Source organism: Rhodococcus sp. UNC23MFCrub1.1, assembly GCF_000686025.1.
Taxonomy (GTDB): Bacteria; Actinomycetota; Actinomycetes; order Mycobacteriales; family Mycobacteriaceae; genus Rhodococcoides.
In genome coordinates, this window is record NZ_JMLQ01000007.1 from 112,509 (window position 1) to 226,091 (window position 113,583).

Sequence of the window (113,583 nt, forward strand, 5' to 3'; positions counted from 1 at the left end):
CGCGTCCGAAACCGTCATCGCGGTGATCGAGATGGCGAAGCGTCCCACGCCGTCGCTGTTCGAACAGCAGAAGGCGGAACTGATTCTGGCGATGAAGTCCGCAAGTCTCGAAGGATTCCAGTTCGCCTCGTACGTCACGGTGTCCGCGTGCCTGGCGTGCGCCGTGGCCGTCGCGATCTGCATGCCGTGGAAGCCCGCCGCCGACTCGGTTCTGGCCGCAGCACGAACTCGCCGCCGGTAGTCTGACGTCGGAGTGTGCTGATTCCCAGCGCACTCCGGCGCCGCAGACCGTCGAAACGAGTCGTCGTGAGATCACAGCGGATCAGTCCTGATCCGGTTCTGTCGTTTCTCGCGTTGACGCCGAGACCAGCAGAACGATCTCGCGCCGTCATCGCGGGCATCACGGTGCTCGTCGGCGTCGCCGGCCTGCTGCTCCTGCCCTCCGACGCCCTCCGACCGGGCGGCGCGGTGTGGATACTTCTGTTCTCCGCCACGACCGTTCCCGTCGCGGTCGCCTGGTTCACGACCACGCGTCCGAGGCACTTCGAGACCGCCTACGTCGTCTACGCCGACGTGGGCGTGCTCACCGTCGTGACGATGTACGACTCCGCGTTCCTGTCGATGCCGGCATGCGCCGTACTGGTGCTGGTCTCCCTGTTCGCAGCGGCGTTCACCGACACCCTCACCCTCACATTGCATGTCGCCTTCTCTTGCGGCCTGCTCGTCGTGCTCGCCGCCGTCTCGGTCGAGCAGGGCACGGAGATCTGGCTCGTGCTGTCACGCACGCTCGCGCTGATGAGCATGTTCGCCACGCCCTTCGTCATCCGCATGTACGTCTCCTACCTCCGCCGACAGGTCGAGGCCTCGCAACGCGATCCACTCACGGGGTTGCTGACGCGGCGCGGGCTCTACAACCGGGTGACGTCGCAATCGCAGTCCGTGCAGAGTCGCCGCACCGCTCTCGGCGTCTTCGTCGAGATCGCCGACTTCGCGGACGTCGAGCAGCGTTTCGGCCGCGGCTCGGGCCGGGAGGTGCTCGAGGAGATCGCCGAGCGGCTCACCACCGAGGCTCCGGCGGACGCCGTCGCGGCACGGTTGAGCACCTCGCAGTTCCTGTGTGTGCTTCTCGTCGGTCCGGACGGTTCCGCCGATCGCGCGATGCGGGATCTGGCCACCGGACTCGAGAGCACCCCTCTGCGCAGCGCACCGGTCACGGTTCTGACGGGCTCGGTGGCGGAGACCGTCGACCCGCATGCCGACGTGGGCACCACCCTGCACCACCTGATGACGCGCGCGGAGGCGACGATGCAGCGTCGCCACGCCAGTCGGGCGTCCGCGTCGGCGGACCTCCGCGACCGCATCGCGGCGCTCATCGCGTCGGGCGGCCCGAGCATCGTCTTCCAGCCCGTCTGCACCACCGACACGGGAGCCGTCGTCGGCTACGAGGCATTGTCGCGATTCCCCGACGGGTACGGCTCACCGCAGACGTGGTTCACCGACGCGTCGGCCGTCGGCCTGCGCGTGGACCTCGAACTCAGTGCCATCCACGCGGCGATCACCGCGTCCAGCGTGCTGCCATCGGGCGCCTTCGTGGCGGTCAACACCTCGGCGGACACCATCCTGTCCAGCGATCTCGCCGCGGACCTGATCGGGCGCGGCGACAGGGGCAGGCGCTGGATCGTGGAGGTGACCGAACACGACCGCATCGACGACTACGACGGGATGGGCGTCGCCGTCGAGATGTTGCGCTCGGCGGGCGTCCTCATCTCGGTGGACGACGTGGGAACCGGCTACTCGGGTCTGCGCCAACTGGTGGAACTACGTCCCGGCGTGGTCAAACTCGACGCCTCGATCGTGCGCGGCATCGACACCGACCCCATGCGTCGTGCCGCCGCCGTCAGCATCGTCACGTTCTCGCGGGAGATCGGTGCCGTCTGCATCTTCGAGGGCGTGGAGACCGCCGAGGAACTCGCCACGGCGCGCGAGGTGGGAGCGGATCTGGTGCAGGGATACCTGCTCGGCCGCCCCGCACCCGCCTCGGAACTGCTCGTGAGGGACACCCCCCACCCGACTTCTTGATGACAATGATTATCATCAAGGCATGGCCCCTATGCTCCCCGTCACCGTCCTGTCCGGCTTCCTCGGCGCCGGCAAGACCACCATCCTGGAACACGTGCTCGCGAACCGGCAGGGTCTCAGGGTCGCGGTCATCGTGAACGACATGAGCGAGATCAACATCGACGCGAGGCTCATCGACGGGTCGGTCACCGGGTCGACCACGCTGGTCCGCACCGAGGAGCGGCTGGTCGAACTCACCAATGGCTGCATCTGCTGCACGCTTCGCGACGACCTCATCGAGGCCGTGGGCACGCTGGCGTCGGCAGGCGACATCGACTACCTGCTGATCGAATCGACAGGTGTCTCCGAGCCCCTGCCCGTCGCGGCATCGTTCGACTGGGTCTTCGAGCCCCGAGAGTGGGAGCCGCAGAGCGACGCGCCCGTCAGCCTCGGCACCCTGGCCCGCCTGGACACGATGGTGACGGTCGTGGACGCCTCCACCTTCCTCACGGAGATCTCCCGCGGCGACACACTCGACGACCGCGAGCTCGACGTCGCCGAGGGTGACGAGCGATCCATCTCGGACCTCCTCGTGGACCAGGTGGAATTCGCCGACATCGTGCTGATCAGCAAGACGGACCTCGTCTCCGACGCTCTCGCCGGAGCCACCGACGCCGCCGTGCGACGGCTCAATCCCCGCGCCGAGGTCGTGCGCACGATCAACGGGGCCATCGACCCCGCCCGAATCCTCGACACCGGTCTCTACGACCCCGAGGCCGCGCTACTCGCCCCGGGCTGGGACGACGAGCTCACCGGCACCCACGTGCCGGAGAGCGAGCAGTTCGGCATCTCGAGCTTCGTCTACACCGCCGACCGGCCGTTCCACCCCACGCGCCTGAACCGAACACTCGACCGGTTGCACGATGTGTTGCGAAGCAAAGGTTTCTGCTGGATCGCGTCGCGACCGGACCGGGCGGCGGTGTGGTCGCAAGCGGGCCCGAACCTCACCATCGACGGTGCGCAACCGTGGTCGGAGATCGACGTTCCGGCCGGCCAGGAGATCGTCGTCATCGGAGTACGACTACGCCCGGACATGGTTCGTGACCTTCTCGACACCGCACTGCTGACAGACGCGGAGGTGACAGCGGGTCCGGACGCCTGGAGGGGCTATCCGGACCCGTTGCCCGAGTGGACGATCGATGTTCACGTGCACGGTTGACGCGTCGATCTCAACTCAGCTCGAGCGTCGCGCCGTCCTCCGACGTGTCCACCGTGACCGTGTCACCGTCGACGACCTTGCCCGCCAGCAGCAGCTTGGCCAACTGATCGCCGATGGCCTGCTGGATGAGTCGACGCAGCGGCCGGGCGCCGTACTGCGGGTCGTAACCCCGTACGGCCAACCAGAACCGGGCCGACGGCGTGACGTCCAGCGTGAGTCGACGAGCCGACAGGCGGCGCTGCAGTTGCAGTAGCTGGATGTCGACGATGGACTGCAGCTGCTCCTCGCTCAGGGCGTCGAAGACGACCACGTCGTCGAGCCGGTTCACGAACTCCGGCTTGAACGCGCTGCGCACCGCCGCCATCACATGGTCCCTGTCGCCACCCGCACCGAGATTCGAGGTGAGGATCAGGATCGTGTTGCGGAAGTCCACCGTTCGGCCCTGACCGTCGGTCAGACGGCCCTCGTCGAGCACGGCGAGCAGGATGTCGAACACGTCCGGGTGCGCCTTCTCGACCTCGTCGAACAGCACCACTGTGTACGGCCGACGACGCACGGCCTCGGTCAGCTGACCACCGGCCTCGTACCCGACGTATCCGGGCGGGGCACCGACCAGTCGAGCCACCGAGTGCTTCTCGCTGTACTCGCTCATGTCGATGCGGATCATGGCACGCTCGTCGTCGAACAGGAAGTCCGCCAACGACTTCGCGAGCTCTGTCTTGCCGACGCCCGTCGGTCCGAGGAACAGGAACGACCCGGTGGGCCGGTTCGGATCGGACACCCCGGCACGAGCGCGGCGCACCGCGTCGGACACGGCCTGGACCGCGTCGTCCTGACCGACGACACGCCTGCCCAGCTCGTCCTCCATCCGGAGGAGCTTCGCCGTCTCACCCTCGAGCATCCGGCCCGCGGGGATACCGGTCCACGCCGCGACCACGTCGGCGACGTCGTCCGGGCCGACCTCTTCCTTCAACATCACGTCACCCTGGGGAACGGTGGCCGCGGTCTTCTCCGCGAGCTCCTTCTCCAGCGACGGGATGCGTCCGTAGCGCAGCTCCGCGGCCTTGCCCAGATCACCGTCGCGCTCGGCCCGCTCGGACTCGCCGCGCAGCGCTTCGAGCTGCTCCTTGAGGTCGCGCACCGAATCGATGGCGTTCTTCTCGTTCTGCCAGCGCGTGCTCAGTTCGGCCAGCTTCTCCTTGCTGTCCGCCAGCTCACCGCGCAGCTTCTCGAGACGGGTCTTCGACGCGTCGTCGGTCTCCTTGGCCAGCGCCATCTCCTCGATCTCGAGTCGGCGCACGACACGCTCGATCTCGTCGATCTCGACTGGACGCGAGTCGATCTCCATGCGGAGGCGGGACGCGGCCTCGTCGACGAGGTCGATGGCCTTGTCCGGCAGGAACCGTGAGGTGATGTAGCGATCCGACAGTGTGGCGGCGGCGACCAGGGCGGAGTCGGTGATGCGCACACCGTGGTGCACCTCGTACCGCTCCTTGAGGCCGCGCAGGATGCCGACCGCGTCGTCCACGGACGGCTCACCGACCAACACCTGCTGGAACCGGCGCTCGAGTGCGGCGTCCTTCTCGATGTACTTGCGGTACTCGTCGAGCGTCGTGGCGCCCACCAACCGCAGCTCACCACGCGCGAGCATCGGCTTGATCATGTTGCCCGCGTCCATGGCGGACTCGCCCGTCGCGCCCGCACCGACGATGGTGTGCAGCTCGTCGATGAACGTGATGACCTGGCCGGCCGAGTTCTTGATGTCGTCGAGCACGGCCTTGAGCCGCTCCTCGAACTCACCGCGGTACTTGGCGCCCGCGACCATCGATCCCAGGTCGAGCGACACGACGGTCTTGCCGCGCAGGCTCTCCGGGACGTCGCCGGCGACGATGCGCTGCGCGAGGCCCTCGACGATCGCGGTCTTGCCGACGCCGGGCTCACCGATGAGCACCGGGTTGTTCTTGGTACGGCGCGAGAGCACCTGCACCACACGACGGATCTCGGTGTCGCGACCGATGACCGGATCGAGCTTGCCGCTGCGTGCGGCCTCGGTGAGGTCGGTCGAGTACTTCTCCAGAGCCTGGTACGTCGCCTCCGGGTCCGGGCTCGTGACGCGGGCACTGCCACGCACGGTGGTGAACGCCTCGCGCAGCGCCGCCGGTGTCGCCCCGTTCCTCTGGAGCAGCGTCGCGACATCGGAATCGCCCGTCGAGAGTCCGACCACCAGGTGCTCGGTCGAGACGTACTCGTCGTCGAGTTCGGTGGCCAGCTGTTGAGCGGCGGTGATCGCGCCCAGCGCGTCACGTCCGAGCTGCGGCTGGGTGGTGGAGCCGGTGGCCGAGGGCATACGGTCCACCAGAGTCTGCGCCTGCGAGCGGATCGCGCTCGGGTCGACGCCGACAGCCTTCAGCAACGGCGCGGCGATGCCGTCCGTCTGGTCGAGCAGTGCGACGAGCAGGTGAGCCGGCCGGATGTCCGGGTTGCCCGCTGCGGATGCCGACTGCAGTGCAGCGGTCAACGCTGCCTGGGTCTTCGTGGTGGGAGTGAACGAGTCCACCGGTCACCTTCCTTCGGGTCGAACGGGTGTGTCGACGAGAAAAACCTTAGTCGACTTGAGTCTATTCCGCTCAAGTTTGTTGACGCCGCATCACGCAGGAGGGCGCCGCCCAGCGCGCTGGCCGTGACCGGACACGACCACTACTCTCGGACACACCACTCGCGCACGAACCCGTCACCCGCCACGACCATCGAAGGTGCCCATTGCTGGACCCGCAGGCCCTGGCGCGAGTGCGCGCCGGAGTTGCCTCCGCGCTGTCCGACGACGGCGCGGACACCGTGGCCGGCGCCTTCTACGCTCGGCTGTTCGCCGAGTACCCCGATTTCCGCGGCTTCTTCCCCGCCGCCATGGATCAGCAGCGGCACCGCCTCCTGCGCGCCGTCGACCACGTCGTCCGGCACCTCGACGACCGCGACTTCCTGCCCTTCCTGCATCAACTCGGGCGTGACCACCGCAAGCACGGCCTGACCGGCGCGCACTTTCTCGCCGCCCAGAACGCGCTGGTCGACGCGTTCCGCACCACGGCGGACCCGGACGTCTGGACAGACGAGACCGACGCGGCGTGGCGCCGCGTGGTGTCGATGATCTGCAACTCGATGGCCGTCGGGGCCGACACCGAGGACCTGCCGCCGTACTGGGGAGCGACGGTGGTCGAGCACCATCGCGTGCTCGACGACCTCGCGATCGTGCGCCTGCAGACGGACGCCGACATTCCCTTCGCCGCCGGCCAGTACCTCAGCGTGCAGATCCCGCAGCGTCCACGGATGTGGCGGTACCTCTCCCCCGCGATCGCACCCAACGACTACCGCGGCATCGAGTTCCACGTCCGGCGGGTGTCGGCCGGCTGGGTGAGTCCGGCCATCGTCTCGGAGACCACGGTGGGCGACCGCTGGCTGCTCGGGCCGCCGCTGGGCGGACTCAGTGTGGACACGTCGCCTGGCAGCGAGGACGTGCTCATGATCGCGGGTGGCACCGGCATCGCCCCCCTGCGTGCGCAGCTGATGGACATGGCGATGCGGAGCCGTAATCCGCGGGTGCATCTGTTCGTGGGCGGCGAGTATCCGAGCGACCTCTACGACCTGGACACGCTGTGGAACCTGGCACGCACCAACCCGTGGCTCACCATCGTGCCGGTCGTGGAGCAGCCCGAGGAGCCGTGGTGGCGGCCCGGTCCGGCGCGCGAGTTCCCGCCGGGCATGAACCACACCATGGTGGGCAAGCTCGGGCAGGTGGTCACGCGGTTCGGATCGTGGGCCGATCGGCAGATCCAGGTGTGTGGATCACCGTCGATGGTGCGCACCACCCTGTACGCACTGCGCAAGGTGGGGACGCCGATGCAGAACGTCCAGCACGATCCCCTGGGTCAGTGAGGGTGCGCGTGCGCCAGGCGGCGTAGCGGCGGGACCGTCTGCGGCGGCTGCTTGCGGGGCGGGAGCACGCTCAGCAACCGGGTGGTCGACGCGGTGACCTCGGCCACGGCGGTCTCGAAGGCGTCCCGGTTCGCGTCCGACAGTGTGCGGAGTCCGCTGACCTTGCGCACGTACTGACGCGCGGCCGCCTCGATCTCCTCGTCCGTCGCCGCAGGCTCGAGGCCGCGCAGTTCGGTGATGTTTCGGCACATGCGAATCACGGTAGACCGGGCGCCGTCCGAGGGGAACACCCGAAGAGCTTTACGCTGTACAGGCACCGCGTCGGATAATGTCCACCAATTCAAGCTTCGTGCAGTTTTCGATCACCGTGAATTCATCTGTTCAACCGATTGCGCGCTGATCGGAAAGCGCATTTCCCAGCATCCGCTCGGGCGCCGACAAACCACCCCAGACGCCGTACGGCTCACCGGCGGCCACCGCGTAATCACGGCACCGCATCAGCACGGGGCACTGCTCGCAGACCCGTTTGGCCTGCTCCTCGCGGGCTGTTCTCTTATGTCCCCGTTCACCTTCCGGATGGAAGAAGACGGCAGAATCCATACCGCGGCACAAACCGTTCAACTGCCACTCCCACGTCGTGGCAATCGGCTCGGGTAACTGGACGGGCTTCGACATGACGCTCCTCGTTGTTCGCCTCGTATGCGACGTCACGCTCTCAGTATTACATTACGAACAATCGTCCAAAAAGTTAATGCGAATAGTCGTGACACACGATTTCCAGTCATCGCGAGTCACAGACACCCTCACGGCCGCTCCTCGGACCTCTCTCCCCGATGAGGCGAGCAGGGCCCCCGTCGCCTAGGTTTGACCGAGTGAGAAGCCCCGGTCACCGTCCAGGTCGTGCGCTGTGAGCGCTGTGGACCTCCCCCTCGACCTTCGCCGCGCCCTCGTCGGCGTCGCGCGGGTGCCGAGACTGCTGGTCGCCTCCGACTACGACGGCACCATGGCGCCGTTCGTCTCCGACCCGCAGAAGGCGTTCCCGCTGCCCGAATCGGTCCGCGCACTCCGCGCTCTCGCTGGTCTCGACGGCACCCAGGCTGCTGTGATCTCGGGGCGCGCGTTGCGTGACCTGGCGATCCTCTCCCGCCTGCCCGTCGAGGTACAGCTCGTGGGCAGCCACGGGTCCGAGTTCGACGCCGGCTTCGTCACCGAGCTCGGCGGCGAGGCGACGGCACTGCTCGAGCGCGTGGTCGCCGAGCTCCGCACGGTCGCGTCCCGCGGCGCGAACATCAGCGTCGAGACCAAGCCCGCCAGCGCCGCTCTGCACGTGCGCAACGCCGACCCCGAGGCCGGACAGCGCGCCCTCGACGAGGTCCGTGCGGGCGCAGCCACCTGGGACGGCGTGCAGGTCACCGAGGGCAAGTCCGTGATCGAGCTCGCCGTCATCGCGACCGACAAGGGCCAGGCCCTCGACATCCTGCGGCACCAGGGCGGCGCCTCCGCCGCCGTCTTCTTCGGCGACGACGTCACCGACGAGAAGGCGTTCCGACGGCTGCACGGGCCGGACATCGGCGTCAAGGTCGGCGACGGTGAGTCGCTCGCCGGCTACCGCGTCGACACCCTCGAGCAGGTGGCCGCGGCGCTCGCGTTCCTGTTGGAGGAGCGCCGCACCTGGCTCTCCGGTGCGGACGCCCCGCGCATCGAGCGTCTCACCATGATGGCGAGCCCACGATCGGTGGCACTCCTGACGCCCGAGGCCGGCCTCACGTGGCTGTGTCACCCCGAACCCGACTCCGCCGCCGTCTTCGCACACCTGCTCGGCGGCGACGAGGCGGGCCACTTCACCGTCGGCCCGCTGCGTCCATCCCTCCCGCTGAGCCAGCAGTACATCGACAGCACCATGACGGTGCAGACCCGCTGGGCCAGCCTGCAGGTCGACGACTACCTCGCGCACGACGTGCCGAGCGATCGCACCGACTTCACCCGCGTGATCACCGGCAAGGCGAAGGCCGTGGTCACGTTCGCGCCGCGCCCCGAGTTCGGGCAGGCACGCGTCCGGCTCGAGGCCGAGGACGACGGCCTCCGCGTGTTCGGCACCAACGACCCGATGGTGCTGCGCGCGCCGGGCATCATCTGGACCGTCACCAGCGAGCACGGCCAGGAGACCGCGCGGGCGGAGATCGATCCGTCCACCGGTCCCGTGATCCTCGAACTGCGCTGCGGGACGTCGGATCTGGGCCCGTCCGAGGTGCCCGAAGCCGAGCGTCGCGCCGAGGCCGAGTCCTACTGGCACGACTGGGCGGCCGGATTGACCCTCCCCCAGCTCAAGCCCGATCTGATGAAGCGGTCCGCGCTCACCCTGCGCGGCCTGGTGCACGCCGACTCCGGGTCGATCATGGCCGCGGCCACGACGTCGCTGCCCGAGGAGATCGGCGGTGTCCGCAACTGGGACTACCGCTACTGCTGGCTGCGCGACGCGGCCCTGACGGCGTCCGCGCTGGTGTCCCTGGGCTCGCTGTCCGAGGCGGAGAACTACCTGCACTGGGTCCACGACGTGCTCGAGACGGTCCCCGGACCGGAACGCCTGCACCCGCTCTACACGCTGTGGGGGCAGTCGCTGCCTCCCGAGGCCGTCATCGACGCCCTGCCCGGGTACGCGGGATCCCGCCCCGTGCGGGTGGGCAACGCGGCCAACCAGCAGGTGCAGCTCGACGTCTTCGGACCCATCGTCGATCTCATCGCGACTCTGGCCCGCGCCCGCACCGCGAGCGGCGTCACCGCGAACGCCGAGGTGCTCACCGATCAGGACTGGGACCTGGTGTGCGCCATGGTCGACGCCGTCGAGCGACGCTGGTCCGAGCCGGACAACGGCATCTGGGAGATCCGCGGCAACCCGCGCCACCACGTCTACTCCAAGGTGATGTGCTGGCTCACCGTCGATCGCGCCATCACCCTGGCCGAGGCGTACGGCCGCGAGGCGCAGCTCGGCTGGAGCACGTTGCGTGACGTCATCCGTCGTCAGGTGCTCGACAAGGGCTGGAGCGACGAGGCGCAGTCCTTCACGGCCGCGTACGGCGGAACCGATCTCGATGCGGCCACCCTGCACATCGGTCTGTCCGGTCTCATCGATCCGAGCGACCCGCGCTTCGCGGCGACGGTCACCGCGACCGAGGCCGAGTTGCGCAGCGGCGCCACGGTGTACCGCTACCACCACGACGACGGCCTCCCCGGTGGCGAGGGCGGGTTCCACCTGTGCGCGGCCTGGCTCGTCGAGGCGTATCTTCTGATCGGGCAGCGACTTCCGGCCGAAGCGCTCTTCACCCAGCTCGTCGCCGCGGCAGGCCCGACGGGCCTGCTGAGCGAGGAGTACGACCCCGTGGCCGAGCGCTCGCTGGGCAACCACCCGCAGGCCTACAGCCACCTCGGCCTGCTGCGCTGCGCACAGCTGCTGGCCCGCTAGCCGGTCCGCACCGGGCCGAGCGTCACCCCGGCGAGCAGATGCGTCGGGAGGTGCTCGGTCCGGTCCACCCCGGAATGGCTGACGCCCAGCACGATCTCACCGACGAGCCGACCCTTCTCGAGGACCGGCTGCTGGACCGACGTCAGGCCGATGCGGCGCGCCTCGTCGACCCCGTCGAAACCGGTGACCGACATCTGTTCGGGTACCGAGACACCCCACGCGGCACAGTGATCGAGCGCACCCAGAGCCAGCACGTCGGACGTGCACACCAGCGCGGTGGTGTCCGGCGCCGCCCGGAGCGCCTCGGCGGCCGCCGACCGTCCGGCCTCCCGCGTGTGGTCGAAGCGCTCGACGATCACGATGTCGGGATCGACGCCGGCCGCGATCATCGCGTCGCGGATGCCGGCGAGACGCTCGCGCTGGACGTGGAAGGTGATGCCGCTCCGGCGTTCCGGATCGACGAGTCCGTCGTGCCGGTCGCGGCGCAGCCGCATGCAGACCACGCTGATGCGAGTGTGGCCCCGCGCGAGCACCTCCTCGGCCATCCGTCGCATCGCCACCCTGTCGTCGATTCCGACGAGCGAGGTGTCCTCCGCGTCCCGAGGCTGGTCGCACACGACCGTCGGCAGATGACGGTCACGGACCGCCGTCAGGTGCGGATCGTCGTCGGACACCGAGTAGACGACGAATGCGTCGACCCCGGCCTGCTGCACGACGGCCGCGGCGTCCTCCGGCGTCGAGGCGGGCCCCGCGGGAATGAGCAGCAGACCGCGTCCGGCCCGCTCGCACGACTCGGCGAGGCCGGTGAGGAACTGCACGGCGGCGGGATCGGAGAACGAGTAGCTGAGCGCCTCGGTGAGGACCAGCCCCACCGCACCGGCGCGCCGGGTGCGCAGCGAGCGGGCGACCGGATCGGGCCCCGGATAGCCGCGGGCCCTGGCCGCGTCGAGCACACGTTCCCGCATCTCGGGTGAGAGCTGGTCCGGGCGGTTGTAGGCGTTGGACACGGTGGTGCGCGAGACGTTCAGTTCGGCGGCCAGCGACGCGAGCGTGGCCATCCGTCGCGGTTCCGTCGACCTCGCCATGAAGAGACGGTATCCGGTCGGGGTCGCGCACGTCGGCTCCGGCACGGTTTCGCCGTCGGGGTGGTGGGGCGGTAAGGTCACGACAACGGTTTCCATTAACGATAACGTTCGACCGACCCAGGAGCACCCCTCGTGTACGCACCCGCCCGAATTCCCCTCCGCACGCTCGTCACCGCCCTGGGTATGACCGCCCTGACGGCGACCGCCCTGGTGGGATGCAGCTCCGACGACACCGCGACGGCCGAGTCCGGTCGGCCCACCGTCGTCGCGTCGACGAACGTGTGGGGCTCGGTCGCCGAGGCCGTCGTCGGAGACCGAGCGGACGTCACGGCGATCATCTCGGATCCGTCCGCGGATCCGCACTCCTACGAGGCCAGCCCCGGCGACGCCGCGGCACTGTCCGAGGCCTCGCTCGTCGTGTACAACGGCGGCGGCTACGACGAGTTCGTCGACGACGTGCTCGGCTCCGCGGGCGACGTGCCCTCCGTCGACGCGTACTCGCTGCTCGAGGGGCACGCGGACGACGCCGACCACGCCGACGAGGCGGGTGCCCACGACCATTCGGGCGAGACCAACGAGCACGTCTGGTACGACCCGGAGATCGCGGCGGCCACCGCCGAGGCGATCGCCACCGAACTCGGTAAGGTCGACCCCGACAACGCGCCGTACTACACCGAGAACGCCGAGGCGTTCCACGACGACATCCACGAGATCACCGACATCACGGATCGCATCGCCCAGCAGAAGCCGGGCGCACCCGTCGCACAGACGGAGCCGATCGCGCACTACCTGCTGGAAGGAGCCGGGGTGGACGACAAGACCCCCGAGGACTTCGAGGACGCGATCGAGGAGGGCAACGATCCCTCGCCCGCCGCCGTCGCCGCGACGCGTGACCTGTTCACCGGCAAGGGCGTCGACGTGCTTGTCTACAACATCCAGACGGAGGACGCCGTGACCGAGGACGTGCGCCGCATCGCCGAGGAGAACGGCATCCGCGTCGTCGAGGTCACCGAGACCCTGCCCGCAGGGCAGGACTACGTCTCCTGGCAGCGCACGGCGGCGCAGGATCTCGCCGATGCGCTGGGGGTCGTGTGACCGCTGTCCGACTGACCGGAGCCACCCTCGCCTACGGCGACCGGGTGCTCTGGTCCGATCTCGACCTCGAGGTCGCACCGGGCGAGTTCGTCGCCGTGCTGGGCCCGAACGGCTCCGGCAAGACGTCACTCCTCAAGGTGCTGCTCGGGCAGGCCCACCTCACCGCCGGCACCGCGACCATCGCCGGCGGTCGATCCTCCGTCGGCTACATCCCCCAGCAGAAGGCCATCGACGAGGGCGTTCCCCTGCGCGGGCGCGACTTCGTCGGCCTCGGGTGGGACGGACACCGCTGGGGCATCGGCTTCCGTGGGCGCCACGCTCGTCGCGAGGCCGTCGACATCGCCGTCGCCTCGGTCGGTGCGGACGCGTTCGCCGACGCGCCGCTGGGGCAGATGAGCGGCGGTGAGCAGCAGCGGCTACGCGTCGCGCAGGCACTCGTCGGCGATCCGGACGTGCTGCTCTGCGACGAACCGCTGCTGAGCCTCGACCTCGCCAACCAGCAGGTCGTCGCGCACCTGATCGACCAGCGTCGGCGCTCGCACGGCACCTCGGTGGTGTTCGTGACGCACGAGCTCAACCCGATCCTGCCGATCGTCGACCGGGTGGTCTACCTCGTCGACGGGAAGTTCCGCATCGGCACCACCGAGGAGGTGATGACCTCCGAGGTGCTCTCCGAGCTGTACGACACCGACGTCGAGGTCCTGCGCGTCCGCGGGCGGCTGGTGGTCGTCGGCACCGGAGACGCCATGGACGCCCTCGGGAGCGCCGGCGGCATGCACCACGTGGACGAGTCGGAGTAGGCATGGACAAGGTTCTCGACGCCCTGAGCAAGGCATTCGACTTCGGTACGACGGCCGATCTCCTCACCTACGACTTCGTGCAGCAGGCGCTGATCGCCGCGGCGATCCTCGGTGTGCTCGCCGGGGCGCTCGGCCCCCTCATCGTCAGTCGACAGTGGTCGTTCGCCGTCCACGGCTCGTCCGAGCTGTCCCTCACCGGTGCGTCCGCGGCACTGCTGGTGGGGTTGGCCGTCGGGGTCGGCGCCATCCTGGGATCCGTCATCGCGGCCGTCCTGTTCGCCCTGCTGGGCCGTCGTGCGCGCGAACGCGACTCCGTCATCGGCGTCATCATGAGCTTCGGGCTCGGCCTGTCGGTGCTCTTCCTGTGGGCGTATCCCGGCCGCACCGGCACCAGCTTCTCGCTGCTGGTCGGGCAGATCGTCGGTGTCGGCAGCACGGGCCTCGGCCTGCTGCTCGCGGTGGCGCTCGTCGTCATCGTCGTGCTCTTCGTGGTCTACCGGCCCCTGCTGTTCGCCAGCACCGATCCCGAGGGCGCCGAGGCGCGCGGCGTACCGATGCGACTGCTGTCCATCGTGTTCGCGATCCTCGTCGGTGTCGCGTGTGCGCTCGGCGTCCAGATCGTCGGCGCCCTGCTGGTGCTCTCGCTCCTCATCACGCCCGCGGCAGCGGCGTCCCGCGTCACCGCCAACCCCGTCACGGCGACGTGGCTCTCGATTCTCTTCGCCGAGGTCGCGGCCGTCGGCGGCATCCTGCTCTCGCTCGCTCCCGGAGTGCCGGTCTCGACCTTCGTCACCACCATCTCGTTCGTCATCTACCTCGTCTGCCGGGCGGTCGGTCGACGCACACCGTCCCGCACCGTCGTCCACGCCTGACCGTTACCCTCGTGTGGATGGTCGATCTGAACTCCGATCTCGGCGAGGGCTTCGGCACCTGGACGCTCGGTGACGACGCGGCGATGCTGCGTGTGGTCACCAGCGCCAACATCGCGTGCGGCTTCCATGCGGGTGATCCGGCCACGCTGCTGCGGACGTGCGCCGACGCCGTCCGGTCCGACGTGCGTATCGGCGCCCAGGTGGGGTACCGGGACCTCGTGGGCTTCGGCAGGCGCTTCCTCGACATCACCGCGGAGGACCTGCGCGCCGACGTGATCTACCAGATCGGGGCTCTCGACGGCCTGGCCCGCTCCGTCGGCGGACGCGTGCGGTACGTCAAACCACATGGAGCGCTGTACAACACGATCGTGCACCACCGAGTACAGGCACAGGCGGTCGTCGACGCCGTCGCCGCGTACGACCCCGGCCTGCCCGTCCTGGGGCTGCCCGGCTCGGCCTTCCTCGAGATCGCCGCGCGGGCGGGCCTGCGGACTGTCACCGAGGCGTTCGCCGATCGCGGCTACACGGCAGCGGGAACCCTCGTCTCCCGCCGCGACCCCGGTGCGGTCCTGTCCGACGTCGACGCCGTGGCACGACGCGTGCTGCGGATGGTCACCGAGGGCGTCGTGGACTCCGTCGACGGGGTGACGGTGCCGGTGAACGCCGACTCGGTGTGCCTGCACGGCGACACCCCCGCCGCGGTGGACATGGCCCTGGCCGTGCGTGCGGTGTTGTCCCGCAACGGCGTCACCCTGACCCCGTTCGTGTCGTGAGGATCGCCCCGGCGGGCGACCGCGCCCTGCTGGTCGATCTCGACGACGTCCGCACAGTCGCGGCGCACCACGCCGGGTGGGCCGTCGGGCACCCGGGAATCGCCGAGATGATCCCCGCCGCCACCACCGTGCTGGTGATCCTCACCGAGGACGCGGAACCCGCACGGGTGTCGGCGTGGCTCCGCGAGACGCCACCGGCGCAGGTGCTCGGCCGCTCCGGTGAGACGATCACGATCGACGTCCGATACGACGGGCCCGATCTCGACGAGGTCTGTGCGACAACGGGACTGGACATCGTCGCCGTGCACATCGGTCAGGTGTGGACCGCCGCGTTCTGCGGCTTCTCCCCCGGCTTCGCCTACCTGGTCGGATCCGATCCGTTGTCGATCCCGCGCCGCGCCGATCCGCGGACCTCGGTGCCGGCGGGATCCGTGGCGCTGGCCGGCGAGTACACCGGGGTGTACCCGACATCGTCGCCCGGCGGGTGGCAGATCATCGGCAGCACCGACGCGGCGCTGTGGGACGTGAACCGGGACGACCCCGCGCTGCTCGCGCCCGGCACGCGCGTGCAGTTCCGCGCGGTGACGTGATGCTCGAGGTACTGGCGACCGGACCGCTGACGACTGTGCAGGACCGCGGACGCACCGGGTGGTCCTCGCTCGGTGTCGGCACGTCCGGCGCAGCCGATCGACGCTCGCACGACGCAGCGAATCGGTTGGTGGGGAACATGATCGACGCCGCGACGCTCGAGGTGACGCTCGGCGGACTGGTGCTGCGCGCACGCACCGAGGTGGTTCTGGCGGTCACGGGGGCTCCGACCCCGTTCACGGTGGACGGCGTACCGCAGGGGCACAACGCCGTGGTCGTGGTGGGGTCGGGCGCCGAGATCCGCCTCGACTGGGCACCGGTGGGACTGCGCACCTACGTCGCCGTCCGCGGCGGCATCGACGTGCCCCGAGTTCTCGGGAGCCGATCGACCGACTCCCTGTCCGGCATCGGACCCGAGCGAGTGGCGCCCGGCGCCCTGCTGCCGATCGGTCACGACGCCGAGGACTGGCCCGGGGTCGACGTGAATCCTTACCCGTTCGAGCACCGTATGACCCTGCGGGTGATTCCCGGCCCGCGCGCGGACCGGTTCACCGACGACGCGCTCGACCTGCTGCTCGCCCAACCTTGGACGGTGCGGACGGATTCGGACCGCGTCGGCATGAAACTCCAGAGCGCCGAGCCACTGTCGCGATCGCGGGAGGACGAACTCCCGAGCGAGGGCATGGTGACCGGCGCACTGCAGGTACCGCCGTCGGGACTGCCCGTGTTGTTCCTCGTCGACCATCCGGTGACCGGCGGCTACCCGGTGATCGCCGTCGTGGTGTCGGCGGACCTCGGATCCGCGGCGCAGTGTGCGCCGGGACAGACGATCCGCTTCAGTGTCTGATCATCGGGAGACAGGAACGGCGATCTCGTTGCGGCGGCGGAACGACACCGTCCAGGGCGGGTCGTAGAACCAGGACATCGGCTCGCCGGTCGTGTCGATGCCGCGGGACTTCAGGATCTCCAGCAGCTCCGTGGTGCGCTCGGCCACGGCCTGCGCACCGCGGTCACCGCTGAACCGCAGCGCCGCCACCGTCTGGGCCGGCACCTCCACCAGGCGCACCCGATCATCCTTCGGCGCCGGGAGAGTGTCCATCGTCCATCGCGATGGCATGAAGAACCGGACGACCCATCCCTCGTCGCTCGCGGCGCGCGACACGGGTGCGGTCATCGCGATGGTCTGGCCGCGCGACGCCGACTGGGCAACGGGAGCCGTCATCGCGATCGTGTCGGATCCCCGATTGCCCCCGAAGATGTATCCGGCCAGCCGACGGAAGCCCTCGTTGCGCGCGCGTTCCTCGTCGGCGTCCACGACGGTCTCCGCCGCGATCCGGGGTTCGTATCGGCGAATCTCGACCGCCCCCGTGAGCGACTCGGTGGTGTGGGGTGGTTCCTCGGTACCCACCCGAACCCCCACGATTCCCAGTGCGGCCTCGGCCACCTGTGTCACCGTCGTCCTCAGCCGTTCGATCATGACTCGACGGTACGCGCGGACGAGCCCCACCCCGGTCGCGCTCGACCTAGGGGCCCTGGCGCCACCACGCGACGACGTAGAGCACCATCGCCGTCACCAGACCCGCCACCACCCACAGCACCACGGTGTAGTCGACCCACGACCCGATCGGCGGAGCGCCGGGGAACAGGTTGCGGATGGGCAGCACCGCGAAGAGCGTCACCGCGAACCACGTCATGATCGGCGGCAGGAACTGCTTGCGGCGGCGCAGCGTCTGGATCGACACGAACAGCGTGCACAGCGGCAGCACTACCAGGACCACACAGATCGCGATGTCGAAGATCGTGGTGCCCACCGTGCGCGCGACGCGGATGTCGAAGGCCTGCGCCGAGGAGGAGTCGATGTCGACGGCCCCCACCGCCCAGGACGTGAGCGAGTCGGTCACCACGATCTCGGCGGGTACGGGCTGCCGGTCCGCGACGGCGCCGGAGAACACCCGCACCTGGATCGACGACGCGTCGTAGGTGTCGAACGGCCATCGCCGGATGTCGCCGTCCGCGTACAGGGAGACCGGGAGCGGGCCCACGCGAGTCCCGCTGGGGAACGTCAGGGTGCCGGCGCTCGCGGTCGGCGTCACGTCGACGATCAGGTCGTCGACCAGGTTGCCGTCGGCATCGGTCAACTCGGTCCCCGGATACACGGACACGCGGGCGTCGAGCGAGAAGTTCTCACCGGAGACGGTGTCCACGTCGAGGTAGACGAGCGCGGCGTCGGGTGCGGCCTCACGGAGGTCGGGGCCGTTCGGCGGGCTCCCCAGCGCGTAGGTGAGCACCACCGCGACGTACGCGGCGATCACCACGGCCACCAAGACCACACCGCGCACTCTGCGACCCGCCGCTGTCATGGACAGATGATGACAGGACTCAGGTCTGCGCGTGCGGTTCCACGACGTCGTACTCCGCGCAGAGGAACGCGCCGTTGCGCGCGAAGTCCACGAGTCGGAGATCGAACCGACGCGGGAACAGCGGCCTGCCGGCACCGAGGGTGACCGGCGCGATCGAGACGACGATCCGATCCAGGTGGCCGGCCTCGGCGAACTGTGCTGCCAGGTCACCGCCACCCACGATCCAGACGTCCTTGCCGTCGGCCGAGTCCTCGATCGCCGGCCAGAGGTCGGCGACGTCTCCGGCGGCGAATCGAACGTCGTGCTCGGAGTCCGCGAAGTCTCGATGGGTCACCACCCACGCCGGCATGTCGTACGACCATGCCTCCCCGGTCGACTCGTTGTGGTCGAGGACCCAGGCGTAGGTCGTGGCTCCCATGACGATCGCGCCGATGTCCGCGATGAAGTCGCCGTAGTTCATCGGGCCGTGCTCGTCGATGTCCTGACGGAAGAGCCACTCGAGAGAGTCGTTGTCGTCGGCGAGGTAGCCGTCGAGGGTGCTGGCGGTGAAGTAAGTGGTCCTGGTCACAGGACGATTCTGCACCCGACCACCGACACCGATCGAGCTTGCGGCCGGGCACGTTGCGGGGGGTGTGCACACCCTCTCCGGTGAGCGCACACCCCTCACCGCCGACTGCACAGGGTGTGCGGTTCAGGCAACGGGTGTGCGCACCCCATCCGACCCAGATTGGAGCTCAGCTGCCGACCCCGTTCATCGAGTCGGTCCGCGTCCACTGAGCCGGGTTCAGCCCCGGCGCTGCCGTGCGATGCCCGCGAGCACGACACCCGCTGCGACGGACGCGTTGAGCGACTCCACCGGACCGGCCATGGGGATCGACAGGATGCTGTCGCAGTTGTCGCGGACGAGGCGGGACAGACCCTTGCCCTCGGACCCGACGACCACCACGATCGGCCCGGTGCCGTCGAAGTCGTCCAGCGAGGTATCGCCGTCGGCGTCGAGACCGACGACCATGACACCCTTGTCGGCCCAATCCTTCAGCGTCCGAGTCAGATTGGTCGCACGGGCGACGGGGAGACGCGCTGCCGCGCCGGCACTGGTGCGCCACGCGACGGCCGTGACACTCGCGCTGCGTCGCTGCGGGATGACCACGCCGTGTCCACCGAACGCTGCGACCGACCGGACGACGGCACCGAGGTTGCGGGGGTCGGTGATGTTGTCGAGAGCGACCAGCAGCGGCGGCTCCTGACGCTGGCGCGCCTGCGAGAGGAGATCGTCGGGGTGGGCGTACCGGTACGGCGGCACCTGGAGCGCGATGCCCTGGTGCATGCCGTTGGCACTCATCCGATCGAGATCGGTGCGGGAGACCTCCAGGATCGAGATGCCCTTGTCCGCGGCGATCTGGACGCTCTCCTTCAGCCGATCGTCGGCCTCGGTGCCCGACGCGACGTACAGCGCCGTCGCCGGCACTCCCGCGCGCAGGCACTCCAGCACCGGGTTGCGGCCCAGCACGTTCTCCGGACCGTCCTCGGTCTTGCGGACCGGCGGACGGCCGCGACCCGAACCGGACGCGTCCCGGCTGGTCGGCCGTGCGCGCCGGGCGTGCTTGGTGCGCTCGGCCGCCGGCGGGGTCGCTCCGCGGCCCTCGAGGCCCTTGCTGCGCTTGCCGCCGGACCCGACGGTCTGGCCCTTCTTGGTGCCGGTCTTGCGCACCGCTCCGCGTCGACTCGAATTGCCTGCCATTACTTCTCCGTGCCTTCCGGCTGTGCGATCGACCATTCCGGGCCGTTCGGGGTGTCGGTGACCTCCACGCCCGCGCGGGCGAGGCGGTCACGAATACGGTCGGCCGTCGGCCAGTCCTTGCCTGCCTTGGCGGCGCTGCGCAGCTCGAGGTCGTCCGCGATGAGCAGATCGAGCGCTGCCCGTTCCGCCGACGCGTCGGCGGAGCCGGACGCCCAGTGCGGATCGAGGGGATCCACGCCGAGGATCGACGTCATGGCGCGGACGGACGACGCGGCCTCGACGGCCTCGTCCAGCTTCCCCGCGGCCAACGCACTGTTGCCCTCGCGGCGGAGTCCGTGGATCTCGGCGAGCGCCTTGGGCACCGAGAGATCGTCGTCGAGTGCCTCGGCGAACGCGGGCGTCCAGGTACCGATCGGCACCTCGCCCGCGCGCTCCGCGGTCTTCGTCACGAACGCCTCGATGCTCCGGTACGCCGATGCCGCTTCCTGCAGTGCCTCGGCCGAGTACTCGAGCATCGACCGGTAGTGCGCGCTGCCGAGGTAGTAGCGCAGTTCCTGCGGACGCACGGTCTCGAGCATCGTCGGGATCGAGACGACGTTGCCGAGCGACTTCGACATCTTCTCGCCGCTCATGGTGACCCAGCCGTTGTGCAGCCAGTACTGCGCGAAACCGTCCCCCGCGGCGCGGGACTGGGCCAGCTCGTTCTCGTGGTGCGGGAACACCAGATCCAGTCCACCGCAATGGATGTCGAACGCGGACCCGAGGTAGGTCTCCGCCATCGCGGAGCACTCGATGTGCCACCCGGGCCGGCCGGGTCCCCACGGGGTGGGCCACGACGGCTCGCCGGGCTTGGCCGTCTTCCACAGCGTGAAATCGCGCGGATCGCGCTTGCCCGCACCGACGCTCTCACCCTGGTGGACGTCGTCGAGCCTGTGCCCGGACAGAGCGCCGTACTCGCCCCAGCTCCGCACGTCGAAGTAGACGTCGCCGGCGGCCGCGTACGCGTGACCCGCGTCGATCAACCGACCGATCAGCTCGACCATCTGCGTGATGTGACCCGTGGCGCGCGGTTCGGCCGACGGGGGAAGCACACCGAGGGCGTCGTAGGCCGCGGTGAAGGAGCGCTCGTACGTCGCCGCCCACTCCCACCACGGACGGCCGGCGTCGGCGGCCTTGTTCAGGATCTTGTCGTCTATGTCGGTGACGTTGCGGACGAAGGCGACGTCGTAGCCGGCGGCCGTCAGCCACCGCCGAAGGACGTCGAACGCGACGCCGCTGCGCACGTGACCGATGTGGGGATGCCCCTGGACCGTGGCCCCGCACAGATACACCGAGGCGTGTCCGGGGGCCAGCGGAGTGAACTCACGCACGGCCCTGGTCGCGGTGTCGTAGAAGCGCAGGGTCACGACGGCCGATCCTACCGGGGATTCGACTCGCCCTGTACCACGCGAGCGTCGTCCGGGACCGCACTCTCCAGCACGAGAGCGGTGGCGATCGCGGCCACACCCTCGCCGCGGCCGGTCAGGCCGAGCCCGTCGGTCGTGGTGGCCGAGACGGAGACGGGCGCCCCCAGGATGTTCGTGAGCAGTGTCTGCGCCTCCACCCGACGTGGGCCGACGCGCGGACGATTGCCGATGACCTGGACCGCGGCGTTGCCCACGCGCATCGAGTGCTGCGCGAGCAGTTCACGGACGTGCATGAGCATGGTGGCGCCGCTGACGCCGTCCCATTCGGGGCGACCCGTGCCGAACACCGAGCCCAGATCTCCCAGACCGGCCGCGGACAGCAGCGCGTCGCAGAGTGCGTGCGCCGCGACGTCGCCGTCGGAATGCCCGGCACAGCCGTCGGCGTCCTCGAACAACAGTCCGGCGATCCAGCACTCACGCCCCACCTCGACGGGGTGGACGTCGGAACCGATCCCTACGCGCATGGTCTCCCTCTCACGACTGTGTCCGGCGGGCGACGAGTGCGCGAGCCAGGACCAGATCCATCGGGGTGGTGATCTTGAAGGCCTCGGCGTCGCCGACGACCGTGTGCACGTCGACTCCCAGACGTTCGACCAGGCCGGCGTCGTCGGTGGCCGTCTCGGGAAAGGAATCGTAGGCACGCCTCAGGGTCACCCCGTCGAATCCCTGCGGCGTCTGCACCGAGCGCAGCGTGGCCCGGTCGACCGTTCCGGTGACCACACCGTCGGCATCGACGGACTTCATCGTGTCGACGACGGGCAGCACCGGCACCACGGCCGACGCACCGGCGCCGACCGCCTCGACGACGCGAATGATCAGACTCGGCGGCGTCAGGCAGCGCGCGGCGTCGTGCACGAGCACGATGTCCGCCGCACCGGCCACTGCCAGGCCGGCCCGCACCGAATCGGTGCGCTCGGCTCCGCCGACGACGACGTCGACCGGCAGGACGCAGGACTCGACCAGACGAGAGGTCGTGTCCTGCAGAATGTTCGGGACCACCACCACGACACGAGAAAGGGCGCCGGAGGCCGACAGGCCGTCCAGCGCCCACTCGAGCAGAGTGCGTCCCGCGAGTTCCACGAACGCCTTGGGCATGTTCTCCCCGAGGCGTACGCCCGATCCGGCTGCCGGAACGAGCGCGACGACGTCCGTCACACGCGCGTCAGGACGCCGCGGCCAGAACCTCGTCCAGCATGGAGTCCGCCCTGACCTCGTCGGTTCCCTCGGCGAGTGCGAGCTCGCCGACCAGGATCTGACGTGCCTTCGCCAGCATGCGCTTCTCACCAGCGGACAGGCCGCGGTCCTGCTCACGACGCCACAGATCGCGCACGACCTCGGCCACCTTGTTCACGTCACCCGACGCGAGCTTCTCCAGGTTGGCCTTGTACCGGCGCGACCAGTTGGTGGGCTCCTCGGTGTGCGGCGCGCGGAGAACCTGGAACACCTTGTCCAGACCCTCCTGGCCGACGACGTCCCGGACACCCACGTACTCGGCGTTGTCGGCAGGAACTCGAACGGTGAGATCACCCTGGGCTACCTTGAGAACGAGGTATTCCTTGGCCTCGCCCTTGATGGTGCGTGTCTCGATATTTTCGATCAGCGCCGCTCCGTGGTGCGGGTAAACGACGGTGTCTCCGACCTTGAAAATCATGTGTTCGGTGCCCCTTTCGATATGGCCAGTTTAACACGCCTCCGATCCGGGGTCGTTCCAACGGTGCAGGTCAGGGGCACAGGGCTGGTGGGGACGCTCTTGACAGGGGGCGGGATACATGTATCGAGCAGGCTGTTCGGCCCGCTCCGGCACCGACTGGCGTCACCCGATCCACACGTCCGGACGGCGAACTACTACGCTGCGTGGTGGTGGCCGCCCGTCGGCACAACTCTCGATGACGACCAGTGGAGGACGACCAGTGACCGCATCTACCGCCCGGATCCGGCCGGCCCGAGTCGCGACCGGCGTCGCGCTCGCTCTCGGCACGGTGATCAGCCTCTCCGCGTGCAGCGCCGGGCAGATCTCCCAGACGGCGACGCAGGTCGCCGCGGTCAACGGTAACGGCGCGGACCAGGGCACCGTCTCCCTGCGCAACGTGCACGTCGCCTACCCCTCCTCCGACGAGTTCGTGCTCGAGCCCGGTGGCCGCGCGGAGCTGATCTTCACGGCGATCAACACCAGCGAGACCACACCGGACCGCATCACCGGCATCGAGACCGAGGGTGCAGCCGAGGTCGTCGTCACCGGTGCCACCGGTGGCACCTCCATCGAGATCCCGGCGCAGGCGTCCGTCGCGTCCGGAGTGCCCGCGGACCAGGACCCCACCGCCCCCGAGGGGTCGCAGTCCATCACCGCCGTGATGGAGGACCTCTCCGAGAACGTGCGCCCCGGACTCACCGTCCCGGTCACCTTCACGTTCCAGCAGGCCGGCGACGTCACCGTCAGCGTGCCCGTCGATCCGGGCCCCGTCACCCCGCGCCTCGACGACGAGGCCAACGGCTGACGGTCCCCCGTCGGCCGAGCATTCCTGTCGGTAGACACCTCTAGTCTTCGCGAGTGGCCAAGACTCGTACCAGTTATCGCTGTTCGGCCTGTCAGCACACCGTGGCCAAGTGGGTCGGCCGCTGCCCCGAGTGCGAGACGTGGGGCTCGATGGACGAGGTCACCCTCCTCGCCTCCGTGTCGTCCCGCCCGGGTGCGAGCGCCGTTCGGGCGGGCGGCGCGTCGATGATCCCGACGTCGCCGGCACTTCCGCTCACACAGGTCTCCAGCACGTCCTCCATCGCCCGTCCCACCGGGGTCGACGAGCTCGACCGCGTGCTCGGCGGCGGCATCGTGCCCGGCTCGGTGGTGCTGCTCGCGGGTGAACCGGGCGTCGGCAAGTCCACCCTCCTGCTCGAGGTGGTCAAGCAGTGGGCCGAGCGCAGCCCGCAGGACATCGCGCTCTACGTCACGGGTGAGGAGTCGGCGGGGCAGGTGCGTCTGCGCGCCGACCGGACAGGCGCCGTGCACGAGCGCGTGTTCCTCGCCGCAGAGAACGACCTGGCCACCATCTTCGGCCACGTCGACCAGGTCGCGCCCACTCTCGTCGTCGTCGACTCCGTGCAGACCATGCAGGCGTCCGACGTGGACGGCGTCATCGGCGGCGTCACCCAGGTCCGTGCCATCACCTCGGCGCTGACGTCCCTCGCCAAGGGCAGCGGCACGGCCGTCATCCTCGTCGGCCACGTCACGAAGGACGGCGCGGTCGCCGGGCCGCGCTCGCTCGAGCACCTCGTCGACGTCGTCCTGCACTTCGAGGGCGACAAGCACTCCACCCTGCGCATGGTCCGCGGCGTCAAGAACCGCTTCGGCGCCGCCGACGAGGTGGGCTGCTTCGAACTCCGCGAGGGCGGCATCCACGGCGTCAGCGATCCGTCCGGCCTGTTCCTGCACCACCGCGCCGACTCGGTCCCCGGCACCGCCGTCACCGTCACGATGGACGGCAAGAGGGCCCTGCTCGCGGAGGTCCAGGCACTCGTCGCGCCGTCGCACATGCCCACGCCCCGCCGGGCCGTCAGCGGTCTCGACGCCTCCCGGGTGTCGATGATCCTCGCGGTCCTCGAACGTCGCTGCGGCGTGCAGCTCAGCAGCCGGGAGGTCTACGCCGCCACCATCGGCGGTATGCGGACCACCGAGCCCGTCGTCGATCTCGCGTTGGCACTCGCGGTCGCCTCCGCGGCCCGTGACACCGCCCTGCCCCCGGGAATGGTGGTACTCGGCGAGGTGGGGCTGGCCGGAGAGGTCCGGCGCGTGGTCGGCGTCGACCGGCGCCTCGCCGAGGCCGCGCGGCTGGGGTTCACCTCCGCGATCGTCCCGTCCGACCAGCGCCGCGGCGTGAAGGACGACACGGCCGGAGATCCACCGGGCATGCGGGTCGTCCGGGTCACCGACGTCGCCGGCGCGATGCAGGGAGCCTTCGAGCGACGACGGAAGTAGACCACTCGACCCGCAGACGGAACGCCGGTGCGGTGAGTACCGGTACCCTGACTCTGCACCACCGGCAACCGGGAACGACGTGGGAGGGGGACCAGTGACCGACACCGTGACGACTCCGGACATCTCCCTCGGCTTCCCGGTACCCCACTCGTCCCTGCGTGACGCCATCGCCGACCTCGCCCCGGGCACCACGTTGCGCGACGGTCTCGAGCGCATCCTGCGTGGCCGCACCGGCGGACTGATCGTCCTCGGGTACGACGAACAGGTCGAGAGCATCTGCGACGGCGGCTTCGACCTCGATGTCGAGTTCGCCCCCACCCGGCTCCGCGAACTGTCCAAGATGGACGGCGCCGTCGTGTTGTCCACCGACGGTTCGCGCATCGTCCGCGCCAACGTGCAGCTCGTCCCCGACCACACCATCCCCACGGTCGAGTCCGGTACCCGCCACCGCGCCGCCGAGCGCACCGCGATCCACACCGGCTACCCCGTGGTGTCCGTCAGCCAGTCGATGAGCATCCTCAGCGTCTACGTCGGCGGAACCCGGCACGTCATCGAAGGTTCCGCGACCATCCTCTCCCGCGCCAACCAGGCCGTGGCCACCCTCGAGCGGTACAAGGCGCGCCTCGACGAGGTCAGCCGCCAACTGTCCGTCACGGAGATCGAGGACTCGGTGACGTTGCGCGACGCGCTCACCGTCGCGCAGCGCCTCGAGATGGTCCGGCGCGTGTCCGTCGAGATCGAACAGAACGTTCTCGAGCTCGGTATCGACGGACGCCAGCTCGCCCTGCAGCTCGAAGAACTGGTGGGCGACAACGACTCCGCGCGCCAACTCGTCGTCCGCGACTACCTCGCCGGCACCGACACACCCACCACCGCGGCCGTCGAACGCTCCCTCGCGGCACTCGACCGGCTCACCGACGTCGACCTGCTCGACCTCACGGTGATCGCTCGTGCCTTCGGCTACCCCGGCACCATCGAGGCGCTCGACGCACCGATGAGTCCCCGCGGGTACCGGTTGCTCACCCGCGTTCCGCGGCTGCAGTTCACGCAGATTCACCGACTGGTCGGGCACTTCGGCACCCTGCAGACACTGCTGGCCGCCACCGCAGCCGACCTGCAGTCCGTCGAGGGCATCGGTGGGCTGTGGGCCCGGCACATCAGAGAAGGCCTGTCCCGCATGGCCGAGGCCAGCATCTCGGGGCCCTTCGATTGATCGGCCGGCCTCCGGCCTTCCCGTTCGACTAATCGGCCGGCCTCCGGCTTTCCCGTTCGACTAATCGGCCGGCTCCCGGCCTTCCCGTTCGATTAGTCGGCCGATCTTCCCGGAGGGGTTTCGTGCTCGCGCTGCGACTGCAGCACCTGCCGGAACGCGGAACTGCCGCGGGAACCGACCTCGCTGACGCGGAACGGACGTGCGCTACGTGATATTGAACGTCTCCGGCGCGCTGCGCAGCTGGCCGAGCTGGCCGACCACGCTGTATCCGCCGGGGCCCACCGGGTTCCGCGGCGCCGCGCACCCGGGCTCGGAGGTGGTCGCGGACCACTTCACGGCGAACGGCGCCTGCTCACCGGGCTGCAGCGTGCGGATGTCGGGAGTCGTGGTGGGGAAGCAGTCGACGTTCGACCAGAGTCGCTGCCCCTCCAGCGTGTAGACCAGCACCTGCTGCAGACCCGAACCCAGATCGCGCTCGCACGCCGAGGTTCCGATGTTGGTGACGACGACGGTGATCGCCGGCTCCTGCCCAGCGGGGTAGGACGGCTGATCGGGCGAGGCCTTCACGGCGAGAGACTGATCCGCGCACTGACCGGGAGCGACGGGCGCAGAGGACGTCGTGGCGGACGTGGACGTCGCCGACGACGAGGACGCGGCGTCTCCGCCCTCGCTGCCACCACCGGAACCTCCTGCCGGAGCGGAGCCTCCGGTCGCGGACGCGTCGGGGCGGTACGTCGTGGCAGCGGACGGTGCGAGCGAGGCGGACGCCGCGGTGGACTCGGAATCCTGCGACCCGCCACCGGCGAGCGACACCACCAGCCACACCACGAGTCCGATGACCACCACTGCGCCACCGATCGCGAGCGCGCGGCGTCGCCAGTAGATCTCGGGAGGCAAGGGTCCGTTCGGCTCGAGCACAGGTCAACCGTATGTGCCGACGCGGTGACCGAGCGGCACCTACTACGGCGTGTCGCTCGCCGTCGCCGACGAGGTGAGCAGATCACTCGCATCGGTGCGGTCGGTCGACCCCATCTCGACGTGTCCGATGTCGCCCAGCGCGCCCTGGAACTCCACCTTGCCCTCGGCCAGCTTGTACGTGAGGCCGACGATGGCGAGTTTTCCCGCGGCGACGCGCTTCTCGAGGATCGACGACCGATCGATCAGCAACTTTCCGGTCTCGAGGACGTGGCGCGCCTCGACGTCGTCGGCGCGCGTGTACCCCAGTCGGTGGGCGTTGAGGACGGACGGCGTGACCCGCTCGACGATGTCGCGGATGAAGCCACCGGGGACGGTGCCCTCGTCCAGCGCGTTGATGGTCGCCTTGACGGCACCACAGCTGTCGTGGCCGAGAATGACGATCAGCGGCGCTTCGAGGACCTCGGCGCCGAACTCCAGGGAACCCAGAACAGCCGAGTCGACGACCTGGCCGGCCGTGCGGACGACGAACATGTCGCCGAGGCCCTGGTCGAAGATGATCTCGGCTGCCACCCGGGAATCGGAGCACCCGAAGACGATCGCGGTGGGGTGTTGACCGTCGACGAGCGACGCGCGGTGATCCACCCCCTGGCTGGGATGCTCCGGGCGGCCGTCGACGAAACGGCGATTACCCTCGACGAGTGCGTTCCATGCTGAGCGGGGACTCGAATTAGGCATGGACTCATTGTTACCGAAACATGAGTCACCCGCCGGTGGCGGCCCCGACTTCCGGGAAGGATCACAGACATGGACAGCGAGGTTCTGGTCTCGTGGTACCGACGCGAGGCCAGGGATCTGCCGTGGCGCCGTAGCGGTGTCAGCGGGTGGCAGATCCTGATGAGCGAGGTGATGCTGCAGCAGACTCCGGTGGCGCGGGTCGCTCCGATCTGGGTCGAGTGGGTACAGCGATGGCCGGTGCCGTCCGCCATGGCCGCGTCATCGCGGGCCGACGTCCTGCGGGCCTGGGGCAAGCTCGGCTATCCCCGTCGCGCCGCACGCCTGCACGACTGCGCCGCCGTCCTCGCCGAGCACCACGGCGACGAGACGCCGTCGGATGTCGAGACGCTGCTGACCCTGCCGGGTGTCGGGGCGTACACCGCGCGCGCCGTCGCCTGCTTCGCCTACGGGCAGCGGGTCCCCGTCGTCGACACCAACGTGCGGCGCGTCGTCGCCCGTGCGGTCCACGGCCGCGCCGAGCCCGGAAACCCCAGCACCACAAGAGATCTCGCAGACACCGAGGCCTTGCTACCCGAGGACGTCGCCACCGCGGCCACTCTGTCGGCGGCACTGATGGAGCTCGGCGCCGTCATCTGCACCGCACGCAATCCCGCCTGCGCGGACTGCCCGCTCCCGTCATGCGCGTGGGTCGAGGCCGGTCGGCCGGCGCACGACGGACCGCCGAGGAAGGTGCAGAAGTTCGCCGGAACCGATCGGCAGGTGCGCGGAAAACTGATGGACGTACTGCGCTCCACGATGGGTCCGGTGGAGAAGTCCGAGCTCGATCTGGTGTGGACGACCGATCCCGGCCAACGTGACCGTGCCCTGAACTCGCTACTGGTCGACGGGCTCGTCGAGCAGACGTCCGCCGGCGCCTTCGCGCTCGCCGGGGAGGGCTCGTAGGAACGACTCGACAGCGCGCCGGTACTCCCCCGGCCGATCGTCGTGCACCAGATGCCCGGCGCCGGCGACCACCTCGTACGTCGAGTCGTGATGCAGTGCAGCCATTCTCGCCATCTGACCCGCTGGAGTGACCGTGTGCTCCGCCTCGAGCAGCAGCGCGGGAGCACGCACTGCTCGCCACTCGTCCCAGAAGTCGCGTCGTCCCCATTCGTCCGAGATCGCCGCGAACGTGTCCACGTCTCCGTGCAGGTGCAGCCCGTCCGGCGTCCGCTCGAAGGAGTCGAGGAAGTACTGCCCCGCGACGTCACCGAAGTACGCCAGAACCGCGGCCTCGTCGGGGAACGGCTGGGGCCACGCACGGATGACGGCGGCCCACCCGTCGGAGGTGCGACCGCGGAAGTCGGGAGCCATGTCCTCGACGACGATCCCGCGCACCCGATCCGGTTCGCGCGCCGCGAGGCACCACGCGTGGAGCGCGCCCATGGAGTGACCGATCAGGATCACGGACTCGAACGGCGCCAGCGCCTCGCGCAGCTCGTCGACGAACGCCTCCGTGGTGAGGGTCGCCGGAGCAGCACGCCCGTGTCCCGCCGCCCGGGCGGCGAGGACGTGGCCGTGCTCCCGCAACCAGGGCACCTGCCGCCGCCACGTGTCCGGGCCGCCCATCAGGCCGTGCAGCAGCACGAGGGGCACTCCGGAGCCGCCGTGGTCGTCCAGCATCGCTCGACCGTAACCGTCGCAGGTAGCCTCGGCTCCATGCCAGTGGTCAAGATCAACGCCATCGAGGTGCCCGAGGGCGCCGGCCCCGAACTCGAGAAGCGCTTCGCCGCCCGCGCCGGATCGGTCGACGGCTCACCCGGTTTCCTCGGTTTCCAGCTGCTCCGCCCGGTCAAGGGCGAGAGCCGCTACTTCGTCGTCACGCAGTGGGAGGACGAGGAGTCGTTCCAGGCCTGGTCGGGTGGACCGGCTCGCGAGGCCCATTCCGGTGAGCGGGCGAAGCCGGTCGCCTCGGGTGCCTCGTTGCTGGAGTTCGACGTCGTCCTGGACGTTCCGGCCCGTCGAGACGGACCGGCCGACCGGTAAACCCGGACATGACTGTAGGTAAGGTCGGTTCTTCACGGCAGTTCGAGCCACAGCAGTTCGAGCGGGAACGAGGTCGGCGACACATGCCCACGTCACGCAGGTACGCCATTCTGGCCGCTGCCGTCACCGCGACTCTCACGCTCGCCGGATGCTCCGCAGGCGTCGATCCGCTGCTCGAGTCGGGAGCCGCGCGCGGCGACGGATCCACGACGGAACCCGCCGACACGACCGCTGCCCCGGCCGCCGGCGCGCCGATCACGGCGGTCACCGACACCGTCCTCGGTTGGATCACGACGCCGGACCCCACCACGCTCGACCCGGCCGCGATCGACTCCTTCGCGGCGCCCGAGCTGGCGCAGGCACTGGCTCAGGTCGGCGGGCTGCTCGGTCCCGTCGCGCAGATCCTGGCGAGTGGCCCCCTCACCGTGGGCGAACGGACCGAGGACGGCCTCGAGTCCACCGTGCGACTGAGCACCGGCCGGAACGCGCCCGTGACGCTGCGACTGCGCGCCACCGAGGACGGCCTGCTGTCCGGGATCCAGGCTCTGCCCGACACCGAGGGCGTCGACTCCTTCGCCTCGTCGGACGCTGCGCTCAGCGCTCTCGGTGCCCGCACGTCCTACGTCGCCTCCCGCGTCACCGACGGCACCTGTACTCCCGTTCACAGCCTGAACGCGGACGACTCCCTGCCGCTCGCCTCCGTCGCGAAGCTGTACGTGCTCGGCGCGGTCGCGCGGGCCGTCGACAACGGGACGCTGTCGTGGGACGAGCAGTTGACCGTGACCGACGCACGCAAGTCGGCCCCGTCGGGACAGTTGCAGTTCGCTCCCGAGGGAACACCGGTGACGGTGCGCGAGGCGACCGACGCGATGATCGCGATCAGCGACAACACGGCCACCGATCTGCTGATGGATCGCATCGGACGGGACGCGGTCGAGTCCGAGGTCACCATCATGGGCGCCGCGAATCCTGCGGCGCTGACGCCCTTTCCGACGACACGCGAGTTCTTCGTGCTCGGGTGGGGACGGCCGGACCTGCGTGCGCAGTGGCGCGACGCCGACACGCAGACCCGCCGCGACATCCTGGCCGGTATCGAGAATCGCACCATCGACAGCGAACCCGTCGATCCGGTGACCGCCGACCTCGACTACCAGGGCATCGCGACGAGGCCCGGTACGCCGGACGGAGTCGAGTGGTTCGGCAGCGCGAACGACATCTGCCGCGCGTACGCGGCGTTGATCACGGGTCCGCAGAGCGACGTCGTGCGCCAGGTCCTCGCGCTGAACCCCGGCGCCGAGGTCGATCCCGCTCGCTGGCCGTACGTGGGCTACAAGAACGGCAACGCCGCGGGCGACGTAGCGGGGTCCTGGCTCTTGACCGACGCTCGGGGACAGGACTGGGTGGTGGCCACCCAACTGCAGTCCGACGAGGCGATCGGCCCCCTGGACAACGCCTACGCGTTCGCCGTCGTCCAGGGGACGTTCGAGCTGTTGCGTTAGCTCTCGAGAGCGGCGTCGAGCGTGATCTCGACGCCCGTCAGGGCCTTGCTCACCGGGCAGGTCTCCTTGGCGTTCTGCGCTGCCTTCGCGAAGCCGTCGGCGTCCAGACCGTCGACCTCACCGCGCACCGTGATCGTGATGCCGGTCAGCTTGAAGCCGACCTCGTCCGGTCCGAGCGACACCTCGGCGGTGACGTCGAGGCTCTGCGGAGTGCCACCGGCCTCGGCGATGACGGCCGAGAGCTGCATGGCGTAGCAGGACGAGTGCGCTGCGGCGATGAGCTCCTCGGGGCTGGTGGTGCCGCCCGCGTCGTCCGCCGCACGCTTGGGGAACGACACGTCGTACGTGCCGACCTTCGAGCTGGAGAGCTCGACCTGTCCCGAGCCTTCCTCGAGTGAACCGTTCCATGCTGTCCGTGCTGTACGAGTAGGCATCAGCCATCCTTGTCGCTGGGGAACTCTTGACTCGTTCAGAGTATCCAGCGGCTGTCGACTTCGAACCGATGCCAGGTCAGACGCTCGGGTCGACGGCGATCACCGCAAGGACGTTGCCGGACGGGTCGGTGAACCACGCGATGTCCGGGCCGTTCCCCCGCATGACACCGCGGTCGTCCTGCGGTGCCCCGTCGTATCGGACGAACTCGACACCTCGCGCTGTGAGGTCGGCGACCGTGGCGTCGATGTCACGCGTCGGGATGTTCAGCACGGTGTGCGTGGCCGGTACGTGATCCGGCTTGGGGTAGGCGAGCATGCTGGTGCGTCGGTCGATGCGAATCCAGGAGGTACCCATCTCGGACGGCAGTACGCGCATGCCCAGGACATTGCGGTAGAAGCGCGTGGTGTCCTCCATGTCTCGGACCGCGATGCCGGAGAACGGCGTCGTCGGAGCGCCCATCTGCGCTTCCATCTCGTCCCGCAGACGGACCAGCTGGATCCAGTTGCCGTCGGGGTCCTTCGCGGTGGCGAACAGGTCCCCGTCGCGGCTCTCGAGGGGACTCACCCACTCGCCGCCGAGCGCGTCGATTCGACCGGCGACCGCCTCCGGGTCGTCCGGTTCCACGTTCAGGACGACGCGCGCACCCTCTCGATTCGGGCCCGTCACGTCGTCACGCTTGTCGAACATGACGAAGAAGCCGTCGAGGTCGATCACGGTGTACGGGCCCATCGACATCGGCGGCGCCTCGAACACCTCCCCGTACCACCGGGCGAGCGCTTCGGGATCGGGGCTGGACAGGAGCATCGAGTTCACGGTTGCAGTAGCCATACCGGTACAGACCGGGCGGTGCGGCCGAACTCATCGCGAGAGACACCACGAACGCAGAACGGGCGGGGCCCGTGAGGGTCCCGCCCGTTGCCGCGCGTGCGTACTACTCGGAGCTCTCGCCCGACTTCGCCAGGTCGACGGTCAACTCGTCGGGAAGGCTGATCGGCTTCTTCTCGCCGCGGAAGGTGAAGACAGCGTCCTCGCCCTGTCCCTCGCCGTCCCAGTTGTCGACGTCGACCAGCACGATCTGACCCGGCTCGATCTCGCCGAACAGGATCTTCTCGGACAGCTGGTCCTCGATCTCGCGCTGGATCGTGCGACGCAGCGGACGCGCACCCAACACCGGGTCGAATCCACGCTTCGCCAGGAGCGCCTTGCCCTTGTCCGTGACCTCGATGGCCATGTCCTTGTTCTTGAGCGCAACCTCCACTCGCGCCAGCATGAGATCGACCATCTGGATGATCTCGTCCTTGGTGAGCTGGTGGAAGACGACGATGTCGTCGATGCGGTTCAGGAACTCGGGGCGGAAGTGCTTCTTCAGCTCGTCGTGCACCTTGAGCTTCATGCGCTCGTAGTTGGAGCCACTGCCCTCACCCGAGGAGAAGCCCAGCCCGACTGCCTTGGAGATGTCCGACGTACCGAGGTTCGAGGTGAAGATCAGCACGGTGTTCTTGAAGTCGACCGTACGACCCTGACCGTCGGTGAGACGGCCGTCCTCGAGCACCTGCAGGAGCGTGTTGTAGATCTCCTGGTGAGCCTTCTCGATCTCGTCGAACAGCACCACGGAGAACGGCTTGCGGCGCACCTTCTCGGTGAGCTGGCCACCCTCTTCGTAGCCCACGTATCCGGGGGGCGCACCGAACAGACGCGATGCGGTGAACCGGTCGTGGAACTCGCCCATGTCGATCTGGATGAGCGCGTCGTCCTCGCCGAACAGGAAGTTCGCCAGAGCCTTCGACAGCTCCGTCTTACCCACACCGGACGGGCCGGCGAAGATGAACGAGCCGGACGGACGCTTCGGGTCCTTCAGTCCTGCGCGGGTACGGCGGATGGCCTTCGAGACCGCCTTGACCGCCTCGACCTGGCCGATGATGCGCTTGTGGAGTTCGTCCTCCATGCGCAGGAGACGCGTGGTCTCCTCCTCGGTCAGCTTGAACACGGGGATGCCGGTCCAGTTGCCCAGGACCTCGGCGATCTCGTTGTCGTCGACCTCGGCGATGACGTCGAGGTCTCCGCTACGCCACTGCTTCTCGCGCTCGGCACGCTGCGCGACGAGCTGCTTCTCCTTGTCGCGCAGGTTGGCGGCCTTCTCGAAGTCCTGCGCGTCGATCGCGGACTCCTTCTCCCGACGAGCATCGGCGATCTTGTCGTCGAAGTCGCGCAGGTCCGGCGGCGCCGTCATCCGACGGATGCGCATGCGCGCGCCCGCCTCGTCGATGAGGTCGATCGCCTTGTCCGGCAGGAAGCGGTCGTTGATGTACCGGTCGGCCAGGGTCGCGGCCGCCACGAGCGCGCTGTCGGTGATCGAGACGCGGTGATGCGCCTCGTACCGGTCGCGCAGACCCTTGAGGATCTCGATCGTGTGATCGACCGACGGCTCGCCGACCTGCACCGGCTGGAAGCGACGCTCAAGGGCCGCGTCCTTCTCGATGTACTTGCGGTACTCGTCGAGCGTGGTGGCACCGATGGTCTGGAGCTCACCACGAGCGAGCTTCGGCTTCAGGATGGAGGCCGCGTCGATCGCGCCCTCGGCAGCACCCGCGCCGACGAGCGTGTGCAGCTCGTCGATGAACAGGATGATGTCGCCGCGGGTGTTGATCTCCTTGAGCACCTTCTTCAGGCGCTCCTCGAAGTCACCGCGGTACCGGCTGCCGGCGACGAGCGAGCCCAGGTCCAGCGTGTAGAGCTGCTTGTCCTTGAGCGTCTCGGGAACCTCGCCGTTGACGATCGCCTGCGCGAGGCCCTCGACGACGGCGGTCTTGCCGACGCCGGGCTCACCGATGAGCACCGGGTTGTTCTTGGTACGGCGGCTCAGCACCTGCATGACGCGCTCGATCTCCTTCGCGCGTCCGATGACCGGGTCGAGCTTGCCCTCGAGTGCGGCCTGCGTGAGGTTGCGGCCGAACTGGTCGAGCACCAGCGACGTGGACGGTGTGCCCGCCTCGCCGCGGCTGCTGCCGGACTCGCTGGGCTCCTTGCCCTGGTATCCGGACAGGAGCTGGATGACCTGCTGGCGCACGCGGTTGAGATCGGCGCCGAGCTTGACCAGCACCTGCGCAGCCACACCCTCGCCCTCACGGATGAGGCCGAGCAGGATGTGCTCCGTGCCGATGTAGTTGTGTCCGAGCTGCAGCGCCTCACGCAGGCTGAGCTCGAGGACCTTCTTGGCACGCGGAGTGAACGGGATGTGCCCGGACGGTGCCTGCTGGCCCTGGCCGATGATCTCCTCGACCTGGCTGCGTACACCTTCGAGGGAGATCCCGAGCGACTCCAGAGACTTCGCCGCCACGCCTTCACCCTCGTGGATGAGACCCAGCAGGATGTGCTCCGTGCCGATGTAGTTGTGGTTGAGCATCCGGGCCTCTTCTTGGGCCAGGACGACGACGCGCCGTGCGCGGTCGGTGAACCTCTCGAACATCGCTCTCCCTCACACTGATGACGGGGCAGGCGTCGGACCCTCTAGTCCGAACCTCGAGCCCGACTCTCACTCTAGTTGCCGTGACCTTCGAGTGCCGCTCCGCCGGGGAAGTTCATCCGACGGCGAACGGTGGCTCCCATACCCTCGGCGCGTCCATCGGGACGACACCGGCACCCTTGTATGCAGTCACAACGCACTGCACCGGAGATTCGTTACCACGAGCGACAGCGGATTCACCGTTCCCGCCTTCGCCCGCAGCGAACGGCCTACTCCTGATCGGCACCCACGGCAATGGGTCGGCGTGATGAGACGTGACGGACATTCCGCCCATCCATTGGAGTCATTGTCATTCAATCGAATGACAATGACTCCGACAGACAGGACAGAATCACGAAGAAAGTTCCCAGGCCCGCACTATCTCGGACGATATGCGGCCCCGCGCGCTGATCTCGAAACCTTGCGTGCGCGCCCATTCCCGTATTGCAGCACTGCGCGCCCGATCGGCCGCTCCGCGTGTCCGCGTGCCCCCGGACGAGCTCGCGGCCGGCCCTCCCCCGGTCGTCCGCGTCGACACCCGCCGCGCGTGCTGGATCCACTGATCCATGACTTTCCGCAGCTCATCGGCGTTCGAGTTGGACAGATCCAACTCGAACCACGTGCCGTCCAACCCGATCGACACCGTCTCGTCAGCCGGCACGTTGTCGACGTCGTCGACCAGCGTGACCGTCACCTTCTTGACCATTCGACGCATTCCCCCCTCCGAACACAGCGACACTTTTCGCTGAGCAGGATCGATAATAGCGCGCATTACCGAGGCCTTGCAGCGTACCGAGTGGAATGTTCCATTCGGGCGTCAGCCGCGGTCGGGACGCACCAATGGAAAGAGGATGGTCTCGCGAATACCCAGCCCTGTGAGCGCCATCAGAAGGCGGTCGATGCCCATTCCCGTACCCGTTGTGGGCGGCATCGCGTACTCCATGGCGGTGAGGAAGTCCTCGTCGAGGACCATGGCCTCGTCGTCGCCGGCCGACGCCAGCCGGGCCTGATCGACGAAGCGCTCGCGCTGCACGACGGGATCGACGAGCTCCGAGTAGCCGGTGGCGAGCTCGAAGCCCCGCACGTAGAGGTCCCACTTCTCCACCACACCGGGGATGCTGCGATGGGCCCGGACCAGAGGCGACGTCTCCACGGGGAAGTTGCGGACGAACGTCGGAGTGTGGAGCTGGTCCCCGCAGCTGTGCTCCCACAGCTCCTCGACCAGCTTGCCGTGGCCCCACCCCTTGTCCGTCGGCACGGCGAGACCCACCCGATCGGCCAGCGCACGCAGGTCGCCCGGGCTCGTCTCCGGTGTCACCTCGTTGCCGACGGCGGCCGACAACGACGGGTACATCTCGATGGTGGTCCACTCGCCCGCGAAGTCGTACGCGGAACCGTCCGCGAGGGTGACCTGGAGCGACCCGTACACGGCCTGGACGACTTCCTGCACGAGCTCGCGCGTCATCACTGCGGAGTCGTCGTACGTGCCGTAGGCCTCGTACGTCTCGAGCATCGCGAACTCCGGGGAGTGCGTGGAGTCGATGCCCTCGTTGCGGAAGTTGCGGTTGATCTCGAAGACCCGGTCGATGCCGCCCACGACCGCCCGCTTGAGGAACAGTTCGGGAGCGATGCGGAGGAACAGGTCGATGTCGAGCGCGTTCGAGTGCGTCGTGAACGGTCGGGCCGCGGCGCCGCCGTGCAGCGTCTGGAGCATCGGGGTCTCGATCTCCAGGAATCCGCGGCGCTCGAGCCCGTCACGCAGTGCGCGCAGCGCGGCGACGCGGCGGCGGGCGTTCTCCCGCGCCTCGGGACGCACGATGAGGTCGACGTACCGCTGGCGGACGCGGGACTCCTCGTTCATCTCCTTGTGGGCGACGGGCAGGGGCCGCAGCGACTTGGACGCCATCTGCCACTCGTCCGCCATGACGCTCAGCTCGCCGCGTCGGGAGCTGATCACCTCGCCGTGCACGAAGATCATGTCGCCGAGATCGACGTCCGACTTCCACAGCGCCAGCGCGTCCTCGCCGACACCGGCGAGGGAGATCATGGCCTGGAGCTGCGTGCCGTCCCCGTCCTGCAGCGTCGCGAAGCAGAGTTTGCCGGTGTTGCGCAGGAAGATGACGCGACCGGCCACCCCCACCTGCTCGCCGGTGTGTGTGTCCGGCTCGAGCGCGGGATGCGCAGCCCGGACATCGGCCAGCGAGTGCGTCCTCGCGACCGACACCGGATACGCCTCGCGCCCGGACTCCAGCAGCCGGGCGCGCTTCTCGCGGCGGATGCGCACCTGTTCCGGGGTGTCGTCGGTGGGAACGGCGGCGGGGTCGGTGTCTGCTCGTGGTGTCTCGGTCACGACTGCCCAGCCTATAGAGAGGTCAGTGCGCGACGAGAGTGCGCCCTTCGCGCAGGCAGTGCCGTGCGCTCCCCACGACGCCGGTGAGCCCGGCGTCGACGATGGCGCGGTACCCACCGATGACGTCGGACGCTCGCGTGAGCCCCAGTTCCTGCAGCGCCGCGGCGGCCAGCGAGGAGGTGTAGCCCTCGGAGCACAGCACGATCCACTCGACGTCGTGATCCACCGCGATGGCCAGGCGTGCGCTGCTCGTGGGGTCGCACCGCCACTCGAGGACGTTGCGCTCGACGGCCAGTGCCCCCGGCATGGTCCCCTCCAGCGCGCGCTGTGCCTGGGGGCGAATGTCGACGAGCACCGCGCCGCGGGCGACGGCATCGGCCAGCTCGGAGACGTCCGTGCGGCGGTACGTGGACCGTGCGCGCTCGAGCATGTCGTCGATGCTCGATCGGGTGGTGGGTCGAGTCGTCATCACGCGTCTCCCTCGGGCAGGTCGGTCAGGACGGACCGGGTGCGGCGCAGAGCACCGCGCTCGCCGATCTCGTAGTAGGACATGGCCGTCAGCGGCGGCGAGTACGCGTGCACGCTCAGTGTCGGACCGCTCACGGCCACCGGGTCCGATGTCGGGGCCGGTGCGTGGGTGACGTCGTGGACCCACCCCAGCGGGAAGGACGCCTGATCACCCGCGTCCAGGCGGCGGTGATGCAGACCCTCACCGTTCCAACGGTATTCGCTGAGCGAGCCGCTCAGGACGGTCAGCGCGCCGAGCGATCCGGCGTGGTCGTGCAGTTCGGTGGACTTGTCCGGCACCCAGCTGATGAGCCACAGGTCGATCAGATCGTCCGAATGCAGACGGGCACACCACCGTTCACCGGCTGGGAACACTCCACCGGGCGGGAGAAGCGCATCATGGCGACCGTCGAGCACGTCCGCCGCACCTTGATCGGTGAGGCGCAGCAGATCGGCGGGACGCAGAGAGGTGGGGGCGACAGCAGAGAGCGAGAGCACGACAGGACTCCAGGGAGGTGTGATGACAGTCAGGGCAGGCGTCAGCCCCGACAACACTCCCGAGCACCCGTGCGATCAGTCACCCCGAAAGTGTGGCACACCGTTCGGCAGCGCGCCACCTCGACCGTCGTGGCCTCGATCAGCGGCGACGGGCCTGATTGCGCTCGTAGACCAGCCGCAGTCCCGCCAGCGTGAGGTCCGGCTCGATGCGATCGATCGACGAGGAGTCGTCCATGACGAGCGACGCCGTGTCGCCGGTGGCCACCACGACGACGTCGTCGCCGTCGAAGCCGGGCACCTCGCGGCACACCCGATCGACGATGCCGTCGACGAGGCCGGCGAACCCGAAGATCGCACCCGACTGCATGGCCTCGACGGTGTTCTTTCCCAGAACACCTCGGGGCCGGACCAGTTCGACCTTGCGCAGCGCCGCGGAGCGGGACGCGAGCGCGTCCATGGAGATCTCGAGTCCGGGTGCGATCGATCCGCCCAGGAACTCCCCCTTCGCCGACACTACGTCGACACACGTGGACGTCCCGAAGTCGACGATGATGCACGGGGCGTCGTACAGGTGGTGGGCCGCGAGGCTGTTGACGATGCGGTCGGCGCCCACCTCTTTCGGATTGTCCACCAGCAGAGGCACTCCCGTACGCACGCCGGGCTCGACGACCACGTGGGGAACGTGCGACCAGTACCGCCCCAGCATCGTCCGGATCTCGCGCAGCACCGACGGGACCGTCGAGAGCGCCGCGACACCTGTGATGGTCTCCACGTCGGGACCGAGGAGACCGCGAAAGGTCAACGCGAGTTCGTCCGCCGTCATCGACGCGTCCGTCCGCATCCGGCGTTGCCGCGTGAGCCGCGCGTGGTCACCGCTGCCGGTGAACACGCCCAACACGATGTTGGTGTTGCGGACGTCGACGGTGAGCAGCATCAGACCGAGACCGTGTCACGCGTGTCCGCGGTGAGTGTGCGCGGCGAGATCAGTCCGGATCCGGCCGGGCTGTCCGCCGGATCGGTGCCCACCTGGACGGGGCGGTTGTCGGCGTCGACGAACACCACGTTCGGCGCGTACTCGGCGACCTCGGCCGGATCGAGAATGCCGTAGGCGATGATGATCACCAGATCACCCGGATGCACCAGATGCGCTGCGGCGCCGTTGATCCCGACCACACCCGAACCACGCTGTCCCGCGATGACGTAGGTCTCGAGCCGAGCACCGTTGTCGATGTCCACGATGGTCACCTGCTCACCCTCGAGCAGCGCGGCGGCGTCGAGCAGGTCCTGATCGATGGTCACCGACCCCACGTAGTGCAGATCGGCGTGGGTCACGGTGGCGCGGTGGATCTTCGAGGTCATCATCGTGCGGAGCATGGTGGGTCCTTACCTGTCTGGAGCCGGGCGGAGTTGCGGGCAGGCCGGAGGCCGGTCGGTTGGGCGGGCGGGCCGGTCGGTCGGTCGGTCGGAGTGGAGTCAGGAGTGGCCGAGATGGCGTTGTCCGGCTGCGGATTCCGGATCGCGACCCTGGAATCCGGTACCGAGAGCGACGCCCACGTTGTCGAGCAGGCGCGTGGTGCCCACGCGGGCGGCGACCAGCAACCGTCCGTCTCCCTCCTCGGGTGCGTCACGGAGATCGGCTCCGCGTACCTCGAGGTAGTCGACGTCCACCTCCGGCACCGTGTCGAGCACCGACTGTGCCGCCGCCAGAACGGCATCCGAACCACCCTCGGCAGCATGGGTGCCGGCGATCAGCGCTGCCGACAGGGCCACCGCGAGGGACCGCTGGTGCTCGTCGAGGTACCGGTTGCGCGAGGACAGGGCCAGACCGTCGGACTCGCGGACGATGGGGACGCCGCGGATCTCGACGTCGATGTTCAGGTCGCGCACCATCTGGTCGATGAGGACCAGCTGCTGGTAGTCCTTCTCCCCGAAGTAGGCCGTGGTGGGTGCGACGATGCCGAGCAGCTTCGCGACCACCGTCAGCATCCCGGCGAAATGGCCGGGCCGCGAAGCGCCTTCGAGTTCGGCACCGAGCGGACCGGGGTGCACCGTCGTCCGGGGACCGTGCGGGTACATGTCCTGCACACTCGGGACGAAGGCCAGTTCCACCCCGGCTGCGCGCAGCACGTCCAGGTCGGCGTCGAGGGTGCGCGGGTACGCGTCGAGATCCTCCCCCGCCCCGAACTGCAGCGGGTTGACGAAGATCGACACCACGACGACAGCGCCGCTCCGCTTCGCCATCTCCACGAGCTGGACGTGACCGGCGTGCAACGCACCCATGGTGGGCACGAGCGCGACTCGGCGTCCCGCCGAGCGCAGGGCTCGGGTGACCGAACGGACCACATCGGGTGCGTGATGCACCGTCAGTTCACCCGGTGTGTACGCGCCGTCGAGTGCACTCACGGCTGCCTCCTCATTCGTTGTCCCGCAGGACGTTCATCACGGTGTCGTCCGCGCCGGTCCGCTCGGCCGTACGCAGTGACATCGCGCGATAGCCCGCGGCGATCCGCGGGTCGAGATCGGTCAACGCGTCGAGATGCCTGGACACCGTCGCCCCGTCGCCGCGCGCCACCGGACCGGTCAACGCGCCCTGTCCGCTGCGCAGCACGTTGTCCAACGCCGCCGACAGCAGTGGCGCCAGAACCCGCTCCGCCACACCACCGGGACGCTGTTCCACCGGCTGCTGGCCGGGAAGTTCCTCGTGGGCCAACGCGTCCCGCAGCGCGTCGAGGGCGTCGACGACCAGAGTGACCAGGTGGTTCGACCCGTGGGCGAGCGCGGCGTGGTACAGCGTGCGCGCCTCCTCGGGCACACCCACGGGCTCGCCGCCGATCTCGAGCACCAGTCCCTGCGCGATCGCGAGGCCGATCTCGTCGGCCGCCGTGATGCCGAAGCACGCGGTCGCCAGACGGTCGGTGTCCTCGGGTTTGCCGCTGAAGGTCATCGCGGGGTGCACGGCCATCGTCACCACTCCTCGGCCCGCCAGCGGCGCGAGGATGCCGACACCGTTGGCGCCGGACGTGTGCAGCACGAGAGTTCCGGGCGACACCGCATCGGTGCGCGCCAACCCGCGGACCAGCGCGTCCAGTTCCTGATCCGGCACCGCCAGGATCAGCAGTTCACTGCGCCGCGCCACGTCCGTGGCCGGCATGATCTCCGCGTCGGGGAGGCGGGTCTCGGCGCGGCGCCGGGACGCGTCGGAGACGGCGGCGCAGCCGAACACGACGTGGCCGACGCGTTCGAGCGCCTCACCCAGCGCGGTACCGACTCGGCCTGCGGACACGACACCGACGGACAGGCGCGCCGGGGCGGGGTCGGACGTGACTCGATCGGGGGACAAGAAGGGTCCTCTCGGGGATACAGTTCCAGTCCCGCTCGGCGGGTACCGGACTCATCGACGCCCACACTAGTGTCCGGCGTCGACCGACCGCCATGCGACGCCGGTCACACCCGCGGCGCAGATCTCACTCGGCGAAGCTCTCACTCGGCGCGGTGTCTACTCGGCACGGCGGCGCCGGCGACCCGATCCTGTCGACGCGTCCGCGGTGCCCATCCCCGCGAGGATGTCCGCGACGGAGCGCCCACTCGAATGTGCTCCCGACCCTGCGTCGACCGGTGCGTCGGACTCGTCGTCCGGATCCGCAGCGCGTCGTCGACCGCCCGACTGCACGGGTGCGACGGGCGCGGGTTCCGGAAGCTCGGGCTCTTCCGGCTCGGGTTCGGGCTCGACGTCCAGGGTCGGCAGCGGATCGGGTTCGGGCTGCGGCTCGGGTTCGGGAAGCGGCTCGGGCTCCGGCAGGGGTTCGGGCTGCGGCTCGGGTTCCGGCAGCGGTTCCGGCTCGGGTTCCGGCTCGGGAAGGGGTTCCGGCTCGGGGGCGACGGGAATGCTGTCGGCGCGGTGACTCGACGGGTTCCATTCGGGGGTGCGCGGCGACTGCGGTGCGGGTGCCGGATGGAAGGTGCCGTCGTGATCGAACTCGCCGCCGATGACCGACGTCTCCGCCGTGACCGGGTCGTCGAAGGGAGTGGCGAAGCCGGGCCGGGAGTAGGTCGGATCGGGGGCGAAGCTCGGCGGGCGGGTGCGCGATCCGGGAACGTACAGACCGGACGGCGCCGGCTCGTAGCCGCTGTAGGAGCGCTCGGCCAGCTCCCGCATCCGCATCGCCTCGCCGGCGATGGCAGCGCGGTCGTCCGGCAACTCGCCGTCGAACAGCATCTCGAGGCTGCGGCGCAGCGACGCGAGTTCGGCTCGGAGAGCACGCATCTCGTCTCCGTCGGCACCGATCTCGGCGCGTACCCGCGACTCGACGCCGAGCTCGTACTCGCGGCGAGCGGCGATCTCCCGCTCCAGCTGGAGCTCGTAGACGGTCTGCAGATCGCGCGCCTTCATCTGATCCACCGCGGCGTCGCGGCGGTACTTCGTCATCGCGAACGCGCCGAGAACGGCGGCCCACAGCGCTGCCACGATGCCCACGCGCAGCAGCGGAACGCTGTCGCTGAGGATCATCAGAACGCTGGCCACCACGCCCAGCAGAACCAGACCGGCGAGAGCCGTGTGGTTGCCGCCGCGTTTCGTGCGACGGTTCGCCTTGCTCCTGCCGGTGTCCGTCATGAATCCCAGGGTAACGGCTCGGGCGGCTGTCGCACTTCACCATGCACGGACGGGGTGTCCGAGGACGGCCGCGATCGGGTCAGTGGGCGGGCTCGTCGGCTCCGTCGTCCGGTGTCCGGCAGCAGTGCTCGAGCCACAGGGCAGCGGCCACGGCGACGATCCCGGCGACGAGGCCGATCAGCGCTCCCGGCGTGTCCTCCGACGCCGCGCGCACCGAGGACCGCAGGGGCAGCAGATGGATCAGCAGACCGGCCCACACTCCCGCCGCCGCTGCACCGACGAGGGCCGCGGCCTTCGCCAGCGCGACGGCGCGCGCGACCGTGATCGGATGCAGCTGGCCGGGCCCGGGGCCGATCCTCCGGGTGCGCAATCGGGACCGCACCAGCAGACCCACGACCACGAGGACGACCGCCACCGGATACAGCGACGCTCCGGCGAACGTCGAGATCGGCGGAACAGACCCGTAGAACGAGGACGCGAGGATCCAGGTGGCCACCACGGCGAACGCCGCGAGCGCGACGAGGTCGCGCACGCGCGTCGGGCTCACGTGGAGTCACCGCCGGCCCGCCCGCAGCGCACCGGGTCCCACAGCCGTGTCTCGGTGCGACGCACACCGGCACGTTCGGACTCCGGCAGCTCGGCCAGCAGGTCGCGCACCGATCGGCCACGCAGCACGGCGTCGGGATCGGCGTCCAGCCACGGTGCGAGGACGAAGGCGCGCTCGTGCGCCAGTGGGTGCGGAAGAATCAGCTCGGGGTCGTCGCTGACGACGTCGTCGCACACGACGATGTCCACGTCGACGGTCCGCGGTCCCCAGCGCTGCACCCGCTCGCGGTGAGCGGCCGTCTCCAACTGCTGTCCCCGTCGCAACCAGCCCCGGCAGTCGGTGTTCTCGTCGTCCACGATCACGACGGCGTTGAGGAAGTCCTGCTGGTCGATGCCGCCCCACGGGGCGGTGGCGAACACGGTCGACACTGCGACGACGGCGTCACCGAGACCCTCGACCACAGCCCGCAACTGCTGTTCGCTGTCCCCGATGTTGCTCCCGATCGAGAGCACCGCGCGGGTCACGCAGACCTCGATCGGGTCACTACGACGGCCACGTCCGTGAAGGTCAGGGGGATCGGAGCCGACGGCTTGTGCAGGGTGACCTCGACGCGTTCCACGCGCGGATCCGTCAGGACACCGTCGGCGATCTCGCTCGCGACCGTCTCGATGAGATCGCGACTCGGCCCCGCGACGACCGCGGCGGCGGCCTCGGCCAACTCGCCGTAGTGCGCCGTCTTCGTCAGGTCGTCCGACGCCGCGGCCGGGGCGAGATCCATGTGGACGACGAGGTCGACGAGGAAGTCCTGCCCGTCGCGCTTCTCGTGGTCGAAGACACCGTGATTGCCACGCACGGTCAATCCGCGCAGCTCGATGCGATCGGTCATGTCGTGCCTTTCGGTTCGGTCGGGCCGTGCCACTGCCGGTGCACGGCGAGAGCGTCGAGAGTGCCGACGGCGTCGTGGACGCGCACCCCCCAGGCACCCGCCACGGCGGACAGCACCGAGATCGCGGCCGTCGCAGCGTCGCGGCCGTGCGGGGGGCGAGGCTGCCCGTCGCGGGCGAGCAGAGTGCCGAGGAATCGTTTGCGGGACGCACCCACAAGCACGGGAATGCCCGTGTCGACGAGACGATCGAGTCGGCGGAGCAACGCCCAGTTGTGCTCCGCGTTCTTGGCGAAGCCGAGCCCCGGATCGAGGACGATGCGGGAACTGTCCACCCCGGCGGCGACGGCCGCGTCGACCTGACGGAGCAGTCCGCTGCGCACGTCCTCGACGATGTCGCCGTAGTCGTGCTCCTCCGCGGCACCCGGTCGGTGGGTCCAGTCGACGGTGGAACGCCAGTGCATGAGCACCCAGGCGACGCCGGCATCGGCGACGACACCCGCCATGTCGGGATCGGCGCGGCCACCGGAGACGTCGTTGACGATGGACACGCCCGCACCGATCGCCGCGGTCGCCACGGATGCCCGCATCGTGTCGACGCTGACGCACACGCCGTGAGAGACCAACTCGGCGATCACCGGTGCGACGCGCTCCGCCTCGACGGACGGGTCGACGCGGTCGGCTCCCGGACGTGTCGACTCGCCCCCCACATCGACGATGTCGACACCCGCGGCGTGCAGTTCGAGGCCGTGCCGCACCGCGGCGTCGACGTCGAGGTAACGGCCGCCGTCCGAGAACGAGTCGGCCGTGACGTTGACGACGCCCATCACCACGGGCCCGTCCGCGTGCGGAAGCGTGAACACGAGCGGCGCCTACTTGCGAAGGATGAGATCCAGCGCCTCGGACCGGGACACCGCGCTGGACTGGAACACACCGCGTACGGCGGAGGTGGTGGTGCTGGCGCCCGGCTTACGGATTCCCCGCATCGCCATGCAGAGGTGCTCGGCCTCCATCACCACGATGACTCCGCGCGGTTCGAGCTTGCGCATCATCGCGTCGGCGACCTGCGAGGTGAGACGCTCCTGCACCTGCGGCCGCTTCGCGTACAGGTCGACGACCCGCGCCAGCTTCGACAGGCCCGTCACCCGGCCCGACTTGCCCGGGATGTAGCCGACGTGCGCGACGCCGTGGAAGGACACCAGGTGGTGCTCGCACGTCGAGTACATCGGGATGTCCCGCACGAGGACGAGCTCGCGGTGCGCCTCGTCGAACGTCGTTCCCAGCACCTCGTCGGGATCGACGAACAGTCCGCCGAACATCTCCCTGTATGCACGCGCCACTCGAGCGGGCGTGTCCTTCAGCCCCTCGCGCTCGGGGTCCTCACCCACCGCGAGCAGCAGCTCGCGAACGGCCGCCTCGGCGCGCTCCTGATCGAACGTCCGACCGGACACCACGGACACGGGCTCGTCGATCGACTGATCGGCTTGGTTGACGGACACGGGAGGTCCCTTCGCTGACGGACGCGCTGCCGATGGATCAGAGCAGCCGGAGTGATGTGCGGGCGGGTGCGGCCGCACGGACGAGAGGGTCGGACGAGCGACTCTAGCGCGCGTCCGGGCCCTCCCACCGCTGGGTGTTCGGCGGCAGCTGGGGATCCTCGGCCTCGTCACGCGGAGGCTGGTACTGCCCCTCCGGGTTCTGCGGGTTGCGGTACCGCGGCTCGGGCTGAGCCGGCTCCCCCACACCCGCACCGGGGTACTGCCCGTACGGCTGCGGCTCCTGGTACGGCTCCTGATAGGGCTGCGGTTCCTGGTACGCCTGCGGTTCCCGATAGGGCTGCGGTTCCTGGTAGGGCTGGGGTTCCTGGTAGGGCTGGGGCTCGTCGTAGCCGCGCGGTTCCTGGTACCCACGCGGACCCTGGTAGCCCTGCGGGTCACCCTGACCCTGCGGCTGCCCGTAGCCCTGCGGCTGGCCGTAGCCCTGCGGCTGGCCGTAGCCCTGCGGCTGGCCGTAACCCTGCGGCTCCGGGTACCGCGGTGCCTCGTTCTCGCGAGGAGGCCATCCCGGTGCGGACCAGCCGGCCGGTGCGCCGTAGTCGGGCATCGAGGAGCCGGGACGGCCGCCGCGATGTGCGCCACCCTGACCGTTCGGGGTCGACCCGTTCTGGCCCTGCCCGTTCTGACCGTGACCGTTCTGGCCGTGCCCGTTCTGGGCGTGGCCGTTCTGGCCGTTCTGTGCCTGACCGTTCTGGGCCTGGCCGGCGTAGCTCGGCTCCTTGACGATCGAGACGGGAGGCCACGGCTCCCCGCGCTCGGTCGCGAGCTCGCGCGGCGTCTTCACCGGGGGCTTGGACGACGGAACTCGATCACCGAAGTCGTTGAACGCGGTGATGCGGGGACGCTTCTCGACGCCGGTGAAGATCTTCTCCAGGTCCTTGCGCGTGAGCGTCTCGCGCTCGAGCAGCTCGGTGGCCAGGATGTCGAGGACGTCGCGGTAGTCGTTCAGGATGGCCCACGCCTCGGTATGCGCGGCCTCGATGAGGTTGCGCACCTCCCCGTCGATCTCCCGCGCGACCTCGTGCGAGTAGTCGGACTGGACGCCCATCGAGCGGCCCAGGAACGGATCGCCCTGCTCCTGGCCGTACCGGACGGCGCCGAGCTTGCTGCTCATGCCGTACTCGGTGACCATGGCGCGAGCGATCTTGGTCGCCTGGTCGATGTCGGAGGATGCTCCCGTGGTCGGCTCGTGGAAGACGAGCTCCTCGGCAGCGCGGCCGCCCATCGCCATGACGAGGCGCGCGATCATCTCGGAGCGCGTCATCAGGCCCTTGTCGTCCTCCGGCACCGTCATCGCGTGACCACCGGTGCGGCCGCGGGCGAGGATGGTGACCTTGTAGATCGGCTCGATGTCGGGCATCGCCCACGCCGCGAGGGTGTGACCACCCTCGTGGTACGCCGTGATCTTGCGCTCGTGCTCGCTGATGATGCGGCTCTTGCGTCGGGGTCCGCCGATGACGCGGTCCACCGACTCCTCGAGGGCGGCCTCGGTGACCACGGTCCCGTTCTCCCGCGCCGTGAGCAGTGCGGCCTCGTTGATGACGTTCGCGAGATCCGCGCCCGACATGCCGACGGTGCGCTTGGCCAGACCCTCGAGGTCGGCGTCCTGCGCGATCGGCTTGCCCTTCGAGTGCACCGCGAGAATCGCGCGGCGTCCTGCGAGGTCGGGGGCGCCGACCGGGATCTGCCTGTCGAAACGGCCCGGGCGCAGCAGTGCCGGGTCGAGGATGTCGGGACGGTTCGTGGCGGCGATGAGGATGACGCCCGTGCGCTCACCGAACCCGTCCATCTCGACGAGCAGCTGGTTGAGGGTCTGCTCGCGCTCGTCGTGGCCACCACCGAGACCGGCGCCACGCTGGCGACCGACGGCGTCGATCTCGTCGACGAAGATGATGCAGGGGCTGTTCTGCTTGGCCTGCTCGAACAGGTCGCGCACCCGTGAGGCACCCACACCGACGAACATCTCGACGAAGTCGGAACCCGAGATGGTGAAGAACGGCACGCCGGCCTCACCGGCGACGGCGCGGGCGAGCAGCGTCTTGCCGGTTCCGGGAGGGCCGTAGAGCAGCACGCCGCGGGGGATCTTCGCGCCGAGCGCCTGGTAGCGGGCCGGGTTCTGCAGGAAGTCCTTGATCTCGTACAGCTCTTCGACCGCTTCGTTCGCGCCTGCCACGTCCGCGAACGTCGTCTTCGGCATGTCCTTGGTGAGCTGCTTGGCCTTGGACTTGCCGAAGCCCATGACACCGCCACGCCCGCCGCCCTGCATGCGCGACATCACGAAGATGAAGATGCCCAGCAGGATGATCATCGGGAGCAGGAACACCAGGATCGACGTGAACCAGCTGTCCTGCGTCACCTCGGTGTCGTAGCTCTCGGCACCCGACGCGGCGACCTTGTCGAAGATCTGCTGAGACGCGGCGTCCGGGTACTGCGAGATGATCTGCGTCTCGTTGCCGGTGGCGTCGTTGCCGCTCTTCAGCGTCAGACGAACCTGCTGCTCACGGTCGTCGATCTGCGCGGTCTGCACGTTCTGGTCGTCGAGCTGCGCGACGGCGACCGACGTGTCGACACTCTTCCACCCCCGCGTGTCGTCGCCGAAGTAGCTGAAGGCGAAGATCACCAACAGGATGCCGGCGACTATCGCCAGGTTGCGGAACAAAGTCTTGCGGTTCATACAGCGTCGCCCTCGATGGCAGTCGGACTCACAGGCAGGTGGTCATGGTTCGCGTCGGTCGGCCGGCAGCAATTCTCGATCGTTGCCGGTTGCGCACCGGACAAGCCAGGTTACCGCGGATGCGGACGGCCGGGCGGCGCGCACATCTCGGTCAACGCGCCGACACGCGGTGAGGTTCCCGCGCCCAGCTGCGCGTGACGAGTGTTACCGGTCGGCCGCGGTGCGTGGCCAGGGCCGATGCTGTTCGATCTGTGCCGCGAGCGCCAGCAGTCGACGCTCGGACCCGGGAGGGCCCGCCAGCTGCACGGCCAGCGGAGTCCCCGACTCGGGATGGAGTCCCGCGGGCACACTCACGGCCGGCCACCCCAGCAAGTTCCACGGTGCCGCGAAGGGTGCGTAGCGAATGTTGGCCGCCATGTTGGCTGCCCACCCGCGCTCGCTCCACCGGTCCGCACGGATCGGCGGCGCGGCGAGCGCCGGCGTCAGCACCACGTCGACACTCTCGAAGTACGAGCGCATGCGTCGCGTGAGCGTCTCGGTCTGCGACGGCCGCACGAACCGTGCCGCTCGCCGACCCACCGCGATGTGGCGACGGGTTCGCTTCTGCAGCGCCGACACGTCGAGCCCGGCGGCGTCCGCGGCTCCGCCGGCCGTCCAGCGGGCGAGCTGCCCGAGTGGACTGGCCGGGTAGGGCAGCGCTGCCGTGCTGGTGCGGTGCCCGATCCGCTCGAGCTCCCGGGCGACGTCGAGTGCGGCCTGCCGGAAGTGGGGATCCACTCGCACGACGGGCGACGGCGACTCCACGGCGACCCCGATGCGCGTGGTCTCGGGAGCGTCGACGTAGGCGAGATCCGGATCGTCCGCCATGACCGAGAGCAGGAGCGCCGCGTCGGCGACGGTCGTGGTCAACGGACCGTTCTCCGACATGCCGAACCACGAGCCGTTGCCCAGTTCGGACGGGACGAGGCCGAGCCCCGGCTTGATGCCGACCAGTCCGCAGTTCGCGGCGGGGATCCGGATGGACCCCATGCCGTCGTTGCCGTGGGCGACGGGCACCATGCCCGAGGCGACCGCGGCGGCGGCGCCACCGGACGATCCGCCCGGGGTGAGGTCACGGTTCCACGGATTGCGGGCGATGCCGTCGGCACCGTCCGTCGCGCCCCACAGGCACAGCTCGGGAACCGAGGTGAGACCGACGACCACGGCGCCCGCGCCGCGCAGGCGCGCGACCACCGGGTGATCCGCGGCGGCGGGAGTGTCGGATGTCGCGAGCGAACCGTTGCGCATCGGGTAGCCCGTCACCGGGACGTTGTCCTTGATCGCCACCGGGACGCCGGCGAGCGGCAGGGCGCGCAGATCCGCTCGGACGGCGACCGCGTCCGCTTCCCGGAGCACCTCGTCGGGACGCACCACGACGAACGCGTGCAGGTCGTCGTTCCGAGCGGCGATGCGGTCCAACGCTTCTCGGGCTACCGCGGCAGGTTGGACCCGCCCGTTCCGGACGTCGTCCGCGATGGACGTGGCGGTGGGGCCGACCTGTTCGCGCGACATTCGATCAGCCTCCGTAGACCCGGGGTTCCAGCAGTCCGATGTAGGGAAGGTCGCGGTAACGCTCGTCGTAGTCGAGGCCGTAGCCCACGACGAACTCGTTCGGGATGTCGAAGCCGACGTTCGCGACGTCGACGTCCACCTTCACCGCGTCGGGCTTGCGGAGCAAGGTGACCACCTCGAGCGACGCGGGCTGGCGCGTGGCGAGGTTCTTCATCAACCACGACAGCGTCAGACCGGAGTCGATGATGTCCTCCACGATGAGGACGTGGCGGCCGTGGATGTCGCGGTCGAGGTCCTTGAGGATGCGGACGACGCCCGACGAGGACGTGGACGATCCGTACGAACTGACCGCCATGAACTCGAGCTGGCTCGGGATCGGCAGTGCGCGTGCGAAATCCGTCATGAACATGATGGCGCCCTTGAGAACTCCGACGAGCAGCAGATCACCCTCGGGAGCCCCCACCGGATAGCGAGCGGCGATCTCCTCGGCCAGCTCGGCGATACGCTTGTCGATCTCCTCTCGGGAGATCAGGATCGATGCGATGTCGCCCTCGTACACGGGTGTCCCTTCACTCGCTCGCGGCCCGGCCGGTCCACCGAACCAGGTCGAGCTTGCCACGTCGTCTCTCGACGACCAACCTCTCGACCGGGCCGCCCCCGGCCACCGCGACGCCGCCCTGCCCGCGCCACGCGCCGACGAGATCGTCCACGGCGCGCACCTGCGCCTCGTTGCGCAACGGCACTCCACAGTCGGCCAGCCACTCGCGGATCACCCGCCGACGGAGTGCACCCGGTACCTCCACGAGGGCGGACACCTCCAGCGCGTCGCCGACGCGGGCGGACACGGCGATGTCCGCGGCGAGTGCGTCGAGAACGGCGCCGTCCTCGCGCAGCTGGTCGGCGGTGCGCGCGAGCGCGCCGGCGACACCGCCGTGCAGGACGTCCTCCAGCAGCGGGAGCACCTCGCCGCGGAGTCGGACCCGAACGAAGGACGGGTCGAGGTTGTGCGGGTCGTCCCACGCGGCGAGACCCAGTTCGGCGCACGCGCCGACGGTGGACTCGCGGCGCACGGTCAACAGCGGACGACCTCGCGGCGGGTCCCAGGCCGCCATCCCCCGCAGCGATCGGGACCCGGATCCGCGGGCGAGTCCGAGCAGGACGGTCTCGGCCTGATCGTCCAGCGTGTGGCCCAGCAGGATCGGGCGGTCACCGCGGACCGCGTCGAGAGCGGCGTACCGGGCGCGCCGGGCCGCGGCCTCGGGTCCACCCGCCCCGGTCACCGACACGGTCCTCACCTCGGCGCGGGAACACCCGAGGTCTCGTGCCTGCTCGGCGGCCCTGTGCGCCACCTCGGCCGAACCCGCCTGCAGCGCGTGGTCGACGACCACGGCGTGCACCTGTGCGCCCTCGGCCACACAGGCGGCGGTGAGCGCCAGCGAGTCCGCACCACCCGACAGCCCGACGACGACGGCGCGCTCCGGGCAGTGCTCCCCGAACCAGGCGCGCACCGCCCGCCGCACCGTGAGCAGGTGCGGGCCCTCCGGCATCGGGCGTGCCCCGGTCATGCCGGGACGCCGGTCATCCCAGAACTCGCTGCGTCCACTTCTCCGGCGCCTCGATCTCGGAGAGCAGCGGCAACGTGTCCGCGTCGGTCCACACGGTGTTGAAACGCTCCATGCCGACCTGGCCGACGACGGCGTCGACGAACGCCTTGCCGCGGACGTACTGCGCCATCTTCGCGTCCATCCCGAGCAGCGCGCGGATCACGCGCTGCACCGGGTTCTGCTTCCGCGTGCGACGGGCGTCGAAGGCCTTGCGGATCGCCGAGACCGACGGCACCACCGCGGGACCCACCGCGTCCATCACGTGGTCGGCATGGCCTTCGAGCAGCGTTCCGAGCACCAGCAGACGATCGAGTGCCTCCTGCTGCGCGGGTGCCTGCGTCGCCCGGAGCAGACCGATGATGCCGCCGTCGCCGCCGTCCTGCCCGCGGGACCGCACCGCCGCCGCGAGGCGTCCCACGACGTCGGCCAGGGGCTCGTCCGCGCCGCCCTGCAGCGTGGTGACGTTGTCCTTCATGTAGCCCGCAAGCCACGGCGACGACGAGAACTGCACGCGGTGCGTCACCTCGTGCAGACACACCCACAGTCGGAAGTCGCTGGGCCGCAGGCGAAGCGATCGCTCCACGGACACGATGTTCGGGGCCACCAGCAACAGCGTTCCGTCCGGACCGGTGAAGGGGTCGTACTGCCCGAGAATGGCCGTCGACAGGAACGCCAGCATCGCGCCCGCCTGCACGCCGCCGGGCTTGCCGCCGAGGAACGAACTGTCGTCGCCGTCGGAATCACTGACCAGGTGCCGCATCGACTCGGACGCGGCGGCGATCCACTCCGGCCGATCGAGCACGCGCGCCGCCGGGACGGGCAGACCGTCGGCGAGGCCCGTGACCTCGCGCACGGGGCCCTCGGCGCGTACCGACGCGTCGGCCAGTTCGCGCAGCGCCGCGTCCGCGGTGTACCGCGACGTCTTCGGACCCCGTGGTGCGAGCCGGGCACCCGTCCGGGCGGCCAGACCCCAATCGATCACACCAGTGTCGGACATGCCCTCACCCCTGTTCTCTCTCGGAATCGACCGGTCAGGTGCAGCCGCAGGAGCGGAGCGTCGACGCGAGTGCGTCCAGGGCCGGACGACCGACCTCGGGCGGCCTGTCGTTGGACATCAACGCGAACGTCAACACCCGGCCGCTCTCGTCGGTCACGTATCCGGCCAACGCACTGGCGGTCGAGAGCGTTCCCGTCTTGGCGCGCAGCCACCCCGCGGCCGTGCGGTCGCCCGACGCGTAGCGGGCGGCGAGCGTGCCCGTGGCACCGGCGACGGGCAGGTAGTCGAGCATCGGCCGCAGGTTCTCGGTGCCGGACCCGGCGGCCCGGGTGACGAGCGCGCCCAGCACCCTGGCAGGGATGAGATTGTCGACGGAGAGTCCGCTGGTGTCCTCGAGCGTGACTCCGGTGATGTCGACGCCGTTCTTCTGCAGTGTCTCCAGGACGGCGTCCGTGGCCCCGTCGAACGACGCGGGCCGGCCCACCTCCTCGGCGATCTCGCGACCGACGGCCTCCGCGAGCACGTTGTCCGAGAACCCCAGCATCTGCCCGAGCCGCTGCCGCAGAGGCGCGGACTGCACCGTCGCGAGGGATCCGGCACCGGACTGCGCGCGACCGTCCGTCACGACGGCCGGGTCCAGGCCGAGAGCGCGCGCCAACGCCCTACCGGCGTCGAGACCGGGAGTGGCGCTGCGCGGCGACTCGTCGACCGTCGGCACCGAGCGACCCCCGTCGAGGGTGATCGGTTCGATGGGTGCGATGTATCCGGCGGCCACGTCGCCGGGGAACCAGCCCTGCGCCTGCTCCGGCCCCGAGTACGCGCCGCCGTCCACGGCGATGGACGTGACGGTCGTGCCGGACCTGCGGATCTGTTCGGCGAGGTCGTCGATGCGGGCTCCCCCGTCGTAGAACCCGGGTCGTCCGACCGGCTCCGCCGTGAGCGTGGGGTCGCCGTCACCGACGAGCACCACCTGACCGGCCGCGTCGCCCGCCACGACCTTGGTGGTCACACGGTGGTCGGCGGGCAGCGCCATCATGGCGGCCGCGGCCGTGAGGATCTTGGTGGTCGACGCCGGCGTCATGGGGGTGTCCGCATCGGCGCTCCACAGCACCTCACCGGTGATCGCGTCCGCGACGGATCCGGTGAAGCGGCCCAGATCGGGATTGCGCAGGGGTGCGGCGAGCACCGCCTCGAGGCCCGCCGGGCTCGGTTTCGGCGCATCGGGTGGGACCGGAACCACCTGGGGGGCAGGCAGAACGAGCGACGGCTCGGGTGAGGTCGCCACGGGTGTCGAGTCCTCGGAGAGCGTGGGGGTGATCAGCGCGACGCCGACGATCGCCAGCACGAGCACCACGACCGAGGCTCCGATCAGCAGCACGCGCGTGCGTAACGGCGTGCCGGACGGCCGCTTCCCTGAGCTCACGTCTCTCCTCCACTCGCGGGTCCGTGGCCGTTCTCCGGCGATGCACCTCTCCTCGCACCCTATCGACGCGGCCGGTTACTGTCTGACCACCGGCGCGTCCTTCGATGCGCCCGACAGACGACTGCACGACAGTACGTGGCCGCCGAGCAGGTAGCCGGGCCACCGAGCAAAGGACAGTGGACGTGAAGTTCGACGTGACCATCGAGATCCCCAAGGGTCAGCGCAACAAGTACGAGGTCGACCACGAGTCCGGGCGAGTACGCCTGGACCGCTACCTCTACACGGCGATGGGCTACCCCGCGGACTACGGCTTCATCGAGAACACCCTCGGTGAGGACGGCGATCCGCTCGACGCGTTCGTCCTGCTGCCGGAGTCCGTGTTCCCCGGTGTCCTCGTCGAGGCCCGCCCCGTGGCGATGTTCAAGATGGTCGACGAGGCCGGCGGCGACGACAAGGTGCTGTGCGTCCCGGCGGGCGATCCGCGGTGGGACCACATCCAGGATCTCTCGGACGTCTCGCAGTTTGAGCTCGACGCGATCGAGCACTTCTTCCTGCACTACAAGGATCTCGAGCCGAACAAGCACGTCACCGGGTCCAACTGGGTCGGCCGCGCCGAGGCCGAGGCGGAGTTCGAGGCATCGGTCGAGCGCCTGAAGAACCAGGGCGACCACTAGAGACCGTCGGAAACCCGGATGCGGTGCTGTCCGCTGATAGCATCGCATCCGCGGTCCCCCGGGCCGTGTCAGGACGAACGAGCCACGACGTAAGGGTGCGGTACCACCGATGAGTGACGCTGTGAGCGACCGGAGAAATCCCACGTCCGAGGCGGTCTCGACCACGACGCAGTTCCCGTCACTGCCGGTGACCGTCGTGCTCGACCGCATTCCGTTGGCCGTCCTCGCCGTCGAGCCCGGCGGCACGGTCGTCTTCGCCAACGAGGCCTTCGACGAACTGATGGGCTTCGACGAGGAGTCCCCCCGGTCGAACGAGACCCTCACACTGCAGGACATCTTCCCGGCCAACGAACCGCTCGGAGTCAACATCGCCGAGACGTTCCTGACCACCGTCGCCACCCGCGCCGACTCGCTCTGGCGCATGACGGACTCGAAGGGCGACATCCTCCAGGTCCGGGCGAGCAAGTCGATCCTGCGCCGCGCTGAGGACTCGGTGGTGCTCGTCGTCCTCGAGGACTTCACCGATCAGCTGTGGAACGACCCGAAGAGCGCCTTCCGCTGATCGGGCCGTTCCACCAGGGTCTCTACTACTTGCCCTGGAACGACGCGGGGCGCTTCTCGAACACCGAGGTGATGGCCTCCGTCAGATCCTCGGACGGCAGGAAAGCTGCGTTCCACGCGGCGACGTAGCGCAGCGAATCCTCCACTGCCGCAACGCGACCGTGGTCGAGAACCGCCTTGATCCCGTGCACCACGAGAGGCGGGTTCGCCGCGATCTCGGTGGCCGTGGCACGCGCTGCGGCGAGCACGGCCTCCGCGTCGTCGAACACGTCGTTGACCAGACCGATCTGCTGCGCCCGGGCACTGTCGATATCTTTTCCGGTCAACGCGAGTTCGCGAAGATGACCGTCGCCGATGATCGCGGGCAGACGGGCGAACGACCCCATGTCCGCCACGATGGCGACCTTCACCTCGCGCACACTGAACTTCGCGTCCGCGCTGGCGTAGCGGATGTCGGCGGCCGAGATGAGATCGATCCCACCGCCGATGCACCACCCCTGCACGGCGGCCACCACGGGCTTGCGGCAGTCGGCCACCGCGTTGATCGACGCCTGCATGCGCTTGATCATGTCGTGGAACGTGCTGCGCGGACCGGCCTGTGCCTTGTCCCCCATGACCGCACCGAAATCGCCTGCCATGGCGGGCAGGTCGAGACCGTAGCTGAAGTTGCGGCCCGAGCCGGCGAGCACGATGGCGCGTACCTCGGGGTCCGCGTCGAGCGCGGAGAAGACGAGAGGCAGTTCCGACCAGAAGTCGGGACCCATCGCATTGCCCTTGTTCGGGCCGATGAGGGTCACCGTCGCGACATGGGCGTCGGTCGTCACCGTGAAGGCTTTCCACGCATCCGTGTGTGTCATCCGGTCAGGATAGCCAGCGCTCCCGCTCACCGGATGTCCCGGCGGCGTGGACTGACTATCCTGCGACCATGACGCGGATCCACCATCCCGCTGCGGCACACGTGTCGGACGTTCTGATCGCCCGAGGTCATCACGGCGTGATCGTGACGCAGTCCGAGCCGACGCACACGGCGCGTCAGGCCGCGGCGGTGAGCGGGGTTCCGCTCGGTGCCGTCTGCAAGTCGCTGGTGTTCCTGCTCGACGACGACCCGGTGTTGCTGCTGGTGTCGGGTGCACACAACGTGGACCTCGATGCCACCGGTCGACGTCTCGAGGGCACGCTGACCCGCGCACCGATCGACGTGGTCGAACACGCCACCGGGCAACCGGTGGGCGGGATCGCTCCCGTGGGCCACCCGACGAATCTGCCGACGTTCGTCGACACGGCGCTGGAACGCTTCGAACGGCTGTGGGCTGCAGCGGGTCACCCCGCGACCCTCTTCCGCACGACCTACCCCGAACTGCTGCGCATCACCGCCGGGCTCGCTGTGGACATGGGCCCCGAGACCCGCGAGGGCTGAGCCTCAGGACGCGCGCAGGCGCCGAACCTCCAGGGCGGGCACCACCTCGGTGGTGATCGCCCGGACGACGGACTCCCGCGTCTGCTCCACCACCGGACGCAGGGTCACGCCGTCCGCCACGTCGACCGTCACGATGTCGGCGACGAGGCCTGCGAGACCCGACGCGGTGCCGACGTACTGCAGAGTGCCGGGGCGAGGCTTGCTGTCCGACGCCAGCACCTCGCGGCGGGCGGTCCGGGCGTCGGCGGCGATGTGCACGTCGATGTCCACCACGACACGAGCCCCGGGGTGCTCGGCCTTGAGGGTCGCGTAGCGGCTCTGGGCCTCGGAGAGATCGGCGGCGGAGAACCGGACGACGTCCGGGGAGGTACCGGAGACGCCGTCGAGGAAGACGAGGGAGTCGGAAGACACCGTGGTCATGAGTTGTCCAGTCAGTCGTGGGTGCAGCGGAGGCTGTGGGGTGAAGTGAGTCGCACGATCACCGGACCGGACAGGCGGTCGAGGTCGCACGGCAGAGGTCGACGTGTCGTCGACCCCACAACCTGCTCCTCGTCATGATGCTGATGCTAACGATCCGGTGGTGACGCGATCCCGCAGTGAGAGGCACGTCACACGCACCGCCTCCACGAACCGATCGACATCGTCGGCGGTGGTCCCCAGCCCGATGCTCGCCCGCACGGCACCGTCGGCCGCGCCGACCCGCGAGAGGAGGGGGTGGGCGCAGAACTTCCCGGCCCGCACCGCGATGCCGTGATCGTCGGCCAGCGCGGTGGCGAGTGCACCCGCGTCGACACCGTCTACGGTGAAGGACACGATGCCGACGATGTCGGCGGAGTCGCTCCACAGGCGGAGGACCGACACACCGGCCAGAGCGGTGAGCCCGCCGAGCAGGGCGTCCGTGCACTCCTGATCGTGAGTGGCGATGGCACCGTGGCCGATCGCGCCGATCTCGTCGCACGCCGCGGCGATCGCGACGGCGCCGAGGAGATTGGGTGTGCCGGCCTCGTGCCGCGCCGGGGACGGCGCCCAGTCGATGTCGACCGACGCACCGAGGACGGACACGTGCCGGGTGGCTCCACCGCCCGCGAGGTACGGCTCGGCCACATCGAGCCAGTCACGCCGTCCTACGAGCACTCCCGCTCCGAAGGGCGCGTACAGCTTGTGACCACTGAAAGCCAGGTAGTCGATGCCCGCCGCGGTGATGTCCACGGCGCGGTGCGGAACGAGTTGCGCACCGTCGACGAGGATGCGGGCACCGTGTCGGTGCGCCAGATCCGCGAGTCGATCGAGGGGCAGGACCTCGCCCGTCACGTTGGAGGCACCCGTGACGGCAAGCAGCGCAGCAGGTCTCGACGCGAGTTCGTCGCCGAGGCGAGTCAGAGTCTCCTCGACCGAGTCCGCCGATCGCACCACCCGGCGGTTCCGCCACGGCAGCAGATTCGCGTGATGCTCGATGTCCAGCACCACCGTGTCCCCGGGAACGCAGCCCGCCAGGAGATTCAGCGCGTCGGTGGTGTTCCGCGTGAACACGACCACGTCGTCGGGATCCGCGCCGCAGAAGCGGTGCACCGTGTTCCGGGCGGACTCGTACTCCCGGGTGCAGACCTGCGACTTGTGGCCGGCGCCGCGGTGCACACTCGCGCAGTGCGGCAACACCTCTCGTACTCGCTCGACCACCGCGTCGAGCGCGGGAGCGCTGGCCGCGTAGTCGAGATCGATGCTGCGAGTGGTGCGGCCGTCGGCACACGTCACCTGCTGGTCGCGGCCGTGCACGGATGCGATCGGGCGCTGCAGAACTGTGGTCATGATGAATCCCTCCGTCGAGGGATCGACGCACGGCACGAGGGCCGCGATCTGACGAGAGGCGTCGATCCGCGCTTGCCGCCTCCGTCGTCGGAGCGCGGCCAGGTCGTCACCCGGAGCACCCCACCGCGGAGGAGGGTTGCCGACCAGCGAGCCGGGGCTTGATGCTGGTACTCGTGACCTGGAAGCAGGATGGCAAACGGTCGCCCGAGTTGTCAACCGGTTCGCCGCACGCGCGCCTGGTCGGCGGAGTTGTTCACCAACCCGCAAACTGGGCGTGCAATAACGTGTCGTCACACCCGCCAGCGTTCCGTCGTCCCTGTTCGATGCGAGAGGCCGTTCGTCTTGTCACTGCAGACCCGTGTTCCCGAGGCCTACCTCCGTTCCTCCGTGGCGGCCCCGGTGCGCACCCTCGTCGACATCCTCGAGGACACCGCGCGGGCATTCCCTCATGCGCCGGCCATCGACGACGGCGACACCACCATCAGTTACAGCGAACTGCTCGACAACATCGACGAGGGCGCTCGGTGGCTGTCCCGACACGGCGTCTGCGCCGGCGATCGCGTCGGGGTCCGCATGCCGTCGGGCAGTTACTCGCTCTACGCGGCCATCCTGTCGGTCATCGCCGCCGGTGCGGCCTACGTCCCGGTGGACGTCGACGACCCGGACGAGCGGGCCGAGCTGGTGTTCTCGGAGGCCGGCGTCACCGCGATCATCGCGGACGGCGGCGTCACCCGAACCGACACCGCGGGGACCGGGCGCGCGGTCGGCCATCCCACACCCGACGACGACGCCTGGGTCATCTTCACCTCGGGCTCGACCGGCAAGCCCAAGGGCGTCGCGGTGAGCAATCGCAACGCGGCGGCGTTCGTGGACGCCGAGGCACGACTGTTCCTGCAGGACCGACCCATGGGCCCGGGCGATCGGGTGCTGGCGGGGCTCTCCGTGGCGTTCGACGCGTCGTGCGAGGAGATGTGGCTCGCCTGGCGCAGTGGCGCGTGCCTCGTTCCCGCGCCGCGCTCCCTCGTACGCAGTGGCATGGACCTCGGCCCCTGGCTCGTCGCACGTGACATCAGCGTGGTGTCGACGGTGCCGACCCTGGCGGCGCTGTGGCCTCGCGAAGCGCTCGAGGACGTCCGGTTGCTCATCTTCGGAGGCGAGGCCTGCCCGCCGGATCTCGCTGAGCGACTGGCTGTTCCGGGCCGCGAGGTCTGGAACACCTACGGGCCCACCGAGGCCACCGTCGTCGCCTGCGCCGCTCTCATGGACGGTGTCGGACCGGTGCGCATCGGGCTGCCGCTCGACGGATGGGACCTCGCCGTCGTGGGCCCGGACGAGGAGCTGGTCGCGGTGGGCGAGGTGGGCGAGCTCGTCATCGGTGGCGTCGGCCTCGCGCGTTACCTCGACCCGGTGAAGGACGCCGAGAAGTACGCTCCCATGGCGACTCTCGGATGGGACCGCGCCTACCGCAGCGGCGATCTCGTGCGGCTCGAGCTCGAGGGGCTGCTCTTCCAGGGCCGCGCCGACGATCAGGTGAAAGTCGGCGGGCGCCGCATCGAGCTCGGTGAGGTGGACAACGCCCTGCAGGCCCTCCCCGGTGTGAGCGGCGCAGCCGCCGCAGTGCGGACCACCGGCTCCGGAACACCCGTGCTGGTGGGCTATCTCGCCAGCACCGACCCGGACTTCGACCTCGTCCGCGCCCGCGAGCTCCTCGCGGAACAGCTTCCCGCCGCGATGGTTCCGCGTCTCGCACTCGTCGACGAACTGCCCACCCGCACCTCCGGCAAGGTCGACCGCGCGGCTCTGCCGTGGCCGCTGCCCAAGCGTGGTTCGACTCCGGACGACGCCTCTCTCGCCGGGACCGCCGGCTGGGTGGCCGAGCTGTGGAGCGACGTGCTGGGCGCCGAGATCGAATCGCTGGACGCGGACTTCTTCGCTGCCGGTGGCGGATCGCTCTCGGCCGCACTGCTCGTGACTCGATTGCGCGAGCGTTTCCCCGAGATCACGGTCGCGCAGCTCTACGACCATCCGCGACTCGGCTCGCTCGTCGCGTTGCTCGACTCGCTCGTCCCCCCGCCGGTGACCGAGAAGCGCATCGTCGTCCCCACACCCCGGACGGCCCAGGTGGTGCAGGTCCTCGCGACCCTGCCGCTGACGACGCTGACCGGGCTGCAGTGGGTGACCTGGCTCGGCATCATGGCGAACACGTTCAGCTGGTTCGCTCCCCGCCCCTGGCTGCCGACGGTGTCCTGGTGGTGGCTCGCGCTCGGGTTCCTGCTGTTCGTGACGCCCGTGGGCCGGATGGCGATCTCCGTCGCCGGATCACGGCTCCTCATGCGCGGCGTCACGGAGGGCGCCCATCCGCGCGGCGGCAGCGTGCACCTCCGGCTGTGGACCGCCAACCGGTTGACCGACGCCAGCGGTGCCTCGAACCTGTCGGGCGCGCCGTGGATGGTCTACTACGCCCGCGCACTCGGTGCGACGGTCGGCCGCGACGTCGATCTGCACACCCTGCCTCCGGTGACCGGCATGCTGACTCTCGGTGACGGCTGCTCGCTCGAGCCCGAGGTCGATCTGTCCGGCTACTGGATCGACGGCGACGTCGTGCACATCGGCTCGATCGAAGTCGGCGCCGGCGCCACGGTGGGTGCGCGGTCGACCCTGCTCCCCGGAGCCAGGATCGGCCGCCGCGCCGAGATCACCGCGGGGTCGGCCGTCTCCGGCAAGGTCAAGGCCGGTCAGCAGTGGTCCGGCTCGCCCGCCGCGAAGGTCGGCAAGGCGATGCACCCGTGGCCCGACGAGGCGCCGCCGCGCGGTCGCGGCTGGGTGCCCGTCTACGGCGTGACGTCGCTGTTGCTGTCGGGACTTCCCCTCCTGTCCATTGCCGCGGGCCTGCTCCTCGTCGCTGTCGGAGTCGCGCACGCGACCACACTGCGCGGTGCGATCGGCCTCGGGCTGGCGCTGCTCGCTCCCGCCACCGCGGTGTCGTTGCTCGTCTTCGCAGCGGTCACGCTCGTGTCCGTGCGGTTGCTGTCGATCGGGCTGATTCCCGGCCACCACGCGGTACGCAGTCGCATCGGCTGGCAGGTGTGGGCCACCGAACGCCTGATGGACTCGGCCCGTACGTTCCTCTTCCCGCTCTACGCGAGTCTGCTCACTCCGGGATGGCTCCGGCTGCTCGGCGCGACCATCGGCAAGGACGTGGAGGCGTCGACGGTCCTGATGGTCCCGAAGTTCACGACAGTCGGCGACGGTGCGTTCCTGGCGGACGACACCATGATCGCCAGCTACGAGCTCGGCGGCGGCTGGATGCTGCTCGGCGAGGCCAAGGTGGGCAAGCGTGCGTTCCTCGGCAACTCCGGCATGGCGGCCGCGGGTCGACGCGTGCCGAAGAACGGCCTCGTCGCCGTGCTGTCGGCCGCACCCGCCAAGGCGAAGTCGGGATCGTCGTGGCTCGGCAGCCCGCCGGTGCGCCTGCGCCGAGCGCCCAACTCGTCCGACACCACCCGCACCTTCGACCCGCCGCGGCGACTCAAGATCGCCCGCGCCGTGGTCGAGACCTGTCGACTCGTGCCCGTCGTCGTGTCGTTCGGCATCGGGTTCGGCGTGCTCGCCGCCCTGACCTGGATCGCCGGAACGCTGGGCTACGGGGCCGCCGCCCTGCTCAGCGGCGTCGTGTTGCTGATCGCCGGCGCAGTCGCGGCCGGAATCTCCGCCGTCGCCAAGTGGTCGCTCGTCGGCCGCATCGGTGCGGTGGAGCACCCGCTGTGGAGTTCGTTCGTGTGGCGCAACGAAGTGGCCGACACGTTCGTCGAGGTCGTCGCCGCCCCGTGGTTCGCCCGCGCCGCCGAGGGAACCCCGGTGCTGAACCTGTGGCTGCGCTGGCTCGGCGCCCACATCGGGAAGGGAGTCTGGTGTGAGACCTACTGGCTGCCGGAGGCCGACCTCATCACGCTCGGCGACGGTGCCACCGTCAACAGAGGGTGCGTCGTGCAGACACATCTGTTCCATGATCGGATCATGAGCATGGACACGGTGAGTTTGGGGGCGGGAGCCACGCTGGGCCCGCATTGCGTCGCACTGCCCGCAGCGGGAATCGGGGCGGGTGCCACGGTCGGACCGGCCTCGCTGGTCATGCGCGGCGACACCGTCCCCGAGTCGAGCCGGTGGCAGGGCAACCCCATCGCACCCTGGACCGACAAGTGATGCCGGACTCTCCCATCGACCCGTACCTGCCGCAGAACGGCAACCGCGGGTACTCGGTCGAGCGATACGCCCTCGACCTCGAGTACAAGGTGCAGTCGAACCGCCTGTCCGGCAAGGCCGTCGTGCATGCGGTGGCCACCCGGTCGATCACCAAGTTCTCACTCGACATGGGTCCGGCCCTCACCCCGTCCAAGGTGAGTGTCGCCGGAATGCGCGGTGTCCGGTTCACCCATCGGGGCGGCAAGCTGACGGTCACGCTGCAGCGTGCCATCGACGAGGGCGCCTCCTTCACGGCCACCGTCGCCTACAGCGGCAACCCCGCACCGATTCGCAGCGTGTGGGGTGAGGTCGGGTGGGAGGAGCTCACCGACGGCGCCCTCGTCGCGAGCCAACCCAACGGCGCCGCATCGTGGTTCCCGTGCGACGACCATCCCAGTTCCAAAGCGGCGTACACCATCTCGATCACTGCCGACTCCCCGTACCACGTCGTCTCGAACGGGACACTGACGCGGAAGTACGTGAAGTCCTCGCGCACCACCTGGGTGTACGACCAGCCCGAACCGATGGCGTCGTACCTCGCGACCGTGCAGATCGGCCAGTACGAGAAGCACCGGGTCAGCGACTCCCCCGTGCCGATCGACGCGATCCTGCCGGCGCGTCTGCGCCAGAACTTCGATCACGACTTCGGCCGTCAGCAGCAGATGATGGAGACGTTCGTCGAGTCGTTCGGCCCCTATCCGTTCGAGTCGTACTCCGTCGTCGTCACCGACGACGAGTTGGAGATCCCCGTCGAGGCACAGACGCTGTCGATCTTCGGCGCCAATCACTGTGACGGCGACCGCGAGTACGAGCGACTCGTCGCCCACGAACTGGCGCACCAGTGGTTCGGCAACAGCCTCACCATCGCGCGGTGGAGCGACATCTGGTTGCACGAGGGCTTCGCCTGCTACTCCGAGTGGATCTGGTCGGAGAGCTCGGGCGGACCGTCCGCGCACCAGGAGGCCACCCGCGCACACAGCCGCCTGTCGTCCCTGCCGCAGGACATCGTGCTGGGAGATCCAGGACCGGAGGACATGTTCGACGACCGCGTGTACAAGCGCGGAGCCCTTGCCCTGCACGCACTTCGGCGCACCATCGGCAACGCGGCGTTCTTCGATCTGATCCGCGAGTGGACCACGACCTTCCGCCACGCCACCGTGGCGACGTCGGACTTCGTCGGGTTGGCGAAGCAGTACGGCAGCACCGACGAGTTCTGGGAGTCCTGGCTCGAGAAGAAGCGGCTACCCCGACTGCCCTGACGGCAGGTGCGACCGCGTTCTCGTCGCGACGAGCACCAATGACACCGCGGCGAGAACCGCACCGGCCGTGAACAGTTCGGGGTAGGTGATCGCGTCGGGGAACTCCTGCACGAGCAGCGCCAGAATCGCCGGCACCGCGAAGCCGAGATAGGTCACCGAGTAGAACACCGCGGTGAGTCCGGCCAGATCACGCGGTCCCGCGATGCGCTGCACCTCCTGCAGGCCCGACACCATCGCCATGCCGTAGCCGCACCCGAGCACCGCGGCGGCGAGCAGCGCCATCGGGATCGTCAGCACGTCGGCGGCGACCGAGACCAGCACCATGCCGACGACGATGATGCCCAGCGCGACCAGGACGGCGCGCGCACTCGACGCGGTGTCGATGCGTCGGCCGACGGCCTGGATGGCGAAGCCGGACGACAGCGCGACCACGCCGAGCAGTGCGGAGAACGCGATGGGGAACGCGCCGGAGTGGTCGGCCATCAGACCGGGCAGCACTGCGTACGCGACGCTGGCCGCGCCGAAGACCCACGGCGCCATGGGAAGAACGACGGACACGAACCGACGGTGACCCGCCGACGGGATGCGCAGATCGGACAGCAGCGAGGCGCCGTCCACCGCGCGCGCTCGCGTCTCGGGCACCCCGAGCAGGGCCACGGTGGCCAGTGCTGCCAACGCGACGTGCACCAGGTACGGCAGCACCTCGGGCCACGGCGCCCACTGCGCGAGCACGCCGGCGACCCCCGCGCCCGTGGCGAATCCGCCCGTGAGCGACATGGCGGCACGGCGGGCACCCGAGCCGTCCGCGGACAGCTCCTTCAACCAACTGCCGCCGACGGCCATACCCAGCCCCAACGCGATGCCGCTGAGCACGCGGCCGGTCGCGAGGATCGGGGCCGAGTGCGCGCCGAGGGCGATGACGAGAGATCCCGCGGCGGCGACGGCCGGCGCGGGCACCATGAGCGGCCGCCGTCCGTAGCGATCCGAGAGCGGGCCCCCGATCAGCAGGGCCGGCACGATGCCGACGACGTAGGCGAAGAGGAACACGTCGACGACGACGGGTGAGAAGCCGTGACCCTCGCGGTACATCACGAGGAGCGGCGTGAACTCGTTGCCGCCCCAGGCGACGGCGAGCATGCCGAGCGCCACGGGCAGCCAGGTGCGGGTGGTGGTCGTGCGGTCGAGAACGGTCATGGTGGGGTCCTTCAGCGGATTCCACGCGGCAGCGCGTGCGTGGCTGCCATGTGGAGGGAGAGGGCGTCGTCGTACGCGGCGACGTCGCCCTGCTCGACGAGTGCGGTGAGACGGGTGTGGTCGCCGATGATCGACGCCAACACGTCCGGATTGCGCGCCACGGAGTTCGCGGTCATGCGGCGCTGCCGGTCGCGCAATCCTGAGTAGAAGGTCGACAGCAGCGGGTTGTCCCCGTGCGTGACGACGATGGTGTGGAAGTCTGCGTCCTCGGCAGCGAAGCCGAGGGAGTCGCCCGCCTCCGCGAGAACGCGCTGCCGGTCGAGGCTCTCGCGCATCTGTGCGGCGGCGGAGGCCCGGCTGCCCGGATCCTGTGCGAACGCCTCGAGCGATCCGGTCTCGACGAGTCGACGGGCGGCGACGAGATGGGTGGCCTCGTCGGGGGCGACGGGAACCACGAGGGCCCCGCGCTTGGGGTAGAGCCGCATCCATCCTTCGGCCGCGAGCCTGAGGAAGGCCTCACGGACCGGGGTGCGGCTGGTGCCGGTGCGCTCGGCGATCTGCCCCTCGCTGATCAGCTCCCCGCCCGGCAGCTCGCCGGAGACGATGAGCTCCTTGACCGTCGCGTACGCCCGGTCGGACGACGTCTCGGTTGCATCTGTGTTGCGCACATCTTGTATCTAAGCAGTCGCTGCGCGACCTGACCAGGTAGGTGTGACTGGGATTACTGGGTACCGTCGCCGGGCGTCCGGGCGCTGCGCGCGGTGGTGTGCGCAGGTTGGACGGTGCGCGCAACACCGCGCGGTGCGCCAGGCACACCCGTGATCAGGCACGCACCGCACCACCCGCGATGCGGTGCCTCCCCACGCGCAGCGCCCGACTCTCTGCGCACGCTGAACGGTGCGCGCAACACCGCGCGGTGTGCCCGGCAGCACCCCACCCGGCAAGCGCTGCCCTACAGAACCGAGGTGTCGAGGTCCAGCGTCGTACGGTCCAGGTTCTCGAGCAGGTCGAACTGTGGGCCCGTCTTGGGGAGCTCGTACCGGAAGAAGTACTGCGCCGCGACACGCTTGCCGTCGTAGAAGGCGCCTTCCTTGTCGCCGATCGCGCGGAGCTGGTCGAGCCAGAGCCACGCGACGACCACGTGACCGGTCGCCTCGAGGTACGCGGACGAGTTGGCCAGCGCCACCTCGGCGTCGCCCTGACCCCACAGCGTGCCGGTGACGGCCACGAGGCGATCCACTGCCGCTCGCAGGGCGTCGGCGTACTCGCCCGACATCGCGTCGATGGTCTCCGTGATGGTCTCGACGAGGAGCTGGAGCCCTCGGCCGCCCTGCGCGACGACCTTGCGTCCGAGGAGGTCGAGGCCCTGGATGCCGTTCGTTCCCTCGTGGATGGGGTTGAGGCGGTTGTCGCGGTAGAACTGCTCGACGTTGTAGTCGCGGGTGTAGCCGTACCCGCCGTGCACCTGGATCGCGAGATTGTTGGCTTCGAGGCACCACTGCGACGGCCACGCCTTGGCGATGGGGGTGAGCACGTCGAGGAGGAACCCGGCGCGATCCGCCGAGTCCTGCTCGCCGGTGATCTGCTCGTCGACCAGCCGGGAGCAGTACAGACCCAGGGCCAGACCGCCCTCGACGTAGGACTTCTGCGCGAGCAGCATGCGACGCACGTCGGAGTGGTCGATGATCGGCACCTGCGGGGCAGCCGGATCCTTGTCACCGACGGGCCGGCCCTGTGCACGGTCCCGGGCGTACGCCACCGAGTGCAGGTAGCCGGTGTAGCCCAGCGCGGTCGCGCCCATGCCGACGCCGATGCGCGCCTCGTTCATCATCTTGAACATGTACGACAGGCCCTTGTGCGGCTCGCCGACGAGATAGCCTGTGGCGCCGCCGTTCTCGCCGAACGCGAGGAGCGTGTTGGTGGTTCCGCGGTACCCCATCTTGTGGTTCAGGCCGACGAGGTTCACGTCGTTGCGCTCGCCCAGCGACCCGTCTGCGTTCACCAGCGTCTTGGGCACGACGAAGAGCGAGATGCCCTTCACGCCCGCCGGACCGCCGGGGATCTTGGCGAGGACGAGGTGCACGATGTTCTCACCGAGTTCGTGCTCGCCGCCCGAGATCCACATCTTGGTTCCGGTCACCGCGTAGGTGCCGTCACCCTGCTCGACGGCCTTGGTGGTGATGTAGGCGAGCGACGATCCGGCACCGGGCTCGGACAGGCACATGGTCCCGTGGAAACGGCCTTCGAGCATGGGCCGGACATAGGCGTCGACCAACTCCTCGCTGCCGTACTCGATGAGGAGATTGGCGTTGCCGATCGTGAGGAAGGGATAGGTCGCGGTGCCGGTGTTCGCGGCCTGGAACCACGCGAGCGACGCCTTCGACACCGTGGTCGGCAGCTGCATGCCGCCGAGCGAGTCGTCGAACTGCCCGGAGATGAGGCCGGCGTCGTTGAACACCTTCAGCGCCTGCTCGACCTCGGGAATCAGGACGACCTTGCCGTCCTCGCCGACGTGCGGCTCGTTCGCGTCCGCCTTCTTGTTGTGCGGCGCGAAGTGCTTCACCGCGATCTGCTCGCTGAGCTCCATCACCGCGTCGAACGTCTCCCGGGAATGATCGGAGAAGCGCTTCCGCTCGGTCAACGACTCGACGTCGAGCCATTCGTAGAGGAGGAACTCGAGATCGCGACGAGACAGAACGAGGTGCGCGGGAACATCAGCAGCAGAGGACATGCTTCGAGACTAATACCGCCTAGTAGTTCTGTGTCTCGAGCTCGAGCAGAAGCTGCTTGGCGGCCTCACCGCCGGCGTAGCGACCGGGCGTTCCGTCCGACCGCACCACGCGATGACATGGGATGACCAGGGGCAGCGGATTGCGCGCGCAGGCCGATCCCACGGCGCGGACGGCCTTCGGGCTGGCCGTCTCCGCGGCCACGGCGGCGTAGCTCCGGGTCTCGCCGTAGGGGATGCGCTGGAGATGCGTCAGGACGTCGCGACGGAACCCTGCAGCGAGGCGCAGATCCAGGTCGACGTCGACGACGCGGGACGTCCCGGCGAAGAACGCGTCGAGCCCGCGGACCACCGGGTCGAGCCGGGCCGGCGCTCGGAGCACGCGTGGACTGATGCGGGTGGCCAGCGTCTGCAGGACCGTGTCGTGGTTCTCGACGTCGAAGGCCACGCGCACGACACCTCGCTCGGTGGCCGCCACGAGGAGCGTGCCGACGGGTGAGTCGAGGGTGCGGTACGCGACGTCGAGCAGTCCTTCCTCGGCGGCGCGGTGCGTCAGTCGCTCGTGGAGCGCGGTCAGTTCGGCGGCGGTGGTCACAGCAGCTCACTCCTCGTGGTCGTGCGGCGCAGCGTCGCGATGCCGTCGGCACAGGCACGCCGGGCGGCGGTGGTCGAATTACCCAGCAGCGCAGCGACGTCCGCATGAGGGAGCCCCCCGATGTGGTGGTACGCGACGGCCAGTCGCTGAGTGTCGGGCAGGGCCGCGACCGCGGACCACAGGGCGTGATTCTCGTCGGGCACCATCGTGGCGACGTCCGGAACTGAATCGGTAGGCACGGGCCGACGAGCTGCCGCGCGATGAACGTCGACGGCCTTGCGGTGCGCGATGGTCACCAGCCAGGCCTGCACGTTCGCGTCCTCGGGCAGGTCGGGGTACGCCCGGAGTGCGGCGAGGAAGGTCTCCGACCACGCGTCGTCGGCGTCGACGGGACCGACCACGGCGCGACAGACCCGCAGCACCACGGGGCCGTGGGTGGCCACGACGGTCTCGAACGGAAGCATCACGATCAGTAAACGCGTGAGGGCGGCGGAACGTGAGAATCGGCGGGATCGCGAGGTTCAGCGAGCTGCGTGCACACCCCCTGCGTCAACCGCACACACCCTCCAGCCTGCAGCAACGGGTGTTCACCACACGCCGGCCGTGTGCACACCCCTTCCAGCCGGCCACCGCACCAGCGCGCACACCCCGGCACTCAGCAGGGGCTGGGGACCCGATCGGCGTAGGACCGGTCGAGCCCGCGCTGCACCATCCACAGTGCGCGGGGGTCGGTGGTCAGTTCCATGTGCCCGGCGGTGTTGCTCGGGCAGCCGTCCTGCACCCAGACGTTGTCCACGGTCGCGCCCGGGCCCGCGGCGAGGAAGGTGTTCTCGGGCGGCGTGGAGACGGTGTCCGCGCGGGTGGCGATCACGGTGTAGTCGACGCCCGGGACGGTGTCGCCGCCCGCGTTGAGCACGTCGAGGAACGACGAGCCGACCATCTGCTGGACGAACGACGGTCCGACGGCCGCGGCGGCGACCTCGCCGACCGGCAGTCCGAACTGCTGCGCGAGCGATCCGACGAGCTGCCCCGCCGAGAACGTGGTGCCGTGATTGGTGGCGCCGAGGGTGACGAGGGTGTGCACGGCGTCGGCTCCACCTTCGAACTTCAGGTACTGACGCGCCACGACACCGCCCTGGGAGTGCCCGACGACGTCCACGTCGGCTGCGCCGGTGCGTGATCGGACGTCGTCGACGAAGGCGCGCAGTTCCCGCGCGGACGTGGCGATGTCGTCGCCGCCGTAGGTCTGCAGCAGGTTCTCGCCGGGTTCGGCGCGGTAGCCGTACTCGAGAGTGAAGACGCAGTAGCCCTCCGCCTCGAGCTGCGGGGTGAGGGTGGACCAGGTGTCCGGACCGTCGACCCAGGTGCCGTGCACCAGCACGACGGGACGGGGATGCTCGGGTGAGCAGGAGCCGGCGGTGTCGGCCGCGGCCGGACCGGCGCCGAGAGGTGCGGTGCCCACGGCCACGGCGAGTGCCGTCGCCGCCGTCAGAAGTGCCCGTCTCATGCCCTGATCGTATCCGAGCGTGTTACTGGTGTGACGGATGGGACTCGTCAGTCGCCTTCCGGTCCGAGCGAGATACCGCGGCCGATCAACCACAGTTCGGGATCCACGTGCTTGTCCGCGACGACGGTCTCGAAGTGCAGGTGCGGCCCGGTGGAGTCGCCGCGGTTCCCCATCGTCGCGATCTGCTGCCCCGCCGCGACCCGCTGACCGGCCACCGCGACCAGGGTGTCCACGTGACCGTAGATGGACACGGTGCCGTCGTCGTGTCGCACGCGCACCCACAACCCGAAGCCGCTCGCAGGGCCGGCCTCGATCACCTGACCGTCCGCCACCGACAGGATCGGTGTGCCGATCGGGCCGGCGATGTCGATTCCGTTGTGCATCGTTCCCCACCGCGGTCCGAAACCGGACGTGTACGTGCCGCGAGCCGGTGAGGCGTAGCTACCGATGCGGGCGCCGATCACGGCCGGTGGCAGCTCGTACAGTCGGCGATCCTTCTCCTCGGCGCTCGCCGCCGTCGAGAGCACGGCGATGGCGGCCGCGTACTCCTCCTCCGCCGTGGCGCGGTTGACCTTCGCGATCTGGCGCAGCGGGCCCAGGTTGCGCTCCGGTTCCGCCAGGAAGCTCGGCCGCAGGTCCGCAGCGGGAGCGGCGACCGCCCCGACGGCCGGTTCCTCGGCCGTCGGCCGGGTCAGATGGAACACGAGCACCGCGACGGCGAGCACGAGCACGATGGCCAGCGCCTGCGCCGAGACGGTCCGCACCGGAACGGTCGCAGGCGTCGTCACGGGCGGCCGATCGGCCGCCCGTGAGCGCGAGAGCAACTGAACCACCGGAGGAACGCTACCGCTCGGTAAGTCCTCCCGGACCGAGATTCACCGCGCCGGTCGACGCATCAGTCCCCGAGGCGGAGCGGGGCGATGCTCTCGAAGACGTCGCCCGGCCCGGGATTGTCCGGATGTGTCGATCCGCCGAGGTGGTTCATGACTCCCCACACCGCGTTGAGCGCGGTCTGGATGGCGCCCTCGGCCCATCCCGCCGTCCACGAGATGTCGTCGCCGGCGAGGAAGATCCCGCGATGCCGGGGGGCGAGCTCGTCCTGCACGAAGTGCGAGAAGAGGCGTTCCTGATAGCGATAGTGGCCGGGCAGGTTGGCCTTGAAGGCACCCATGAAGTGGCGCTCGGTCTCCCACGACAGCGTCACCGGATCGGAGACGATGTGGCTGCGGAAGTCCACCCCGGGATAGATCTCCTCGAGCGATCCCAGCATCAGCGTCAACCGCTCGTCGGGTGAGAGCGGCAGCAGCTTCAGCGAGTCGTCGCTCCACGTGTACGACAGACAGATCACGCCGGGCCGATCGTCGCCGTGATCGAGGAGATACGTTCCCCGACTCAACCGGTCGGTGAGGGTCATGCTGACCAGTTCCCTCCCCGTCTCGGGGTCGACGTCCTTCCAGAACGGTCGGTCCACGAGCACGAACACCTTGGTCGACCCCATGTAGTGGGTGCGTTCGACGGCCGTCCAGTGATCGATGGGCAGCAGGTCGTCGTCGGTGTCGATGGTGTTGAGGAGCATCCAGCTCTGCGCGGTCACGACGACCGAGGCGAACTCGTCCGTCCGGCCCGAGGAGTCGGTCACCGCGAAGGTGTGGTCGCCGGTGGCGTCGTCGGTCCGTCGCCGGATCTCCGTGACACCCGGGCGGGGTGTGCCGCCGTGCAGCGACGCGACCGAGGTGCCCGCCGACCAGTGCGCCGCGTCCGACACGGCCTCCGACCACAGACCACGTGGCAGGCGGCTGGATCCGCCGACGATGCCGCGGTGGTGATCGTCCGCCTCCGTGGCCACGACGCGCAGGATCTCGAGTATCGAGTTCGGGAAGTCGGTGTCCCAGCCACCGGTGCCGAAACCGACCTGCCCGAACAGCTCTCGACGCGCGAACGACGCGAAGTGGGGGGATCCGACGAGGAACCCGTAGAACGTCGTGTCGTCGAGTCGCACCACGAGGTCGTTCCAGATGCGCTTCACCGCCGCCGCGTCCCGAGCGCGGATGGCGCGCTGGAGAGGGACGAGTTCGGACTGTTCCTCGAGCGTGCGCTGCCACGCCCTGGCCACCTCGGCGTACTCGTCGGGGAGATCGGTCAGCTGCCGCGCGTAGTGACTGGTGCCCTTGAGGTCGATGACGGTGCTGGGCGTCGCCTCGGCGAGCGGGTTGGGGAACGGGGTGGTCTCGATGCCGAGGTGGTCGAGGTAGTGGAACAGGGCGGTGGACGACGGCGGGAACCGCATCGCGCCCATCTCGGCGACCGTGTCCTCGTGCCCCTCGAACGGGACCGAGTGCATGCGGCCGCCGATCCACCCCGCCTCGTACACCACGGGTTCGAGTCCCATCCGCAGCAGCTCCCGGGCGGCGACGGTGCCGGCGAGACCGGCCCCGACGATGGCGACGCGGGTGCCGCGGCGGTCCGGAGGGACCGACCCGAGCCCGGCCGGGTGCGCGAGGAAATCGTCGTAGGCGAAGGGGAAGTCGGGGCCGAACATGGTGACCGGCTGCTCACGGTCCCCTGCTGATCGCTCGTGGACCGAGCTGTCGGGAGTGACGGGCGTGGTCATGGGGTCGTCTCGATTCTGGTTCTGTCGTGGCGGGAGGGCATGGACGGCGTCAGGACCCACAGCACCGTGGTGTCGACCTCCGCGCGGAAGCTGTGCCGACGACGAGGATCGAAGGTGAGCGCGTCACCGTCGTCGAGTTGCACGGTGCGCTCGTCGAGCGTCAGGATCAGCCGACCGGTGAGCACCAGGACGAACCCGACCTCGGCCGGCAGTTCGTACGACTCGTCGCCGCTGCCTCCTCCGCGCTCGATCCTGCCGTGGATGACCTGCACGCGCTGTTCGCCCGGCGGGGTCAGCAGGTACTCCGTCTGGGCATGACCCCCGAGGGCGATCGGGGGGTACTCGCCGGCGCGGACGACGTCGCCGTGCGGAACGTCGTCGAACAGCGACCCCATGGGAATCTCGAGCGCGTCGCACCAGCGCACCAGGACGGCGACGGACGCGGATGCGCGGTCGTTCTCGACCTTGGACAGGTAGCCCTTGGTCACACCGACGGTCGACGCGAGCGCGTCGAGAGTGAGACGACGGGCGGCCCGGGCCTCCCGCAGCCGGTTTCCGATGGTGGACACGCCGCGATCATGCCCTGCTCCGCGTCAGGAAACAAGTGTTGACCAACCGCCTGAAGTGAGGAAACATCACTGCTCATGACCGACATCAGGGGACCTCTGGACGGCTCGCGATACCCGCGGTACATGGAACCGTCGACCTTCGCGCGGCTGCCGCGACTCGACGAGGTCTCCCGGGCCGACGTGAGCATCGTCGGAGTGCCCTTCGACTCGGGCGTGAGCTACCGGCCGGGCGCGCGCTTCGGTCCCGGCCACATCCGCGCGTCGTCCAAACTGCTCCGGCCGTACAACCCCGCGCTGGACGTGTCGCCGTTCGCGCACCGCCAGGTGGCCGATGCCGGCGACATCGCGGTCAATCCGTTCGACATCGCCGAGGCACTGACGACCGTCGAGCACGCGATCACCGATCTGCGCAAGGACGGCAGCACGGTCCTCACTCTCGGTGGCGACCACACCATCGCGCTGCCGATCCTGCGCGCGCTGCACCGCGACCACGGGCCGATCGCCGTGTTGCACTTCGACGCCCACCTCGACACGTGGGACACGTACTTCGGTGCACCCTTCACGCACGGGACACCGTTCCGACGGGCCAGCGAGGAGGGGCTGATCGACCTCGAGCGGTCGCAGCACATCGGGATCCGCGGTCCGCTGTACGGCAAGAAGGACCTCGAGGACGACGCCGTCCTGGGGTTTCAGATCATCCGGTCCGACGACTACGAGACGGACGGGGTGGCCTCGATCGTCGAGCGGATGCGCCGCCGTCTCGACACGGGCCCGGTCTACGTCTCCGTGGACATCGACGTCCTCGACCCGGCCCACGCCCCGGGCACCGGCACACCCGAGGCGGGCGGCATGACGTCGCGGGAACTGCTGAACACCCTGCGCGGGCTGGTGGGAGCGAACATCGTCGGTGCGGACATCGTCGAGGTCGCGCCCGCGTACGACCACGCGGAGATCACCGGAATCGCCGCGTCACACGTGGCCTACGAGCTGCTGTCGGTGCTCGCGCTGGGATCGTAGGCCCGCGCCGCGCCCTTCTCGGAGCGATGAGCCCGGACGCGCCACACGATCAGCGCGATCACCACCACCGCGACCACGATGATCGCCGCGTCCCGTCCCACCGTCTTCGCAACCTGTTCGTACGAGTTGCCGGCGACGAATCCGAGCACCACGAACCCCGTCCCCCAGACGAGCCCACCGAGTGCGTTGTACGCGAGGAACTTCGGGTACGGCATGCGCGACATCCCGGCCAACGCCGGCATCACCGCTCGGAAGAAGGCGACGAACCGGCCGAGGAAGACGGCCGTCCCGCCCTTGCGCGCCAACAGGTCCCGCGCCTTGTCCAGCTTGTCGCGACGCTTGTCCAGAATCTTCATGGCCAACAGTCGTGGGCCGAAGTGCTTGCCGATCTCGAAGCCCACCGAGTCACCCACCACGGCCGCGACGACCACGACCGCCGCCATCGCCACGACACTCACGTGGTCCTGACTCGCCGCGACACCGCCGATGACCGCGGCCGTCTCTCCCGGGATCACGAAACCGACGAAGATCGCGTCCTCGAGGAACACCAGCAGGAAGACGATGAGGAACACCCAGATCGGTGCGATGTCCAGCAGGCGCTCCATCACGGAAGTCATACGACCATGATGGCCCACAACCAGTGAATCGAGGTTCGATGTGGCTCCACGCAATCCGCACGCCATCGCGGACGGCATGATCGTGCGCAGTGTCACACGCCCGGATCGGGTCTTCCGGGTCAGCGGCGATCCCGGCGGGACTCGGGTCAATTTCGTGGCGCTGTCGCCGGGCACGCGCACCGTGGTGAACGGCAGCCCTCGCAACTACCGTCCCGAGACACCGGCCGAGGAGTTCGAGCGACTCGCGGACGCCGGGCGGGACGACGTGATCGAGGACCCCCGTCAGACCGAGCCGGCCGACGACGAATCGGCGGGTACGAGCGCCGTGGCGGACGGGCCGACCGACGACGATTCCGTCGCCACACTGTGCGTACGCATGCAGGATGCCGTCGCGCGCGTCGCCGACGGCGAGTGCGACCCGGACGACGCCGCCGCGATCGTCAGCGCCGCGGCCGCGCTCAATGCCGCCGTGATCGAGGAGCACGCACGCCGCGGCTGAGCCCAGGACACGAAGAACCCCACCGGTGCGCAGGCACACAGTGGGGGTCTCCGAGACATCGGCGGGCTTCTTCACACGACGGCTCTGGCACTTCGTGATGTCCGGACAACACGAGTACCTGATGCTTGCGATACCCGCTGGCCACCGAACTCAACCGGAGTCGCTGCTGTTGTCCCCGCGTCGTGCGATGATTCTCAACCGTGGAGAGCAGGGACAGCGCCGTGGCGGCGACAGCGGACTCGGAGCGCGCGGAGGCGGACGAGTCGACGTCGCGTGCGGCGGAGTTGGTCACCGAGGTGGCCACCGGGTCGGTCGCTCCCCGTCGACTCGCGGCCATGCTGAGCGTGGTCGGCGGCAGCGTCCGCGACGACGACCATCTTGCGGTGCTGCTGAAGCGCACCGCGGAGATCGCACACGAGGCCGTCGACGGTGCGTCCAGCGTCGGTGTGAGCATCCTGTTCGGCGGCCTGACGTACACGGCCGTGCACACCGACGACCGCACGCTCGAGGTCGACCGCCATCAGTACGAGATCGGTGAGGGTCCGTGCCTCGAGGCCGCCCGGACCGGGGAGATCGTGCGCGTCGACGTCGATGCGGCGCAGCAGCGCTGGCCGGAGTTCGTACACGCTGCCCGCGAGGAGGGCGTGCGCTCGTTCCTCGCCGCGCCCCTGCACACCGCCGACATGAAGCTCGGATCGTTCAACCTGTACGGCACCGCCCCCGACGCGTTCGGGGCGATCGACGAGTCGATCCTCGAGCTGCTGACGTCCACCGTGTCCACGGCGATCGGCGACTACGCCCGCGTGCGGTCGGCCCGCGAGGTCGCGTCGGGCCTGCAGGACGCACTCGAGCACCGCGCCCCCATCGAGCAGGCCAAGGGCATTCTCATGGCGCTGCACGGCGTCGACAGCGACACCGCGTTCGGCATGCTGTCCGCGGAGTCACAGCGCGCCAACCGCAAGCTCCGTGACATCGCCCGCGACTTCGTGGAGAGCGTCTCGCGCGGCGAGTGATCAGCTCGCGCTCCAGCCGCCGTCCATCGTGTACGACGCTCCGGTGATCATCGACGCCTCGTCTCCGACGAGGAAGGACACCAGTGCGGCCACCTCCTCCGGCTCCACCATCCGCTTGATCGCACTCTCGGTCAGCAGCACCTTCTCGAGCACCTCGGACTCGTCGATGCCGTGGACGCGCGCCTGATCGGCGATCTGCTTCTCCACGAGGGGTGTTCGCACGTAGCCGGGGTTGACGCAGTTGCTGCGGACGCCCCGCTCGGCGCCTTCGAGAGCGGTGACCTTCGACAGTCCCTCCAGCGCGTGCTTCGCCGTGACGTACGCCGACTTGTTGGCCGATGCCCGGATGCCGTGCACGGACGACATGTTGACGATGCGTCCGTACCCGGACTCGTACATGTGCGGCAGAGCGGCACGCACCAGCAGGAACGGTGCCTCCACCATGAGTGTCAGGATGCGGCGGAACATCACCGGGTCGAAGTCCTCGATCGGCGACACGTGCTGGATTCCCGCGTTGTTCACCAGGATGTCGGTCTCGAGGGTGAGGTCCGCGAGCGCGTCGACGTCGGAGAGATCCACCTGCCACGCGTCTCCCCCGATCTCGTGTGCCAGCGCCGTGGCGGCGTCACCGTCGAGGTCGGCGACGGTGACCCGAGCGCCGTTCGCCGCGAGGGCGCGGGCGATCGCGGCCCCGATTCCGCTGGCACCACCGGTGATGAGAGCCGATCGTCCTGTGAGGTCCGTCATGGTCACGAGTCTGTGCCCGTCGCGCTCCGTCTTCAATGACGACCTGCGCACCCGCTTCCTGCACAAGTGCAGACTGGACCCATGACCGACGAACGACTCGAGTTTCAGCGCGTGATGCCGTTGCCCGCGGCGGACATCTTCGACGTGCTCTGCGATCCCGACGGCCACGTCGCCATCGACGGCTCGGGCATGTTGATGAGCGCGGACGGCGCACCTGTGACGTCCGCGGGAGACACCTTCGTCGTGCACATGGATCGCGAGGCACTCGGCGACCTCCCGATGGGTACCTACGACGTCGAGGTCACCATCGCGACCTTCGAGCGCGATCGGGACATCTCGTGGACGATCGTCGGCACGGTCCGACCGCCCATCGGTCACCGCTACGGGTACCGGCTCGCGCCGCACTCCTTCGAGGACGGCACGGAGGGCACCCTCGTCACGTCCTACTACGACTGGTCCGACATCCATCCCGACTGGCGGGAGCGTGACATATTCCCCGTGGTGTCCGGATCGTCCCTGCGCGTGACCCTCGGCATTCTCGAGCGCACCGTGCGTCGCGGTTACCCTCGACCGCTGCGGGTATCCGACACGGTATGAATCTCACACCGCTGTTCCACCCGCTCGAGAAGGCGACGTTCCTCGATCCGGTCAGCGACCCCGTCGCCGGGAAGCTCCGATCCGCTCTCGAGGGGACGAAGGTCGACGGCCTCCTCCGTGGGACCTTCGTCGGCCACCCGATGCATCCCATCATGGCCTACTCTTCGGTCGGATTGTGGACCAGCGCAGTCTTTCTCGATGTCACCGGTGGAGACTCCGCGGCAGCGCGGCGCCTCATCGGTGCCGGACTGGTGACCGCCCCCACCGCACTGGTGACGGGGTGGGCGACGTGGTCGACGCTCAACGCGGAACAGCGACGAGTGGGTCTGATCCACGCGAGCACCAACGCCGTAGCCCTGGCTCTGTTCACGGCGTCGTATCGCCGGCGCGCGAAGGCAGCGGACGCGTCGTCGCCGCCGGACACCACGTCGAAGGCGCTCGCACTCGCCGGATTCGCCGTCGCCGGTCTGGGCGGCGCTCTCGGCGGTCATCTCGGGTACAACATGGGAGCGGGAGTCGCGGCACGGGCACTCCCGGCGGGCGTGTGAGTACCGACGAGGTGTTCGCCCAGTTGCGAGCACGCGGTGTCACGGCCGAGGGTGCACGGCGCTTCGCGGACGGCAGTGCCGAGAACCTCGATCCGGAGGCCCTCGCGGCACTCACCGAGGCGAACCTCACCGAGGCGCAGCTGCACGACTACGTCACGCAGGCGGCGGAGTGACCGTCCGATAGTGCTCGGCGATGTCGCCGGCGGTGGTGAACCAGACACCGTCGGCGTGCGACGTCAGGTGATCCAGCGCGCGACGAAAGCGTCTGAGCCGGTGCGGTTGCCCGGTGAGGAACGTGTGGGTGGAGATGGCCAACACGCGCGGTGCGCGCCGCGACTGCTCCTTCAGCTCGTCGAACGAGTCGACGACGATGTGCTCGAAATCCTCCGCGGACCCGTGGTGATGGACGAACACCGGAAGGTCGTTGACCTCGTGCGGGTACGGAATACTCAGTAGAGGTCCACCGCGCGTGGCCATCCACACCGGCTGGTCGTCGATCGGCCAGTCGAGCGTGTACTCGAATCCCTGCTCCGCCAACAGGTCCTCCGTCACCCGGCTCGGGTTCGCGCCGGGGCTCATCCAACCCCGAGGCGGCGAACCCTCGTGTGACTCGATCGCCCGTCGTACCGCCTCGATGGTGCGACGTTCCGCGTCCTCGTCCTGCTGGTTCGGCTGCTCGGCGTTGGTGCGGCCGTGGGCGACGACGTCCGCGCCGAGTGCGCGATACGCCGCCACCAGATCGGGAGCGTGCTCGTAGATCTCGGCGTTGACGAGCAGAGTCGGACGAATTCCGCTGTCGCGCAACGTGTCGGCCAACGCGAAGCCGCCCGCCCTGTTGCCGTACTCGCGCCAACCCCAGTTGTAGGTGTTCGGCTGGTCCATTCGCGGCGTCCATCCCAGCCCGGGAGCTCCGTCGTCGTACGGGAAGTGCTCGCAGTTGACGGCGACGTACACCGCGAGGGACGCGCCGCCCGGCCACGAGAACGACGGACGGGACGTGATGGGCGAGTACGGGAATCGGCCGTGCGAGGGCAGTGCCATCACTCGCCCCGACTCGTACGGATCGCGGCGCGGAGGCCGTCGAGATAGGGCTCCATGTCGGTCTCCGACGTCAGCGCCACCGCCTCGACAGGGTGGTGCCGCGCCTCGATCACCACACCGTGGTCGCCCACCGTCGCCGACGCCCACCACCGTTCCTGCCCGCCGTGCATCTCGAAGTCGGTGTCCGCGCCGTTCACCGGCACGACGACGCGACGCGCCTCCGTCGCCGCGATGGCCTCACGTCGCCGCTTGTACTCGGGCGACATCGGCGTCAGACCGATCGCCGACAGCATCGCCTTCAGCGCCGTGCGGTGCGCGTCCTTCGTGGTGGTGGTGACCTCGACGAAGGGACCGTCGATGTCGTCGCCGTCCCAGTCGACCTCACCGTGCCGCAGTGTCACGCTGGTCAGTACGTCGTTCTCCCGCGACCACGGGCCCATCACCCGCACCCCGTTCCACCCGTTCACCGTGTAGGTCGGGAAGGTGGTCGACTCGGCGCGGATCTGATCCTCGATCGCGCGTTGCTGGGTCCAGAACTCGTCGGGCGTGAGGTGGCCGGTGATCTCCATGCCTCCAGTGTGCCCACTTCGCCGTCGTGCGACTCTCACGCCGGAAGAAACACCCGGCCGCGATACGCCTCGCGCACCGTCCTCGTCGCCACCGTCGTCCACGCCGTCACCAGCACGGCGAACAGCACGACCGCCAGTGCCTCGACGACGGACGACTCCAGCGCGCGCCCCAACGCCGCCGCGCCGGTGACGCATGTTCCGACCGGGAAGGTGAACGACCACCATGCCAACGAGAAGCGCAGTCCTCGGCGCGCCGCGTGCACGGTCAGCGCCGTGGCCAGGGCGAACATCATCGCTCCGAAGCCGCCCATCACCATTCCGAAGAGGATTCCCGCCGCACGCAGGACCACCGCCACCTCGCTCCGGTCACCGGTGAACACCATCGCCGCATCGGCACCCAGGAGGTTGGCCGCGGTGACGGACTGGCCGATGACGCCGAGAGTGATCCATATAGTCGGTGCAGCCTGGACCGGGAGGACGGCGCCGTGCAGCAGTCGACCGAGAACCGCGGTCGTCACCATCAACCCGGTCACGAGTGCCGATCCGAACAGCGCGTAGCAGCCGACGAGCATCGCGAGCCGCCACTGCCCGTCGGCGATGTGCGGGAGGAGAAGTGCACCGGTGGATGCCGAGACCATCGGCGGCACCACGGGCATCAGCCATGCCGGGAGCGCGACCGTGTCGGCGCTGCGGCGGCGGGTGATCATCACGTACGGGACGACGACACTGGTCGCGAGCCCCAGCGCGGTACCCACCGTCCAGAGGACGACGAAGATCGAGGTGGCCAGGCTCTGCCCGATGATGTCCACGCCGAGGAGGCTCGTGCCGGCACCGACGGTGAGCAGGGCCATGGGCGGCGCGCCGTAGAACTGCATCATGACCGGGTGGGCCGCGTGGGCCTGCGCGACGCGGCGGTGCGCGAGCCAGTGCGCGGCGAACAGGGTCGACACGACGACGAGGACAGTCGAGGCGAGCAGCCACATGACGACGGCTGCCATGTGGAGCACGACATTCTGCACGGGCAGCGTTGCTGCGGCAGTGGCGACGATTCCGGTCCCCATCACCGATGCGAACCAGTTCGGCGTGATGTGCTCGATCACGCTGCCGGGCGAGTCGAGATCGCGGAGCAGCCCGTGCGATGTCGCGGTCCGGAAGGTCGTCATGCCTTCACAGTGCGCCGGGACGGCGACGATCAGTAGTGGTCGTGCTCTTGTCACCCCACAAACGCTGTTTGTGGCTACTGCCGGGCAATGTCGAGGAAGTCGCGACGTGGACCGCGCAGTGCTGCAGACAGGCTCCAGACCGCGCGCAGCTCACGCGTCATCGAAAGACCGGGAACGTCGATGCGCACCAACGCGCCACTCCGCAGCTCCCCCTCCACCGCGAGGGACGACACCACCGCCGGCGCATTCGCCGATGTGGCAGCAGACTTGACAGCGGTGACGGAGTTGAGCTCGATGAGCGGCGGAACCGTCGGGCGGACGGCGCTCTCGTACGTGGTGCGGGTTCCCGACCCCGGCTCCCGTTGCACCAGAGCCGTCGTCTGCAGCAGCTCCATCGACGCCGCACGTCTGGTCGCCCACGGGTGGGACGGTCCCGTGACGATGATCAGCTCGTCGTGCGCGACGACGGCGACCCCGAGCCCGGCCGGCACGTCGGGCCCTTCGACGAAGCCGATGTCCGCGCGCCCGTCCAGCACCTGCTCGGCGACCTCCGCCGAGTTCATCAGTCGCATCTGCACCTGGACGTCGGGCGACTGTCTGCGCATCGACAGCATCCACGCCGGCACGAGGTGCTCGGCGACGGTCATACTCGCGGCGATGGTGAGCGTCGCATTGCCCTCGCGCAGAAGCGATGTCACTCCTGTCCCGAACTTCTCGGCCGAGTCGAGGATGCCGCCCGCCCACTCCATGACCGCGACGCCCTCGGGGGTCAGGGCGACACCGCTCGTCCCGCGATCGAAGATGCGGACACCGATGTCCCGTTCCGCAGCACGCACTCGCGCGCTGACCGCCTGCTGACTCAACCCGTGTTCGCGGCCCGCTGCCGTCATGCTGCCCAACCGGGCGACGGACACCATCACATCGAGGGCTCCGAGGTCCGGGACTCGCGGCGACAGTGGCATCCGCCCACCGTAGTGACTGCGCCGGTGGGCTCGGGCTCAGCTACCGAAGCCTGCGCGGATGCCGACGAGCTGGTACGTGCCGAAGGCGAAGCCGGGAGCACAGTTCACGAGGATGATGTCGCCTCGCTCCCGGTACTCGGCTGCCGTCTGCTGGCAATTCTTTGCGGGAGGGAAGTAGAACTCGCCGAAGGTCTGAAAGTAGAGCGGGCCGATCGACGGTGCTGCGGACGCCGTTGCCCCGCCGGACAACACGATGGCAGCGGCTCCGGCGCCTGCCACGGTGGCACCGACGAGTGTGCGGGTGATTCGACGAGACATGATGGACCTCCTGGTTGTACGTACCGTTCGGTCCGTTTACGGTAGACCCGGTCTCCCGCCGTGTACAGAGGTCGAGCTGCGTGCCGCTTCCCGCGGGAGCTAGGTCGTACCGCGCCGGTTGCAGAGCCCGCGGCAACACGAATCGACCGCGGGAACTCGTCGATCGAGTTCGCTGGCGATCAGCTCCCGAAAAGATCCGTGCGGATTCCGACGAGCTGGTAGCCGGGGTACGCGAGATTGGTGGCGCAGTCGACGAGGATGATGTCGCCTCGCTCGCGATACCGTTCCGCCGTGTTCTGACAGTTCTCGCTCGCCGGAATGACGAGCACGCCGAACGATTGCCAATAGATAGGGCCCTGCGCGGGTGCCGCCGACGCCGTTGCACCGCCCGACAAGGCAATGGCGACTGCTCCGGCGCCGGCGGCTGTGGCTCCGACGAGTGTGCGGGTGACACGACGAGACATGGTGGACCTCCTGGCTGGACGTACCGTTCGGTCCGTTCACGGTAGACCCGGCCATTCGCCGTGTACAGAGGTCGAGCGACCCACGCACTACATCGTCATGGTGTACCTGACCTCGTTCTTCAGGATCTTTCCGACCTTCGACCGGGGCAGAAGATCCCAGACCTCGATGTTCTTCGGCGCCTTCACGCTGCCGATGCGTTCTTTGACGAAGGCGATCAGTGCGGCGGGATCCACCTCCTGCCCGGCGCGCAGCTCGACAGCCGCCACGACCCGTTCGCCCCATTTCTCGTCGGGGAGACCCACCACGGCCGACTCCTTCACTGCAGGGTGAGCGAGCAGAGCCTGCTCGACTTCGGCCGAGTAGACGTTGAAGCCGCCCGTGATGATCATGTCCTTCGCGCGGTCCACGACGTAGAGGAAGCCCTCGTCGTCGAGGTATCCGATGTCGCCCGTGTGGTGCCAACCGTGAGCGCCCACCTCTGCCGTCGCCGCCGGATTGTCGTGATAGCCGTCCATGACCAGGGGACCGCGCACGACGATCTCGCCACGCTCACCGGTGCCGACGAGGTCGCCCTTCTCGGTCATGATCGCGACCGTGGTCAAGGGTGTCGGACGACCGGCCGAGGTGAGCCGTTCCGTCGCCACCGTGCCGTCCGGACGAAAGTGGTCCGCCGGCGCCAGGGTGGCGATCATGTTGGGCGCCTCGGTCTGTCCGAACAGCTGCCCCAGCACCGGCCCGATGCGCGTGAGCGCTTCCTCGAGCCGCGTCGGCGACATCGGCGCCGCCCCGTACCAGAGGCAGCGGAGAGACGACAGGTCCCGATGATCCAGATCCGGGTGGTCGAGCACGCCGTAGATCACCGTCGGAGGCAGGAACGCATGGGTGATGCGGTGCCGTTCGATCAGCGCCAGGAACTCCCCGATGTCGGGGGCCGCCATGATGACCACCTCGCCGCCTAGACTCAGGATCGGGAACGTCAGCACACCGGCGGAGTGTGTGAGCGGCGCCAGCGCGAGATACCGCGGACGCACACCGAAGGGATAGCTCATCAGCGCGAGCGCCGTCGAGGTCATCATGTTGTCCTCGGTCAGCCGCACCCCTTTCGGCTTTCCCGTGGTGCCGCCCGTTCCCGCCAGCATCGCGAGCCCGCGCGGCGGCCGCCTGTCCGCGTCGAGCTCGCCGCGGTGTTCGGCGAGCCACGACTCGAACGGGATCGACCACTCCGTGTCACCGTCGAGGCAGACCAGTCGCACGAGGTGCGGCAGATCGCCTCGGATCCGGTCGACCAGATCGGTGAATCGGCTCTGGAAGAACAGAGTTCGGCATCCGAAGAGATCGAACAGCTGGCGGTTCTCGTCGGCCTCGTTCCGCGGATTCACCGGGCACCACACCGCGCCGGCGCGCGAGATGCCGAACACGCACGTCAGCGCCAGCGGGTCGTTACCGGACAGGACGGCGACGCGATCGCCGGCCTCGACACCGTCGTGTTGCAGCGCCGCGGCGATCTCGACCGACCGGTCGTACACCTCACCGTAGGTGGAGGTGTCACCCCCGGCCGTGAGGCACGGTGCCCCACGGCCGAGCGAGACGCCCTTGTCCAGGTAGTCGGAGAGTCGCATCTCAGCGGTGCACGGAGACGATCGGGTCCAGGACCAGACCGAACGCCCGCAGCGTGCCGAGCAACTCGCGATGACCGAACGCCTCACAGCTGGAGGCGAATCCGACCTTGCGCGGAGCTCCCTGCAGCAGCGCAGCGGCACCGTGCGCGTTGAGCAACGCCGTCTGCTTGTAGTTCGAGTTGCCGTGGATGACGCAGTGTGCGCGGCCCAGCGGACCCGATGCGTACACCGAGTCCAGCGAGGTGTTCAGGCGCGGATTCTCCCGGGGCGGCATCTCGCTGCGGATCGCGGACGACTGTTCGTCGATGATGCGGTACTTCTCCTCGTCGGACTTGCCCTCCATCTGTTCGAGGGCGGCGGCCACCAACAGCGGAACCGCCTTCATCAGAGGTGGATTGAAGACACCGCCGAGAGCCTTCGCGGTGGTGACCCGCGGGTCGTTCTTGAACCAGACCGGGTGCGACGTGCCGCCCCACGGCAACGCCAGGCCGAGATCGTGCTGACCGGGAACGCTCACGGTGTAGAGCCCGGCGTCGGCGGGCCACTCGACGTACTCGTTCTCCTCCAGGTAGTAGGCCTTGGAGAACGCGGCGTTGGTGAGGATGGTGTTGGTCGAGGCGACGGTGGGGTGCCCCTTCCAGAACACCTGGATGTCGAGGCTGTTCAGACCCGGGTTCTCCAGGCAGATGTTCGCGGCGATCTCACCGATGGAGTACATCTGCGCGAGGCCCGGCGTGAGAACCAGTCCCTGCGAGGCGAAGTCGGCGCTGTACTGCGCCTCGGCGTCGATCATCCAGTTCTGCTCGCCGTTGGTGTCGGTGTAGTGCGCACCGATGGCCAGGCAGGCCTGCGCCACCTCGTGGCCGTAGCGGGCGAACGGTCCCACGGTGTTGAGGACCACGGTCGCGCCGCGGAAGGCCTCGGTCAGCGCCTCCACGGTGTGCTCGACCTCGACGATCTCGTGCTCGACGGTGTCGATACCCGGCACGGCACTCACGGCATCCTTCAGGCGGGCGTGATCGCGGCCGGCGGCCAGGAAGGGAATGTTGTACTCGCGCAGGTACTCACAGATGAGGCGACCCGTGTAGCCGGACGCTCCGTAGACGACGACGCGCTTGTCAGTGGGCATGGTTGATCTCCTGGTTCGAAGTGGGGTGGTCGAGAGCCGTGCTGGTGGGGCGGAAGGTCACATGCCCATGCCGCCGTCGACGGGGAGCCCCGCGCCGGTGATGAACTTCGCGGCGTCGGACGACAGGAACACGACGGCGTCCGCCATGTCGTCGACCTGGCCGAGTCGACCGAGGGGCGTCAGTTCCACGACGGTCTGCACTGCCGCCTCGACGGACGGGAACAGGCCGAGTTCCGCGGTGTCGACCGCGAGCTTGTTGCCCATCGCGGTCGGGGTCAGTGCCGGATAGATGCAGTTGACGCGCACGCCGTAGCCGAGCTTTCCCGATTCGGCGGCCGCGACCCGGGTCAGTCGGTCGATGCCCGATTTCGTGGCGGAGTAGAGGCTGATTCCGGGGAACGCGATGGTGGCGGCGACCGAGGCGATGTTGACCACCGATCCGCCCTTGCCGGCCTTGCCACCGGGGCGCATCGCGCGGAATGCGTGCTTCACGCCGAGTGCGGTGCCGATGACGTTGACCTGCAGCATCGCGGACGCCGCCTCGGCGTCGAGATCGGCGATGAGACTGGTGACCTCGATACCCGCGTTGTTGACGACGATGTCGAGGCCGCCCAGTGCGCCGATGGTCGACTCGACCGCCGCCTCCCAGGCCGCGTCGTCCGTGACGTCGAGCTGGACGAACTCCGCTTTCGCTCCTGTGGCCCGCAGCGCCTCGACCGTCTCCTGACCACCCGCGGCATTGATGTCGGCGATGGCGACGGACGCTCCTGCCGCCGCGAGAGCCTGCGCCATTCCCGCGCCGAGGCCCTGCGCACCGCCTGTGACCACTGCCGTTCGTCCGGTCAGGTCGTAACTCGTCATGTCCGCTCTCCTTGTTCGAAGCGTTCTTCACGTGGAATCACATCCGCTGTTCGATGTGATGCAGGCAACACTAAAGACAAGTCTTGACAGTCGTCAAGAAAAATCTTGACGACTGTCAAGAGTTCGTCGATGCGGCGGTATGCTTTCCGGGTGACCCAGACCACCGACCCCCGACTTCGCGTCGAGGAGCGATCTCGAGACAAGTTCGAGGCGCGTCGCAGCGAGCTCGCACTGGCGACTCTCGCGACGTTGGCGGAACTCGGTTACGCCCGCACCAGCCTCCGCGAGATCGCTCAGAACTCCGAGTACTCGCACGGCGTCCTGCACTACTACTTCTCCAACAAGCTCGATCTCATCGCGCATGCCGTGCGGCAGTACGAGGAGATCTGTGTGACGCGGTACGACGACGTCGTCGCCGGGGCCGAGTCCGCGGAGCAGCTGCGACGCTCGTTCACCGAGACCTTCTTCGGCACTCTGCTCGCCGACGCGGCGATCCACCGCCTCTGGTACGACCTGCGCAATCAGAGCCTGTTCGATTCCTCCTTCCGTGCCGACGTCCTCGAGATCGAGTCCCGGCGCGAGGAGATGATCTGGCGCGTCGTCGCCCGGTACTGCGAACTCGTCGGAGCGGCGCCTGTTCTCACGCCTGCCACCGCCTACATCACCATCGACGGCATCTTCCAGCGCGCCCTGCTGAACCAGATCGCCGAGCGCCACCCCGACGTCGACGAGGGCCGGGCTCAACTCGACGCCGTCTTCGACATGGTGACCGGTGGCGTACCCTCCTCCCACTGACGACCGCGCCGCGGATCCGCTCGGCTATCTCGGCATCGTCCGATTACCCGGTGCCGCACGCGCTTTCCTCCCCGCACTGCTCGGCCGCCTGGCCTTCGCGATGGTCGGACTGGTCATCCTGTTGGCGGTGCAGCGTGCCACCGGATCGTTCGCGGTCGCGGGTTCCGCGACGGGTGCGTTCGGTGTCGCCAATGTGGTGGCGTCACCGTATCGGGCACGTCTCGTCGACCGCATCGGTCAGCGGCGAGCCCTCGTCTCGATGGCCGTCGGATTCGCCACGGCCCTGGGCACTCTGGCCGTTCTGACGTACATCGATGCCCCGGCCTGGTCCCTGGTGCTCGGCAGTCTGGTCACCGGATTCTTCCCTCCCCCACTCGGTGCCTCGATGCGTGTCGTCTGGAGCTCGCTGACGCAGCCGGGGCCGACCCGCACCCGCGCCTACAGTCTCGATGCCGTGAGCGAGGAGTCGATGTTCACCATCGGTCCCCTCCTCGGCGCCACCCTCGTCACCGCCCTGTCCCCGTCGATCGCACTCGCCGCCACGGGATGCGTCGCCGTCGTCGGCACGGTCGGCATGACCACCAGCCGGCACTCGCGCGGACACGGCCCGCGCACGACAGGGACCACTCCCTCGTCGCGCCCACTCCGACGGCCCGGCTTCGTCGGTGTCCTGACAGCGATGGCAGGGGTCGGGGCCGTCCTGGGAACCGTGGAGATCGCCGCCACAGCCTTCGCCGCGAAGCAGGGAGCCATCGGATCGGCCGGAACTCTTCTCGCGGCGCTCGGAGCCGGAAGTGTCTGCGGTGGACTGCTGTACGGGCGCCGGAGCTGGGCCGGCTCGCTGACCCGTCGACTTCTGACGACGGTCCTGATGATGGCCGTCCTCACCACCGTGCTGTCGCTGGTCTCGACCACGGTGCCGCTGCACGTCGGACTGTTCCTGCTGGGCTTCTGCATCGCACCCGCCCTGGTGACGGGGTACCTGCTGTCCGATCACCTCACCACCGCGGACGTGCGCACCGAGGCGTCGAGCTGGATCAACACCGCGGTGAACGCGGGCGCTGCTCTCGCCTCCGCGGGTATCGGCGTGGTGGTCGACTCCCGTTCTCCCGGTACAGGATTTCTGGTCGGTGGCGCCGCGGCGGCTCTCCTCCTCGTCCTGGCAGCGGTGACGAGGCCGCCCTCGTGACCGTCGTCGCCGTCACCGCGCGGCTCACTCTGCGCACCTATTCCCCCGACGACGAGCACCGGCTCGACTTCTACACCGATCCCGAGGTCTGCCGGTACCTCATGCACGAGCCGTGGACGGCGGAGGACGCACGGATCGCAGTGCAGAGACGCTGCGAGCGAACGAGTCTCGACACGGGGGCATTGAATGCTCTGGTCGAGCTGAACGGCCGGGTGATCGGCACTGTCTCCGCGTGGTTCGTCGCCGAGGACACTGTCGAACTCGGGTGGACCTTCGCGCGCGACGTCTCCGGCCACGGCTACGCCACCGAAGCGGTGCAGGCAGTGCTCGACGAGGTACTCGCTCTGGACCGGGTCCGGCGCGTCACCGCGGAGATGGACGCGCGCAACGCAGCCTCCGCACGTCTCGCCCAGCGCGTGGGATTACGCGACGAGGAACTGCGCCTGCAGGACTGCTGGTGCAAGGGTGAGTGGACGGACACGCTCGTGTACTCGCTGAGCCGCTGACCTCGACCGGCCTCCGGCCTTCCCGCTGACCGCACAGGTTCTCGTAGGTGTTGCAGCGTCCGCAGCAACCGGGAACGTCCGCGGGAACCCCGACCCGCGTGCGCCATACTCGAGGAATGGCCGACATCGACTCTCTCCCCGTGGCCGAGTTCGCCTTCCCCGGGCCGCTACGCGATGCCCTCGTGTCGGCGATAGGCGCAGGCCGCAAGACGGCGACCACCTCACTGCGGGTGGAGTACGAGAACGAGCCGCTGCCCCGAGTGGGCGAGCGTCACAGAGTGATCGACTCCGGCGGCGCCACTGCCTGCGTCATCGAGATCACCGACGTACGCGTCAGCGCTCTCGGCGACGTCGACGATACGCACGCCGTCGCGGAGGGTGAGGGTCACGCCGACGTCGCCGCATGGCGTGCCGGGCACGAACGCTTCTGGCGATCCGACGAGATGGCAGACACGCTGGCCGGCCTCACCATCGACGACTCGACTCTCGTGGTCCTCGAACGGTTCCGGGTCGTCTGAGCCTCCGGCCTTCCCGCTGAGAAACGGCCGGCCTCCGGCCTTCCCGCTGAGAAACGGCCGGCCTCCGGCCTTCCCGAGTCACGGCCGGCCTCCGGCCTTCCCGCTTGCCTTTCGTGTTCCCGTAGGCGTTGCATCTACCGCGGGAACACGAAACTCCCGCGGGAACACGAGTCACGGCCGTCTTTCCCGCAGGTCACCGCGGAGGAAAGCCACCCGCACGCCCGAGGAACCCCGGCACGTCCTTGCCCAGCGCGGAGCCGAGCCAGGTCGCGGCGTCGACCAGCACGTCCATGCTCACTCCCGTCTCGACGCCGGAGCGGTCGAGCGCGTAGATCAGGTCCTCGGACGCGATGTTCCCGGTGGCGGCGGGCGCGAACGGGCACCCACCGAAGCCGCCGATGCTGGCGTCGAGGGCCTGCGCCCCCGTCTCCAGTGCGGTCAGCGCGTTGGCGTAACCGGTGTTGCGTGTGTTGTGGAAGTGCCAGCGCTGCGGGATGTTCGGAGCGTTACGGGTGGCGAGCTCCGCCAGGCGACGAACCTGCGCCGGCACTCCCACGCCGATGGTGTCGGCGAGGGCGATCTCGGCCGGTGCGCATTCGGCGATCCGCGCGACGAGTTCCCCGACTCGCGCCGGATCCACCTCACCGCTGAACGGGCACCCGAACGATGCGGCGATGGTGACCGTGCCCGGCACGCCCGCAGTACGCGCATCCGTGATGATGTCGTGCGCCGCCGCCACCGCCTCGTCGACGGAGCACCCCTGGTTGCGCTTGCTGAACTCCTCCGTCGCGACGACCACGACGTTGACCTCGTCGACGCCGGACGCCAGAGCGCGGTCGAGTCCACGTCGATTGAGCACCAACCCGATGTACGAGACGGAGCCGTCACGCGGGACGCCTGCCATGACCTCCTCGGCGCCGGCCATCTGCGGCACCCGCTTCGGGTTCACGAAGCTCACCGCCTCGATGCGCGTGGCACCCGAGGCGACGCTGCGCGTGATCAGTTCGATCTTGTCGTCGACGGAGAGGACAGCGTCCTCGTTCTGCAGTCCGTCACGGGGACCCACCTCGACAAGTTGCACCGCAGTCATGGGCCCATCCTGCGCCGACACGCTGTTGTATGCAATAGCGGATCGGAAACGAGAATTTAACGGCGATTACCGGGACACGCCATCGTCATGGGCCTACATTGTGAACAATTCACCACCGACCACAGGGAGTCGCATCCATGGCGAGAGCCGTCGACCGCGTCTACGCGCACATCCGCGACAGCATCGTGTCCGGGACGTATGCGCCCGGTGCACGTCTCGGAGAGGTCGAGATCGCCGAACTCACCGAGACCAGCCGGACACCGGTGCGTGAGGCGCTGCGACAGCTCGAGATGGAGGGACTCGTCGAGGTTCTGCCGCATCGCGGGGCTCGGGTGTACCAGTGGACGGCGGACGACCTCGAGGAGATCTACGACCTGAGGATGACGCTCGAGGCCATGGCCGCGGCACGGGCGGCCTCACGTATCGGCGAGAAGGACATCGACCGACTCGCCGAGCTGTGCGACCTCATGGAAACCGCGGCCGGGGAGGGAGCAGATCAACGCCTGGACCTGATGGCGCAGCTCAACGACGAGTTCCACGCCATCGTGCGCACTGCCGCGGCCAGCACCCGCCTCATCTCGATGCTCGGAGCGGTGATCCAGCTGCCGTTGGTGATGCGCACCTTCCATCGCTATGCCCCCGTCGATCTCGCACGCAGTCACGCCCACCATCGCGACCTGGTCGCGGCTCTGCGCGCCGGCGACGAGACGTGGGCGGACTCGGTGATGCGCGCCCACGTCCGCGCCGCCAAACATGTTCTGCTCCAAGCCCTCACGACCGACGAGACGAAGGAGTCCTCATGAGCGAGGCCCCCACCGGCCCACTGTCCGATCTGCGTGTCGTGGAGATGGGTCAGCTTCTCGCCGGCCCCTTCTGCGGACAGTTGCTGGCCGACTTCGGCGCCGAGGTGATCAAACTCGAGCCGCCCGGCACCGGCGATCCGATGCGCCAGTGGGGTCGGGAGAAGCCGCACGGCAAGTCCCTGTGGTGGCCCGTCGTCGCGCGCGGCAAGAAGTCCGTGACCTGCAACCTGCGCAGCGCCGAGGGTCAGGACCTCGCCCGCCGGATCATCGCGGACGCCGACATCGTGGTGGAGAACTTCCGCCCCGGCACGATGGAGCGTTGGGGCCTCGGGTTCGACGCACTGCGGGAGATCAATCCGCGCCTCATCATGGCCAGGGTCACCGGGTACGGCCAGAACGGCCCCTACGCACCGCGGGCGGGCTTCGGGTCCATCGGCGAGGCCATGGGCGGAATCCGCTACGTCACCGGCAATCCCGAGATGCCGCCCTCTCGTACCGGTATCTCCCTCGGTGATTCACTGGCAGCCGTGTTCGCCACGATCGGCGTCCTCACCGCGCTGCATCACCGGGAGAACACCGGACGGGGGCAGCTCGTCGACTCGGCCATCTACGAAGCGGTGCTCGCCATGATGGAATCCCTGCTGCCCGAGTGGGAGATCGGCGGGTATCAGCGTGAGCGGACCGGCTCCGTGCTGCCGAACATCGCGCCCAGCAACGTCTATCCCACCCTGGGCGGCGAGATGATCCTCGTCGCGGCCAACCAGGACTCGGTGTTCGGCCGACTGGTCACCGCGATGGACCGGACCGACCTGATCGAGGACGCCCGCTACCGCGACCACGAGGCGCGCGGGAAGAACATGACCGAGCTCGACGACATCGTCGGGGCCTGGACGTCCGCCCTCGACACCGACACCGTGCTCGACCTCCTGCACGAGGCGGGCGTTCCCGCCGGTCGCATCTACACGGCGCGGGACATGTTCGACGATCCACACTTCGCCGCGCGCGAGGCCATCGTGCGCCTGGCGCACCCGGACTTCGGCGAGATCCCCATGGCGAACGTCGCACCGAAGCTCAGCGACAGTCCCGGCTCGGTGCGGCACGCCGGACCCGAACTGGGAGAACACAACTCCGACATCTACGGACGACTCCTCGGAGTCACGGATTCCGACCGGGCGGCGCTCGCGGAGCGCGGCATCATCTGACCTTCGCTCCTCTCACCCTCACAGCACGGGAGAACACCATGCGTTATCGACTCGGCGTCGACGTCGGCGGCACCTTCACCGACGTCTTGCTTCTCGAGGAGACGACCGGCACCACCTTCAGAGCCAAGACACCGTCCACCCCGGCGGACCAGTCTGTCGGTGTGCTCAACGGCATCGCGAAGGTCTGCGCGGAGGCCGAGATCGAGCCGTCGGAGATCGGGCAGGTTCTGCACGGCACCACGGTCGCGACCAACGCCATCCTGCAGGGACGTGGTGCGCGCGTCGGGCTCGTCACCACGGACGGGTTCCGCCAGGTGCTGCAGATCGCGCGCTCCTTCGTCCCGGGCGGGCTCGCGGGGTGGATCATCTGGCCCAAGCCGGAACCGCTCGCGGCGCTCGAGAACACCGTCGAGGTGGTCGGGCGACTGGCTGCCGACGGGTCGGAGATCACTCCTCTCGACGAGGAGCAGGCCCGCGCGCAACTGCGTCGACTGGCCGGTGCCGGCATCGAGGCGCTGACCATCTCGTTGATCAACTCGTATGCGAACGACTCGCACGAGAAGCAGGTCGCGGCCTGGGCGGAGAGCGAACTGCCCGGCATTCCGGTCTCCATCTCGAGCCAGGTTCTTCCCGAGATGCGCGAATACGAACGCACTCTGACGACGGTGGCCAACAGCTACGTGCAGCCGGAGGTCTCTCGCTACGTGCGGAACCTCGACCGGTCGCTGCAGGAGAAGGGCATCACAGCGCCGCTGTCGATCCTGCGCAGTGACGGTGGCCTGGTGCAGTCGGCCAAGGCGGCCGAGTCACCGGTGTCCCTGCTGCTGTCGGGCCCGGCGGGAGGCGTCACCGGCGCGGTGTGGTTCGCCGAGCAGGCCGGCTACTCCGACTTCCTGACCTTCGACATGGGCGGCACGTCGACGGACGTCGCACTGGTCCTCGGCGGTGAGCCGCGGATCGGTCGTGAGACCAAGGTCGGCGACCTCGCTGTGCGCGCCACCAGTGTGGACGTCCGGACGGTCGGTGCCGGCGGCGGGTCGATCGCCCATGTCCCCGAGCTCACGAAGGCGCTGCGGGTGGGTCCGCAGTCCGCGGGAGCCGACCCCGGGCCCGCGGCCTACGGCAACGGCGGCACGGAGCCGACGGTGACCGACGCCAACGTCGTGCTGGGGTACCTGCCTGCCACCCTCGCGGGCGGTGAGGTGAGCCTCGACGTCGACGCGAGCAGGACGGCAGTGGCGACCATCGCCGACGCCATCGGGCTCGGCAGTCCCGAGGAAGCGGCGTCGGGCATCGTCGACATCGTCAATGAGAACATGTTCGGCGCACTCCGACTGGTGAGCGTGCAGCAAGGCTACGACCCCCGCGACTTCGCACTGGTGTCGTTCGGTGGCGCAGGTCCGCTGCACGCCAACGCACTCGGGCGTCTCACCGGCGCGTGGCCCGTCATCGTCCCGCCGTCGCCCGGCGTCCTCTGCGCCTACGGAGACGCCACCACCTGCGTCCGCGACGAGAGCGCTCGCACGATGATCCGTGCGTTCTCCGACACCGACGACGCCGAGCTGCGCACCGCCCTGGCGGAACTCGCGACGTCCGCGGCCGCACGACTGTCGGCCGAGGGCGTGCCCGCGGATCAGCAGACGGCGAAGTACCAGGTGGATCTCCGGTACCAGGGCCAGGGCTTCGAGATCCCCGTGGACCTCGACGCGAGCGCACTCGAGTCCGGCGATCTGCTGTCCACTCTGGGAACGGCATTCGACACCGAGCACGAGCGTCTCTTCTCCTTCCTGCTGAAGAACGAACGTGAGGTCATCAACCTGCGCGTCACGGTCAGCGGGCCGCGACCGGACGTGGCGTTCCAGCCGCTCGAGGAGGGCGGTGCGGATCCGTCGGCCGCACTGGTGTCCACGAACGACGTGTGGATGGACGGCGAGTACGCGAAGGCCGGCATCTACGACCGGGCGAAGTTGCTGGCAGGCAACGTCGTCGAGGGACCCGCCGTGATCACCGAGATGGACTCGACCACGTTGGTCCTCTCCGGTCACGCCGCGACGGTCCACTCCAGCGCCAGCCTTCTCATCGCTCCCCGCTGATCCCCTCTCGCCCGGAACTCATCTCAGGAGACCTGATGGCCACGATCATCGAGACCTCGACCACGCCCTTCACCACGGTTCCCGTGGATCCGATCACGCTCGACATCATCGAGAACGCGCTCCGTAACGCGCGATACGAGATGGACGAGGTGCTCTTCCGTACCGCACTCTCACCCGGTATCCGCGAGCAGCACGACGAGTTCCCGCTCATCGCCGATCCGAGCGGGAAGATGGTCGTCGGGCAGTTCGGTCTGTCCGTGCCCGACTTCCTCGACAATTTCAACGGGACCGTCGGTGAGGGCGACATTCTCCTCACCTCCGATCCGTACGCGTGCGGTGCCGCCATCAGCCACGCCAACGACTGGCTCATCGTGCTGCCGATCTTCCACAGCGGCCGCGTCGTCGGATGGTCGTCGATGTTCGGCCACATGTCCGACGTCGGCGGAAAGACCCCGTCGTCGATGCCCACCGACGCGCACACCATCTTCGAGGAGGGCGTCATCATCCCGCCCTTCAAGCTGTACAGCGAGGGGCAGCTCAACGAGACCGCGCTCGACATCATCCTCAACCAGGTCCGCAAGCCCGACTGGAACAGAGCCGATCTCAACGGGCTCGTCGCCGCGTGTTCGACGGCGTCCCGGCGCATCGTCGAGTTGTGCGACAGATTCGGTGTCGACGTCTACCTGTCCGCCCTCGACGCACTGCTGGACCGCAACTACCAGGCGATGAAGGTGCTGCTCGCGATGCTCTTCGTCGACGGTGAGACCATCGAGTTCAACGACTTCATCTGCGACGACGGATGTGGTTACGGACCTTACGAACTCGCGATCACACTGACCCGGCACGGCGAGAAGATCCACCTCGACTTCAGCAAGGCGGCGCCGCAGGCGGTCGGTCCGATCAACTACTTCATCAACGAGAACCTCGTCCGGATGTTCTTCGGGATCTACGTCATCACCGTGGCGGATCCGCAGATCCTCTGGAACGACGGCTTCTATCCGCTGATCGACGTCACCATTCCCGAGGACTCGTTCTGGAAACCGCGCTATCCCGCGGCGCTCAACGGCCGCAACCACGGCATCGGGCGGGTGTTCGACCTCTTCGGTGGGCTCCTGGGCAAGAACAATCCGGACATCCTCAATGCCGCCGGGTTCTCGTCGTCACCCCACTTCATGTACTCGGGCCACTACGACGGCGGACCGCGGGACGGTGAGTGGTTCCAGCTGTACTCCATCGGTTTCGGCGGCATCCCCGGCCGACCGATGGGTGACGGTCCGGACGGACACTCGCTGTGGCCGTCGTTCGTCAACATCCCTTGCGAGTACCTGGAGTCGTACTACCCGCTGCGCATCGAGCGGTGGGAGACGGTCACCGACACGGGCGGCGCCGGTCTGCATCGCGGCGGCAACGGCGTGGACGTGGCCTACTACTTCGAGGAGCCGGGCACCATCGCGATCCACGACGATCGCTGGCTCACCTATCCGTGGGGTGTGAACGGCGGCAAACCCGGTGCACGCGGACGTAAGTGGCTGATCCGCGCGTCGGGTGAGACCGAGATCCTCCCCAGCAAGATTCACGACGTCGAGGTGTCGCGGGGCGATGTGCTGCACTTCGTGACGTGGGGTGGCGGCGGCTGGGGCGACCCGCTGACGCGCGATCCCGAGCTGGTGGCGCTCGAGGTGCGTCGCGGCCTCGTCAGCGCCGACGGCGCTCTGACCGGCTACGGCGTCGTCTGCGACGCGGACGGTGTCATCGATGCCGACGCATCCGCGGGCCGACGCGAGAGCATGGCAGCCGAGCGGGGCGAGATCGAGGTGTTCGACAAGGGTCCGTCCCTCGAAGTCATCCTCGAACGGTGCGAGGAGGAGACCGGTCTGCCGGCGCCACGTCCGCCCGTCAACGTACGGAAGGCGGTGCGCGCGTGACGGACACGCTCGGGTCGTATCGCGAGTCGGGTTTCGCCGGCGATCTCGGACCGGGGCGCAGCGCGGCGGTACTGGTGGTCGACGTGGTGCAGGCGTACCTCGTCGACGGGTCGCCCCTGCGCGCTCCCGTGGAGGACGCCGTCGCCGCTGCCGCGACTCTCGTCGCGGCAGCCCGCGACGCCGGGGTACCGGTCGTCTTCACTCGCGTGAGCTATCAGGCCGGCGGCGCCGACGGCGGGCTGTTCATGCGGAAGATCCCGGCGCTGAGCGTGTTCGAGGAGGGCTCGGATCTCGGCGACTTCCCGTCGGCCCCGCGGCCCGCAGCGGGCGAGACCGTCGTGACGAAGCAGTACGCGAGTGCCTTCTTCGGCACGTCGCTCGCCGCGACCCTCACCGCACGCGGTGTCGACACCCTCTACATCTGCGGCCTGACCACCAGTGGCTGCATCCGCGCCAGCGCCACCGACGCTCTGCAACACGGATTCCGGCCACTCGTGGTCGCGGACGCATGTGGTGATCGGGAGGCGGGGATGCACGAGTCGAACCTGCTCGACCTGCGTGCGAAGTACGCGGACGTTCTCACCCTCGACGAGGCGGTGGGGCACTGGGGACGGTCCGGGTGACTGCGTCACATCCACGGCACTCGTCGTTGCCACCACGGCATCGATCGCGGTCGCTCCGATTCGACTGTCGCCGAGCGTAAGCGAGTATCGAGGGTGTCGACGGCGACCGCGAGGCGATGAGCGCGCCGCCCGCCGTTGTGCAGCAGCCCGGCGAGACGCGCCCGGGCATCGGTCGGAAGGTCACCGTCACACATCGGACACCCCGTGGGGCCGGTCCATTCCCACGCACGTGACACGGGGTGGGCGCCACCGCGAGCGACGCGCCGTTCCGTGCGCTCGACGTGGTCACGCCACTCGTCGAGGTACCGGAGCGCCGCGCCATCGCGCCGCGGTCGAGAGGGACGGTGCCGGCGAATTCCCTCGTCGGCGGTACGTGATGCCATGTCGATCCCGATGCAGTAGGGGAACCGTGCGACGACGCGCACGGGCATCGGGTCACCGTGGATCGAGCATACCGCCGCTCAGCACCGCCGCAAGGCTCGATCCCGTGGGATACCGACTGATCCACACCGCCTGGGCTGCGTGGTAGATGTCGGGCTTCCCGCCCCACACACTCGTCGCCACGGCGTTGTGCTCGTCGAGTTCGTGGTGCCACGATCCGCGCGCTCGGTCGACGTAGCAGTCGGCTACGTGATCCCAGCACGCGCGATAGTCGTTCTCGTACTGCCCTTCTCCGGTCCACCGCAGCAGGGTCGCGGCGGCGGCGATCGCCTCGCACAGCACCCAGTGCAATCGCTGGGTCACGACGGGCCGGCCCGTCCAGTCGGTCGTGTAGACGAAGCCGGGCGTCGACCCTTCCTGCCATCCGTCGGCAGCGGCGCGCCGATACAGCGATCGAGCGACGTCCACGTGGTCGTGGCCGCGCGCGCTGGTGGCCACGAGGGAGACCTGCAGCATCAGGCGCGACCACTCGAAACCGTGACCGACCGTCGCACCGTAGGGCTTGAACTGATCGGCCGGACTGTCGGAGTTGTACTCCAGCAGCGGTTCCCACTCGGTGGTGAAGTGTTCGGGGATGCGCCAGTCGTTGGCCTCGGACCACTCGATGACGCTGTCGCAGATGCGAGCGGCCCGCTCGCGCCACACCGTGGGGGCGCCGGCGTCCACTGCCGCGAGCATCGCCTCCACCATGTGCATGTTCGCGTTGATCCCGCGATAGTCGTCCAGTTCCGACCAGTCGGCGTTCCAGGTGTCCACGCACATGCCACTGCGGTCGTCCCAGAACCGGGCATCGACGACGGCGAGTGCCTCGGCGAGCAGTGCAGGTCCGCGAGGGTGACCCGCCGCGGTGGCCGTCGACGCCGCGAGAACGACGAAGGCGTGCGTGTAGGCCGACTTGGTCGCGTCGTCGGTCGACTCGACCCAGCCGTCGTGTCGGTCGTCGCGCAGCACCGTCAGGAGTCCGTCGAACAGTCGGTCGGCTCTGCGGCGAGAGCCCGGATGCCCGAGCAGCGCACCGAGGTACTGCACGTGCACCATGCGCGCGGTGATCCAGGTGAACACCGGCCGCGTCAGGTCCGGCTCGCCCGTGTCGTCGAGCCACGCCGCGCCTCCCGACGGGTGATCGAGAGTGCGGCCGAAGTCGAGCAACCGGGCGGATTCGCCGTCGAGCCACGACCTGTGGGACGGAAGCGTCGGCCAGGAGGGACCCGCGGGCATCTCGTTCGAGGACACCGCGTCACCCTACGAGACCGTCGGCGCCTCCCGGCTCGGAACAGCGGCACCGGTGCTGACATGATCGGGTCCCGCATCGAACAGGAGTCCCTCTGATGGCAGCACCCACGCGCGTCCACGTCACCCACACGTTCACGTCCGCACCGGATGTCGTGTTCGCAGCCCTGTCGGAGCACGAGAACCTCGGCCCCCTGTTCGGAGCGAAGATCACGCGTGTTCGTGACGGAGACAGCTCGCGCAACGGTGTCGGCTCCACGCGCGCACTGAAGCTCGGCCCGCTGCCCGCCTTCCACGAGACGACGATCGTCTCCGAACCGAACACCCTCATCGAGTACAAGATCACCAAGGGCTCACCGCTGCGCGGACACTGGGGCACCCAGCGCCTGACCCCGACGACCGACGGCGGCACCGCTCTCGACTACACCATCGGATTCGACGCTCCGGTTCCCGGCCTGGCTCTCGTCGTCGCGAAGGTTCTCACCTCGACCATCTCCGCCAAGATCGGCAACCTCGTTCCCTGACGAGGGTCAGAAGGTCTCGTTCCAGTCGCGAGCGAACATGAATGCACCGGCGGTGCCCCAGCAGGTCACGCCGAAGTCGACGTCGGACGAGCACACCACTCCGGACGTCGAGAGAACCTCGCCGTACTCGAGGACTCGAGGTGCCGGGCTCGTGTAGATGCCCTGCGTGGTGCACAGATGGTGTGAGCCGGCATCGTCGACACGGACCGCGTACTTGTCGTTCGGCGCATTCGTGCACATCGGGCCGTCGACCGGCTGCACACTCGTCACCGCTTGGCATCCGACCTGGCCCGCGGGTGAGCCACCGGCCCAGATCCCGCACTGCACGTTTCCGCTGGGCGTCGTGAAGTTCGTCAGGCCAGGGGCGGTCTGGAACAGGGCCGGGTCGACCGTTCCCGACTCGGGGCTCGGACGCGGCTGATTCCAGGGAAACAGGTCGGACACCTCCTCCGGGGTTCGCCGCGGCGGGGTGGCAGTGGACTCTCCCGACACCTCCGCACCGGGTGGAGGAGGCGTCGCAGTCTCCACCGCCGGTGTCGTGGTGGTCGGCTCCACCGTCGACGTGGCCACCGTGGTCCCCGCAGCCGGCGCATCCGTCGCGGAATCCCCGCCGGAACACCCCACCAGAGCCGACGCACACAGTGCAGCGATCGGAGCGACGAACGTCCGCATCGCCGTCATCGGGCCGGCACCTCGAAAGTGGGGCTCGGCGTGTGCGGGGTGTTCGTCCTGAACGTGACGGTGACCGGGCCTGCACCCGTGTCGATGTCGAGATAGGGGTTGGTCACGTTGGGGCCCTGGAAACGCCAGCTCGCCACTCGGTGTTCGGCGGTACCGCTGGCGCCGGTGTCGTGATTGTGCCAGTCCGCGTACATGGTCACGTAGCACTCGTAGTCGGCCAGCCCCACCCACGCGGGGCTGTACAGATGGGTCGTGAAGTCAGCGTGAATCTCGTCAGGGGTGTAGCCGCTGGTCACTCTGACATCGACCGTTCCGGCGAGGCACTGGGGAACCTCGGCGAGAGTGTGGATGCGCTGCTCCGGTGAGAAGTACATCGGTTGCGCACCGGCGTTCACGGTGCCACCCACCGTGACGACTGCCGTCAGGGCGCCGGTGACGACGACGGCGCGAGTGCTGATCGGGCGCTTCTTCATGACCCTCCTCGAGTGGACTGCACGACCCGCCGAACGTAACACTTTCCGGCGCGGAAAGTGTTAATGTTTCCGTCATGGAAAGCCATCGGTCGCCGGACGATGCTCGCGCCCTGCTGAGTGAGATCCATGCCGACCGAGTTGTTCTCGCCGACCGTCTCGTGGCGCCGACATGGTTCTATCCGACCTTCGCGGCACTGACCGCCCTGTACGTCGGTACACCGTCGCTGCCCGACGGCCACGTGCGTTCGGTGTCGACGTCCGTTCTGGTCGCGGCCGCGATCGTGACGACGGTGCTCTATCCCCGCCTGACGGGGGTACGCCCGTCAGGCGTGGGTGCCGTCGGGTGGTCTGTTCTCGGTGGGCTCCTGGTGACCGTGCTCGGATCGTTGAGTGTCTCCTACGGTCTGGTGGCATCTCTGTCCGCGTGGTGGGTCCTCGTGCCACAGGCGCTGTGTTTCGTGCTCGTGCTGTTCGGCGGCCGCCTGTTCGACCGCGAGTATCGCCGCCATCTGTACGCAGACGACGTCCGACGCCCGTCCGGCCGGGCGCACTCCGGACCACGGTCGTGACCGAGGATCGCGGCCCCGAACCACGATTCGATGCCGTCATCCACGCACCGGTCCGGCTGCGCATCTGCGGGCTTCTACGCCGAGTCGACGAGATCGATTTCGCCATCATCCGCGACACCCTCGAGATCAGCGATGCGTCTCTGTCCAAACATCTCCGAGCTCTGTCGGACGCGGGCTACCTGTCGACGAAGAAGACGACGTCACTCTCCCGCGGCGACTCGCGACTGGTGACGTGGGTCGAGCTGACCCGGGTCGGTCGCGATGCGTTCGACTCTCACATCGCAGAACTCGGACTCATCGCGCACGGTCGCCCGGAACAGTCGACGGCTCGGCAACCACTGTCGACGAGACTTCCCCACTTCGGACCGACACCCGAATTCGGCTGACGACCGCACGGCGCCGTCGCCTGATCCACGTCGTATCCACGTTGTTCACGCCGACGTCGACTCACCCGCCGTTCGAGTTCACCGGGGCTCGATATCAATGACCCGTCACCGTCGAACAGCGCAGCGGCACAGGCAGAATTCGGGTCGCATCCTGTGCGCGGGGAGACCGGTGACGCAACGATCCGAGCGCCCGCCGACACGGGCACCCTGCTCGGCTCGGACTCGCTCGCGCACGATTGACGTGAGGGCGACGACGGAGCACAGTGCGCGCATGACACTGCCGCGCGAGACCGCCGACCGTCACCGCGCCGTCGCCGCGACCTTCACCACGCTCGTCGAGTCCACGTCGGCCTGGGATGCCCCGGCGCCCGTGGACGGCTGGACCGCACGGGATGTGGTGGCGCACCTCGTCGACTGGTTCCCGGCGTTTCTGGCGACGGCCACCGGGCTGGAACTCGATCGTGGGCGCTCACCACTCGAGGACCCGGTCGATGCCTGGCGTGTCCACAGCGACGCCGTGCAGAGAGTGCTGGACGGGCCGGACGCCGCGACCCCGTTCCACCATCCGATGATCGGCGAGATGCCACTTCCCGCGGCGGTCGGCCAGTTCTACGTACCCGACGTCTTCATGCACTCGTGGGACCTCGCCGCGGCCGGCGGGCAGGACCTCTCACTCGACGCCGACTACTGCGCCGAACTGGTCGACGGCATGCGGCCGATCGAGGAGCTCATGCGGTCGTCCGGCCAGTACGGGCCGGCTGTCGCCATACCCGACGACGCCGACGATCAGACGAGGCTTCTCGGATTCATCGGGCGCGATCCGCACGTCCTCGGGCGCTGAAGCGCCGCGTCAGTCCTGCACTTCGTCTCGCTCGTGCTGCGCTCTCTGCTCGAGCTCGGCGTGCCCGCGGACAGAACCGTCCACACGTCCCCGTTCTCACTCCGCGATAACGACTCTGGACGCCCGGGACCGTGCAGGTGTGATCTGGATGAGAATCATTCACCGAGTCACGGAGGTCTCCATGAGCCAGAACCCACGCGTCGCCGTCGTCACCGGAGCAGCCCGAGGAATCGGTAAGAGCATCGCCGAACGCCTGGGCCGAGACGGTCTTCACGTCGTCGTCGCCGACCTGCCTGGTTCGAAGGACGGTGTCGACGAGACCGTCGAGACGATCGTCGGTGCCGGCGGTGTGGCCACGGGCGCCGCGGTCGACGTCGTGGACGAATCCTCGGTCGAATCGTTGGTGCGTACCGCGGTGGACGCAGGCGGGCGCCTCGACGTCTTCGTCGCGAATGCCGGAATCGCCCAGGTCGAAGAGCTGCTGAAGTACGACAGCGCCGACTTCGACAAGATCTTCGACGTCAACGTCAAAGGCGTCTTCAATTCCTACCGAGCCGCGGCCAACCAGTTCATCGCGCAGGGAGGCGGCGGCAAGATCATCGGCGCGGCCTCGATCGTCGCGTTCCGACCCTTCGCACTTCTCGGCCCCTACTCGGCGACGAAGTGGGCCGTACGCGGTCTCACCCAGGCCGCGGCCATGGAGTGGGCCGAACACGGCATCACCGTCAATGCCTACGGCCCCGGCATCGTCGGCACGGCGATGTGGGATCTCATCGACGAGAAGCTCGCCGCGAAGCACGGCCAGCAGAAGGGCGAGGCGCTCGCCGAGAACGCCCAGTCGATCCTGCTGGGCCGAGTATCGGTGCCCGACGATGTGGCGAAGCTCGTGAGCTTCATGGCATCTCCGGATTCCGACTACGTCACGGGTCAGACGATGCTCGTGGACGGTGGCATCCAGTTCTCCTGACGCGGACGAGGTCAGCCGGTGCGCAACCACCGGCTGATCTCGTTCGCCGCGGACCGCAACGCGTGCTCCACCTCGGCCGCCCGTCGACGGTCCACTTCCCGATCGGGGGTGCTGATGGCCACGGCTCCCATGACCGCACCCGACGCATCATGGACAGCCACTGCAGCGCACGCTTTCGTCGGAACGAATTCCTCACGCTCCCATGCCACCCCACGACGGGACACCTCGGCGAGGTGGTGTTCCAGTTCGTCGCGGTCGGTGATGGTCGTGGACGTGAGCCGTTCGGTGCCATGGGTGTCGAGGTACTCGGCTGCGTCCTCGCGGGACATCGCAGCGAGCAGGATCTTGCCGAAGGCAGTCGCGTGCCCGGCCTCGTGGAAACCGAAGTTCAGCGGCGTGATGCGGGGGTGGGTGGCGCAGTCGGCGACATGCGCCACCACAACGTCGGACCCGCGGTAGACGGCGAAGTAGCTTGCCGTCCCCAGTGTCTCGTGCAGCTTCGAGATACGCTGCCGCACCGGCACAGGCACGCCGACCTGGCGATGCAGGCTGACACCGAGACGAGCCAACTTGTATCCCAGCTCGAACCGCTGTCGCGCTCGGAGATGAACGAGGTAGTCGCAACCGACGAGTACCTGCAGCAGACGGTAGGTCGTGGGCAGCGGGAAGCCCAGCACCTCGGAGACCTCCTTGGCGGTGGCGCCGCCGCGATCGGCCACCACCTCGAGCACGGCGAGGGTCTTCTCCACCGTGGCGACTCCGCCGGCTCCGGCGCGCCGCAACCGCGTCGGGACGTCGGGGGTCGGGGGATCACGGGGAATTCGATCGTCGTCGAGCACACCCCCATCGTCTCTCAGCACCGCCGCAGGGGCGGAAGATCGAGCCCACGGGTTTCGTCGATCACAGAACTCGACGGGCGCGACGGTCCAACTCGCGGCGCACCCGGGTGCACTCGTTGGAGACCGACACGACGTCGTCCGGTGGCGCGTCGCGGGCAATGGCGGAACGGCGGTCCGTCACCAGCCGCTCGTACCGTTCCTGCAACAGATCGGTGGACATCTCCGCATAGTTCATCGCCCGACTCAGCTCTGACCGAGAGGGTGACCCGGCAGGTCACACCACACTCTCGATCTCCACGATCAGGATCCATCACCGGAGGTCGACTCGGGCATGAATGGCAGATCCCCCACGGACGGTCCATTGACCCGTTCCATTGTGGCGCCACCCTCTCGCGACGCGGTTGACGTGGAGACCGGCCGCGCCTAATTTGGGTGAACCTTCACCCATATGGAACGGGAGCCCAGCGATGGCAGAGTCGATCGGGCAGCTGATGCACGCCAACCTCCTGCAGGTCTTCGGCGAACGGGACCCCGCAGCGAGGCGGGCCGCCATCGCGCGGACGTACACGGAGGACGTCGTCTTCTCCGATGCCGAGGCTCGGGTGCAGGGCCACGACGCACTCGATGCCAAGGTGCAGGCGATCCTCGACGACGCACCGGGATTCGTGTTCACCGCGGACGGCAGCGTTCACCTCATGCAGGACGCCGGCTACCTGGCGTGGGCACTCGGGCCCGAGGGCTCCGATCCCGTCGTCCGCGGAGCCGATGTCGGCATCGTTCGCGACGGCCTCCTGGCACAGGTCTACACCGTCATCCTCACCTGAGGTCGGTGGCCGCCTCGATGCGGGCCGTCCGTCGTCGGCCGGGTACAACAGGACGATGACCGAGTACGACGTGGCATCCGAGTCTCCTTACGCCTTTCTCGGCGAGGAGGAGACACGGGCCTGGTACGCCTACATGAAGGTGCACCTGCGGATGCGCTACGAGATGGATCACCAGCTGCGCGGCGATCACGGCATCTCCCTGGCCGACTACGACGTACTGGTGGCGCTGGTCAGCGATCCCGAGCGCACGCTCTCGGTGTCCGACCTCGCCACCCGCATCGGCTCCGAGCGCAGCAGGGTCTCGCATCAGCTCCGCAGCCTGAGCGCACGGGGACTCGTGACCCTGGCGACCGACCCCGACGACCGTCGAGTGACCCGAGTTGCACTGTCCGACAGAGGTGACGACACCCTCGCCGACGTCTCGCCGCGACACATCGACTTCGTGCGGTCCGTCTTCTTCGATGCCCTCACTCCCCCTCAGGTGCAGGAGATGTCGACGATGTTCGAGGGCATCTACGACCAGTTGATCCGACACGGGACACTGCCCCGGCCTGTCGACCGTCCGTGAGTCACCCGACGCCGATCAGTCGGAGTCGGACGGGAACCCGGGAGAGCAACGACACATCCGATCTCACGGCGCTTCTCACGGGTTACCGACCCTCGAACACTCCCTGACACCGAGACTGGCGCGATTCACGAACTCCTGGTCGCCCGCTGCTCAGGAAACGGACCGCACGGCGCACGACGCGAGATACGCGGTGTCCGTTCATGCGAGCGTCGGGGCCCGCATGATGCAGAATCAGCCCATGACCACGGCGGAGTACGCATCTCCGCGACGAGCGCGCCCGCCATTTCTCGATGTCGATCGTGCAGCGACCGAGGCGAACGCCGCTGCGCTGGACCGAGACCTTCGCGACCGATGCGGTGTCCTGCTCGGCCTGATCGCCTCCGGGGACGACCGTGCGATGGTCGAACTGATGCTGGTCACTCGACCCGTGGTGTTCGCAGCGGCGTTGCGAGTTCTCGGAGACCGTGCGCGCGCCGAGGACACGGCTCAGGAGACGTACTTCCAGGTGTGGACCTCGGCCGGAACGTTCGACTCCGACCGAGGGACACCTCACGCCTGGTTGGCGACTCTCGCGCGCCGACGAGCGATCGACCGTTCGCGCTCCGACACCGCGTCGGCGAGGCGGGACACGAAGTACAGCGCATCGCATTTCGACCGCGACCACGACGGCGTCTGGGAAGCGGTGTGGACGAACGCCGACAACGATCTGCTGACGAAGGCGCTGATCGAACTGACCAGTCTGCAGAGAACCGCTGTCGACCTGGTCTACTTCCAGGGCCTGTCCTGCCGCGAAGCAGCCGAGCGGCTCGGCGTACCGCATGCCACCGTCAAGACCCGCGTGCGAGACGCCCTGCTGCGCTTGCGACTTCACCTCGCGCGCACCGCCTGAGCGAGCGCTCAGAGGGTGCAGCGAGTCCCTGCCTCGGGTGTGGCCAGCTCGACGAGATAGTCGGCCACGATGTCGTTCACGCAGGCATTCGCACCGGAGATCGCGACGGTGTGCTGCTCGCCGTCCACGGGGAGCAGCGTTCCGCCCAGAGTGTCCGCGAGGTTCACACCTCCTTCGTAGGGCGTGGACGGATCACCGGTGATCGAGATCGTCAGAGTGTCGGGAACGCCCTCGACATCCTGTGCGTAGGGAATTCCGAGTGTCGGCTCGGCCGGCCAGAACTCGCACGGATCACGAGCCCCCTCCGGACCGAGTCCCGCGTCCGTGAACGGCGCGATCTCCTGAATTCTCCGTTTGAGCTCGACTTCCTCCTCCGGTGTGTTGCGGTCCTCGTCCATGCAGTTGACGGCGTAGAGCGCTTCGCTGAAGTTGGGGTGGGTGCCGTCCTCGTCGCGGCCACCGAACACGTCGAGGATCTTCAGCAACGTGTCTCCCTGCCCCGCAGTGACCTCGGCTATTCCTCGGATGATGACAGGCCACACCGTCGAGTCGTAGAGTCCCGCGACCACCGCTCCGTATGCAGCGTCGAAGTCGAGGCGCCGACCGCTCTCGGTGACGATGGGATCCTCGACGAGAGGCCTGACGATGTCCTGGAACCTCTCGACCGCCCTGCTCGGATCGGGGCCCAGCGGACAGTCCGGAGACGCCGCACAGGACGCGGCCATCTCGTCGAACGAGCGCTGGAAGCCGGTGAACTGGTCGACTCTGCGGTCGGCCGTGCTCTGAGCGGGGTCGATGGCGCCGTCCAGGACCATGGCGCGCACGTTCTGAGGGAACATCTCGGCGTACACCGCTCCCAGTCGCGTTCCGTAACTCTGACCGAGGTAGCTCAGTTTCTCGTCGCCGAGCACCTCTCGCAGAATGTCCATGTCCCGCGCGGCATCTCGAGTTCCGACCGCCGAGAGGACGTCGTCGCCGCCCGAGCGCTCGGCGCAGCGTTCGACCAGGCGACGCGAGTCGTCCTCCGTCAGCGTTCTCGAGCCGGTCAGCACCGTGGTGTACGCCTCGCCGGCGTCGTTCTCGGCATCGGTGAAACAGTCAATCGCCGGTGTCGACGCACCGACCCCGCGAGGATTGAAGCCGATCAGGTCGAAGTGTTCGGTCACGCGACTGTCCGCCAAGGTCGTCGCACCCGCGGCGGCCATGCTCATTCCCGGCCCACCGGGCCCACCCGGATTGAGCAGCAGTGACCCGATTCGCTCACCCCGCGCGGGTGCCTTCAGCAGGGCGATCTGCGCCGTCCGACCGTCGGGATCGTCGTAGTCCAACGGCACGGTCACGCGAGCGCACTCGAAGGTCGGGTCGGCGGCGAACGCAGTGGCATCGGCCGACGTCACCGCGTACCCGTCGCACGATTCGAAGGCCACGTCCTGGTCGTGAACACTGCTCAGATCCGGCTCGGTCCGAGGTTGCGCACACCCGGCGAGCACCAGCGCAGCGACTGCCACGGTGACTCCTGTCCTCCTGCGGATCACGACAGCGACCCGCTCGGTGCGTGGACCGACGAGGGACTCGTGGAATGCTCGCGCCCACCCAGGTGCTGGGCGAGGAACCGCTCGACCTCGCGGTAGAACGCGATGGTGTTCTCGGGGTTGACGAACCCGTGTCCTTCGTCGTCGGAGACGAGGTAGTCGACGTGGACCCCACACGAGCGGAGGGTGGCGACGACGTTGTCGGACTCGGCTCTGGTGACACGAGGGTCGTTGGCTCCCTGCGCGATGAGCAGGGGCGCCGTGGACGCGTCGAGACGGCTGATCGGGGACCGCGCGAGCATGTCCGCTTCCTGCTCCGGGTCACTCGGGTCGCCGACGAACCGGTACCAGTTGTTGACCAGGCTGGCCCGGAGAAAGGACGGTTGTGTCCTCATGAAGTTGGCGAGGTCCGAGATGCCGACCAGATCGACCGCCGCGGTGAACACGTCGGGGGTGAAGGTCGCGCCGACCAACGCGGCGTACCCGCCGTACGAGCCGCCCATGATCGCGACGCGCTCACGATCGGCGTACCCCTGCTGTACGGCCCACTTCACCGCGTCGACCAGGTCGTCGTGCATCGCGCCCGCGAGTTCCCCCACCGCAGCGTTGGTGTGAGCCTTCCCGTAGCCGGTGGAACCTCGGAAGTTGACCTGCAGCACCGCATACCCGCGGTTGGCGAGCATCTGCACGGCAGGATCGAAACCCCACGAGTCGCGATACCAGGGGCCGCCGTGCACGAACAGCACCATCGGCAGCGCGGTCGGGTCGACGCCGAGAGGCAACGTCAGGAAGGACGGCCGCGCACGCCCGTCGCGCGCCTCGATGGTCACCGGTTCCATCGGCGCCATCGCGGTCGGCTCGAGATGCGGGTACGGACGGAACAACTGGCGGCTCGCACCCGTGGTGTGGTCGTAGAGATAGGTGACGGCGGGATCCCGATCGCGCACGAAACTGACGGTCCAGCGCAGTCCGCTCCGGTCCGAGGACAGTTCGCCGACATCGCCGTCCGAGAGCAGTTCGAGTGCTGCCAGAACCTCTCCGAAGCGCTCGTCGAGGACTCGTATCTCCTGGCGCTCGCCCAGGTATCGCACCCCGAGCAGGCCGCCGGTCCCGGCGTCGCAGATCAAGGGCGACGACGTCTGTTCGACGGCGCGGCGAACCGCGTCGAGTTCGAGCGTCGGATGAGAATCGACGACGGTCTCCTCACCGGTGTCGAGATCGAGGCGCATGAGGTGAATCAGATCGCGGCCGCGGGTCGAGCCCATCCACAAGCCTGTGCCGTCCGGGGTCATCTGGGTCGGGGTGATCCCGACCGGGTAGTCCGTCGCGTCGATCGACACGATCGGGTTCCGTGTTCCCGACGGGGTGACTCGGGACAGGAGCAGGCGGCCGTCGTCGGTCATCTCCTGCTCGACGACCGTGTCGCCCTCCGCGAGCATCAGCAGCCGGTCCGTCCCGGCGCTGCGTCCGATCATGGTGATCTCACCCGTCGCGACGTCGATCCTATGGAGGTCGAACTCGGCAGGGTTCCGTGCGTTGAGCATCACCGTGTAGCTGCCTGCACTCCCGTGCACGGGCAGGAGTTCGATCGCACGAGCGCCGGGGAACGGCGTGAGATCGACGGCGGGACTGCGGGGATCGTCGAGATCGACACGGAACACGTGGTGGTTCTCGTCGCCTCCGCTGTCCTGCAGGTACAGCAGCCACCGGGGGTCGTCGGTCCACTCGAACTTCATGACGCTGCGGGTCTCGTCAGCGCTCACGCATCGGGCATCGCCCACGGCGGAGAGATCCGGGGCGATGTCCTGCACCCAGACGTTGAGCCTGTTCCGCCACGGTGCGAGGAAAGCGATTCTGTTGCCTTCCGGAGAGATTCGAGCACCGACCGCGGCGGGCGGGCCGAAGAGGTCGTCGATCGCGATCAGTTCGGGTGCAGTGGTCATGGGAGGTCCTTTCCTCTGGTGGGGCGGGTGTCGAGCTGTCTGTCGGTGGTGTCTCTCAACCGACGAAGTGGGTGGTCGAACGCCGGAACGCCCAGACGGTGACCACCACGGCGACCGCGAACAACGGCGCACCCATCGCGATTCTCGCGACGGCGAGCCAGCCGGTGGCGTCGGTGTCGTACAGCCTGTCCTGCACGAGGTACCGGGCACCGAAGAGCACCGCGAAGGTGAGAGTGGCGACGTCGTGGGCGCGGCGCACCGAGGAGTTCCGTCGCCATGCATATCGATTGCCGTGCAGCGCGTTCCACAGCAGGCCGGTCACCGGTCTACGGATCAACACCGATGCGAGTACCACGACGCCGGCCACCAGGCTGGTCCAGATGCCGAGGAGGAAGTAGCCGCTCGCACTGCCACTCATCCCCGCGACGGCGCCGGCGGCGAGAACGCCGACGAGACCGCCGCTCGTCCCGGCGATCGACTCACCACCTCGGACGCGATGAACGGTCAGTCCCAGTGCGACGAGCACCGCGGCACCGATCGCGACCGGCAGCGTCCAGACGGCGTTCGCGACGACGAACACGATCACCGGTATCGCGGTGCGGATCATTCCGCTGGTGCCACCCAGACTGTCCACCACCCTCGCGCCGGCATCGGTGGTCGGTGCGTCCTGCGTGCTGTCGTGCGGTGGGTTCGTCATGTCGCCCTCCCTGCGCCTCGGTCGATCCGGTCGAATGATGTTCATCGACAACCAGAGTCGTCGAGCTGACCGACCGCTGCCAGTGCCTGCGTGCACGGGATGCGGTGACACTGTCACCGAGCAGTCATGACAGATGTCACGGCGTCAGCCGGTGCTCACTGCGTAGCCCGAGGACACTGGGTGTCCTTCTCCGGCATGGCGCCGTCGACGAGATACTCGGTGACCACCTCCTGCGCGCAGGAGTTGGTTCCGAGTGCGAAGACACCGTGCCCACTGCCGTCGACGGTGAGCAGCCGGGAACGATCTCCGAAGCGCTCGTCGAGCAGTTCACCGCCGCGCAAGGGCGTGACTGGATCACGTCGATGCTGCGCGATGAGGATGTTCGTCGGTCCGTCGGAGTCGATTGAGACCGGGGGCTCGGTCGGGGCATGGGCCCAGAACGCGCACGGCATGATGTTCGCCGCCGCTGCGCCGAACAGCGGGTAGTCGACCCTGTCGGTGGCGACGGCATTCTCGTACGTGGTCACGTCGTGCGGCCACTCGACGTCGTTGCAGGTGACCGCCAGGAAGACGGACCACGAGTTGTCGCCGGCCGACGGCACCGGAGCCCCCTCCGGAAGGTCCCCGCCCTGACCCGCCGCGAGGCCGTCCCGGTACGAGACCCACGCATCGGCCGCGGTCTCGTACGTCGCCGGGTTGTACAGCGTGACGAAGGTGGCGAGCCGGAACGAGCGACCGTCGACCCCGTTCACGGGCGTGGCATCGAGCCTGGAGGCGATGTCGAAGTACGTCGCCCGCACCTCGTCCTCGGTCGCACCGAGACCGTATCGGTCGTGACGCTCGGCCATCCACCGGGCGAGATCCGGGAAGGTGTCTTCCATTCCTCGGGAATAGCGCCGCATCCCGGCTCGATCGAGATGGGTGTCACCGATGTTGCTGTCCAACACGATTCGGTCGGTGCTCTCGGGGAACATCGACGCATAGGCCGCGCCCAGCGCCGAGCCGTAGGAGTAGCCGAGGAAGCTCGCGGTGTCCTCGCCGAGAGCAGCTCGGACGCGGTCGAGGTCCCGCGCCATGTTCGCGGTGCTCACGTGGCGCAGCAGGCCGTCGTCCTCGGCGGCGCACCGGCGCGCGACTTCTCTCGCAGTACGAACCTGCTCGTCGAAGGCAGCCTGGTCGTACGCGTACGGCGGGACTGCGCCGTAGTAGTGCAGGTCGTCGGTGAAGCCGCAGCTGATGGGACTGGAATGGCCCACCCCACGGGTGTCCATGCCGATGAGGTCATAACTGTCCAGCACGGACTGCGGCATGCCCCGATTCACCAGGAACGTCGGTTGGTCGAGCCCCGTACCACCGGGGCCGCCCGGGTTGAGCAACAGCACCCCTCGCCGTTCCTCCGGCTTCTGGGAGGGCAGCCGAGAGATCATGACGTCGATCTGTCCAGCGTCGGGGTCGTCGTAGTCGATCGGCACGGGCACCGACGCGCACTGCAGGCGCGACGGTTCCTCCGCTGGGTCACCGACGTCGTCGGGACATGAGGCCCACTCGAGGTCGGGCATGGAATATGGTTGCTGCACTGCAGTATCGGGCTGAGACGCGGTGGAGGTCGTCGAGCAGCCGACGAGAACGAGACTGATCGCGGCCACCGCAGCGGTACGCGTGTCGTATCGGTTCACGGGATGTCCATTCGGTAGCAGGGGTGGCCGCCGGCCGATCAGTTGCCGGCGGCGTCGAGCCAGTGATAACGCAGTCGCAGAGCGCGTTCCGTGCTGCCCACGGCGGCACCGACGGTGGAGGCGACCGTCGACCACGTCGGCAGATCGATCGGTGCGGCGATGACACCGACCGACTCGGCGATCGGCGGAATTCGAGACACCGTCTCGACGAGATACACCGCGAGCGACAGGACTCCGCTGAGAACGAGGGCGATCGAGACGACGCCGATGACCGAACTCGCCGCGGGGTACCGCCTGTCGAATCGGGCCCGGCGCCCTTCGGCCGAGCGGGGGTCGGGGCTCAGCTGCCGCTCGCTCCCGTCAGCGGAGACGAGGTGGCACCGCTTGACACCGAAACCACTCATCGCGACCTCGATGCGGCCGTCCTCGACGGGGAACGCGGCGGGCAGTGCCGACCGTGCTTCGCACAGACCGTCTCTGTACAGATC

Annotated in this window: 118 protein-coding genes and 1 riboswitch (2 of these 119 running past the window's edge); of the genes, 46 read left to right on the top strand and 72 right to left on the bottom strand. The window is 68.8% G+C overall.

The annotated features are described in order from the left end of the window. From BR07_RS0116850 to BR07_RS0116860, 3 genes are all read left to right on the top strand, one after another. On the top strand, positions 1-241 hold the end of the coding sequence (locus BR07_RS0116850; protein WP_037186303.1) for an MFS transporter. It extends 1,355 nt beyond the left edge of the window; 241 of the gene's 1,596 nt are visible here — the last part of the coding sequence; the start codon falls outside the window, past its left edge; it ends in the stop codon at positions 239-241. Positions 242-306: 65 nt separating this feature from the next. Then, positions 307-2,079 carry an EAL domain-containing protein gene (locus BR07_RS25190; protein ID WP_155957082.1) on the top strand — a complete coding sequence of 591 codons (1,773 nt, stop codon included), beginning with the start codon at positions 307-309 and terminating at the stop codon, positions 2,077-2,079. A 22-nt stretch (positions 2,080-2,101) separates the two neighbouring features. After that, entirely contained in the window at positions 2,102-3,277 is a 1,176-nt protein-coding gene (locus BR07_RS0116860) for a GTP-binding protein (RefSeq protein ID WP_027506430.1), read from the top strand. A gap of 10 nt (positions 3,278-3,287) precedes the next feature. Here BR07_RS0116860 and clpB read toward each other — a convergent pair whose 3' ends face one another. After that, complete coding sequence (gene clpB, locus BR07_RS0116865) at positions 3,288-5,834, bottom strand: ATP-dependent chaperone ClpB (RefSeq protein WP_027506431.1); 2,547 nt, start codon at positions 5,832-5,834, stop codon at positions 3,288-3,290. 206 nt (positions 5,835-6,040) lie between these two features. Here clpB and BR07_RS0116870 point away from each other — a divergent pair, with 206 nt between their 5' ends. Next, positions 6,041-7,204, top strand: a complete 1,164-nt coding sequence (locus BR07_RS0116870) for a globin domain-containing protein (RefSeq protein WP_027506432.1) — start codon at positions 6,041-6,043, stop codon at positions 7,202-7,204. Here BR07_RS0116870 and BR07_RS0116875 read toward each other — a convergent pair. Both BR07_RS0116875 and BR07_RS0116880 read right to left on the bottom strand, forming a co-directional pair. Beyond that, positions 7,198-7,455, bottom strand: a complete 258-nt coding sequence (locus BR07_RS0116875) for a DUF2277 domain-containing protein (protein WP_027506433.1) — start codon at positions 7,453-7,455, stop codon at positions 7,198-7,200. The two genes, BR07_RS0116870 and BR07_RS0116875, sit on opposite strands and share 7 nt — an antisense overlap. Before the next feature lie 130 nt (positions 7,456-7,585). After that, positions 7,586-7,879, bottom strand: a complete 294-nt coding sequence (locus BR07_RS0116880) for a WhiB family transcriptional regulator (RefSeq protein ID WP_027506434.1) — start codon at positions 7,877-7,879, stop codon at positions 7,586-7,588. 232 nt (positions 7,880-8,111) lie between these two features. Here BR07_RS0116880 and otsB point away from each other — a divergent pair, with 232 nt between their 5' ends. Then, complete coding sequence (gene otsB, locus BR07_RS0116885; RefSeq protein WP_027506435.1) at positions 8,112-10,664, top strand: trehalose-phosphatase; 2,553 nt, start codon at positions 8,112-8,114, stop codon at positions 10,662-10,664. Here otsB and BR07_RS0116890 read toward each other — a convergent pair. Next, positions 10,661-11,749 carry a LacI family DNA-binding transcriptional regulator gene (locus tag BR07_RS0116890; protein WP_027506436.1) on the bottom strand — a complete coding sequence of 363 codons (1,089 nt, stop codon included), beginning with the start codon at positions 11,747-11,749 and terminating at the stop codon, positions 10,661-10,663. The genes otsB and BR07_RS0116890 overlap by 4 nt on opposite strands. 183 nt (positions 11,750-11,932) lie before the next feature. Between BR07_RS0116890 and BR07_RS0116895 the strand changes: the two genes are divergently transcribed. Genes BR07_RS0116895 through BR07_RS0116920 form a run of 6 tightly spaced genes read left to right on the top strand, consistent with a single transcriptional unit; the run spans position 11,933 to position 16,724 of the window. Next, positions 11,933-12,844: a metal ABC transporter solute-binding protein, Zn/Mn family gene (locus BR07_RS0116895; protein WP_037186391.1), complete on the top strand. Its 912-nt coding sequence runs from the start codon at positions 11,933-11,935 to the stop codon at positions 12,842-12,844. Further along, entirely contained in the window at positions 12,841-13,644 is an 804-nt protein-coding gene (locus BR07_RS0116900; protein ID WP_027506438.1) for a metal ABC transporter ATP-binding protein, read from the top strand. Before BR07_RS0116895 ends, BR07_RS0116900 begins: the two co-directional genes overlap by 4 nt. A gap of 2 nt (positions 13,645-13,646) precedes the next feature. Next, positions 13,647-14,516: a metal ABC transporter permease gene (locus BR07_RS0116905; RefSeq protein ID WP_027506439.1), complete on the top strand. Its 870-nt coding sequence runs from the start codon at positions 13,647-13,649 to the stop codon at positions 14,514-14,516. 17 nt (positions 14,517-14,533) lie between these two features. Next, a complete protein-coding gene (locus BR07_RS0116910; RefSeq protein ID WP_027506440.1) occupies positions 14,534-15,289 on the top strand; it encodes a LamB/YcsF family protein in 756 nt (251 codons plus the stop codon). Positions 15,290-15,291: 2 nt separating this feature from the next. Beyond that, positions 15,292-15,879 (top strand): 5-oxoprolinase subunit B family protein, encoded by a 588-nt coding sequence (locus tag BR07_RS0116915; protein WP_442970360.1) that lies wholly within the window; start codon positions 15,292-15,294, stop codon positions 15,877-15,879. After that, positions 15,879-16,724 carry a biotin-dependent carboxyltransferase family protein gene (locus tag BR07_RS0116920; RefSeq protein ID WP_027506442.1) on the top strand — a complete coding sequence of 282 codons (846 nt, stop codon included), beginning with the start codon at positions 15,879-15,881 and terminating at the stop codon, positions 16,722-16,724. Before BR07_RS0116915 ends, BR07_RS0116920 begins: the two co-directional genes overlap by 1 nt. On the opposite strand, the gene BR07_RS0116925 is transcribed toward BR07_RS0116920, so the two are convergent. The 8 genes from BR07_RS0116925 to BR07_RS0116960 all read right to left on the bottom strand — a co-directional run bounded on the left by BR07_RS0116925 (position 16,725) and on the right by BR07_RS0116960 (position 23,095). After that, positions 16,725-17,354: an SOUL family heme-binding protein gene (locus BR07_RS0116925; protein ID WP_027506443.1), complete on the bottom strand. Its 630-nt coding sequence runs from the start codon at positions 17,352-17,354 to the stop codon at positions 16,725-16,727. Between the two features lie 46 nt (positions 17,355-17,400). After that, the gene (locus BR07_RS0116930) at positions 17,401-18,237 is read right to left on the bottom strand and encodes a DUF4436 family protein (RefSeq protein WP_027506444.1); all 837 of its coding nucleotides are present in this window, start codon (positions 18,235-18,237) and stop codon (positions 17,401-17,403) included. A gap of 19 nt (positions 18,238-18,256) precedes the next feature. After that, positions 18,257-18,805, bottom strand: a complete 549-nt coding sequence (locus BR07_RS0116935) for a dihydrofolate reductase family protein (protein ID WP_027506445.1) — start codon at positions 18,803-18,805, stop codon at positions 18,257-18,259. A gap of 216 nt (positions 18,806-19,021) precedes the next feature. Continuing rightward, entirely contained in the window at positions 19,022-19,978 is a 957-nt protein-coding gene (gene rlmB / locus BR07_RS0116940; RefSeq protein ID WP_027506446.1) for a 23S rRNA (guanosine(2251)-2'-O)-methyltransferase RlmB, read from the bottom strand. Beyond that, positions 19,978-21,384 carry a cysteine--tRNA ligase gene (cysS, locus tag BR07_RS0116945; RefSeq protein WP_027506447.1) on the bottom strand — a complete coding sequence of 469 codons (1,407 nt, stop codon included), beginning with the start codon at positions 21,382-21,384 and terminating at the stop codon, positions 19,978-19,980. The genes rlmB and cysS overlap by 1 nt, the downstream gene beginning before the upstream one ends. An 11-nt stretch (positions 21,385-21,395) precedes the next feature. Then, positions 21,396-21,908: a 2-C-methyl-D-erythritol 2,4-cyclodiphosphate synthase gene (gene ispF, locus BR07_RS0116950; RefSeq protein WP_027506448.1), complete on the bottom strand. Its 513-nt coding sequence runs from the start codon at positions 21,906-21,908 to the stop codon at positions 21,396-21,398. A 10-nt stretch (positions 21,909-21,918) separates the two neighbouring features. After that, positions 21,919-22,599, bottom strand: a complete 681-nt coding sequence (ispD, locus tag BR07_RS0116955) for a 2-C-methyl-D-erythritol 4-phosphate cytidylyltransferase (protein ID WP_027506449.1) — start codon at positions 22,597-22,599, stop codon at positions 21,919-21,921. A 7-nt stretch (positions 22,600-22,606) separates the two neighbouring features. Further along, entirely contained in the window at positions 22,607-23,095 is a 489-nt protein-coding gene (locus BR07_RS0116960; RefSeq protein ID WP_027506450.1) for a CarD family transcriptional regulator, read from the bottom strand. Between the two features lie 259 nt (positions 23,096-23,354). Here BR07_RS0116960 and BR07_RS0116965 point away from each other — a divergent pair, with 259 nt between their 5' ends. The 3 genes from BR07_RS0116965 to disA all read left to right on the top strand — a co-directional run bounded on the left by BR07_RS0116965 (position 23,355) and on the right by disA (position 26,627). Next, the gene (locus tag BR07_RS0116965) at positions 23,355-23,939 is read left to right on the top strand and encodes a hypothetical protein (protein ID WP_027506451.1); all 585 of its coding nucleotides are present in this window, start codon (positions 23,355-23,357) and stop codon (positions 23,937-23,939) included. Between the two features lie 53 nt (positions 23,940-23,992). Then, the gene (gene radA, locus BR07_RS0116970) at positions 23,993-25,414 is read left to right on the top strand and encodes a DNA repair protein RadA (protein ID WP_027506452.1); all 1,422 of its coding nucleotides are present in this window, start codon (positions 23,993-23,995) and stop codon (positions 25,412-25,414) included. A gap of 121 nt (positions 25,415-25,535) precedes the next feature. After that, positions 25,536-26,627: a DNA integrity scanning diadenylate cyclase DisA gene (gene disA / locus BR07_RS0116975; protein WP_027506453.1), complete on the top strand. Its 1,092-nt coding sequence runs from the start codon at positions 25,536-25,538 to the stop codon at positions 26,625-26,627. Between the two features lie 204 nt (positions 26,628-26,831). On the opposite strand, the gene BR07_RS0116980 is transcribed toward disA, so the two are convergent. Next, complete coding sequence (locus BR07_RS0116980; RefSeq protein ID WP_027506454.1) at positions 26,832-27,545, bottom strand: hypothetical protein; 714 nt, start codon at positions 27,543-27,545, stop codon at positions 26,832-26,834. A 42-nt stretch (positions 27,546-27,587) separates the two neighbouring features. After that, positions 27,588-28,280: a carbonic anhydrase gene (locus tag BR07_RS25195; protein ID WP_051613514.1), complete on the bottom strand. Its 693-nt coding sequence runs from the start codon at positions 28,278-28,280 to the stop codon at positions 27,588-27,590. 69 nt (positions 28,281-28,349) lie between these two features. On the opposite strand from BR07_RS25195, the gene BR07_RS0116990 reads away from it, so the two are divergent. Beyond that, positions 28,350-29,222: an A/G-specific adenine glycosylase gene (locus BR07_RS0116990; RefSeq protein ID WP_037186305.1), complete on the top strand. Its 873-nt coding sequence runs from the start codon at positions 28,350-28,352 to the stop codon at positions 29,220-29,222. Here the strand turns inward: BR07_RS0116990 and BR07_RS25200 are convergent. Further along, entirely contained in the window at positions 29,154-29,942 is a 789-nt protein-coding gene (locus tag BR07_RS25200; protein WP_051613515.1) for an alpha/beta fold hydrolase, read from the bottom strand. The two genes, BR07_RS0116990 and BR07_RS25200, sit on opposite strands and share 69 nt — an antisense overlap. A gap of 36 nt (positions 29,943-29,978) precedes the next feature. Between BR07_RS25200 and BR07_RS0117000 the strand changes: the two genes are divergently transcribed. Together BR07_RS0117000 and BR07_RS25205 are read left to right on the top strand one after the other, a co-directional pair. Further along, positions 29,979-30,305 carry an antibiotic biosynthesis monooxygenase family protein gene (locus BR07_RS0117000; protein WP_027506456.1) on the top strand — a complete coding sequence of 109 codons (327 nt, stop codon included), beginning with the start codon at positions 29,979-29,981 and terminating at the stop codon, positions 30,303-30,305. 83 nt (positions 30,306-30,388) lie between these two features. Further along, a complete protein-coding gene (locus BR07_RS25205; protein ID WP_051613516.1) occupies positions 30,389-31,804 on the top strand; it encodes a serine hydrolase in 1,416 nt (471 codons plus the stop codon). Here the strand turns inward: BR07_RS25205 and BR07_RS0117010 are convergent. The 23 genes from BR07_RS0117010 to dacB form a co-directional block, all read right to left on the bottom strand. Next, positions 31,801-32,238 (bottom strand): OsmC family protein, encoded by a 438-nt coding sequence (locus tag BR07_RS0117010; protein WP_027506457.1) that lies wholly within the window; start codon positions 32,236-32,238, stop codon positions 31,801-31,803. The two genes, BR07_RS25205 and BR07_RS0117010, sit on opposite strands and share 4 nt — an antisense overlap. 76 nt (positions 32,239-32,314) lie before the next feature. Then, on the bottom strand, positions 32,315-33,067 hold the full coding sequence (locus BR07_RS0117015; protein ID WP_027506458.1) for a VOC family protein: 753 nt from the start codon (positions 33,065-33,067) through the stop codon (positions 32,315-32,317). 103 nt (positions 33,068-33,170) lie between these two features. After that, positions 33,171-35,705: an ATP-dependent Clp protease ATP-binding subunit gene (locus BR07_RS0117020; protein WP_027506459.1), complete on the bottom strand. Its 2,535-nt coding sequence runs from the start codon at positions 35,703-35,705 to the stop codon at positions 33,171-33,173. 388 nt (positions 35,706-36,093) lie between these two features. Continuing rightward, positions 36,094-36,447 carry a histone-like nucleoid-structuring protein Lsr2 gene (locus BR07_RS0117025; RefSeq protein WP_027506460.1) on the bottom strand — a complete coding sequence of 118 codons (354 nt, stop codon included), beginning with the start codon at positions 36,445-36,447 and terminating at the stop codon, positions 36,094-36,096. Positions 36,448-36,558: 111 nt separating this feature from the next. Continuing rightward, entirely contained in the window at positions 36,559-38,091 is a 1,533-nt protein-coding gene (lysS, locus tag BR07_RS0117030) for a lysine--tRNA ligase (protein WP_027506461.1), read from the bottom strand. 22 nt (positions 38,092-38,113) lie between these two features. After that, positions 38,114-38,560 carry a rhodanese-like domain-containing protein gene (locus tag BR07_RS0117035; protein WP_027506462.1) on the bottom strand — a complete coding sequence of 149 codons (447 nt, stop codon included), beginning with the start codon at positions 38,558-38,560 and terminating at the stop codon, positions 38,114-38,116. Further along, entirely contained in the window at positions 38,560-39,096 is a 537-nt protein-coding gene (locus BR07_RS0117040; protein ID WP_027506463.1) for a cysteine dioxygenase, read from the bottom strand. Before BR07_RS0117040 ends, BR07_RS0117035 begins: the two co-directional genes overlap by 1 nt. Positions 39,097-39,235: 139 nt before the next feature. Next, on the bottom strand, positions 39,236-40,030 hold the full coding sequence (locus BR07_RS0117045) for a type III pantothenate kinase (protein ID WP_027506464.1): 795 nt from the start codon (positions 40,028-40,030) through the stop codon (positions 39,236-39,238). Next, positions 40,030-40,470, bottom strand: coding sequence for an aspartate 1-decarboxylase (gene panD, locus BR07_RS0117050; protein ID WP_027506465.1), 441 nt, complete (start codon positions 40,468-40,470; stop codon positions 40,030-40,032). Before panD ends, BR07_RS0117045 begins: the two co-directional genes overlap by 1 nt. A 99-nt stretch (positions 40,471-40,569) precedes the next feature. After that, positions 40,570-41,499, bottom strand: a complete 930-nt coding sequence (gene panC, locus BR07_RS0117055) for a pantoate--beta-alanine ligase (RefSeq protein ID WP_027506466.1) — start codon at positions 41,497-41,499, stop codon at positions 40,570-40,572. A 10-nt stretch (positions 41,500-41,509) separates the two neighbouring features. After that, on the bottom strand, positions 41,510-42,436 hold the full coding sequence (locus BR07_RS0117060; protein WP_027506467.1) for a Rossmann-like and DUF2520 domain-containing protein: 927 nt from the start codon (positions 42,434-42,436) through the stop codon (positions 41,510-41,512). Between the two features lie 156 nt (positions 42,437-42,592). Then, positions 42,593-43,708 (bottom strand): DUF6779 domain-containing protein, encoded by a 1,116-nt coding sequence (locus BR07_RS27045; protein WP_051613517.1) that lies wholly within the window; start codon positions 43,706-43,708, stop codon positions 42,593-42,595. 79 nt (positions 43,709-43,787) lie between these two features. Next, positions 43,788-44,255, bottom strand: a complete 468-nt coding sequence (locus BR07_RS0117070; RefSeq protein ID WP_027506469.1) for a DUF3180 domain-containing protein — start codon at positions 44,253-44,255, stop codon at positions 43,788-43,790. Next, on the bottom strand, positions 44,252-44,779 hold the full coding sequence (folK, locus tag BR07_RS0117075) for a 2-amino-4-hydroxy-6-hydroxymethyldihydropteridine diphosphokinase (RefSeq protein ID WP_027506470.1): 528 nt from the start codon (positions 44,777-44,779) through the stop codon (positions 44,252-44,254). The genes BR07_RS0117070 and folK overlap by 4 nt, the downstream gene beginning before the upstream one ends. Then, positions 44,776-45,141 (bottom strand): dihydroneopterin aldolase, encoded by a 366-nt coding sequence (gene folB, locus BR07_RS0117080; protein ID WP_027506471.1) that lies wholly within the window; start codon positions 45,139-45,141, stop codon positions 44,776-44,778. Before folB ends, folK begins: the two co-directional genes overlap by 4 nt. Continuing rightward, positions 45,138-45,965, bottom strand: a complete 828-nt coding sequence (gene folP / locus BR07_RS0117085; protein WP_051613538.1) for a dihydropteroate synthase — start codon at positions 45,963-45,965, stop codon at positions 45,138-45,140. Before folP ends, folB begins: the two co-directional genes overlap by 4 nt. Before the next feature lie 45 nt (positions 45,966-46,010). Next, the gene (folE, locus tag BR07_RS0117090) at positions 46,011-46,637 is read right to left on the bottom strand and encodes a GTP cyclohydrolase I FolE (protein ID WP_027506473.1); all 627 of its coding nucleotides are present in this window, start codon (positions 46,635-46,637) and stop codon (positions 46,011-46,013) included. Between the two features lie 103 nt (positions 46,638-46,740). Beyond that, on the bottom strand, positions 46,741-49,368 hold the full coding sequence (gene ftsH / locus BR07_RS0117095) for an ATP-dependent zinc metalloprotease FtsH (protein ID WP_027506474.1): 2,628 nt from the start codon (positions 49,366-49,368) through the stop codon (positions 46,741-46,743). Positions 49,369-49,572: 204 nt separating this feature from the next. Next, entirely contained in the window at positions 49,573-50,919 is a 1,347-nt protein-coding gene (locus tag BR07_RS0117100) for an amidase (protein ID WP_027506475.1), read from the bottom strand. 4 nt (positions 50,920-50,923) lie between these two features. Further along, positions 50,924-51,478 carry a hypoxanthine phosphoribosyltransferase gene (gene hpt / locus BR07_RS0117105; protein WP_027506476.1) on the bottom strand — a complete coding sequence of 185 codons (555 nt, stop codon included), beginning with the start codon at positions 51,476-51,478 and terminating at the stop codon, positions 50,924-50,926. Between the two features lie 10 nt (positions 51,479-51,488). Further along, complete coding sequence (gene tilS, locus BR07_RS0117110) at positions 51,489-52,484, bottom strand: tRNA lysidine(34) synthetase TilS (protein ID WP_027506477.1); 996 nt, start codon at positions 52,482-52,484, stop codon at positions 51,489-51,491. A 13-nt stretch (positions 52,485-52,497) separates the two neighbouring features. Next, positions 52,498-53,520 (bottom strand): zinc-dependent metalloprotease, encoded by a 1,023-nt coding sequence (locus BR07_RS0117115; RefSeq protein ID WP_027506478.1) that lies wholly within the window; start codon positions 53,518-53,520, stop codon positions 52,498-52,500. Positions 53,521-53,554: 34 nt separating this feature from the next. Then, positions 53,555-54,943, bottom strand: coding sequence for a D-alanyl-D-alanine carboxypeptidase/D-alanyl-D-alanine endopeptidase (gene dacB / locus BR07_RS0117120; protein WP_051613518.1), 1,389 nt, complete (start codon positions 54,941-54,943; stop codon positions 53,555-53,557). A 182-nt stretch (positions 54,944-55,125) separates the two neighbouring features. Between dacB and BR07_RS0117125 the strand changes: the two genes are divergently transcribed. Both BR07_RS0117125 and BR07_RS0117130 read left to right on the top strand, forming a co-directional pair. Further along, the gene (locus BR07_RS0117125) at positions 55,126-55,617 is read left to right on the top strand and encodes an inorganic diphosphatase (RefSeq protein WP_027506480.1); all 492 of its coding nucleotides are present in this window, start codon (positions 55,126-55,128) and stop codon (positions 55,615-55,617) included. 109 nt (positions 55,618-55,726) lie between these two features. After that, positions 55,727-56,179: a histidine kinase gene (locus BR07_RS0117130; protein ID WP_027506481.1), complete on the top strand. Its 453-nt coding sequence runs from the start codon at positions 55,727-55,729 to the stop codon at positions 56,177-56,179. A gap of 25 nt (positions 56,180-56,204) precedes the next feature. Here BR07_RS0117130 and BR07_RS0117135 read toward each other — a convergent pair whose 3' ends face one another. Next, the gene (locus BR07_RS0117135; RefSeq protein ID WP_027506482.1) at positions 56,205-57,035 is read right to left on the bottom strand and encodes a crotonase/enoyl-CoA hydratase family protein; all 831 of its coding nucleotides are present in this window, start codon (positions 57,033-57,035) and stop codon (positions 56,205-56,207) included. A gap of 68 nt (positions 57,036-57,103) precedes the next feature. On the opposite strand from BR07_RS0117135, the gene BR07_RS0117140 reads away from it, so the two are divergent. Continuing rightward, complete coding sequence (locus tag BR07_RS0117140) at positions 57,104-57,595, top strand: YbaK/EbsC family protein (protein ID WP_027506483.1); 492 nt, start codon at positions 57,104-57,106, stop codon at positions 57,593-57,595. A gap of 3 nt (positions 57,596-57,598) precedes the next feature. Here the strand turns inward: BR07_RS0117140 and BR07_RS0117145 are convergent, their stop codons facing one another. Together BR07_RS0117145 and BR07_RS25210 are read right to left on the bottom strand one after the other, a co-directional pair. Further along, complete coding sequence (locus tag BR07_RS0117145) at positions 57,599-58,015, bottom strand: hypothetical protein (protein WP_037186306.1); 417 nt, start codon at positions 58,013-58,015, stop codon at positions 57,599-57,601. A gap of 132 nt (positions 58,016-58,147) precedes the next feature. Continuing rightward, a complete protein-coding gene (locus BR07_RS25210) occupies positions 58,148-59,401 on the bottom strand; it encodes an aminotransferase class V-fold PLP-dependent enzyme (RefSeq protein WP_081821380.1) in 1,254 nt (417 codons plus the stop codon). Positions 59,402-59,464: 63 nt separating this feature from the next. Then, positions 59,465-59,580: riboswitch (SAM riboswitch) on the bottom strand. 163 nt (positions 59,581-59,743) lie between these two features. On the opposite strand from BR07_RS25210, the gene BR07_RS0117155 reads away from it, so the two are divergent. Both BR07_RS0117155 and BR07_RS0117160 read left to right on the top strand, forming a co-directional pair. Further along, complete coding sequence (locus BR07_RS0117155) at positions 59,744-63,604, top strand: Pls/PosA family non-ribosomal peptide synthetase (RefSeq protein WP_027506485.1); 3,861 nt, start codon at positions 59,744-59,746, stop codon at positions 63,602-63,604. Further along, positions 63,604-64,902, top strand: a complete 1,299-nt coding sequence (locus BR07_RS0117160) for a M1 family metallopeptidase (protein ID WP_051613539.1) — start codon at positions 63,604-63,606, stop codon at positions 64,900-64,902. The genes BR07_RS0117155 and BR07_RS0117160 overlap by 1 nt, the downstream gene beginning before the upstream one ends. Here BR07_RS0117160 and BR07_RS0117165 read toward each other — a convergent pair. From BR07_RS0117165 to BR07_RS25225, 9 genes are all read right to left on the bottom strand, one after another. After that, complete coding sequence (locus BR07_RS0117165; RefSeq protein WP_027506487.1) at positions 64,885-66,096, bottom strand: MFS transporter; 1,212 nt, start codon at positions 66,094-66,096, stop codon at positions 64,885-64,887. The two genes, BR07_RS0117160 and BR07_RS0117165, sit on opposite strands and share 18 nt — an antisense overlap. Positions 66,097-66,107: 11 nt before the next feature. After that, a complete protein-coding gene (locus tag BR07_RS0117170) occupies positions 66,108-66,764 on the bottom strand; it encodes a GntR family transcriptional regulator (protein WP_037186307.1) in 657 nt (218 codons plus the stop codon). 284 nt (positions 66,765-67,048) lie between these two features. Further along, positions 67,049-68,827 carry an acyl-CoA dehydrogenase gene (locus tag BR07_RS0117175; RefSeq protein WP_037186309.1) on the bottom strand — a complete coding sequence of 593 codons (1,779 nt, stop codon included), beginning with the start codon at positions 68,825-68,827 and terminating at the stop codon, positions 67,049-67,051. A 19-nt stretch (positions 68,828-68,846) separates the two neighbouring features. After that, complete coding sequence (locus tag BR07_RS0117180) at positions 68,847-69,419, bottom strand: methylated-DNA--[protein]-cysteine S-methyltransferase (RefSeq protein WP_027506490.1); 573 nt, start codon at positions 69,417-69,419, stop codon at positions 68,847-68,849. Then, positions 69,416-69,883: an RNA polymerase sigma factor gene (locus BR07_RS0117185; protein ID WP_027506491.1), complete on the bottom strand. Its 468-nt coding sequence runs from the start codon at positions 69,881-69,883 to the stop codon at positions 69,416-69,418. Before BR07_RS0117185 ends, BR07_RS0117180 begins: the two co-directional genes overlap by 4 nt. Before the next feature lie 191 nt (positions 69,884-70,074). Further along, positions 70,075-70,926 carry an esterase/lipase family protein gene (locus tag BR07_RS25215; RefSeq protein WP_051613520.1) on the bottom strand — a complete coding sequence of 284 codons (852 nt, stop codon included), beginning with the start codon at positions 70,924-70,926 and terminating at the stop codon, positions 70,075-70,077. 47 nt (positions 70,927-70,973) lie between these two features. After that, positions 70,974-71,759 carry a M23 family metallopeptidase gene (locus tag BR07_RS27660; RefSeq protein WP_231476416.1) on the bottom strand — a complete coding sequence of 262 codons (786 nt, stop codon included), beginning with the start codon at positions 71,757-71,759 and terminating at the stop codon, positions 70,974-70,976. Positions 71,760-71,821: 62 nt separating this feature from the next. Beyond that, positions 71,822-73,537, bottom strand: coding sequence for a flavin monoamine oxidase family protein (locus tag BR07_RS0117200; RefSeq protein ID WP_027506492.1), 1,716 nt, complete (start codon positions 73,535-73,537; stop codon positions 71,822-71,824). Then, positions 73,534-74,106, bottom strand: coding sequence for a helix-turn-helix domain-containing protein (locus BR07_RS25225; RefSeq protein WP_051613521.1), 573 nt, complete (start codon positions 74,104-74,106; stop codon positions 73,534-73,536). Before BR07_RS25225 ends, BR07_RS0117200 begins: the two co-directional genes overlap by 4 nt. Positions 74,107-74,181: 75 nt before the next feature. On the opposite strand from BR07_RS25225, the gene speB reads away from it, so the two are divergent. After that, positions 74,182-75,123 carry an agmatinase gene (speB, locus tag BR07_RS0117210; RefSeq protein ID WP_027506493.1) on the top strand — a complete coding sequence of 314 codons (942 nt, stop codon included), beginning with the start codon at positions 74,182-74,184 and terminating at the stop codon, positions 75,121-75,123. On the opposite strand, the gene BR07_RS25230 is transcribed toward speB, so the two are convergent. Continuing rightward, positions 75,087-75,740: a DedA family protein gene (locus BR07_RS25230; protein WP_051613522.1), complete on the bottom strand. Its 654-nt coding sequence runs from the start codon at positions 75,738-75,740 to the stop codon at positions 75,087-75,089. The genes speB and BR07_RS25230 overlap by 37 nt on opposite strands. Positions 75,741-75,780: 40 nt before the next feature. Here BR07_RS25230 and BR07_RS27050 point away from each other — a divergent pair, with 40 nt between their 5' ends. Next, entirely contained in the window at positions 75,781-76,239 is a 459-nt protein-coding gene (locus BR07_RS27050) for a hypothetical protein (protein WP_027506494.1), read from the top strand. A 200-nt stretch (positions 76,240-76,439) separates the two neighbouring features. Then, positions 76,440-77,252 carry a GAF and ANTAR domain-containing protein gene (locus BR07_RS0117225; RefSeq protein ID WP_027506495.1) on the top strand — a complete coding sequence of 271 codons (813 nt, stop codon included), beginning with the start codon at positions 76,440-76,442 and terminating at the stop codon, positions 77,250-77,252. On the opposite strand, the gene BR07_RS0117230 is transcribed toward BR07_RS0117225, so the two are convergent. Continuing rightward, complete coding sequence (locus tag BR07_RS0117230) at positions 77,253-77,999, bottom strand: 3-hydroxybutyrate dehydrogenase (protein ID WP_027506496.1); 747 nt, start codon at positions 77,997-77,999, stop codon at positions 77,253-77,255. It abuts the gene before it with no gap. Between the two features lie 81 nt (positions 78,000-78,080). Here BR07_RS0117230 and BR07_RS0117235 point away from each other — a divergent pair, with 81 nt between their 5' ends. From BR07_RS0117235 to BR07_RS27055, 3 genes are read left to right on the top strand one after another with little or no spacing between them, the layout of a single operon-like run. Further along, positions 78,081-78,596, top strand: a complete 516-nt coding sequence (locus tag BR07_RS0117235; protein ID WP_027506497.1) for a polyketide cyclase — start codon at positions 78,081-78,083, stop codon at positions 78,594-78,596. Continuing rightward, positions 78,593-79,144 (top strand): DUF2231 domain-containing protein, encoded by a 552-nt coding sequence (locus BR07_RS0117240; RefSeq protein ID WP_027506498.1) that lies wholly within the window; start codon positions 78,593-78,595, stop codon positions 79,142-79,144. Before BR07_RS0117235 ends, BR07_RS0117240 begins: the two co-directional genes overlap by 4 nt. After that, the gene (locus tag BR07_RS27055; RefSeq protein WP_155957085.1) at positions 79,141-79,317 is read left to right on the top strand and encodes a hypothetical protein; all 177 of its coding nucleotides are present in this window, start codon (positions 79,141-79,143) and stop codon (positions 79,315-79,317) included. Before BR07_RS0117240 ends, BR07_RS27055 begins: the two co-directional genes overlap by 4 nt. Here the strand turns inward: BR07_RS27055 and BR07_RS0117250 are convergent. The 9 genes from BR07_RS0117250 to BR07_RS0117290 all read right to left on the bottom strand — a co-directional run bounded on the left by BR07_RS0117250 (position 79,298) and on the right by BR07_RS0117290 (position 87,271). Next, positions 79,298-80,185, bottom strand: coding sequence for a polysaccharide deacetylase family protein (locus BR07_RS0117250; protein ID WP_027506499.1), 888 nt, complete (start codon positions 80,183-80,185; stop codon positions 79,298-79,300). The genes BR07_RS27055 and BR07_RS0117250 overlap by 20 nt on opposite strands. Continuing rightward, entirely contained in the window at positions 80,185-80,754 is a 570-nt protein-coding gene (locus tag BR07_RS0117255) for a hypothetical protein (protein WP_027506500.1), read from the bottom strand. Before BR07_RS0117255 ends, BR07_RS0117250 begins: the two co-directional genes overlap by 1 nt. Positions 80,755-80,789: 35 nt before the next feature. Next, positions 80,790-81,917: a TDT family transporter gene (locus BR07_RS25235; protein ID WP_051613523.1), complete on the bottom strand. Its 1,128-nt coding sequence runs from the start codon at positions 81,915-81,917 to the stop codon at positions 80,790-80,792. A 74-nt stretch (positions 81,918-81,991) separates the two neighbouring features. Next, a complete protein-coding gene (locus BR07_RS0117265) occupies positions 81,992-82,879 on the bottom strand; it encodes a LysR family transcriptional regulator (RefSeq protein ID WP_027506501.1) in 888 nt (295 codons plus the stop codon). Between the two features lie 36 nt (positions 82,880-82,915). Beyond that, on the bottom strand, positions 82,916-83,197 hold the full coding sequence (locus BR07_RS0117270) for a hypothetical protein (protein ID WP_027506502.1): 282 nt from the start codon (positions 83,195-83,197) through the stop codon (positions 82,916-82,918). Between the two features lie 179 nt (positions 83,198-83,376). Continuing rightward, positions 83,377-83,661 carry a hypothetical protein gene (locus BR07_RS0117275; protein WP_027506503.1) on the bottom strand — a complete coding sequence of 95 codons (285 nt, stop codon included), beginning with the start codon at positions 83,659-83,661 and terminating at the stop codon, positions 83,377-83,379. A gap of 87 nt (positions 83,662-83,748) precedes the next feature. Then, positions 83,749-85,281, bottom strand: a complete 1,533-nt coding sequence (locus BR07_RS0117280; protein WP_027506504.1) for an AMP-binding protein — start codon at positions 85,279-85,281, stop codon at positions 83,749-83,751. A gap of 1 nt (position 85,282) precedes the next feature. Then, positions 85,283-86,410, bottom strand: a complete 1,128-nt coding sequence (locus tag BR07_RS0117285) for a DUF5938 domain-containing protein (RefSeq protein ID WP_027506505.1) — start codon at positions 86,408-86,410, stop codon at positions 85,283-85,285. 57 nt (positions 86,411-86,467) lie between these two features. Then, positions 86,468-87,271, bottom strand: a complete 804-nt coding sequence (locus BR07_RS0117290; RefSeq protein WP_027506506.1) for an SDR family NAD(P)-dependent oxidoreductase — start codon at positions 87,269-87,271, stop codon at positions 86,468-86,470. 150 nt (positions 87,272-87,421) lie between these two features. Here BR07_RS0117290 and BR07_RS0117295 point away from each other — a divergent pair, with 150 nt between their 5' ends. The 4 genes from BR07_RS0117295 to BR07_RS0117310 all read left to right on the top strand — a co-directional run bounded on the left by BR07_RS0117295 (position 87,422) and on the right by BR07_RS0117310 (position 90,279). Then, positions 87,422-88,066: a TetR/AcrR family transcriptional regulator gene (locus BR07_RS0117295; protein ID WP_027506507.1), complete on the top strand. Its 645-nt coding sequence runs from the start codon at positions 87,422-87,424 to the stop codon at positions 88,064-88,066. Next, positions 88,044-89,255, top strand: coding sequence for an MFS transporter (locus tag BR07_RS0117300; protein WP_081821369.1), 1,212 nt, complete (start codon positions 88,044-88,046; stop codon positions 89,253-89,255). Before BR07_RS0117295 ends, BR07_RS0117300 begins: the two co-directional genes overlap by 23 nt. Then, positions 89,252-89,761: a GNAT family N-acetyltransferase gene (locus tag BR07_RS0117305; protein ID WP_027506509.1), complete on the top strand. Its 510-nt coding sequence runs from the start codon at positions 89,252-89,254 to the stop codon at positions 89,759-89,761. The genes BR07_RS0117300 and BR07_RS0117305 overlap by 4 nt, the downstream gene beginning before the upstream one ends. Before the next feature lie 116 nt (positions 89,762-89,877). Continuing rightward, positions 89,878-90,279, top strand: a complete 402-nt coding sequence (locus tag BR07_RS0117310) for an ASCH domain-containing protein (protein ID WP_027506510.1) — start codon at positions 89,878-89,880, stop codon at positions 90,277-90,279. Positions 90,280-90,472: 193 nt separating this feature from the next. Here the strand turns inward: BR07_RS0117310 and BR07_RS0117315 are convergent, their stop codons facing one another. Next, on the bottom strand, positions 90,473-91,369 hold the full coding sequence (locus BR07_RS0117315) for a hydroxymethylglutaryl-CoA lyase (RefSeq protein WP_027506511.1): 897 nt from the start codon (positions 91,367-91,369) through the stop codon (positions 90,473-90,475). 137 nt (positions 91,370-91,506) lie between these two features. Between BR07_RS0117315 and BR07_RS0117320 the strand changes: the two genes are divergently transcribed. The 6 genes from BR07_RS0117320 (at position 91,507) to BR07_RS27425 (ending at position 98,392) form a co-directional block, all read left to right on the top strand. Continuing rightward, positions 91,507-92,172, top strand: a complete 666-nt coding sequence (locus tag BR07_RS0117320; RefSeq protein ID WP_027506512.1) for a GntR family transcriptional regulator — start codon at positions 91,507-91,509, stop codon at positions 92,170-92,172. Further along, a complete protein-coding gene (locus BR07_RS0117325) occupies positions 92,169-93,374 on the top strand; it encodes a CaiB/BaiF CoA transferase family protein (RefSeq protein ID WP_027506513.1) in 1,206 nt (401 codons plus the stop codon). Before BR07_RS0117320 ends, BR07_RS0117325 begins: the two co-directional genes overlap by 4 nt. A 38-nt stretch (positions 93,375-93,412) precedes the next feature. Next, complete coding sequence (locus BR07_RS0117330) at positions 93,413-95,467, top strand: hydantoinase/oxoprolinase family protein (RefSeq protein WP_027506514.1); 2,055 nt, start codon at positions 93,413-93,415, stop codon at positions 95,465-95,467. A 35-nt stretch (positions 95,468-95,502) separates the two neighbouring features. Continuing rightward, the gene (locus BR07_RS0117335; protein WP_037186312.1) at positions 95,503-97,392 is read left to right on the top strand and encodes a hydantoinase B/oxoprolinase family protein; all 1,890 of its coding nucleotides are present in this window, start codon (positions 95,503-95,505) and stop codon (positions 97,390-97,392) included. Next, the gene (locus tag BR07_RS0117340; RefSeq protein WP_027506515.1) at positions 97,389-98,015 is read left to right on the top strand and encodes an isochorismatase family protein; all 627 of its coding nucleotides are present in this window, start codon (positions 97,389-97,391) and stop codon (positions 98,013-98,015) included. Before BR07_RS0117335 ends, BR07_RS0117340 begins: the two co-directional genes overlap by 4 nt. Positions 98,016-98,254: 239 nt before the next feature. Further along, positions 98,255-98,392, top strand: coding sequence for a hypothetical protein (locus BR07_RS27425; protein WP_197027823.1), 138 nt, complete (start codon positions 98,255-98,257; stop codon positions 98,390-98,392). Between the two features lie 58 nt (positions 98,393-98,450). Here BR07_RS27425 and BR07_RS0117350 read toward each other — a convergent pair whose 3' ends face one another. Beyond that, entirely contained in the window at positions 98,451-99,689 is a 1,239-nt protein-coding gene (locus BR07_RS0117350; RefSeq protein ID WP_155957087.1) for an AGE family epimerase/isomerase, read from the bottom strand. A 95-nt stretch (positions 99,690-99,784) separates the two neighbouring features. Here BR07_RS0117350 and BR07_RS25240 point away from each other — a divergent pair, with 95 nt between their 5' ends. Further along, on the top strand, positions 99,785-100,210 hold the full coding sequence (locus tag BR07_RS25240) for an SRPBCC family protein (protein WP_037186314.1): 426 nt from the start codon (positions 99,785-99,787) through the stop codon (positions 100,208-100,210). A 6-nt stretch (positions 100,211-100,216) separates the two neighbouring features. Here the strand turns inward: BR07_RS25240 and BR07_RS25245 are convergent, their stop codons facing one another. Together BR07_RS25245 and BR07_RS26340 are read right to left on the bottom strand one after the other, a co-directional pair. Next, positions 100,217-100,891 carry a hypothetical protein gene (locus BR07_RS25245; RefSeq protein WP_051613524.1) on the bottom strand — a complete coding sequence of 225 codons (675 nt, stop codon included), beginning with the start codon at positions 100,889-100,891 and terminating at the stop codon, positions 100,217-100,219. Further along, positions 100,888-101,364, bottom strand: coding sequence for a hypothetical protein (locus BR07_RS26340; RefSeq protein WP_051613525.1), 477 nt, complete (start codon positions 101,362-101,364; stop codon positions 100,888-100,890). Before BR07_RS26340 ends, BR07_RS25245 begins: the two co-directional genes overlap by 4 nt. Before the next feature lie 74 nt (positions 101,365-101,438). Between BR07_RS26340 and BR07_RS27665 the strand changes: the two genes are divergently transcribed. The 4 genes from BR07_RS27665 (at position 101,439) to BR07_RS0117390 (ending at position 104,127) form a co-directional block, all read left to right on the top strand. Continuing rightward, positions 101,439-101,933 (top strand): hypothetical protein, encoded by a 495-nt coding sequence (locus BR07_RS27665; protein WP_027506518.1) that lies wholly within the window; start codon positions 101,439-101,441, stop codon positions 101,931-101,933. Beyond that, positions 101,930-102,319, top strand: a complete 390-nt coding sequence (locus tag BR07_RS27670; RefSeq protein ID WP_051613526.1) for a transcriptional regulator — start codon at positions 101,930-101,932, stop codon at positions 102,317-102,319. Before BR07_RS27665 ends, BR07_RS27670 begins: the two co-directional genes overlap by 4 nt. Positions 102,320-102,590: 271 nt before the next feature. After that, a complete protein-coding gene (locus BR07_RS0117385) occupies positions 102,591-103,160 on the top strand; it encodes a maleylpyruvate isomerase N-terminal domain-containing protein (protein WP_027506519.1) in 570 nt (189 codons plus the stop codon). 181 nt (positions 103,161-103,341) lie between these two features. Continuing rightward, positions 103,342-104,127, top strand: coding sequence for an SDR family oxidoreductase (locus tag BR07_RS0117390; protein ID WP_027506520.1), 786 nt, complete (start codon positions 103,342-103,344; stop codon positions 104,125-104,127). Positions 104,128-104,138: 11 nt separating this feature from the next. Here BR07_RS0117390 and BR07_RS0117395 read toward each other — a convergent pair whose 3' ends face one another. Beyond that, a complete protein-coding gene (locus BR07_RS0117395) occupies positions 104,139-104,966 on the bottom strand; it encodes an IclR family transcriptional regulator (protein ID WP_197027824.1) in 828 nt (275 codons plus the stop codon). A 61-nt stretch (positions 104,967-105,027) separates the two neighbouring features. Then, positions 105,028-105,186 carry a hypothetical protein gene (locus BR07_RS27430; protein WP_197027825.1) on the bottom strand — a complete coding sequence of 53 codons (159 nt, stop codon included), beginning with the start codon at positions 105,184-105,186 and terminating at the stop codon, positions 105,028-105,030. A 247-nt stretch (positions 105,187-105,433) separates the two neighbouring features. On the opposite strand from BR07_RS27430, the gene BR07_RS0117405 reads away from it, so the two are divergent. From BR07_RS0117405 to BR07_RS25260, 3 genes are all read left to right on the top strand, one after another. After that, on the top strand, positions 105,434-105,790 hold the full coding sequence (locus tag BR07_RS0117405; protein WP_037186316.1) for a nuclear transport factor 2 family protein: 357 nt from the start codon (positions 105,434-105,436) through the stop codon (positions 105,788-105,790). 55 nt (positions 105,791-105,845) lie between these two features. Beyond that, positions 105,846-106,358 carry a MarR family winged helix-turn-helix transcriptional regulator gene (locus BR07_RS0117410; protein ID WP_027506523.1) on the top strand — a complete coding sequence of 171 codons (513 nt, stop codon included), beginning with the start codon at positions 105,846-105,848 and terminating at the stop codon, positions 106,356-106,358. Between the two features lie 238 nt (positions 106,359-106,596). Beyond that, positions 106,597-107,247 (top strand): sigma-70 family RNA polymerase sigma factor, encoded by a 651-nt coding sequence (locus tag BR07_RS25260; RefSeq protein WP_197027826.1) that lies wholly within the window; start codon positions 106,597-106,599, stop codon positions 107,245-107,247. An 8-nt stretch (positions 107,248-107,255) separates the two neighbouring features. Here the strand turns inward: BR07_RS25260 and BR07_RS0117420 are convergent, their stop codons facing one another. The 5 genes from BR07_RS0117420 to BR07_RS0117440 form a co-directional block, all read right to left on the bottom strand. Then, complete coding sequence (locus tag BR07_RS0117420) at positions 107,256-108,755, bottom strand: alpha/beta fold hydrolase (RefSeq protein WP_231476417.1); 1,500 nt, start codon at positions 108,753-108,755, stop codon at positions 107,256-107,258. Between the two features lie 23 nt (positions 108,756-108,778). After that, a complete protein-coding gene (locus BR07_RS25265) occupies positions 108,779-110,722 on the bottom strand; it encodes a S9 family peptidase (RefSeq protein WP_051613528.1) in 1,944 nt (647 codons plus the stop codon). A gap of 55 nt (positions 110,723-110,777) precedes the next feature. Beyond that, complete coding sequence (locus BR07_RS0117430) at positions 110,778-111,419, bottom strand: DUF3159 domain-containing protein (protein ID WP_027506525.1); 642 nt, start codon at positions 111,417-111,419, stop codon at positions 110,778-110,780. Positions 111,420-111,574: 155 nt separating this feature from the next. Then, on the bottom strand, positions 111,575-113,095 hold the full coding sequence (locus BR07_RS0117435) for an alpha/beta hydrolase (protein ID WP_051613529.1): 1,521 nt from the start codon (positions 113,093-113,095) through the stop codon (positions 111,575-111,577). A 38-nt stretch (positions 113,096-113,133) separates the two neighbouring features. Next, positions 113,134-113,583 carry the 3' portion of a hypothetical protein gene (locus BR07_RS0117440; protein WP_027506527.1) on the bottom strand. It continues 195 nt past the right edge of the window, so the window shows 450 of its 645 coding nt (coding positions 196-645); its start codon lies beyond the right edge, outside the window; it ends in the stop codon at positions 113,134-113,136.

Excerpts from the sequence above, each read along its gene's own strand:
- BR07_RS0116990 (WP_037186305.1), top strand. The coding sequence starts at position 28,350 with ATGGACAGCGAGGTTCTGGTCTCGTGGTACCGACGCGAGGCCAGGGAT.
- BR07_RS0117115 (WP_027506478.1), bottom strand. The coding sequence starts at position 53,520 with ATGTCCGACACTGGTGTGATCGATTGGGGTCTGGCCGCCCGGACGGGT.
- BR07_RS0117410 (WP_027506523.1), top strand. The coding sequence starts at position 105,846 with ATGACCGAGTACGACGTGGCATCCGAGTCTCCTTACGCCTTTCTCGGC.
- BR07_RS0117020 (WP_027506459.1), bottom strand. The coding sequence starts at position 35,705 with ATGTTCGAGAGGTTCACCGACCGCGCACGGCGCGTCGTCGTCCTGGCC.
- BR07_RS0117315 (WP_027506511.1), bottom strand. The coding sequence starts at position 91,369 with ATGACTGCGGTGCAACTTGTCGAGGTGGGTCCCCGTGACGGACTGCAG.
- BR07_RS0117285 (WP_027506505.1), bottom strand. The coding sequence starts at position 86,410 with ATGCCCACTGACAAGCGCGTCGTCGTCTACGGAGCGTCCGGCTACACG.
- BR07_RS0117200 (WP_027506492.1), bottom strand. The coding sequence starts at position 73,537 with ATGACCACGCCCGTCACTCCCGACAGCTCGGTCCACGAGCGATCAGCA.
- BR07_RS0117235 (WP_027506497.1), top strand. The coding sequence starts at position 78,081 with ATGACCGACGAACGACTCGAGTTTCAGCGCGTGATGCCGTTGCCCGCG.
- rlmB (WP_027506446.1), bottom strand. The coding sequence starts at position 19,978 with ATGGCAGGCAATTCGAGTCGACGCGGAGCGGTGCGCAAGACCGGCACC.
- BR07_RS25235 (WP_051613523.1), bottom strand. The coding sequence starts at position 81,917 with ATGACGACCTTCCGGACCGCGACATCGCACGGGCTGCTCCGCGATCTC.
- BR07_RS0116905 (WP_027506439.1), top strand. The coding sequence starts at position 13,647 with ATGGACAAGGTTCTCGACGCCCTGAGCAAGGCATTCGACTTCGGTACG.
- BR07_RS25230 (WP_051613522.1), bottom strand. The coding sequence starts at position 75,740 with ATGACTTCCGTGATGGAGCGCCTGCTGGACATCGCACCGATCTGGGTG.
- ispF (WP_027506448.1), bottom strand. The coding sequence starts at position 21,908 with ATGCGCGTAGGGATCGGTTCCGACGTCCACCCCGTCGAGGTGGGGCGT.
- BR07_RS0117135 (WP_027506482.1), bottom strand. The coding sequence starts at position 57,035 with ATGACACACACGGATGCGTGGAAAGCCTTCACGGTGACGACCGACGCC.
- BR07_RS0117280 (WP_027506504.1), bottom strand. The coding sequence starts at position 85,281 with ATGCGACTCTCCGACTACCTGGACAAGGGCGTCTCGCTCGGCCGTGGG.
- tilS (WP_027506477.1), bottom strand. The coding sequence starts at position 52,484 with ATGACCGGGGCACGCCCGATGCCGGAGGGCCCGCACCTGCTCACGGTG.
- BR07_RS0117185 (WP_027506491.1), bottom strand. The coding sequence starts at position 69,883 with ATGCTTCCGTTCGAGACCGTCGTGGCCACCCACGGCCCCGTGGTGCTG.
- BR07_RS0117255 (WP_027506500.1), bottom strand. The coding sequence starts at position 80,754 with ATGGAGATCACCGGCCACCTCACGCCCGACGAGTTCTGGACCCAGCAA.
- BR07_RS27430 (WP_197027825.1), bottom strand. The coding sequence starts at position 105,186 with ATGTCCACCGATCTGTTGCAGGAACGGTACGAGCGGCTGGTGACGGAC.
- BR07_RS0117385 (WP_027506519.1), top strand. The coding sequence starts at position 102,591 with ATGACACTGCCGCGCGAGACCGCCGACCGTCACCGCGCCGTCGCCGCG.
- BR07_RS0117015 (WP_027506458.1), bottom strand. The coding sequence starts at position 33,067 with ATGGCTACTGCAACCGTGAACTCGATGCTCCTGTCCAGCCCCGATCCC.
- BR07_RS25200 (WP_051613515.1), bottom strand. The coding sequence starts at position 29,942 with ATGCTGGACGACCACGGCGGCTCCGGAGTGCCCCTCGTGCTGCTGCAC.
- BR07_RS0117330 (WP_027506514.1), top strand. The coding sequence starts at position 93,413 with ATGCGTTATCGACTCGGCGTCGACGTCGGCGGCACCTTCACCGACGTC.
- BR07_RS0117250 (WP_027506499.1), bottom strand. The coding sequence starts at position 80,185 with ATGGCACTGCCCTCGCACGGCCGATTCCCGTACTCGCCCATCACGTCC.
- BR07_RS0117310 (WP_027506510.1), top strand. The coding sequence starts at position 89,878 with ATGGCCGACATCGACTCTCTCCCCGTGGCCGAGTTCGCCTTCCCCGGG.
- BR07_RS0117290 (WP_027506506.1), bottom strand. The coding sequence starts at position 87,271 with ATGACGAGTTACGACCTGACCGGACGAACGGCAGTGGTCACAGGCGGT.
- BR07_RS25195 (WP_051613514.1), bottom strand. The coding sequence starts at position 28,280 with ATGCCTAATTCGAGTCCCCGCTCAGCATGGAACGCACTCGTCGAGGGT.
- BR07_RS0117405 (WP_037186316.1), top strand. The coding sequence starts at position 105,434 with ATGGCAGAGTCGATCGGGCAGCTGATGCACGCCAACCTCCTGCAGGTC.
- BR07_RS25245 (WP_051613524.1), bottom strand. The coding sequence starts at position 100,891 with ATGACGGCGATGCGGACGTTCGTCGCTCCGATCGCTGCACTGTGTGCG.
- BR07_RS0116890 (WP_027506436.1), bottom strand. The coding sequence starts at position 11,749 with ATGGCGAGGTCGACGGAACCGCGACGGATGGCCACGCTCGCGTCGCTG.
- folP (WP_051613538.1), bottom strand. The coding sequence starts at position 45,965 with ATGGGCGTCGTCAACGTCACGGCCGACTCGTTCTCGGACGGCGGCCGT.
- BR07_RS0117270 (WP_027506502.1), bottom strand. The coding sequence starts at position 83,197 with ATGTCTCGTCGAATCACCCGCACACTCGTCGGTGCCACCGTGGCAGGC.
- BR07_RS25260 (WP_197027826.1), top strand. The coding sequence starts at position 106,597 with ATGACCACGGCGGAGTACGCATCTCCGCGACGAGCGCGCCCGCCATTT.
- BR07_RS0117165 (WP_027506487.1), bottom strand. The coding sequence starts at position 66,096 with ATGACCGTTCTCGACCGCACGACCACCACCCGCACCTGGCTGCCCGTG.
- BR07_RS0117045 (WP_027506464.1), bottom strand. The coding sequence starts at position 40,030 with ATGCTGCTCACCGTCGACGTCCGCAACACCAACATCGTGTTGGGCGTG.
- BR07_RS0117160 (WP_051613539.1), top strand. The coding sequence starts at position 63,604 with ATGCCGGACTCTCCCATCGACCCGTACCTGCCGCAGAACGGCAACCGC.
- BR07_RS0117320 (WP_027506512.1), top strand. The coding sequence starts at position 91,507 with ATGGCGAGAGCCGTCGACCGCGTCTACGCGCACATCCGCGACAGCATC.
- BR07_RS0117325 (WP_027506513.1), top strand. The coding sequence starts at position 92,169 with ATGAGCGAGGCCCCCACCGGCCCACTGTCCGATCTGCGTGTCGTGGAG.
- BR07_RS0116920 (WP_027506442.1), top strand. The coding sequence starts at position 15,879 with ATGCTCGAGGTACTGGCGACCGGACCGCTGACGACTGTGCAGGACCGC.
- BR07_RS0116925 (WP_027506443.1), bottom strand. The coding sequence starts at position 17,354 with ATGATCGAACGGCTGAGGACGACGGTGACACAGGTGGCCGAGGCCGCA.
- BR07_RS26340 (WP_051613525.1), bottom strand. The coding sequence starts at position 101,364 with ATGAAGAAGCGCCCGATCAGCACTCGCGCCGTCGTCGTCACCGGCGCC.
- folB (WP_027506471.1), bottom strand. The coding sequence starts at position 45,141 with ATGACCGATCGCATCGAGCTGCGCGGATTGACCGTGCGTGGCAATCAC.
- BR07_RS25205 (WP_051613516.1), top strand. The coding sequence starts at position 30,389 with ATGCCCACGTCACGCAGGTACGCCATTCTGGCCGCTGCCGTCACCGCG.
- BR07_RS0117140 (WP_027506483.1), top strand. The coding sequence starts at position 57,104 with ATGACGCGGATCCACCATCCCGCTGCGGCACACGTGTCGGACGTTCTG.
- BR07_RS0116860 (WP_027506430.1), top strand. The coding sequence starts at position 2,102 with ATGGCCCCTATGCTCCCCGTCACCGTCCTGTCCGGCTTCCTCGGCGCC.
- BR07_RS0117010 (WP_027506457.1), bottom strand. The coding sequence starts at position 32,238 with ATGCCTACTCGTACAGCACGGACAGCATGGAACGGTTCACTCGAGGAA.
- BR07_RS25215 (WP_051613520.1), bottom strand. The coding sequence starts at position 70,926 with ATGAGACGGGCACTTCTGACGGCGGCGACGGCACTCGCCGTGGCCGTG.
- BR07_RS0117175 (WP_037186309.1), bottom strand. The coding sequence starts at position 68,827 with ATGTCCTCTGCTGCTGATGTTCCCGCGCACCTCGTTCTGTCTCGTCGC.
- BR07_RS0117335 (WP_037186312.1), top strand. The coding sequence starts at position 95,503 with ATGGCCACGATCATCGAGACCTCGACCACGCCCTTCACCACGGTTCCC.
- BR07_RS25265 (WP_051613528.1), bottom strand. The coding sequence starts at position 110,722 with ATGACCACTGCACCCGAACTGATCGCGATCGACGACCTCTTCGGCCCG.
- BR07_RS0117390 (WP_027506520.1), top strand. The coding sequence starts at position 103,342 with ATGAGCCAGAACCCACGCGTCGCCGTCGTCACCGGAGCAGCCCGAGGA.
- BR07_RS0117035 (WP_027506462.1), bottom strand. The coding sequence starts at position 38,560 with ATGACGACTCGACCCACCACCCGATCGAGCATCGACGACATGCTCGAG.
- BR07_RS25240 (WP_037186314.1), top strand. The coding sequence starts at position 99,785 with ATGGCAGCACCCACGCGCGTCCACGTCACCCACACGTTCACGTCCGCA.
- BR07_RS27045 (WP_051613517.1), bottom strand. The coding sequence starts at position 43,708 with ATGACGGACACCGGCAGGAGCAAGGCGAACCGTCGCACGAAACGCGGC.
- ftsH (WP_027506474.1), bottom strand. The coding sequence starts at position 49,368 with ATGAACCGCAAGACTTTGTTCCGCAACCTGGCGATAGTCGCCGGCATC.
- BR07_RS0117275 (WP_027506503.1), bottom strand. The coding sequence starts at position 83,661 with ATGTCTCGTCGTGTCACCCGCACACTCGTCGGAGCCACAGCCGCCGGC.
- BR07_RS0116930 (WP_027506444.1), bottom strand. The coding sequence starts at position 18,237 with ATGACAGCGGCGGGTCGCAGAGTGCGCGGTGTGGTCTTGGTGGCCGTG.
- BR07_RS0117265 (WP_027506501.1), bottom strand. The coding sequence starts at position 82,879 with ATGCCACTGTCGCCGCGAGTCCCGGACCTCGGAGCCCTCGATGTGATG.
- BR07_RS0116910 (WP_027506440.1), top strand. The coding sequence starts at position 14,534 with ATGGTCGATCTGAACTCCGATCTCGGCGAGGGCTTCGGCACCTGGACG.
- BR07_RS0117000 (WP_027506456.1), top strand. The coding sequence starts at position 29,979 with ATGCCAGTGGTCAAGATCAACGCCATCGAGGTGCCCGAGGGCGCCGGC.
- BR07_RS0117130 (WP_027506481.1), top strand. The coding sequence starts at position 55,727 with ATGAGTGACGCTGTGAGCGACCGGAGAAATCCCACGTCCGAGGCGGTC.
- BR07_RS0116960 (WP_027506450.1), bottom strand. The coding sequence starts at position 23,095 with ATGATTTTCAAGGTCGGAGACACCGTCGTTTACCCGCACCACGGAGCG.
- BR07_RS0116880 (WP_027506434.1), bottom strand. The coding sequence starts at position 7,879 with ATGTCGAAGCCCGTCCAGTTACCCGAGCCGATTGCCACGACGTGGGAG.
- BR07_RS27665 (WP_027506518.1), top strand. The coding sequence starts at position 101,439 with ATGGAAAGCCATCGGTCGCCGGACGATGCTCGCGCCCTGCTGAGTGAG.
- speB (WP_027506493.1), top strand. The coding sequence starts at position 74,182 with ATGACCGACATCAGGGGACCTCTGGACGGCTCGCGATACCCGCGGTAC.
- panD (WP_027506465.1), bottom strand. The coding sequence starts at position 40,470 with ATGCTCCGCACGATGATGACCTCGAAGATCCACCGCGCCACCGTGACC.
- BR07_RS0117145 (WP_037186306.1), bottom strand. The coding sequence starts at position 58,015 with ATGACCACGGTGTCTTCCGACTCCCTCGTCTTCCTCGACGGCGTCTCC.
- BR07_RS0117100 (WP_027506475.1), bottom strand. The coding sequence starts at position 50,919 with ATGTCGCGCGAACAGGTCGGCCCCACCGCCACGTCCATCGCGGACGAC.
- BR07_RS0117240 (WP_027506498.1), top strand. The coding sequence starts at position 78,593 with ATGAATCTCACACCGCTGTTCCACCCGCTCGAGAAGGCGACGTTCCTC.
- BR07_RS0117430 (WP_027506525.1), bottom strand. The coding sequence starts at position 111,419 with ATGACGAACCCACCGCACGACAGCACGCAGGACGCACCGACCACCGAT.
- BR07_RS0116875 (WP_027506433.1), bottom strand. The coding sequence starts at position 7,455 with ATGTGCCGAAACATCACCGAACTGCGCGGCCTCGAGCCTGCGGCGACG.
- BR07_RS0116895 (WP_037186391.1), top strand. The coding sequence starts at position 11,933 with ATGACCGCCCTGACGGCGACCGCCCTGGTGGGATGCAGCTCCGACGAC.
- BR07_RS25210 (WP_081821380.1), bottom strand. The coding sequence starts at position 59,401 with ATGACCACAGTTCTGCAGCGCCCGATCGCATCCGTGCACGGCCGCGAC.
- BR07_RS0117025 (WP_027506460.1), bottom strand. The coding sequence starts at position 36,447 with ATGGTCAAGAAGGTGACGGTCACGCTGGTCGACGACGTCGACAACGTG.
- BR07_RS0117230 (WP_027506496.1), bottom strand. The coding sequence starts at position 77,999 with ATGACGGACCTCACAGGACGATCGGCTCTCATCACCGGTGGTGCCAGC.